The sequence below is a fragment of the Paraburkholderia sp. BL10I2N1 genome, assembly GCF_004361815.1.
Lineage (GTDB): Bacteria > Pseudomonadota > Gammaproteobacteria > Burkholderiales > Burkholderiaceae > Paraburkholderia.
The window spans coordinates 1,484,791-1,600,133 of the sequence record NZ_SNWA01000001.1; the positions used below are offsets into that span (position 1 = coordinate 1,484,791).

The 115,343-nt window shown below is 62.8% G+C and carries 104 protein-coding genes and 2 tRNA genes (2 of these 106 only partly in view); 47 read left to right on the top strand and 59 right to left on the bottom strand.

Annotated elements, in window-relative coordinates; translation table 11 throughout:
* The 3 genes in view from eat to eutC are tightly spaced (at most 48 nt apart) and all read left to right on the top strand, a layout consistent with a single transcriptional unit that may run on beyond the window.
* Positions 1–893, top strand: partial view of an ethanolamine permease gene (gene eat / locus B0G77_RS06940; RefSeq protein ID WP_133661450.1) — the 3' portion only. 511 nt of this gene lie to the left of the window's left edge; 893 of the gene's 1,404 nt are visible here — the last part of the coding sequence; its start codon lies beyond the left edge, outside the window; its stop codon occupies positions 891–893.
* A gap of 48 nt (positions 894–941) precedes the next feature.
* Positions 942–2,342, top strand: a complete 1,401-nt coding sequence (locus B0G77_RS06945) for an ethanolamine ammonia-lyase subunit EutB (RefSeq protein ID WP_133661451.1) — start codon at positions 942–944, stop codon at positions 2,340–2,342.
* Positions 2,339–3,130 (top strand): ethanolamine ammonia-lyase subunit EutC, encoded by a 792-nt coding sequence (gene eutC / locus B0G77_RS06950; RefSeq protein ID WP_133661452.1) that lies wholly within the window; start codon positions 2,339–2,341, stop codon positions 3,128–3,130. Before B0G77_RS06945 ends, eutC begins: the two co-directional genes overlap by 4 nt.
* A 5-nt stretch (positions 3,131–3,135) precedes the next feature.
* Here the strand turns inward: eutC and B0G77_RS06955 are convergent, their stop codons facing one another.
* A complete protein-coding gene (locus tag B0G77_RS06955; protein WP_133661453.1) occupies positions 3,136–3,531 on the bottom strand; it encodes a DUF779 domain-containing protein in 396 nt (131 codons plus the stop codon).
* Between the two features lie 61 nt (positions 3,532–3,592).
* Positions 3,593–5,113 (bottom strand): aldehyde dehydrogenase, encoded by a 1,521-nt coding sequence (gene adh / locus B0G77_RS06960; RefSeq protein WP_133660785.1) that lies wholly within the window; start codon positions 5,111–5,113, stop codon positions 3,593–3,595.
* Between the two features lie 353 nt (positions 5,114–5,466).
* Between adh and B0G77_RS06965 the strand changes: the two genes are divergently transcribed.
* Entirely contained in the window at positions 5,467–6,468 is a 1,002-nt protein-coding gene (locus B0G77_RS06965) for a helix-turn-helix domain-containing protein (protein ID WP_243751106.1), read from the top strand.
* Between the two features lie 99 nt (positions 6,469–6,567).
* Here B0G77_RS06965 and B0G77_RS06970 read toward each other — a convergent pair whose 3' ends face one another.
* Positions 6,568–6,906 (bottom strand): SRPBCC domain-containing protein, encoded by a 339-nt coding sequence (locus B0G77_RS06970; RefSeq protein WP_243750949.1) that lies wholly within the window; start codon positions 6,904–6,906, stop codon positions 6,568–6,570.
* Between the two features lie 453 nt (positions 6,907–7,359).
* Here B0G77_RS06970 and B0G77_RS06975 point away from each other — a divergent pair, with 453 nt between their 5' ends.
* From B0G77_RS06975 to B0G77_RS06995, 5 genes are all read left to right on the top strand, one after another.
* Positions 7,360–7,545 (top strand): hypothetical protein, encoded by a 186-nt coding sequence (locus B0G77_RS06975; protein WP_133661454.1) that lies wholly within the window; start codon positions 7,360–7,362, stop codon positions 7,543–7,545.
* Positions 7,546–7,578: 33 nt separating this feature from the next.
* The gene (gene dbpA / locus B0G77_RS06980; RefSeq protein ID WP_133661455.1) at positions 7,579–8,973 is read left to right on the top strand and encodes an ATP-dependent RNA helicase DbpA; all 1,395 of its coding nucleotides are present in this window, start codon (positions 7,579–7,581) and stop codon (positions 8,971–8,973) included.
* Positions 8,974–9,236: 263 nt separating this feature from the next.
* A complete protein-coding gene (locus tag B0G77_RS06985) occupies positions 9,237–10,391 on the top strand; it encodes a pyridoxal phosphate-dependent aminotransferase (RefSeq protein WP_133661456.1) in 1,155 nt (384 codons plus the stop codon).
* A 10-nt stretch (positions 10,392–10,401) separates the two neighbouring features.
* On the top strand, positions 10,402–11,256 hold the full coding sequence (locus B0G77_RS06990) for a carbon-nitrogen hydrolase family protein (protein WP_133661457.1): 855 nt from the start codon (positions 10,402–10,404) through the stop codon (positions 11,254–11,256).
* Between the two features lie 26 nt (positions 11,257–11,282).
* Positions 11,283–12,065 carry an ABC transporter substrate-binding protein gene (locus B0G77_RS06995; protein WP_133661458.1) on the top strand — a complete coding sequence of 261 codons (783 nt, stop codon included), beginning with the start codon at positions 11,283–11,285 and terminating at the stop codon, positions 12,063–12,065.
* Between the two features lie 102 nt (positions 12,066–12,167).
* Here B0G77_RS06995 and B0G77_RS07000 read toward each other — a convergent pair whose 3' ends face one another.
* The gene (locus B0G77_RS07000; protein ID WP_133661459.1) at positions 12,168–12,347 is read right to left on the bottom strand and encodes a hypothetical protein; all 180 of its coding nucleotides are present in this window, start codon (positions 12,345–12,347) and stop codon (positions 12,168–12,170) included.
* Between the two features lie 183 nt (positions 12,348–12,530).
* Positions 12,531–12,606 (bottom strand) — tRNA-Lys (locus B0G77_RS07005).
* A 210-nt stretch (positions 12,607–12,816) separates the two neighbouring features.
* Here B0G77_RS07005 and B0G77_RS07010 point away from each other — a divergent pair.
* Together B0G77_RS07010 and B0G77_RS07015 are read left to right on the top strand one after the other, a co-directional pair.
* Complete coding sequence (locus B0G77_RS07010; RefSeq protein ID WP_133661460.1) at positions 12,817–13,221, top strand: PaaI family thioesterase; 405 nt, start codon at positions 12,817–12,819, stop codon at positions 13,219–13,221.
* A gap of 66 nt (positions 13,222–13,287) precedes the next feature.
* Entirely contained in the window at positions 13,288–14,154 is an 867-nt protein-coding gene (locus B0G77_RS07015; protein ID WP_133661461.1) for a patatin-like phospholipase family protein, read from the top strand.
* A 56-nt stretch (positions 14,155–14,210) separates the two neighbouring features.
* On the opposite strand, the gene B0G77_RS07020 is transcribed toward B0G77_RS07015, so the two are convergent.
* Positions 14,211–15,224, bottom strand: coding sequence for a D-2-hydroxyacid dehydrogenase family protein (locus B0G77_RS07020; protein ID WP_133664062.1), 1,014 nt, complete (start codon positions 15,222–15,224; stop codon positions 14,211–14,213).
* Positions 15,225–15,569: 345 nt separating this feature from the next.
* On the opposite strand from B0G77_RS07020, the gene B0G77_RS07025 reads away from it, so the two are divergent.
* Together B0G77_RS07025 and B0G77_RS07030 are read left to right on the top strand one after the other, a co-directional pair.
* Complete coding sequence (locus B0G77_RS07025) at positions 15,570–17,426, top strand: phosphoenolpyruvate carboxykinase (GTP) (RefSeq protein WP_133661462.1); 1,857 nt, start codon at positions 15,570–15,572, stop codon at positions 17,424–17,426.
* Between the two features lie 344 nt (positions 17,427–17,770).
* On the top strand, positions 17,771–18,865 hold the full coding sequence (locus B0G77_RS07030; protein ID WP_133661463.1) for a LysR family transcriptional regulator: 1,095 nt from the start codon (positions 17,771–17,773) through the stop codon (positions 18,863–18,865).
* A gap of 152 nt (positions 18,866–19,017) precedes the next feature.
* Here B0G77_RS07030 and B0G77_RS07035 read toward each other — a convergent pair whose 3' ends face one another.
* From B0G77_RS07035 to dprA, 3 genes are all read right to left on the bottom strand, one after another.
* On the bottom strand, positions 19,018–21,684 hold the full coding sequence (locus B0G77_RS07035) for a DNA topoisomerase III (RefSeq protein WP_133661464.1): 2,667 nt from the start codon (positions 21,682–21,684) through the stop codon (positions 19,018–19,020).
* Between the two features lie 249 nt (positions 21,685–21,933).
* On the bottom strand, positions 21,934–22,311 hold the full coding sequence (locus tag B0G77_RS07040) for a thioredoxin family protein (RefSeq protein WP_133664063.1): 378 nt from the start codon (positions 22,309–22,311) through the stop codon (positions 21,934–21,936).
* A gap of 58 nt (positions 22,312–22,369) precedes the next feature.
* On the bottom strand, positions 22,370–23,497 hold the full coding sequence (gene dprA / locus B0G77_RS07045) for a DNA-processing protein DprA (RefSeq protein ID WP_133661465.1): 1,128 nt from the start codon (positions 23,495–23,497) through the stop codon (positions 22,370–22,372).
* Positions 23,498–23,735: 238 nt separating this feature from the next.
* Between dprA and def the strand changes: the two genes are divergently transcribed.
* The 14 genes from def to B0G77_RS07115 all read left to right on the top strand — a co-directional run bounded on the left by def (position 23,736) and on the right by B0G77_RS07115 (position 36,378).
* Positions 23,736–24,239, top strand: coding sequence for a peptide deformylase (def, locus tag B0G77_RS07050; RefSeq protein ID WP_133661466.1), 504 nt, complete (start codon positions 23,736–23,738; stop codon positions 24,237–24,239).
* A 30-nt stretch (positions 24,240–24,269) separates the two neighbouring features.
* A complete protein-coding gene (gene fmt, locus B0G77_RS07055) occupies positions 24,270–25,256 on the top strand; it encodes a methionyl-tRNA formyltransferase (RefSeq protein WP_133661467.1) in 987 nt (328 codons plus the stop codon).
* A gap of 104 nt (positions 25,257–25,360) precedes the next feature.
* A complete protein-coding gene (locus B0G77_RS07060) occupies positions 25,361–26,011 on the top strand; it encodes a LysE family translocator (protein WP_133661468.1) in 651 nt (216 codons plus the stop codon).
* A gap of 106 nt (positions 26,012–26,117) precedes the next feature.
* Positions 26,118–26,975 carry a zinc metalloprotease HtpX gene (gene htpX / locus B0G77_RS07065; protein WP_133661469.1) on the top strand — a complete coding sequence of 286 codons (858 nt, stop codon included), beginning with the start codon at positions 26,118–26,120 and terminating at the stop codon, positions 26,973–26,975.
* 194 nt (positions 26,976–27,169) lie between these two features.
* Positions 27,170–28,591: a 16S rRNA (cytosine(967)-C(5))-methyltransferase RsmB gene (gene rsmB, locus B0G77_RS07070; protein WP_133661470.1), complete on the top strand. Its 1,422-nt coding sequence runs from the start codon at positions 27,170–27,172 to the stop codon at positions 28,589–28,591.
* Positions 28,588–29,178: a DUF4390 domain-containing protein gene (locus B0G77_RS07075; RefSeq protein WP_133661471.1), complete on the top strand. Its 591-nt coding sequence runs from the start codon at positions 28,588–28,590 to the stop codon at positions 29,176–29,178. Before rsmB ends, B0G77_RS07075 begins: the two co-directional genes overlap by 4 nt.
* Positions 29,168–31,582: a PAS domain-containing sensor histidine kinase gene (locus tag B0G77_RS07080; protein ID WP_133661472.1), complete on the top strand. Its 2,415-nt coding sequence runs from the start codon at positions 29,168–29,170 to the stop codon at positions 31,580–31,582. The genes B0G77_RS07075 and B0G77_RS07080 overlap by 11 nt, the downstream gene beginning before the upstream one ends.
* Positions 31,583–32,272 (top strand): response regulator transcription factor EsaR, encoded by a 690-nt coding sequence (esaR, locus tag B0G77_RS07085; protein ID WP_133661473.1) that lies wholly within the window; start codon positions 31,583–31,585, stop codon positions 32,270–32,272.
* A 121-nt stretch (positions 32,273–32,393) separates the two neighbouring features.
* Positions 32,394–32,469, top strand: a tRNA-Phe gene (locus B0G77_RS07090).
* Between the two features lie 368 nt (positions 32,470–32,837).
* Positions 32,838–33,569, top strand: coding sequence for a 7-cyano-7-deazaguanine synthase QueC (queC, locus tag B0G77_RS07095; protein WP_133661474.1), 732 nt, complete (start codon positions 32,838–32,840; stop codon positions 33,567–33,569).
* Between the two features lie 78 nt (positions 33,570–33,647).
* Entirely contained in the window at positions 33,648–34,280 is a 633-nt protein-coding gene (gene queE / locus B0G77_RS07100) for a 7-carboxy-7-deazaguanine synthase (RefSeq protein ID WP_133661475.1), read from the top strand.
* Positions 34,281–34,289: 9 nt separating this feature from the next.
* Positions 34,290–34,733, top strand: a complete 444-nt coding sequence (gene queD, locus B0G77_RS07105) for a 6-carboxytetrahydropterin synthase QueD (protein ID WP_133664064.1) — start codon at positions 34,290–34,292, stop codon at positions 34,731–34,733.
* 155 nt (positions 34,734–34,888) lie between these two features.
* A complete protein-coding gene (locus B0G77_RS07110; protein WP_133661476.1) occupies positions 34,889–35,668 on the top strand; it encodes an aldolase/citrate lyase family protein in 780 nt (259 codons plus the stop codon).
* Positions 35,665–36,378 (top strand): tetratricopeptide repeat protein, encoded by a 714-nt coding sequence (locus tag B0G77_RS07115; RefSeq protein WP_133661477.1) that lies wholly within the window; start codon positions 35,665–35,667, stop codon positions 36,376–36,378. Before B0G77_RS07110 ends, B0G77_RS07115 begins: the two co-directional genes overlap by 4 nt.
* A 61-nt stretch (positions 36,379–36,439) precedes the next feature.
* On the opposite strand, the gene rodA is transcribed toward B0G77_RS07115, so the two are convergent.
* From rodA to B0G77_RS07140, 5 genes are all read right to left on the bottom strand, one after another.
* Positions 36,440–37,588, bottom strand: a complete 1,149-nt coding sequence (rodA, locus tag B0G77_RS07120) for a rod shape-determining protein RodA (protein WP_133661478.1) — start codon at positions 37,586–37,588, stop codon at positions 36,440–36,442.
* Between the two features lie 10 nt (positions 37,589–37,598).
* Positions 37,599–39,977 carry a penicillin-binding protein 2 gene (gene mrdA, locus B0G77_RS07125; RefSeq protein ID WP_133661479.1) on the bottom strand — a complete coding sequence of 793 codons (2,379 nt, stop codon included), beginning with the start codon at positions 39,975–39,977 and terminating at the stop codon, positions 37,599–37,601.
* 136 nt (positions 39,978–40,113) lie between these two features.
* The gene (gene mreD, locus B0G77_RS07130) at positions 40,114–40,626 is read right to left on the bottom strand and encodes a rod shape-determining protein MreD (protein WP_133661480.1); all 513 of its coding nucleotides are present in this window, start codon (positions 40,624–40,626) and stop codon (positions 40,114–40,116) included.
* Positions 40,623–41,714, bottom strand: coding sequence for a rod shape-determining protein MreC (gene mreC / locus B0G77_RS07135; protein WP_133661481.1), 1,092 nt, complete (start codon positions 41,712–41,714; stop codon positions 40,623–40,625). Before mreC ends, mreD begins: the two co-directional genes overlap by 4 nt.
* A gap of 135 nt (positions 41,715–41,849) precedes the next feature.
* Entirely contained in the window at positions 41,850–42,893 is a 1,044-nt protein-coding gene (locus B0G77_RS07140) for a rod shape-determining protein (protein WP_004189550.1), read from the bottom strand.
* A gap of 378 nt (positions 42,894–43,271) precedes the next feature.
* Between B0G77_RS07140 and gatC the strand changes: the two genes are divergently transcribed.
* The 5 genes from gatC to B0G77_RS07165 all read left to right on the top strand — a co-directional run bounded on the left by gatC (position 43,272) and on the right by B0G77_RS07165 (position 48,527).
* Complete coding sequence (gene gatC, locus B0G77_RS07145) at positions 43,272–43,571, top strand: Asp-tRNA(Asn)/Glu-tRNA(Gln) amidotransferase subunit GatC (RefSeq protein WP_133661482.1); 300 nt, start codon at positions 43,272–43,274, stop codon at positions 43,569–43,571.
* 132 nt (positions 43,572–43,703) lie between these two features.
* Positions 43,704–45,191, top strand: a complete 1,488-nt coding sequence (gatA, locus tag B0G77_RS07150) for an Asp-tRNA(Asn)/Glu-tRNA(Gln) amidotransferase subunit GatA (RefSeq protein WP_133661483.1) — start codon at positions 43,704–43,706, stop codon at positions 45,189–45,191.
* Entirely contained in the window at positions 45,188–46,663 is a 1,476-nt protein-coding gene (gene gatB, locus B0G77_RS07155) for an Asp-tRNA(Asn)/Glu-tRNA(Gln) amidotransferase subunit GatB (protein ID WP_133661484.1), read from the top strand. Before gatA ends, gatB begins: the two co-directional genes overlap by 4 nt.
* Before the next feature lie 172 nt (positions 46,664–46,835).
* The gene (locus tag B0G77_RS07160) at positions 46,836–47,675 is read left to right on the top strand and encodes a PPK2 family polyphosphate kinase (RefSeq protein ID WP_133661485.1); all 840 of its coding nucleotides are present in this window, start codon (positions 46,836–46,838) and stop codon (positions 47,673–47,675) included.
* A 72-nt stretch (positions 47,676–47,747) separates the two neighbouring features.
* Positions 47,748–48,527 (top strand): exodeoxyribonuclease III, encoded by a 780-nt coding sequence (locus B0G77_RS07165; RefSeq protein WP_133661486.1) that lies wholly within the window; start codon positions 47,748–47,750, stop codon positions 48,525–48,527.
* A gap of 61 nt (positions 48,528–48,588) precedes the next feature.
* Here B0G77_RS07165 and B0G77_RS07170 read toward each other — a convergent pair whose 3' ends face one another.
* The 8 genes from B0G77_RS07170 to argB all read right to left on the bottom strand — a co-directional run bounded on the left by B0G77_RS07170 (position 48,589) and on the right by argB (position 56,350).
* On the bottom strand, positions 48,589–49,746 hold the full coding sequence (locus B0G77_RS07170; protein WP_133661487.1) for a M48 family metallopeptidase: 1,158 nt from the start codon (positions 49,744–49,746) through the stop codon (positions 48,589–48,591).
* Positions 49,728–51,122 (bottom strand): AmpG family muropeptide MFS transporter, encoded by a 1,395-nt coding sequence (locus tag B0G77_RS07175; protein WP_133661488.1) that lies wholly within the window; start codon positions 51,120–51,122, stop codon positions 49,728–49,730. Before B0G77_RS07175 ends, B0G77_RS07170 begins: the two co-directional genes overlap by 19 nt.
* A 14-nt stretch (positions 51,123–51,136) precedes the next feature.
* Entirely contained in the window at positions 51,137–51,745 is a 609-nt protein-coding gene (metW, locus tag B0G77_RS07180) for a methionine biosynthesis protein MetW (RefSeq protein ID WP_133661489.1), read from the bottom strand.
* Positions 51,742–52,887, bottom strand: coding sequence for a homoserine O-acetyltransferase (locus tag B0G77_RS07185; RefSeq protein WP_133661490.1), 1,146 nt, complete (start codon positions 52,885–52,887; stop codon positions 51,742–51,744). Before B0G77_RS07185 ends, metW begins: the two co-directional genes overlap by 4 nt.
* A 342-nt stretch (positions 52,888–53,229) precedes the next feature.
* A complete protein-coding gene (locus B0G77_RS07190; protein WP_243750950.1) occupies positions 53,230–53,796 on the bottom strand; it encodes an HdeD family acid-resistance protein in 567 nt (188 codons plus the stop codon).
* Between the two features lie 104 nt (positions 53,797–53,900).
* Complete coding sequence (slmA, locus tag B0G77_RS07195; RefSeq protein WP_133661491.1) at positions 53,901–54,569, bottom strand: nucleoid occlusion factor SlmA; 669 nt, start codon at positions 54,567–54,569, stop codon at positions 53,901–53,903.
* A complete protein-coding gene (locus tag B0G77_RS07200; protein ID WP_133664066.1) occupies positions 54,536–55,327 on the bottom strand; it encodes a pyrimidine 5'-nucleotidase in 792 nt (263 codons plus the stop codon). The genes slmA and B0G77_RS07200 overlap by 34 nt, the downstream gene beginning before the upstream one ends.
* A gap of 123 nt (positions 55,328–55,450) precedes the next feature.
* On the bottom strand, positions 55,451–56,350 hold the full coding sequence (gene argB / locus B0G77_RS07205) for an acetylglutamate kinase (protein ID WP_133661492.1): 900 nt from the start codon (positions 56,348–56,350) through the stop codon (positions 55,451–55,453).
* Between the two features lie 276 nt (positions 56,351–56,626).
* On the opposite strand from argB, the gene B0G77_RS07210 reads away from it, so the two are divergent.
* Genes B0G77_RS07210 through B0G77_RS07220 form a run of 3 tightly spaced genes read left to right on the top strand, consistent with a single transcriptional unit; the run spans position 56,627 to position 58,756 of the window.
* Positions 56,627–56,863 carry a cysteine-rich CWC family protein gene (locus B0G77_RS07210; RefSeq protein WP_133661493.1) on the top strand — a complete coding sequence of 79 codons (237 nt, stop codon included), beginning with the start codon at positions 56,627–56,629 and terminating at the stop codon, positions 56,861–56,863.
* A 43-nt stretch (positions 56,864–56,906) separates the two neighbouring features.
* Positions 56,907–58,217, top strand: coding sequence for an ATP-binding protein (locus B0G77_RS07215; protein WP_133661494.1), 1,311 nt, complete (start codon positions 56,907–56,909; stop codon positions 58,215–58,217).
* Positions 58,214–58,756 (top strand): response regulator transcription factor, encoded by a 543-nt coding sequence (locus B0G77_RS07220; RefSeq protein WP_133661495.1) that lies wholly within the window; start codon positions 58,214–58,216, stop codon positions 58,754–58,756. The genes B0G77_RS07215 and B0G77_RS07220 overlap by 4 nt, the downstream gene beginning before the upstream one ends.
* A 112-nt stretch (positions 58,757–58,868) precedes the next feature.
* Here B0G77_RS07220 and hslU read toward each other — a convergent pair whose 3' ends face one another.
* The 9 genes from hslU to B0G77_RS07265 all read right to left on the bottom strand — a co-directional run bounded on the left by hslU (position 58,869) and on the right by B0G77_RS07265 (position 68,191).
* Complete coding sequence (gene hslU / locus B0G77_RS07225) at positions 58,869–60,215, bottom strand: ATP-dependent protease ATPase subunit HslU (protein ID WP_133661496.1); 1,347 nt, start codon at positions 60,213–60,215, stop codon at positions 58,869–58,871.
* A gap of 9 nt (positions 60,216–60,224) precedes the next feature.
* The gene (gene hslV / locus B0G77_RS07230) at positions 60,225–60,761 is read right to left on the bottom strand and encodes an ATP-dependent protease subunit HslV (RefSeq protein ID WP_133661497.1); all 537 of its coding nucleotides are present in this window, start codon (positions 60,759–60,761) and stop codon (positions 60,225–60,227) included.
* Positions 60,762–61,075: 314 nt separating this feature from the next.
* Positions 61,076–61,495, bottom strand: coding sequence for an RNA polymerase-binding protein DksA (gene dksA, locus B0G77_RS07235; RefSeq protein ID WP_074301082.1), 420 nt, complete (start codon positions 61,493–61,495; stop codon positions 61,076–61,078).
* Positions 61,496–62,044: 549 nt separating this feature from the next.
* A complete protein-coding gene (locus B0G77_RS07240; protein WP_133661498.1) occupies positions 62,045–63,118 on the bottom strand; it encodes a GTP-binding protein in 1,074 nt (357 codons plus the stop codon).
* A gap of 155 nt (positions 63,119–63,273) precedes the next feature.
* Entirely contained in the window at positions 63,274–64,476 is a 1,203-nt protein-coding gene (locus B0G77_RS07245) for a class I SAM-dependent rRNA methyltransferase (RefSeq protein WP_133661499.1), read from the bottom strand.
* Positions 64,477–64,618: 142 nt separating this feature from the next.
* Positions 64,619–65,542 (bottom strand): tyrosine recombinase XerC, encoded by a 924-nt coding sequence (xerC, locus tag B0G77_RS07250; RefSeq protein WP_133661500.1) that lies wholly within the window; start codon positions 65,540–65,542, stop codon positions 64,619–64,621.
* 17 nt (positions 65,543–65,559) lie between these two features.
* A complete protein-coding gene (locus tag B0G77_RS07255) occupies positions 65,560–66,276 on the bottom strand; it encodes a DUF484 family protein (protein WP_133661501.1) in 717 nt (238 codons plus the stop codon).
* A 50-nt stretch (positions 66,277–66,326) separates the two neighbouring features.
* Positions 66,327–67,205 carry a diaminopimelate epimerase gene (gene dapF, locus B0G77_RS07260; protein WP_133661502.1) on the bottom strand — a complete coding sequence of 293 codons (879 nt, stop codon included), beginning with the start codon at positions 67,203–67,205 and terminating at the stop codon, positions 66,327–66,329.
* Between the two features lie 101 nt (positions 67,206–67,306).
* A complete protein-coding gene (locus B0G77_RS07265) occupies positions 67,307–68,191 on the bottom strand; it encodes a lipid A biosynthesis lauroyl acyltransferase (RefSeq protein WP_133661503.1) in 885 nt (294 codons plus the stop codon).
* Positions 68,192–68,468: 277 nt separating this feature from the next.
* Here B0G77_RS07265 and metK point away from each other — a divergent pair, with 277 nt between their 5' ends.
* Complete coding sequence (gene metK / locus B0G77_RS07270; RefSeq protein ID WP_133661504.1) at positions 68,469–69,656, top strand: methionine adenosyltransferase; 1,188 nt, start codon at positions 68,469–68,471, stop codon at positions 69,654–69,656.
* 159 nt (positions 69,657–69,815) lie between these two features.
* Here the strand turns inward: metK and B0G77_RS07275 are convergent, their stop codons facing one another.
* A complete protein-coding gene (locus B0G77_RS07275) occupies positions 69,816–70,169 on the bottom strand; it encodes a hypothetical protein (protein ID WP_133661505.1) in 354 nt (117 codons plus the stop codon).
* A 380-nt stretch (positions 70,170–70,549) separates the two neighbouring features.
* On the opposite strand from B0G77_RS07275, the gene B0G77_RS07280 reads away from it, so the two are divergent.
* Positions 70,550–71,311: a phytanoyl-CoA dioxygenase family protein gene (locus B0G77_RS07280; protein ID WP_133661506.1), complete on the top strand. Its 762-nt coding sequence runs from the start codon at positions 70,550–70,552 to the stop codon at positions 71,309–71,311.
* Positions 71,312–71,380: 69 nt separating this feature from the next.
* Here B0G77_RS07280 and B0G77_RS07285 read toward each other — a convergent pair whose 3' ends face one another.
* Positions 71,381–71,584 (bottom strand): DUF3185 family protein, encoded by a 204-nt coding sequence (locus B0G77_RS07285; protein WP_133661507.1) that lies wholly within the window; start codon positions 71,582–71,584, stop codon positions 71,381–71,383.
* 240 nt (positions 71,585–71,824) lie between these two features.
* Between B0G77_RS07285 and mgrA the strand changes: the two genes are divergently transcribed.
* Together mgrA and B0G77_RS07295 are read left to right on the top strand one after the other, a co-directional pair.
* A complete protein-coding gene (gene mgrA, locus B0G77_RS07290) occupies positions 71,825–72,868 on the top strand; it encodes an L-glyceraldehyde 3-phosphate reductase (RefSeq protein ID WP_133661508.1) in 1,044 nt (347 codons plus the stop codon).
* A 143-nt stretch (positions 72,869–73,011) separates the two neighbouring features.
* A complete protein-coding gene (locus tag B0G77_RS07295; protein ID WP_208116401.1) occupies positions 73,012–74,013 on the top strand; it encodes a fatty acid desaturase in 1,002 nt (333 codons plus the stop codon).
* A 41-nt stretch (positions 74,014–74,054) separates the two neighbouring features.
* On the opposite strand, the gene B0G77_RS07300 is transcribed toward B0G77_RS07295, so the two are convergent.
* The 5 genes from B0G77_RS07300 to B0G77_RS07320 form a co-directional block, all read right to left on the bottom strand.
* Positions 74,055–74,240 carry a hypothetical protein gene (locus tag B0G77_RS07300; protein ID WP_133661509.1) on the bottom strand — a complete coding sequence of 62 codons (186 nt, stop codon included), beginning with the start codon at positions 74,238–74,240 and terminating at the stop codon, positions 74,055–74,057.
* Positions 74,241–74,527: 287 nt separating this feature from the next.
* Positions 74,528–75,724: an MFS transporter gene (locus B0G77_RS07305; protein WP_243751107.1), complete on the bottom strand. Its 1,197-nt coding sequence runs from the start codon at positions 75,722–75,724 to the stop codon at positions 74,528–74,530.
* A gap of 208 nt (positions 75,725–75,932) precedes the next feature.
* The gene (locus B0G77_RS07310) at positions 75,933–77,384 is read right to left on the bottom strand and encodes an efflux transporter outer membrane subunit (protein WP_133661511.1); all 1,452 of its coding nucleotides are present in this window, start codon (positions 77,382–77,384) and stop codon (positions 75,933–75,935) included.
* Positions 77,385–77,434: 50 nt separating this feature from the next.
* A complete protein-coding gene (locus B0G77_RS07315; protein ID WP_243750951.1) occupies positions 77,435–78,736 on the bottom strand; it encodes an efflux RND transporter periplasmic adaptor subunit in 1,302 nt (433 codons plus the stop codon).
* A 29-nt stretch (positions 78,737–78,765) separates the two neighbouring features.
* Positions 78,766–81,960, bottom strand: a complete 3,195-nt coding sequence (locus tag B0G77_RS07320) for an efflux RND transporter permease subunit (RefSeq protein ID WP_133661513.1) — start codon at positions 81,958–81,960, stop codon at positions 78,766–78,768.
* A gap of 409 nt (positions 81,961–82,369) precedes the next feature.
* Here B0G77_RS07320 and B0G77_RS07325 point away from each other — a divergent pair, with 409 nt between their 5' ends.
* Both B0G77_RS07325 and B0G77_RS07330 read left to right on the top strand, forming a co-directional pair.
* Complete coding sequence (locus B0G77_RS07325; RefSeq protein WP_133661514.1) at positions 82,370–82,582, top strand: hypothetical protein; 213 nt, start codon at positions 82,370–82,372, stop codon at positions 82,580–82,582.
* A 92-nt stretch (positions 82,583–82,674) separates the two neighbouring features.
* Positions 82,675–83,703 (top strand): serine/threonine protein kinase, encoded by a 1,029-nt coding sequence (locus B0G77_RS07330; protein ID WP_133661515.1) that lies wholly within the window; start codon positions 82,675–82,677, stop codon positions 83,701–83,703.
* A 95-nt stretch (positions 83,704–83,798) separates the two neighbouring features.
* Here B0G77_RS07330 and B0G77_RS07335 read toward each other — a convergent pair whose 3' ends face one another.
* Complete coding sequence (locus tag B0G77_RS07335; protein WP_243750952.1) at positions 83,799–85,727, bottom strand: DUF3857 domain-containing protein; 1,929 nt, start codon at positions 85,725–85,727, stop codon at positions 83,799–83,801.
* A gap of 389 nt (positions 85,728–86,116) precedes the next feature.
* Between B0G77_RS07335 and B0G77_RS07340 the strand changes: the two genes are divergently transcribed.
* The gene (locus tag B0G77_RS07340) at positions 86,117–86,863 is read left to right on the top strand and encodes a PepSY-associated TM helix domain-containing protein (RefSeq protein WP_133661516.1); all 747 of its coding nucleotides are present in this window, start codon (positions 86,117–86,119) and stop codon (positions 86,861–86,863) included.
* Positions 86,864–86,910: 47 nt separating this feature from the next.
* On the opposite strand, the gene B0G77_RS07345 is transcribed toward B0G77_RS07340, so the two are convergent.
* From B0G77_RS07345 to B0G77_RS07380, 8 genes are all read right to left on the bottom strand, one after another.
* A complete protein-coding gene (locus B0G77_RS07345; protein WP_133661517.1) occupies positions 86,911–88,287 on the bottom strand; it encodes an IS4 family transposase in 1,377 nt (458 codons plus the stop codon).
* Positions 88,288–88,464: 177 nt separating this feature from the next.
* Complete coding sequence (locus B0G77_RS07350) at positions 88,465–89,487, bottom strand: XdhC family protein (RefSeq protein ID WP_133661518.1); 1,023 nt, start codon at positions 89,485–89,487, stop codon at positions 88,465–88,467.
* Positions 89,460–90,053, bottom strand: a complete 594-nt coding sequence (locus B0G77_RS07355; protein ID WP_133661519.1) for a carbon monoxide dehydrogenase subunit G — start codon at positions 90,051–90,053, stop codon at positions 89,460–89,462. The genes B0G77_RS07350 and B0G77_RS07355 overlap by 28 nt, the downstream gene beginning before the upstream one ends.
* The gene (locus B0G77_RS07360; RefSeq protein ID WP_208116402.1) at positions 90,044–91,396 is read right to left on the bottom strand and encodes a VWA domain-containing protein; all 1,353 of its coding nucleotides are present in this window, start codon (positions 91,394–91,396) and stop codon (positions 90,044–90,046) included. Before B0G77_RS07360 ends, B0G77_RS07355 begins: the two co-directional genes overlap by 10 nt.
* Positions 91,375–92,262: a MoxR family ATPase gene (locus tag B0G77_RS07365; RefSeq protein ID WP_133661520.1), complete on the bottom strand. Its 888-nt coding sequence runs from the start codon at positions 92,260–92,262 to the stop codon at positions 91,375–91,377. Before B0G77_RS07365 ends, B0G77_RS07360 begins: the two co-directional genes overlap by 22 nt.
* 141 nt (positions 92,263–92,403) lie before the next feature.
* Complete coding sequence (locus B0G77_RS07370; protein WP_133661521.1) at positions 92,404–93,204, bottom strand: xanthine dehydrogenase family protein subunit M; 801 nt, start codon at positions 93,202–93,204, stop codon at positions 92,404–92,406.
* Positions 93,205–93,219: 15 nt separating this feature from the next.
* Positions 93,220–95,607 carry a xanthine dehydrogenase family protein molybdopterin-binding subunit gene (locus B0G77_RS07375; protein WP_133661522.1) on the bottom strand — a complete coding sequence of 796 codons (2,388 nt, stop codon included), beginning with the start codon at positions 95,605–95,607 and terminating at the stop codon, positions 93,220–93,222.
* Positions 95,608–95,617: 10 nt separating this feature from the next.
* Positions 95,618–96,118 (bottom strand): (2Fe-2S)-binding protein, encoded by a 501-nt coding sequence (locus tag B0G77_RS07380; RefSeq protein ID WP_133661523.1) that lies wholly within the window; start codon positions 96,116–96,118, stop codon positions 95,618–95,620.
* Positions 96,119–96,519: 401 nt separating this feature from the next.
* Here B0G77_RS07380 and B0G77_RS07385 point away from each other — a divergent pair, with 401 nt between their 5' ends.
* Positions 96,520–97,716 (top strand): IS4 family transposase, encoded by a 1,197-nt coding sequence (locus B0G77_RS07385; protein ID WP_133661257.1) that lies wholly within the window; start codon positions 96,520–96,522, stop codon positions 97,714–97,716.
* A 763-nt stretch (positions 97,717–98,479) separates the two neighbouring features.
* On the opposite strand, the gene B0G77_RS07390 is transcribed toward B0G77_RS07385, so the two are convergent.
* From B0G77_RS07390 to B0G77_RS07435, 10 genes are all read right to left on the bottom strand, one after another.
* Complete coding sequence (locus B0G77_RS07390) at positions 98,480–99,877, bottom strand: amino acid permease (RefSeq protein WP_133661524.1); 1,398 nt, start codon at positions 99,875–99,877, stop codon at positions 98,480–98,482.
* Positions 99,878–100,189: 312 nt separating this feature from the next.
* Entirely contained in the window at positions 100,190–100,846 is a 657-nt protein-coding gene (gene rqpR / locus B0G77_RS07395; RefSeq protein WP_133661525.1) for a response regulator transcription factor RqpR, read from the bottom strand.
* Between the two features lie 10 nt (positions 100,847–100,856).
* A complete protein-coding gene (locus tag B0G77_RS07400; RefSeq protein WP_133661526.1) occupies positions 100,857–101,780 on the bottom strand; it encodes a histidine kinase in 924 nt (307 codons plus the stop codon).
* 575 nt (positions 101,781–102,355) lie between these two features.
* On the bottom strand, positions 102,356–103,126 hold the full coding sequence (locus B0G77_RS07405) for a ferredoxin--NADP reductase (protein WP_133661527.1): 771 nt from the start codon (positions 103,124–103,126) through the stop codon (positions 102,356–102,358).
* A 570-nt stretch (positions 103,127–103,696) separates the two neighbouring features.
* The gene (locus B0G77_RS07410; protein WP_133661528.1) at positions 103,697–104,341 is read right to left on the bottom strand and encodes a LysE family transporter; all 645 of its coding nucleotides are present in this window, start codon (positions 104,339–104,341) and stop codon (positions 103,697–103,699) included.
* Positions 104,342–104,463: 122 nt separating this feature from the next.
* Complete coding sequence (locus B0G77_RS07415; protein WP_133661529.1) at positions 104,464–105,423, bottom strand: ABC transporter permease; 960 nt, start codon at positions 105,421–105,423, stop codon at positions 104,464–104,466.
* A 22-nt stretch (positions 105,424–105,445) separates the two neighbouring features.
* Entirely contained in the window at positions 105,446–106,462 is a 1,017-nt protein-coding gene (locus tag B0G77_RS07420) for an ABC transporter permease (RefSeq protein ID WP_133661530.1), read from the bottom strand.
* On the bottom strand, positions 106,452–108,017 hold the full coding sequence (locus tag B0G77_RS07425; protein WP_133664070.1) for a sugar ABC transporter ATP-binding protein: 1,566 nt from the start codon (positions 108,015–108,017) through the stop codon (positions 106,452–106,454). The genes B0G77_RS07420 and B0G77_RS07425 overlap by 11 nt, the downstream gene beginning before the upstream one ends.
* Positions 108,018–108,307: 290 nt before the next feature.
* Positions 108,308–109,315: an ABC transporter substrate-binding protein gene (locus B0G77_RS07430; protein ID WP_133661531.1), complete on the bottom strand. Its 1,008-nt coding sequence runs from the start codon at positions 109,313–109,315 to the stop codon at positions 108,308–108,310.
* A gap of 110 nt (positions 109,316–109,425) precedes the next feature.
* Complete coding sequence (locus B0G77_RS07435) at positions 109,426–110,478, bottom strand: LacI family DNA-binding transcriptional regulator (protein WP_133661532.1); 1,053 nt, start codon at positions 110,476–110,478, stop codon at positions 109,426–109,428.
* A 321-nt stretch (positions 110,479–110,799) separates the two neighbouring features.
* On the opposite strand from B0G77_RS07435, the gene B0G77_RS07440 reads away from it, so the two are divergent.
* Entirely contained in the window at positions 110,800–111,771 is a 972-nt protein-coding gene (locus B0G77_RS07440; protein ID WP_133661533.1) for an aldose 1-epimerase, read from the top strand.
* A gap of 72 nt (positions 111,772–111,843) precedes the next feature.
* Here B0G77_RS07440 and B0G77_RS07445 read toward each other — a convergent pair whose 3' ends face one another.
* Positions 111,844–112,641 (bottom strand): endonuclease/exonuclease/phosphatase family protein, encoded by a 798-nt coding sequence (locus B0G77_RS07445; RefSeq protein ID WP_133661534.1) that lies wholly within the window; start codon positions 112,639–112,641, stop codon positions 111,844–111,846.
* Positions 112,642–112,672: 31 nt separating this feature from the next.
* The gene (locus tag B0G77_RS07450) at positions 112,673–113,167 is read right to left on the bottom strand and encodes a hypothetical protein (RefSeq protein ID WP_133661535.1); all 495 of its coding nucleotides are present in this window, start codon (positions 113,165–113,167) and stop codon (positions 112,673–112,675) included.
* A gap of 390 nt (positions 113,168–113,557) precedes the next feature.
* Here B0G77_RS07450 and B0G77_RS07455 point away from each other — a divergent pair, with 390 nt between their 5' ends.
* The 3 genes from B0G77_RS07455 to B0G77_RS07465 all read left to right on the top strand — a co-directional run.
* Positions 113,558–114,535 (top strand): AAA family ATPase, encoded by a 978-nt coding sequence (locus B0G77_RS07455; RefSeq protein ID WP_133661536.1) that lies wholly within the window; start codon positions 113,558–113,560, stop codon positions 114,533–114,535.
* A 225-nt stretch (positions 114,536–114,760) separates the two neighbouring features.
* Positions 114,761–114,964, top strand: a complete 204-nt coding sequence (locus tag B0G77_RS07460; RefSeq protein ID WP_133661537.1) for a hypothetical protein — start codon at positions 114,761–114,763, stop codon at positions 114,962–114,964.
* Positions 114,965–115,181: 217 nt separating this feature from the next.
* Positions 115,182–115,343, top strand: the beginning of a protein-coding gene (locus B0G77_RS07465; RefSeq protein ID WP_133661538.1) for an NAD(P)/FAD-dependent oxidoreductase. Its footprint extends 945 nt past the window's final position; 162 of the gene's 1,107 nt are visible here — the first part of the coding sequence; its start codon is at positions 115,182–115,184; the stop codon falls past the right edge of the window.

Here is a 115,343-nt window from a genome sequence, read left to right on the forward strand (position 1 = left end):
TGCTGGTCTTCATGGGCGTCGTGTCCCCGGGCTTCGAGTGGTCGAACTTCACGAAGGGCGGCTGGTCGGGCGCGGATCACTTCAGCCTCGGCTCATTCAGCGGCATGCTGGCGGCCATTCCATTCGCAATCTGGTTCTTCCTTGCGATCGAAGGTGTCGCGATGGCCGCGGAGGAAGCGAAAGACCCGAAACGCTCGATCCCGATCGCCTACATCGCGGGCATCCTGACGCTCGTCGCGCTGGCGGTCGGCGTGATGGTGTTCGCCGGCGCGGCAGGCGACTGGACCAAACTCGCCAACATCAACGACCCGCTGCCGCAGGCGATGAAATTTATCGTCGGTGCGAACAGCGGCTGGATGCACATGCTCGTGTGGCTCGGACTGTTCGGCCTTGTCGCATCGTTCCACGGCATCATTCTCGGCTATTCGCGACAGATCTTCGCGCTCGCCCGTGCCGGCTATCTACCGGAGTTCCTGTCGAAGGTGCATCCGCGCTTCAAGACGCCGCATCGCGCGATTCTGGCGGGCGGCGTGGTCGGCATCGCGGCGATCTATAGCGACGAGCTGATCCAGTTTGGCGGCCAGACGCTGACTGCGAACATCGTGACGATGTCGGTTTTTGGCGCTATTGTGATGTACATCATCAGCATGTTGTCGCTGTTCAAGCTGCGCCGTACGCAGCCGGACATGGAGCGGCCGTTCCGTGCGCCGCTGTTCCCGTTCTTCCCGGCGTTCGCGCTGGTAGCGGCGGTGATCTCGCTGGCAACGATGGTGTACTTCAACTTCCTGGTGGCGATCGTGTTCGCGATCTTTCTTGCGCTCGGCTACGTCTACTTCCTGTTGACGCGGCAGCAGCGCGAAGTGGCGCAGGCCGACGTTCTGCTCGAGGACTGACGCGACAGGCGAAGCCGCTACCCTGGTAGTGGCGATGGAGCATCCGATATGAGCTATACAGAGACGATCGGCAGCCGCACCTACCGGTTCGCCGATCTGAAAACACTGATGGCGAAGGCGAGCCCGCTGAGGTCTGGCGATCAGCTCGCCGGGGTGGCGGCGGCAAGTGAAGAAGAACGCGTCGCCGCGAAGATGGCGCTTGCGGAAGTGCCGCTGTGCACGTTCCTCAATCAAGCGCTGATCCCGTATGAGAGCGACGAGGTCACAAGGCTGATTGTTGACGACCATTCGCCGGAAGCCTTCGCCGAAATCGCGCATCTGACGGTCGGGGATTTCCGCAACTGGTTGCTGTCGAGCACGACCGATACTGCCGCGTTGACACGTATCTCGGCGGGCCTGACGCCTGAAATGGTCGCGGCCGTATCGAAGTTGATGCGCAATCAGGATCTGATCGCGGCGGCGCGCAAGCGGCCGGTGATCACACGCTTTCGCAATACGGTCGGCTTGCCGGGCCACATGTCGGTGCGCCTGCAACCCAATCATCCGACGGATGACGTCAAAGGTATCGCCGCATCGATGCTCGACGGTCTGATGTACGGCTGCGGTGACGCGATGATCGGCATCAATCCCGCTACCGACAGCCTCGCCGCGATCATGACGCTGCTGCGCATGGTGGACGGGTTCCGCGAGCGCTATCAGGTGCCGACACAGGCATGCGTGCTGACGCACGTCACCAACACTATTTCCGCCATCGAAAAGGGCGCGCCGGTGGATCTGGTGTTCCAGTCGATTGCGGGAACGGAGAAAGCCAACGCGGGCTTCGGCATCACGCTCGCGTTGTTGCAGGAAGCGCACGAAGCAGGGTTATCGCTCAAGCGCGGCACGGTCGGGGACAACCTCATGTATTTCGAAACGGGGCAGGGCAGCGCGCTGTCGGCGAATGCGCATCATGGCGTCGACCAGCAGACGTGCGAAGTGCGCGCGTATGCGGTCGCGCGCAAGTTCAATCCGTTTCTGGTGAATACGGTGGTCGGCTTTATCGGCCCGGAGTATCTGTATGACGGCAAGCAGATCACGCGCGCAGGACTCGAAGATCACTTCTGCGGCAAGCTGCTCGGTGTGCCGATGGGCTGCGACATCTGTTACACGAATCACGCAGAAGCCGATCAGGACGATATGGATAACCTCCTGACGCTGCTCGGTGTCGCGGGCATCAACTTCATCATGGGCATCCCCGGCGCGGACGATGTGATGCTCAACTACCAGAGCACGTCGTTCCATGACGCGCTGTACGTGCGTGATGTGCTCGGTCTGCGACGTGCGCCTGAGTTCGAAGAATGGCTGGAGTCGATGCAGATCACCGATGCGCACGGCGTATTGCTGAGTGGGTCGCCGCGCCAGCCGCTGCTCGAAGGCGCACGCGAATGGATAGGAGCGGACATCGCATGAGCGACCTCCTCGAAAAGAATCCATGGAATGCGTTGCGCCAGTTCACGAACGCACGCATCGCGCTGGGCCGCGCGGGAAACAGTCTGCCGACTGCGCCGTTGCTCGCGTTCAACCTGTCGCATGCCCAGGCGCGTGACGCCGTGCATCATCCCCTTGACGCCGACGTGCTGCATGAACAGTTGCGCACCCACGGCTTCACTACCCTCGACGTGCATAGCGCGGCGCCCGATCGCGAGCACTATCTGAGGCGGCCGGATCTGGGGCGACGTCTGTCAGATGAGAGCCGCGAGGCACTCAGGCAGGCGATGCTAGAGCCGCCCGAAGTGGTCTTTGTCATTGCCGATGGCTTGTCGGCATTCGCTGCGTCGAAACAATCGATTCCGCTTTTGAACGCCGTATGTTCGCGCCTCACGGACTGGACGATCGGACCGGTCGTCGTGGCGCGGCAAGGGCGCGTGGCACTCGGTGACGAGATCGGCGAAATCCTGAAGACGAAGCTTGTCGTGATGCTGATCGGCGAGCGGCCGGGCCTCAGTTCGCCGGACAGTCTCGGAATCTACCTGACCTATGCACCGAAAGTCGGTTGCAGCGACGCGCAGCGCAACTGCATTTCCAACGTGCGTCCCGAAGGTTTGAACTACGACGCGGCCGCCCACAAGCTCCACTATCTGCTGACGCATGCGCGTCGGCTCGGTCTGACCGGCGTTGGCCTGAAGGATGACAGCGACGCTTTGCTGGGGCACGCAGAGCCGCAAGGTGCGGAGATTCCGGCGCCGCCATCAGACTGACAGGCTCAAGCCCCCGCATGTTCAACGGGGTGCTTCTCGAGCCACGCGTTCTCCGCATCCTCGAACAGGCGGGAGCGGGTGAGAAAGCGCATACCGGTAGGCCGTTCCAGTGAAAACATGCCGCCGCTCCCGGGAACGACATCAATAATCAATTGCGTGTGCTGCCAGTACTCGAACTGCGATTCGCTCATGTAGAACTTCACGCCGGCAATCGTCCCAAGTCGTACATCTGAGTTGCCAAGCATAAACTCCGTCGACGGAAAGCACATCGGTGCGCTGCCGTCGCAACACCCGCCGGATTGATGAAAGATGAGCGGCCCGTGCTCGGCGCCCAGTGACTGAATCAGCGCCACCGCTGCGGGCGTCGCGACCACGCGCGCAACTTCGACTTCGTCTGACATGACGTTTCCTCGAAAAAGAGGGCGGACCGCTCCAAGCGGGCCGCCCAACAGGAGCACTGCTTCAGAAGAAGCCGAGCGGCTTGTCGCTGTAGCTGACGAGGAGGTTCTTCGTTTGCTGGTAGTGGTCGAGCATCATCCTGTGGTTCTCGCGACCGATGCCCGACTGCTTGTAGCCGCCGAATGCCGCGTGCGCGGGATACGCGTGATAGCAGTTGGTCCACACGCGCCCGGCCTGGATCTGCCGGCCGAAGCGATAGGCGCGCGTGCCGTCGCGGGTCCAGACGCCGGCGCCGAGACCGTAGAGCGTGTCGTTGGCGATCTCCAGCGCTTCTTCCTCGGTCTTGAAGGTCGTCACGGAAACGACCGGTCCGAAGATCTCTTCCTGGAAGATGCGCATCTTGTTGTGGCCGCGGAACACGGTCGGCTTCACGTAGTAGCCCTTGCTCAGCTCACCGGCCAGCGTGGTGCGCTCCCCACCGATCAGGCATTGCGCGCCTTCCTGCCTGCCAAGATCGACATACGAGAGGATCTTCTCGAGCTGCTCCTGTGAAGCCTGCGCGCCGATCATCGTCTTCGTGTCGAGCGGATGCCCCTGCGTGATGGCGGCCACCCGCTTGAGCGCGCGTTCCATGAAGCGGTCGTAGATCTTTTCGTCGATCAGCACGCGCGACGGGCATGTGCACACTTCACCCTGATTCAGCGCGAACATCGCGAAGCCTTCGAGCGCCTTGTCGAAGTAGCTGTCGTCGTGGTCGATCACGTCGGCAAAGAAGATGTTCGGGCTCTTGCCGCCGAGTTCGAGCGTCACCGGAATGATGTTCTGGCTCGCGTACTGCATGATCAGACGGCCGGTCGTCGTTTCACCGGTGAAGGCGATCTTGGCGATGCGCCGGCTCGACGCGAGCGGCTTGCCGGCTTCCAGGCCAAAGCCGTTGACGATGTTCACCACGCCCGGGGGCAGCAGGTCGTGGATGACCTCCATCAGCACGAGAATCGACGCCGGAGTCTGCTCGGCGGGCTTGAGCACGACGCAGTTGCCGGCGGCCAGCGCGGGCGCGAGCTTCCACACCGCCATCAGGATCGGGAAATTCCACGGAATGATCTGGCCGACCACGCCGAGCGGCTCATGGAAGTGATACGCCACCGTGTCGTCGTCGATCTCGGAGATCGAACCTTCCTGCGCACGCACACAGCCCGCGAAGTAGCGGAAGTGATCGATGGCGAGCGGGATGTCGGCGGCCATCGTTTCGCGCAGCGGCTTGCCGTTGTCGATGGTTTCCGCGACGGCGATACGCTGCAGGTTCGCTTCCATGCGATCGGCGATGCGGTTCAGGATGTTCGCGCGATCGGTGGTCGAGGTCTTGCCCCAGGCGACCTTCGCACGATGTGCGGCGTCGAGCGCGAGTTCGATATCGGCTTCGCGTGAACGGGGAATCGACGTGAACGGCTCGCCGGTGATCGGCGAGAGGTTGTCGAAGTATTCGCCACCGACGGGCGCCACCCATTCGCCACCGATGAAATTGCCATACTGCTTTTTGTACGGGAATTCGACGTTGAGAAACTGCATGTCTGCATGGTTCATCTGTGTGCTCCTCACATGTGTGATGATTTGTCGTCGGCGCTTGAATCGCTGGCCGCGAATCGCATACGCCAGAAGCGTGCCAGTGAGCTTTCCGGCGTGAATCATGCGGGTGCGGCAGGCACCTTCATGGCGCATACCGCCTCGAGTGTTCAAGCTGTTCACAAGAAGCGCGCCGTTTCTGAACAGCGCGCGTTCACCTGTTCAGGACTGGAACAACGCCTGAGCGCGGGCGCTCGCAGGCGAGCATCCCGGCGCACGGCATGGGATTTGCGTTTCAGGTCGTGATTGAGTTTTCAGGCACTCCGGGCATGACGAGTCATCTTCCTGTCATCGATACTTCATCCGCGCAAACGATGCGCGGCGACAGCACGCGCGTGCAAACCTGCGTCGCGCACGATGCCGACGAACAGGCCCGCAACCTGCAAGGCTGGAGCCAGACCTACGATCAACTCACCGCGGGCGCCTTCGTTGGCACGCTGACGGAGTTGTCGCTGGAGCACATGCATGTTTTCTGCGAGACGACTAGCCATACGCTGCGGCAGAGCTGCGAGGTGCCGTCGGACGCATACTGGTTTGGCGTTCCCGTGCGTCGCGATGTGCCGGGGCGCATCGACGCGAATGTCATCGACGACGGCGCGATTGCCTTCCGTCCGGGGGGCATCGAATTCGAACTGATCACGCCAGCGGGCTATGAGATTTTCGGCGTGGTGGTGAAGGGCGAGGTACTGCGCCGGTATGCGGCCGACGTCGAGCATCTGGGGTTGATCCACCATCTTCCGGATACAGAGGTTGTCCCGATCGGTGAGGCGCACAAGGCGCGCCTGTGCGCCTCCTTGCGCCAGATCCTCGATGACGGCGCGAACAGCGGGGCGCCGTTGACGGGCTTTGCGCGCGACAGTCTGCAGTCGTCGGTGCTGGCTTCGCTGTTCGATCTCTGCGCGCAGCCTCACGTGGAAGCCGGCGCAATACCGACGAAGCCGCGTCGGCACTGGATCGTCTCTGAAGCGCGCGAATATGTGCTGGCGAATCGCGAGCGGCCGGTTGGCGTGCCGGAGCTATGCGAGAAACTGCATGTGAGCCGCAGGACGCTGCAATACTGCTTTCAGGACGTGCTAGGCATGGCACCGGCGACCTATCTGCGTACGATCCGCCTGAACGGCGCACGACGCGAACTGTACGAAGCGGCGCGGTCGGTGCAGGATGTGGCGGCAGCCTGGGGTTTCTGGCATCTGAGCCAGTTCGCGACGGATTACCGCAAGCTTTTCGGCAAGCGTCCCTCGGAGACGTTGAAGGAGTCGATGCCCAACCGGCACGCTCTCAGCCCTTTGGATTCCGACCTGCGCGTGACACACTGACAGATCACCCTCGACTGATTGACGAACGCAGCGCGTCGCGTGCATTGACGCTCGTCATCATCACCAGACTCCAGTTTTCCCGCCTGGACCTCAGGCGGCCTATGTCTGCTCCGGCGCGTATCGCAATGATCCTGGCGTAGTCAGCGTTTCGCCCGTCTCGAGGAGCGTTTTGAGACCGGAGAGCACCATCGGCCAGCCGCCGTACAGCTCAGGATTGGCTTCGTCGCGCAACTGGTCGTGGATGGCCGTCAGACGGCACGAATCGGCGATCTGCTCGATTTCCCAGGTGACCCGCGAGGTGCCTTCGCGTTTGACGTCGTCGCTCCATAGGGCTCTGAAACTCTGAACCAGCCGGCGCGGCGGATCGACCTCCAGATTCTCACCTTCGAGAATCGGACTGTGAGCCGGGAAGCCGGTCGTCGCCTGGTTTCCGCTCACGCCTTCGTAGCGCGAGCCGTGTGTCCGTGACGAGCAGACCGAACGTGTATTTCGCCCGCATCTGCGTGCTGGTGATCGCCTCCCAAAGGCGTTCGGGCGTCGTCTTGATGTAAATCTCGAACACTTTCTGCATCGTCTCCTCCAGTTGGTGCTTGAGGTCGTTCAAGGTCGCGGCCCAAATCCCGTCTTTCGACGATGGCACTTCGGGCCGACGATTTGTGGTCTAGTACGTAAATCGAGCCAGTTGCAGACGAATGCAGAGCGCAACCGCTGCCAGATTCCGGGCAATGCATGGCAAATCCGCGCAAAACCCGCCAAAACCGGTTTCGCGGAAGCGTTTCGTGCGAAACTGCCGGGCTTTCAGGATGACGCACCACGAAATCCGCGCGCGGCTTCAGCTTCGCACGCGTGGCGAGGCTCAACAGACAACCGGATCGGGCAGGAGAATCAATGATGTTTACATGTAGAAACCAGTCGTGCGGCGCGCAGTGGGAGCAGTCGGACGTCGTGATCAAGAATGAAGGGCAGGGGCTCCTGTTTCGCTGCCCAATGTGCGGCGCGCGCAATTACGTCGAACGTTTCGATGCGGACGACGGCACGATCGTCTACGAGCAGATCGAAGGCCGTCCGTTCCAGTAATCCATCGAACGCTCAACGACATCGAAAGACACCATGACCAAACCGACTCCCGCCCCATTCAGTCAGCTGCCGCTGCCCCCAGCGATGCTGGCCAACCTTACGCAGCTCGGCTACCTCGAGATGACGCCGATCCAGGCCGCGAGCCTGCCGGTCGCGCTTGCCGGCCAGGATCTGATCGCGCAGGCGAAAACCGGCAGTGGCAAGACCGCCGCGTTCGCGCTGGCGTTGCTGGCGCGCCTCGACGTGCGCAACTTCGCCGTCCAGGCGATGGTGCTGTGCCCGACGCGCGAACTGGCCGATCAGGTGACGCAGGAAATCCGCCGTCTTGCGCGCGCCGAGGAAAACATCAAGGTGCTGACGCTGTGCGGCGGTACACCGATGCGTCCGCAGACGGCGAGCCTCGAACACGGCGCGCATATCATCGTCGGCACGCCGGGACGGATCATGGACCACCTGGAGCGCGGCAGCCTCGATCTGAAGGCGCTGAACACGCTCGTTCTCGATGAAGCCGATCGCATGCTCGACATGGGTTTCTTCGACGACATCGCGACCGTTGCGCGCCAGTGCCCGAAAGAGCGTCAGACGCTGCTCTTTTCCGCGACGTATCCGGACGGTATCGGCAAGCTCAGTCAGCAGTTCCTGCGCAATCCCAAGGACGTCAAGCTCGAGGAGCGTCACGACGAAAGCAAGATCCGCCAGCGCTTCTATGAAGTGACGGAGAACGACCGTCTGCATACGGTCGGTCTTTTGCTGAATCACTTCCGGCCGGTTAGCACCATCGCGTTCTGCAATACGAAACAGCAGTGCCGCGACCTGCTCGACGTGCTGGTCGCGCAGGGCTTTCACGCGCTCGCGCTGCACGGCGAACTCGATCAGCGCGAACGCGATCAGGTGCTGATCCAGTTCGCGAACCGGAGTTGCTCGGTGCTCGTTGCAACCGACGTCGCGGCGCGCGGTCTCGATATCGCGCAGCTGGAAGCCGTGATCAACGTGGACGTAACGCCCGATCCTGAGGTGCATGTGCACCGTATCGGCCGTACCGGACGTGCCGATCAGGACGGCTGGGCACTGAGTCTCGCGAGCATGAACGAGATGGGACGCGTGGGCAGTATCGAGCAGGCGAACGGCCGCGAAGTCGAATGGCATCCGGTTTCGGAATTGACCGCCGCCAGCAACGAACCTCTTTTGCCGCCGATGGAGACGCTACAGATTCTCGGCGGCCGCAAGGAAAAGATCCGTCCAGGCGATGTGCTCGGCGCACTGACCGGTGAAGCGGGCTTTGCCGGTACGCAGATCGGCAAGATCAACGTGACGGAATTCTCGACCTACGTGGCGATCGAGCGCGGCATCGCGCGCGATGCGCTGCGCAAGCTTAGCGTCGGCAAGGTGAAGGGCAAGAAGGTGAAAGTCCGCTTGATGGACGAGTGAGGTTTGCCCGGCGCACCTCGCGCGCGTCGGCTTATCGAAAGCGTGTCTGCTGCAACATCTGACCCCTCAGTTTCTCAAGCCGCGCGTCGCCTTCTCCGCCCCGCCCAGGCGCACGGGCGACGCACGGCATGACGTAAACGCATGCTGCGCATGACAAACTTTCGATTGTGGCTGCGTATTGGCTGATGCCTAATCCGCATTACAGGATGGGGCCGGTATCAAAAGAGCGCCCCATCGACATGCAGCCCGATGGAGGAACCCTCATGCAGAGCGCCATGCAAGCACGCTCGAAACTGCCCGACGTTGGCACGACAATCTTCACCGTCATCGGCCAGCTCGCCGCCGAACACGATGCGCTGAACCTGTCGCAAGGTGCGCCGAATTTCGCGCCGGACGCGAAGCTCGTCGACGGCGTGGCAGAAGCCATGCGCGCGGGTCATAACCAGTACGCGCCAATGGCCGGTATCGACGCATTGCGTGAGGCGCTGGCGAACAAGGTGGAAGCGCTGTACGGCGTGCGCTACGACGCGTCGAGCGAAGTGACTGTGATTGCGAGCGCGAGCGAAGGCCTGTACTCGACGATCAGCGCGCTGGTTCACCCGGGCGATGAGGTGATCTACTTCGAGCCGTCGTTCGACAGCTATGCCCCGATCGTACGGCTGCAGGGCGCGACGCCGGTGCCGATCAAGCTCTCGCTGACGGACTTCCGTGTGAACTGGGATGAGGTCTCCGCGGCCATTACGCCGAAGACCCGCATGATCATCATTAACACGCCGCACAATCCAACCGCGACGATTTTCAGCGATGCCGACATCGAGCGCCTGAAAGCCGTCACGCGCAACACGGACATCGTGATTCTGTCCGATGAAGTGTACGAACACGTCGTGTTCGACGGCGCCAGGCATCAAAGCATGGCGTGCCACCGCGAACTCGCGGAACGCAGCGTGATCGTGTCGTCGTTCGGCAAGTCGTATCACGTGACGGGCTGGCGCGTAGGCTACTGCCTCGCCCCCGCCGCGCTGATGGATGAGATCCGCAAGGTCCACCAGTTCATGGTGTTTTCCGCGGATACGCCGATGCAATACGCGTTCGCTGACGCGCTGAAAAACCCGGAAAGCTATCTCGGTCTCTCTGCGTTCTATCAGCAGAAGCGGGACCTGTTGACGCATGCATTGCGCGAGTCGCGCTTCGAACTGCTGCCGAGCGAAGGCAGTTTCTTCCTGCTCGTGCGTTTCCGCAGTTTCTCCGACGAAAGCGACAGCGATTTCGTGCTGCGCCTGATCCGCGACGCGCAGGTCGCGACGATTCCGCTCTCGGCCTTCTACACCGACGGCACGGATTCGGGCCTGATCCGCCTGAGCTTTTCGAAGGACGACGCGACGCTGATCGAAGGCGCGCGCCGGCTGTGCTCGATCTGAGGAGCGCACGATGACGCAGATGGACAAGACGCTCACCGCCGCCGTCGTGCAGATGAGCAGCACCGACGATGTCGCACGCAATCTGGAAGAGGCGCGTCATTGGGTGACGGAGGCGGCGCGCGCGGGCGCGACGCTCGTGAGCCTGCCGGAATACTTCTGCTGGATCGGTAACGACGAAGCACAACGCGTCGCACTTGCAGAACAGTTCGGCGACGGGCCGATCCAGCAGGCACTCGCGCAACTCGCACACGAAACGGGCACGTGGCTGATCGGCGGCACCGTGCCGATCCGGCCGGACCACGGTCCGCAGGTCGGCACGCATGCGTACAACACCGCGTTGCTATTCGATCCCTCGGGCGAGTGCCGCGCCCGTTACGACAAGATCCATCTGTTCAGCTTCAGCCAAGGCACCGAGCAACATGCGGAAGGCGACACGATGGTGGGCGGCGACAGCGTCGGCACGGCGCATGGACCGTTCGGCAATCTGCGCCTGTCGGTCTGCTACGACCTGCGCTTTCCCGAGTTGTATCGCGCGGGACCGGCCGCCGATGTCATCGCCGTGCCTGCCGCTTTTACTCACACGACGGGCCTTGCGCACTGGGAATTGCTGCTGCGCGCCCGGGCCGTCGAGAATCAGGCGTATGTGCTGGCATCGGGCCAATGCGGTACACACCCGAATGGCTGGCGCACTTTTGGTCACAGTATGATCGTCGGGCCGTGGGGCGAAGTCCTCGTACGACTCGACGACGAACCCGGCTTCGCCATCGCGACCCTTGGATCGTCGGTGCTGGATGCCGTGCGTGAACGTCTGCCGGTGCTGACGCATAAACGCATTGCAACGCCGTCAGACGTCACAACAAACTAACGCTATCAACGGGAAGGAGATCACCCATGAAGTTGCTCAGGAACCTGCTGGTGCTGGCATGCGCTTTCGCATCTGTGTCGGCCATTGCGGCCGACGCGTCAACGCTGCGCTTCGGCCTCGAAGCGCAATATCCGCCGTTCGAATCGAAGGGCGCTAACGGCGAGTTGCAGGGCTTCGATATCGACATCGGCAAAGCTGTCTGCGCGAGTGCGCATCTGAAGTGCTCGTGGGTTGAGACTTCGTTCGACGGTTTGATCCCCGCGCTGCAGGGCCGCAAGTTTGACGCGATCAATTCGGCGATGAACGCGACGGAGAAGCGTCGTCAGGCAATTGATTTCACCAACATCATTTACCGCGTGCCGACCCAGCTGATCGCGCACAACGGCAGCGGCCTGCTGCCGACGCCCGAATCGCTGAAGGGCAAGCGCGTAGGCGTGCTGCAGGCTTCCATTCAGGAGACGTTCGCGAAGGCGCATTGGGAGCCGGCGGGTGTCACCGTCGTGCCGTATCAGGATCAGAACCAGGTCTATGCCGACCTCGTTGCCGGTCGCCTCGACGCGACGCTCGTGCTCGCGCCGGCAGGGCAGACGGGTTTCCTGTCGCGTCCGGACGGCAAGGACTTTGCGTTCGTTGGCCAGCCCGTGCGTGACGACAAGATCCTGGGCAGTGGTATCGCGTTCGGTATCCGCAAGGGGGATGCCGAATTGAAGAAGCAGCTGGATACGGCGATCGCCAGGGTGCAGGCCGACGGCACCGTGAAGACGCTGGCCCAGAAGTACTTCGGCAACATCGACGTTTCGCCGAAGTAACATCCACTCTCGCGCTCGCCAGTGCCGTTGCGGCGTCTGAGCGATTGCCGCGGAACCGGTGTTCCGCGGCGATCATGCGGCGCTTGAGCAAGGGCACTTTGTTCACCACTCGCAGGCAGGTGCGCATCGCGCCGAGCGCCACGCGCCCGAGACGGGCCCCACGGCCCACATCGGATAGTCGCGGGTGTTGTTGTAGAGAAGGCCTGGCCAGCGTGCGATCAATTCGGCGTCGTTGCCGCCGATGCCGTTCTTCTCGTTCGGCTGAAGCTTCTCGCCGTTCACACTCCACGGCGAGCACAGCCTGCCCAAGGCGCCGATAATCGAGCAGGTGCTGGTGTGGTCGCCGGGGAACCGGAATCCTTGTCTTGGGCGGTTTCTGGCGTTGACCTGGGCGTGGGTGGGAACGGGCGGCGGCGGAAAAGAAAAAGGCCGGTCAGCTTTTGCTGACCGGCCTTTCAAATTCTTTGGTGGGGCGTGAGTGACTCGAACACTCGACCTACGGATTAAGAGTCCGCTGCTCTACCAACTGAGCTAACGCCCCCCAACAGACTGCGAATTATGCAGAAGTTTTTGAGACTTGCCAAGCCCCTTTCGCAGATTTCTTAAAAAATCTACGTCTCCGCCTGGTACTAGACGCGCCGATGCCCAGCCCTTCAACGTACACCCAAAACACACCCTCCACGCGCTGCCGGTATCATGACGCCACAACACGTCGCGCATCGCATCGCGCGGCCTGAACTGGGGACAAACGATGGACGACAACGCAATTCGCGAACTTCTCGACCGCGTGCTCGCGCCATGGGTTCGCTCGCTCACGCTCACACCAGTAAAAGTCGACGAAGAAAGCGCCACGCTGCGCCTGCCGTTCTCTGGCGAGTTGCGTCACTCGGGCGGTGTCATTTGCGGCCAGGTCTTCATGGCGGCCGCCGATACGGCGATGGTCGTCGCCATTTCCGCCGCCCTTGGCGGCTTCAAGCCGATGACCACCGTGTCGCTCAACATCAGTTTCATGCGCGCCGTCCGCAAGGGAGATGTGCTGATTACGGCGCGCGTGCTGCGACTCGGGCGCAATCTCGTCTTCGGTGAAGTCGAGCTGTTCGACGATGACGGCCGGATGGCCGTCCACGCCACCACCACCTACGCGCTGCTCGACTGACGACAGCTACCGCGCACTTTGCCGCCAGACGCGTCCGACGCGCCGCATTCGAAGGAAACAGCAACAATGTTCGATCAGGTCGTATTCGCAGGTGGCGGCAATCGCTGCTGGTGGCAGGCGGGCTTCTGGGATGTCATCCAGCCGGAACTGGACATTCGGCCGCGCGTCATCGCAGGCATCTCGGCGGGCGCCGCGACCGCGTGCATGCTCTACACGCGCGATTCTGACTGGGTGATGCGCTACTACGAGAACGCCCTACGCGCGAACACGAAAAACGCTTACTGGGGCAACCTGTTGCGCGGGCAGTCGGTGTTTCCGCACTATCGGATCTACCGTCAGGCGCTCCTCGATATCTACGGCGAAGCGTTCTCGAAGCTCTCACACGCGCCGGAGATCCGCGTCGGCGTTTCGCATCTGCCTCGCTGGCTGGGTGCGCGCAGCGCAGTTGCGGCGGGCCTGATCGCGTACAACATCGAGAAATACGTCCGCAAGACGCTGCACCCGACGCTCGGTCAGACACTCGGATTCCATCCGGAATTCGTCCGTGCGCAGGATTGCCCGACTGTCGCGGATCTCGCCGACCTGATTCTGCAATCGTCGAGCACCCCGCCTTTCACACCGGTTTTGCGCCGCAATGGCCGGCCGGTGCTCGATGGCGGGATGGTTGACAATGTGCCGGTCGGTGCGCTCGACGAAACGCCTGGCATGGTGCTCGTGATGGTCACGCGGCTCTACCCACGGCCGCAGATGTTCGTCGTGCCGCACGGGACGCAGCAGCGTCTCTATGTTCAACCGTCCCGCAAGGTGCCGATCTCGAGCTGGGACTACACGAGCCCGTCGCAGATGCAGCATGCGTACAACCTCGGACGCGCAGACGCCGAGCAATTCCTGCAACGCATGCCGGACGTGCTGGAGGCTGCAGCACACGATTGACGCGGGCGCGCACGCACACACCTGCGCGCGGCGCGACCAGGGTTCGACAATGACCTCTAGCGCCGTCGTCCGCCCTGCATGGCTTCCGGGTTCGCAACGCTGGACATGTCGCCATTGTCGAACGCGAGGATGTTCCTGAATGCTGCGCCGAAATACAGCTCGTAGCTTTCGCGCTCCACGTAGCCGATGTGCGGTGTGCAGATGACGTTCTCCATACGCAACAGGCTGTATCCCTGGAGGATCGGCTCGCTTTCGTAGACGTCGATGGCGACCATGCCAGGCCGGTTGTGCGACAGCGCGCTCATCAGCGCGTTTTCTTCCAGCAGTTCCGCTCGGCTCGTGTTGACGAACAGCGCAGTGGGTTTCATGCGCATCAGATCTTCCTGCGTGACGATGCCACGCGTATCGTCGTGCAGGCGCAGATGCAGCGACAGCACGTCGCTTTGCTCGAAAAGTGCTTCACGGCTTTCCGCGACGCCATAACCGTCCGCCTTCGCCGCTTCCCGCGAATGTTCGCGGCCCCAGACCAGCACATTCATGCCGAATGCCTTGCCGTAACCGGCGACCAGGCGGCCGATCTTGCCATAGCCCCAGATGCCGAGCGTCTGGCCACGCAGCACGGTGCCCAGACCGAAGTTCGGCGGCAGCGCCGACGTCTTCAGCCCGGACTGCTGCCAGGCCCCTTGCTTAAGGTTTGCTACGTATTGCGGAATGCGCCGTTGCGCGGCCATGATGAGGGCCCACGTCAGTTCGGCGGGCGCGATCGGCGAGCCGGTGCCTTCCAGCACGGCAATGCCGCGCTCGGTACACGCCGCCATTTCGATGTGGCTCGACGCTTTGCCGGTCTGACTGATCATGCGTAGATGGGGCAGCTTGTCGAGGAGTTGGGAGCTGATGCGAGTGCGTTCGCGAATCAGGACAAGAGCATCGACTTCGGAAAGCCGGCTTGCCAGTTGCCCGAGACCGCGGACGGTATTGTTGAAAACCTTGACCTCATGGTCGGCCAGCATCTGGAAACAATCGAGTTTGCGAACGGCGTCCTGGTAATCGTCGAGGATGGCAATCTTCATGGCTTTTGTGTTTTGCGGCGCACGTGTCGGTGCGGAACGGAGTGATAAGCTTAATGTCCCAACATGTGAATGAACGTCCATGCTGGTTTGGTTGGATGCCCTGCAAAATAAGGGGCCAGAGCGGCCCCGCGAACTGCAGACAAGATTTACCTCGTTTTTAACAGTTTGTTGCCAATCGATGCAAGCCGCTTTACAGACGGTTTCGAACAGCAAGCTGGTTAGCCCGCGACGATATGCACAATCGGGCGCGCCGCGCAGGTGGCACGTGAGGATTGGACGCCTCTCGCAAGCAGCGTCGATGGGCTGGTACCGTTTTTCTTTCAATAACACGACGGAGACAGCTCGATGAATCATCCAGCATTTACGGGTAACCCGGCCGTAGAGGCGCCGGCCTGGGTCAAACACCGAAAATTGATCGAATGGGTTCAGCGCGTCGCTGCGCTGACGAAGCCGGAGCGCGTCGTGTGGTGCGACGGCTCGCAAGAGGAGTACGACCGGCTGTGCGCGCAGATGGTCGAAGCGGGCACGCTGAAAAAGCTCAATCCGGCGAAGCGGCCGAATTCGTATCTGGCCTGCTCCGATCCATCGGACGTGGCACGGGTCGAGGACCGCACTTTCATCTGCTCGGAGCGCCGCGAAGATGCTGGCCCGACCAACAACTGGATCGCGCCGGCCGAGATGCGCTCGACGCTCGACGGTCTCTTCGAAGGCGCAATGCGCGGCCGCACGATGTACGTCGTGCCGTTCTCGATGGGCCCGCTAGGCTCGCCGATCGCGCATATCGGCGTCGAGTTGAGCGACAGCCCGTACGTGGTGACGAACATGCGCATCATGACCCGTATGGGTCGCAAGGTGTACGACGTACTTGGTGAGGATGGTAAGTTTGTGCCGTGCGTGCACTCGGTCGGGGCGCCCCTCGCCGCCGGCGCGAAGGACGTACCGTGGCCATGCAACAGCACCAAATACATCGTCCATTTTCCTGAGGCGCGCGAAATCTGGAGCTACGGCTCGGGCTATGGCGGCAACGCGCTGCTTGGCAAGAAGTGCTTTGCGCTGCGCATCGCGTCGACCATGGGCCGCGATGAAGGCTGGCTTGCTGAGCACATGCTGATTCTCGGCGTGACGTCGCCGGAAGGGCGTAAGTATCACGTTGCAGCGGCGTTCCCTTCGGCCTGTGGCAAGACCAACTTCGCGATGTTGATTCCGCCGGAAGGGATGAGCGGCTGGAGCATCTCGACGATCGGCGATGACATTGCGTGGATCAAGCCGGGCAGGGACGGGCGCCTGTACGCGATCAACCCGGAAGCCGGCTACTTTGGCGTCGCGCCGGGTACGAGCGAGAAGACGAACTCCAACGCGATGGCGACGCTGAAGGAAAACGTGATTTTCACGAACGTTGCGCTGACCGACGAAGGCGATGTCTGGTGGGAAGGCATGACCGACGAACCGCCGGCACACCTGATCGACTGGCAGGGCAAGGACTGGACGCCCGCCATTGCAAAGGAAAGCGGCCGCAAGGCGGCACACCCGAATGCGCGATTCACGGCACCAGCATCGCAATGCCCGTCGATCGACGCCGATTGGGAGAATCCGGCAGGCGTGCCGATCGATGCATTCATCTTCGGTGGCCGCCGCTCGACGACCGTGCCTCTCGTCACCGAGGCGCGCAACTGGGTCGAAGGTGTGTACATGGCTGCGACAATGGGTTCGGAGACGACGGCTGCCGCGGCGGGCCAGCAGGGCATCGTACGACGTGACCCGTTCGCGATGCTGCCGTTCTGCGGCTACAACATGAGCGACTATTTCGGCCACTGGCTCAAGGTGGGCGAGCGGCTCGGGCAACTGAACGCGAAGCTGCCGAAGATTTTCTGCGTGAACTGGTTCCGCAAGGGAGCCGATGGCAAGTTCGCGTGGCCAGGTTTCGGCGAGAACATGCGCGTGCTGCATTGGATGGTCGGGCGCATCGAAGGCTCGGCGCAAGGTGCCGAGCATGCGTTCGGTGTGTCGCCCGGGTACGACGATATCGACTGGCACGGTCTCAATTTCACCCGCGAGCAGTTCGAAGAAGTCATCTCGGTTGACGACGCGGCATGGCGCGATGAACTCGCCCTGCATGCGGAACTCTTCGACACGCTGCGGCACGGGTTGCCGCAGGCGCTGGGCGAAACACGCGCGACATTGGAAGAACGCCTCGCCGCCTGATAACGTGAGTACACGCTTCGAAAAAAGACCGCCGAAAGGCGGTCTTTTTACGTTTACGCAGCATTCCCGGACTGTTTTGGCCCCCTCTCCTGGCGCTGCGATTGGCTGAGGTCTTCTCTGTTTCCTGCTCGCAGACAGTCGTAGCTGCGGTGCAGCATATTGTTTCCTTATGCGGAACAATCAATGAGCGTCACTTACGTTGAAGGGCACAGTCGCACAAATTTTTATGAAAATGCGGCGTTTCAAGGCAACTTCTGCACGATCTTCAGAGTCGGAGGAGAATTCGCAGTTCGCTTCGCCTCTTACTGGGTAGATAAAAGCTGTACCACGGCAGGAGTTGTCTTATGGATCATTTGCAGTCGATGCGAGTTTTCGTCCGGGTGGCGGATCTCGGTAGTTTTGCCCGCGCAGCCAGCGCGATGGATATATCCAATGCAGTTGCAACCCGGCACGTCGCCGACCTCGAGGGTCGCCTCGGTACGCGACTACTCAACCGCACAACCCGCAGCCTGTCTCTGACTGAATCGGGTCAGGTTTACCTGGAACGCGCCCGCCAGATTCTCGACGAGCTGGAAGACGTCGAGCAGATGGTGGTGGCGCGAAATCACGAGCCTGTCGGCACGCTGCGTATCGTCGCGCCAGTCGTATTCGGCCTGCACAACCTGGCGCCGGTGCTGCAGACGTACGCCGAGCGCTATCCGAAGGTCGTGCCGGACGTGACGCTCGTCGACCGGCAGGTCGACCTCGTCGAGGAAGGCTTCGATGTCGGCGTCGTGATCGCGCGGCACATGCGCAGCGCGAGCATCGTCACGCGCCGCCTGACGACCGGTTGCATGACGGTCTGCGCGACCCCCGCCTATCTCGAGAAGCACGGCACACCGACGCGTCCCGAGCAACTGCTGGAGCATCCATGCCTGAGTCTGCCGTCCGAATACTGGGGCGATGAGCGGGTCTTCACGGGGCCAGACGGCGAGGTGCGTGTGCGTCCGACGAACGTGATCGTCGCGAACAACACGGAAATGCTGCGCCAGTTCGCGCTGCTTGGTATGGGCATCGCGATCCTGCCAAGCTATCTGATTGGACGTGATACGACGCGCGGCAAGCTTGTGCGCCTGCTCGGCGATTACCGGCTGCCGCAGGTCGAGATCAATATTGCCTACCCGAGCCGCCGTCATCTTCCGGCGAAGGTGCGTACGTTCATCGATCACCTCGTCGAGCATTTCAGCCAGACGCCGAATAGCAAACTGGGCGAACAGTGGATCAAGGACGGTCTGGTCCAGCCTTCTTCGCTCGCCATTGCGCCGTCGTCGGGGTCAATGGCGCCTGAAGCGTTTGACGGTGCCGAACCGCGCTCGAGCCTGCTCGATCGCGAACTGCCAGCGCCCAAGCCACCCAAGACAGCGGTGCGACCCAGGCCGACGGCTCTGTCGCCGCTGTAACGCCCGGGAAGCGTCAGGCGCTGCCGTGCACGTTGTGCGGCGTGCACGCCTGTCGATGGTGGCAATCTAGCGGCAAAGAAAAAGGCGCAGCCGTGAATCCCACGGCTGCGCCTTTTTTGTCCCCTGCTAGAAGCGAGGACCGGAAACGCGTATTACGAACCAGTCTTGCGCGCGGCCGCTTTCTTTGCGGGAGCCTTCCTGGCCGCAGCGGTTTTGGTTGCGGTCGTTTTACTTGCGGCGGTTTTCGCCGCCGCCTTTTTGGCAGGCGCGGTTTTCGCCGTTGCGCCGACTTCCGTTTCCAGTTCCATCTCGGCTTTTCCTGCTGTTTTGGCTGCGGTCTTTGCAGCGGTTTTCACCGACGCCTCCTTCTTCTCGAATTCGAAACCAATCTTGCCGTCGCTCTGCTTGACGAGGAACGCCTTGAAGTTGCGGCCGGTGCGCGACGACTTGAAGTTCGTCAACAGATCCGTACGTCCTTCTTCCAACAGCTTCGCCATCTGATCGCGACCAATTTCCTGTTGCAGGATTACTTTGCCTGAGCGGAAGTCGCACGTCTTTGGATTGGCAACCGAGTTTTCGCAAACGTAACTCATGCCGTGCTCGAATACGCGCCCTTTGCACTTCGGGCATGCGCCGACCGGTTCCTGCTCGGAGAAGTCAGGCGGTTCGCCGTCTTCGCCACCCTGATCCTGACCGAAGTCGAATTCGAGCTTGTAGTTCTTCGTCTCGTCGTCGAAAGCAAGCTTGAGGATCGCAGAGAACGGCCGGCCCATCTTGCTGCGGAAACCCGACAGCGGACCGATCGTCTTGTTCTGCAGCAACTCTTCAACTTCCGTGATCTCGAACTGGCGGCCGCCCGGAATCTTCGAGATCGAGAACTCACACTTCGAGCATGCAAAGCGCCGATAGTTTTCCTTCACCTGGCCGCCGCAATTGGGGCAAGGCGTTTCGAGCGTTGCGTAATCGCCTGGGATGGTGTCGGAGTCGTATTCCTTCGCGCGCTTGACGATGGTCTGCGTCATGCGAGCGATTTCCTGCATGAAAGCGTCGCGCTTGAGGTGGCCGCGCTCCATCTGCGCTAGCTTGTGCTCCCATTCGCCAGTGAGTTCGGGGGCCGTAAGTTCTTCGACGCCGAGTCCGCGCAGCAGCGTCGTCAGCTGGAATGCCTTGGCGGTCGGAATCAGATCGCGTCCTTCGCGTATGAGGTACTTTTCGCCAAGAAGCCCTTCGATAATGGCGGCGCGCGTGGCTGGCGTGCCCAGACCCTTGGCTGCCATTGCTTCGCGCAGTTCGTCGTCTTCGACCAGCTTGCCTGCGCCTTCCATCGCCGACAGTAAAGTCGCTTCGTTGTAGCGTGCGGGCGGTTTGGTCACCAGTTGCTGGGCGGCGATCTTGTCGGTCTTGACCTTTTCGTCTTTCTGCACCGGTACGAGGTTCGCGTCTTCGCCGCTGATCTCGCGGCCGTAGACTTGCAGCCAGCCCGGTTCGACGAGTACCTTGCCCTCGGTCTTGAAGTGATGGCCGACCACTTCCGTGATCCGCGTCGTCACCTTGTATTCGGCGGCGGGGAAGAACACGGCAAGGAAGCGCTTCACGACCAGGTCGTACAGCTTCTGCTCGGGCTCGGACAGCGACTTCGGCGCCTGCAGCGTCGGGATGATTGCGAAGTGGTCGCTGATCTTCGAATTGTCGAAGATGCGCTTGTTCGGCTTCACCCAGCCCTTGTCCAGCACCTGCTTCGCGAACGGCAGGTAATTGTTGCTCTCCTTCAGCATGTCGAGCGTGCTCTTCACAGTCTCGATATAGTCTTCCGGCAGGGCGCGGGCGTCGGTACGCGGATAGGTGAGCACCTTGTGCTTTTCATACAGCGCCTGGGCGAGCCCGAGCGTATTTTTCGCCGAAAAGCCGAAGCGGCCGTTGGCCTCGCGCTGCAGGCTCGTCAGGTCGAACAGCGCCGGGGACAGCTGTGTGGACGGCTTCGATTCTTCCGACACCCTGCCGATCTGGCCGCGACAGGCGGCGACGATCGTTTCGGCGGCCGGCAGACTCCAGAGGCGCGAATCGCGTTTCTCCGGATCGAACTCGTCGCGCTTGAACTTCGGGTCGAACCAGCGGCCTTCGTAGAAGCCGCCCGCGCAGACGAACTCTGCTTTCACTTCCCAGTAGTCGCGCGGCACGAACCGGCGAATCTTTTCTTCGCGCTCAACGACGATCGACAGCGTCGGCGTCTGCACCCGCCCGACAGTGGTCAGGAAGAAGCCGCCGCCCTTGCTGTTGAAGGCTGTCATCGCCCGCGTGCCGTTGATGCCGACCAGCCAGTCAGCCTCGGAACGGCAGCGCGCGGCGTCGGCGAGCGGCTGCATTTCCTCGTCGCTACGCAGACGGGCAAACCCTTCGCGGATCGCGGCAGGCGTCATCGACTGCAGCCAGAGGCGCTGGACTGGCTGTTTGGCTTTCGCGTGCTGTGCAATCAAACGGAAAATCAGCTCACCCTCGCGCCCCGCGTCACACGCGTTAATCAGGTGGTCGATGTCTTTGCGCTTCAGCAGCTTCGTGAGCACCTTGAGCCGCGATTCGCTTTTTGCGATCGGGTTCACGTCGAAATGCGGGGGAATGACGGGTAGATTGGCGAAACTCCATTTGCCGCGCTTGACCTCGTATTCTTCGGGCGCTGCGATTTCGAGCAGGTGGCCGACCGCCGACGAAAGGACGTACTCGTCGCTTTCGTAGTATTCGTCATGCTTGGTAAACCCGCCCAAAGCCCGCGCGATGTCGTTCGCGACGGAAGGCTTTTCGGCGATGATCAATGCTTTGGACATGACTGGATGTGAGTATGTGGATCCGGGTTTATGGCCCTTTAACGACCGCTTTATAGCACACAGCGCGGAAACGTCGACTCCTGTGCGTAAAAAAGCGGCTCATCATAAGTGGGTGCCTGTGTTTCCGGCAAGCGCGCAGCCTAGCCGCAAGCAAGGCAAGTGCCGCCCGTCCGGCAATACTCGCCGGACCTTCGCCGGCTCCCGTAATTGCGTGATGACTCTGCGTAGCCGCCGCGTACCACCGGCGCGTCAGGCAACGGCCAGCGCCGGCCGCAGCTTCGGCGCTCCGGTCATGCCCGGCAGGCCGTAGAGATCGGAAAGCATGCGTTCGACGATCGCAGCTTGCGGCAGCACCGTGCCAAAAAAGCGCGTGGTGATGGCATCTTCGATCAGGACCGTCGGAAAATTCTCCACGTCGAGATCGTCGAAGCGGTCGGCGTGCGTTTCGATGTCTATCCACGCGAAGCAGATATCTGGATGCCGGTCCGCAAGGCGGTCGAAAGTTTCTCTATATTCCCTGCAGGTGCCGCACCATTCCGCGCACAGACAGGCAACGAACAGGGTGTCGTGGTTATTGACGCGCTCGGCGATCCGGTCTGCGTCGGTGTCGAGATTCAGCGCGGGCATGGTGGTTCCTTGCGTACTTTTATCAGGTGCTTTGGCGCGAATGTAGCATGGCGCGCCGTCAATTGTGGTTCGCCCGCACGAATCGGCCGCCTGGTAATGCGGTGAGATAGCCGCCCAGTTCAAGCTGCAGCAATGTGCCCTGAAGCGCTGCCTCTTCCATCTCGGTGCGGACAGCGAGGATTTCAAGCGTGGCAGGCGAATGACCCAACGCGTCCAGCAGGCGCCTTGCATCCGGCGTCAACGACGAGGCAGGTGACACCACTTCTCCAGGCGCTGGTGCGACGGGCCGGACAGCCCAGCCCAGTTCGTCGAGGACGTCTTCCGGTGTTTCGACGAGCTTTGCGCCCTGTTTGATCATCCGATGACATCCGCGCGCAAGCGGCGCATGGATGGAACCGGGGATGGCGAACACATCCCGCCCCATTTCATTCGCGAGGCGAGCCGTGATGAGCGAGCCCGATCGCATCGCGGCTTCCACGATCAGCACGCCGCTCGACAGACCGGCGATCAGCCGGTTTCGTTGTGGGAAATGCGCGGAGCGGGCGGACGTGCCGAGCGGCCACTCCGAGACGATCGCGCCTGCTGCAGCGATCTCATGGGCAAGCTGATGATGGATGGCCGGATAAACGACGTCGGCCCCGGTGCCTATTACCGCAATCGTGCTGCCTGCACCGCCCAGCGCGCCACGATGCGCAGCGGCGTCGATACCGAGCGCAAGCCCGGACACCACAGCGAGCCCCGCGTCCGACAGCGCCCGCGCGAACCGGCGAGCGTCTTCGACACCTTGCGGCGTAGCGTTGCGGCTTCCTACGATGGCAACGCTGCGGGTGTTGAGCAAATCGAGGCATCCTTTCGCATAAAGCAGCGGTGGCGGATCGGTCATCGTAAGCAGGGCGGGCGGATAAGCCGGATCGCCCAGTGTCAGTACTTCATTGCCAGGCTCGTGGCGCCATCTGAGGACGTTAGTCAGGTGGCGGTCGAAATCGGGATCCGGAGCGGCCAGTACGGCGCGTGCAGTGGCCTCATCGGTGATTGCCGCTATTGCCGCGAACGTCTGCCCAAGGAGTGCGGCCGGCAGCCCGAACGCGTCAAGCAGCGAGCGCAATGGGGCTGGCTTCAGCCCTCGCGCCATCGATAGCCGCAGCCACGCGGCGAGTTCATCATCGGTCATTGGCAATGTGTGCATCGCTTATCAGTCCTCTTGCGGCCAGCGGGGAGGCGGTCGCCATGCTAAAATTTTCATCATCCGAAATTTGCAGCGCTGCGTCTGCCCGCGTGCCTTCCGTCCGTGTGCCGACGGCGCGTCGAATCGAACCAGTTCGAGCGCATATCCTCCGCATAACGCGACGGGCTCACAAGCTGGCCAGGTGGCTAGCAGCGTGGTGCGCCGGAGTGCGCGGCGCTCACTCATTCAACTCAGGACCATGGCTTTACTGAACATCCTCAATTACCCGGACAAGCGGCTGCACAAGATTGCGAAGCCCGTGGATGTGGTCAACGACGGCATCCGTAAGCTTGTCGCTGACATGGCCGAAACGATGTACGCCGCACCGGGCGTCGGACTGGCTGCAACGCAGGTCGACGAGCATGTGCGCGTGATCGTGATCGACGTTTCGGAAACACACGACGAACTGCGCACGTTCATCAACCCGGAAATCATCTGGTCGAGCGACGAGAGAAAGCTCTCCGAAGAAGGCTGTCTGTCGGTGCCGGGCATCTACGACAATGTGGAACGTGCCGAGAAGGTGCGCGTACGGGCGCTCAACGAAAAGGGCGAGACCTTCGAACTCGACTGTGAAGGCCTTCTCGCCGTCTGCGTTCAGCACGAAATGGATCACCTGATGGGCCGCGTGTTCGTCGAGTACCTGTCACCGCTCAAGCAGACGCGCATCAAGAGCAAGATGAAGAAACTCGCGCACGCGATGTAACGCGCGTCCTTCCTGCTAACTCTTCCGTTCATGACCCATTCGTTGCGCGTTATTTTTGCCGGCACGCCTGAGTTCGCCGCCGAGGCGCTGGCGGCAATTCACGCTGCCGGTTTCCCGCTGCCGCTTATCCTCACCCAACCCGACCGGCCAGCCGGCCGCGGCATGAAACTGCAGGCGAGTCCGGTTAAACGGTTCGCGCAGGAACACGGCTTGGCCGTCGCGCAGCCGCCGTCGCTGCGCCGCAACGGCAAATACCCGGTTGAAGCTGCTGCCGCGATCGAACAGTTGCGCGCGACACCCCACGACGTCGTGGTGGTCGCCGCGTACGGGTTGCTGCTGCCGCAGGAAGTGCTCGATATTCCCCCCCATGGCTGCATCAATATCCACGCATCATTGCTGCCGCGTTGGCGCGGCGCCGCGCCGATCCACCGAGCGATCGAAGCTGGCGACACGGAAACCGGCATCACGCTGATGCAAATGGATGTCGGCCTCGACACCGGCGCGATGATCTCCGAAGCACGTGCGCCGATCCATCAGGACGACACCACCGCCACGCTGCACGACCGCCTCGCGCAGGCGGGCGCGAAGCTGATCGTCGATGCACTGATCGAACTGGAGCGCACGGGCAAGCTTGCCGCGACGCCTCAACCGGCTGAAGGCGCCACTTACGCCGAAAAAATCGGCAAGCACGAAGCCGCGCTCGACTGGCGGCGTCCAGCGATCGAACTGGCTCGCCAGATCCGCGCGTTCGACCCGTTCCCCGGTGGCGTAGCGACACTCGACGACGGCACCGCGCTCAAGATCTGGGGCGCCGAAGTGGTTGATACGCCGCGTGAGGCCGCGCCTGGCACGATCCTCAATGTGTCTCCGGAGGGAGTCGTGGTCGCAAGTGGCGAAGGCGCGCTGCGCCTCGTGCAATTGCAGAAGCCCGGTGGCAAGCGTCTCCCTGCGCGCGAATTTCTGGCTGGCGCGCCCCTTTCCGCTGGTCAGCGGTTCAAACTGCCCGAAGCATCGTAAAACGGGGGGCGCGACTGCGCCACAGACCGTTCGGCCAACTGCCGCTGCAGCCGCGCGGCGCGTTAGAATCGTCTGTGAATTGACTGTGCGCCTGAGGATTTCAAATGTTCGGCATCACCCATTTCGCCTTCTTCGTCGTTGCGGTTTTTCTGCTGAACGTGACGCCGGGACCCGATACGGCCTATATCGTCGGGCGTAGTGTCGCGCAGGGGCGTCGTGCAGGGCTGATGTCGGCGCTCGGCATTTCCGCGGGCTGCTGCGTGCATTCTCTTGCTTGCGCGTTCGGCCTGACAGCGTTGCTCGCGGCATCGGCCGCGGCGTTCACGGTGATCAAGTTTGTGGGCGCGATCTACCTGATTTACCTCGGCGTGCGCCTGATCTTCGCGAAACCGGCGGCCGAACCGGTCGCTGCGTCAGGTACGCCGTCGCGCGCCGCTGGTGCGCCGAAATCCTTGCGTCAGCTGTTCGTGCAAGGTTTCTGGACCAATGTGCTGAATCCAAAGGTCGTGCTGTTCTTCGTGTCGTTTTTCCCGCAGTTCGTCACCACAGGCAGCGAGCACAACGCGCTTGCGTTCCTGACGCTCGGCGCGGTGTTCGTCGTGCTGAGCACGGTGTGGAACAGCTTTGTCGCGTGGATCGCGGGCAGCGTCACGCAGCGCTTCTCCGGCAAGCCGGCTATCAAGAAGTGGGTCGATCGCGGTGTCGGTAGCGCTTTTGTCGGTCTGGGCGTCAAACTTGCCGCCGCGTCACGGTGATTGAATTTTCCACGTTCGCCCCTATCTAACAAATTTCTTACAATAGACTGTCGCCAATGGGTGACGTCAAGAGCGAACTCACATTAGGGGCAAGGAGTAAACGGACATGTTCAACTGGGTGAAAACCGCGATGCTAATGGCCGCGATTACGGCCCTTTTCGTCGTGATTGGCGGCATGATCGGCGGATCGCGGGGCATGATGCTCGCGTTCCTCGTGGCGCTCGGGATGAATTTTTTCTCCTACTGGTTCTCGGACAAGATGGTTCTGCGCATGTACAACGCGCAGGAAGTCGATGAGACGAGCGCGCCGCAGTTCTATCGGATGGTGCGTGAGCTTGCCACACGCGCCGAATTGCCAATGCCGAAGGTCTACCTGATCAACGAAGACGCGCCGAATGCATTTGCCACCGGTCGCAATCCGGAGCACGCGGCCGTGGCGGCTACTACCGGCATTCTTCGCGTGCTCTCCGAGCGGGAAATGCGTGGCGTGATGGCGCACGAACTCGCACATGTGAAGCATCGCGACATCCTCATCTCCACGGTCTCGGCGACGATGGCGGGTGCGATCTCCGCGCTGGCCAATTTCGCGATGTTCTTCGGCGGTCGCGATGAAAACGGCCGGCCGGCCAATCCGATCGCAAGCATCGCGGTTGCGATTCTGGCGCCGATCGCCGGTGCGCTGATCCAGATGGCGATTTCCCGCGCCCGCGAGTTTGAGGCGGATCGGGGTGGCGCGAAGATTTCGGGCGACCCGCAGGCGCTTGCGTCGGCACTCGACAAGATTCACCGTTACGCAGCCGGTATCCCGTTTGCCACGGCCGAAGCGCATCCCGCGACAGCGCAGATGATGATCATGAATCCGCTTTCGGGCGGCGGGATCGCGAACCTGTTCTCGACCCACCCGGCGACCGAGGAGCGCATCGCACGTCTGATGGAGATGGCGCGCACCGGACGTTTCGACTAACGCTGGGTGCCCGGGGTGCCGTCGCCGGCACCTCCTCCTGTCTGCCCAAGGGCGAGCCGTGAGGTTCGCCCTTTTTCATTCGTACGAGGGGGTACCGACCTGGACTCGACGCGAAGCGCGGGGCCGTCCGGCGGCCCAAGCTACAATGTCTCGTTTGTGCCACGCGACCTGCGAGGCCTGCCTTTGTCTTGCACATGACTTCAAAGCCTTCTGAGCGCCCTGTTTCGAGACCGCCGCGTGCACGCGAGCCCCGTTTGTCGGCGCTGCATCTCGCGCCGGAGTCGCTGGGCTTTGCGCTCGACTGCGCCGCGCAGGCTGTCGGCGCGGTGCGCCTCGGCGCTGCATTGCCCGCTGCGCTGCAGAGCGTGTTCGTGTCCGCGCCCGAGGGCGCCGCTGCAGCGGCGCGCGGCGCGGTGCAGGACATTGCGTACCGGACCATGCGGCGTCTCGCTACCGCTGAAGCGCTCGTCGTGCAACTGGTGCGCAAGGCACCGCCGCCGCACGTCGGCCATGTGCTCGCGTGCGCGCTTGCCTTGCTCGTCGATGAAGATGAATCGGCGGCTTATACGCCGTTCACGGTCGTCGACCAGGCGGTCAATGCGATCGGCGCACGACGCGAGTTCGCCTTTGCAAAGGGCCTTGTCAACGCCGTGCTGCGACGTTTTCTGCGCGAACGCGAGGGCTTGCTGGCCACTGTGCACACGGATGATGTCGCCCACTGGAATTATCCGCAGTGGTGGATCGATTCAGTTCAGCGCGCGTGGCCGGAGAACTGGCAGGCCATCCTTGCTTCAGGCAACGAGCAAGGGCCGCTTACGCTGCGCGTCAACGCGCGTCGCTCGACCGTCGCGGATTATCTGAGCGTGCTGCAGGACCATCACATCGCCGCGACCCAGGCCGGTGAGCACGCAGTGCGGCTCGATGTGCCGATGTCGGTCGATCGTATCCCGGGCTTTAGCGAGGGCGTCGTGTCGGTGCAGGATGCCGGCGCACAAATCGCCGCCCAATGCATCGGCGTGCGCGACGGTATGCGCGTGCTGGATGCCTGCGCCGCTCCCGGCGGCAAGACAGGCCATCTGCTGGAGCTGGCCGGCATCGAGCTCATTGCGCTCGAAAGCGATGCGTCGCGTGCACGGCGTATTGGCGAGAATCTGCAGCGGTTGGGTCTTGACGCCGATGTGCGCATCGGCGATGCCGGCAACCCTGAAAAGTGGTACGACGGCCAGCCGTTCGACCGTATTCTGGCGGACGTACCGTGCTCCGCATCGGGCATCGTCCGTCGCCACCCGGATATCCGCTGGCTGCGTCGTGCGGCCGACATCCCCGCGCTCGTCGCGGAGCAGCGGCGCATTCTCGAAGCGCTCTGGCCCCTCGTAAAATCAGGCGGCGAGTTGCTCTACGTTACGTGCTCGATCTTTCCGGAAGAAGGTGAGTTGCAGGCGACGTGGTTTGGAAGCACGCACCAAGATGCGGTACGATTGGACGCGCCGGGGCAGCTGTTGCCCACGGCCGCCCGCGCGCCAGCTGGAGCATCGGCCGAACTGCGTGCCGGGCAGGACACCGCCTCGAATTCAGACCACGACGGATTTTTCTACGCGCGCTTTCAGAAACGGTGACCATCAAACGCTTCTTTCCGCTTCGGCTTGCGGCCGTGCTCTGGATTGCGCTGGCCGTTTGCCTGAGCGCAGCCGGGACCGCGCGGGCCGACTCGATCGCTGTGCAGCGCGCGTCGCTGGAATCGGATAACAACGGCTGGAGCCTCGACGCCCGCTTCGACTTCGAGCTGAACAGTAGCCTCGAAGATGCCGTCAATAAGGGCATTCCGCTTTATTTCACCACCGATTTCGAACTCAGTCGTCCGCGGTGGTACTGGTTCGACGAGCAACCCGTGAGCGTCTCCCAAAGCATCCGTCTGTCGTTCCAGCCGCTGACGCGCGAATACCGCGTGTCGAGCGGCGGCCTGCAACTTGGCTTCAGCACGTTGAAAGACGCGCTGTCGGTGATCAAGCACGTCACGTCGTGGCATGTCATCGATCGCAGCCAGGTGCGCGGCGGTGAAACGTATAACGCTTCCGTGCGCATGCAACTCGATGTCGCGCTGATGCCCAAGCCGTTCCAGATCGACGCGGTCAATAACCGCGACTGGAATCTCTCTTCCGACTGGAAGCGCTTTACCTTCACGGTGACCGAACGTGCTAAATAGAGTGCGCCAGGCTCCGAGCGTGACCGGCATCATCGTGCGCGTGATGGTGTCGACGGTGGCCGTCACCGCCGTTCTGCTGCTCGTGCTGCTCGCCGCCGCGAGCGCGAACACCGAGTTCTTCGATCGCTACTATCAGTGGCTTTACGCAGCCAACGTTGCGGTCGCGCTGATCTTCATGCTGATCGTGGCGGTGCTCGTCGTGGTGATCATCTCGCGATTGCGCAAGGGCAAGTTCGGCACACGGCTACTCGCGAAGCTCGCATTTTTCTTCGCGCTCGTCGGCGTCGTGCCGGGCGGGATCATTTACATCGTGTCGTATCAGTTCGTGTCGCGCAGTATCGAATCGTGGTTCGACGTGAACGTCGAAACCGCGCTCACCTCAGGGCTGAATCTCGGGCGCGGCATGCTGGACGCGTCCCTCTCGGATCTGCAGACCAAGGGCCGTCTGATGGCCGAGCAGCTCGCGAGCGCTGATTCATCCGGCACGACGCTTACGCTGCTGCGTCTGCGCGACCAGTTCGGCGTGCAGGACGCGACCATCGTCGAACCTGTGCGCAGCATGTCCGGCGCGACGCCTGAGATGCACGTCGTCGCGCAGGCCGCGAGCAACTATGCGTCGCTCGTACCAACCGACCTGCCCACTCCTTTGATGATCGAACAGGCCCGCGGGCGTGGCTTCGCTGCAATCGAGGGTGAAGTGGATGGCGATCCGCAAGCGCGCGGGGCGAAAGGCGCATTGCGATTGCGCATCGTGCAGCGCATCCCGGATTCGAACGCGTCGCTGCTGCAGCCGGCTGAACGTTTCCTGCAACTTTCGCAACCTGTTTCGCCAACGCTTGCGCGTAACGCGGACGCGGTGCAACGCGCCTATCGCGAATATCAGGAGAAGGCGCTCGGCCGCACGGGGCTGCGCAAGATGTATATCGGCACGCTAACGCTCGCGCTGTTTCTCGCGACGTTCATCGCGATGATGCTTGCACTCGCACTCGGCAATCAGCTTGCGCGACCGCTCTTTCTGCTCGCGCAGGGCACCAAGGAAGTGACGGAAGGTGATTACACGCCGAAGCGCGAAATCAAGTCGCGCGACGAACTCGGCTTCCTCACGCAGTCGTTTAATGCGATGACGCGCCAGCTCTCCGAGGCGCGCGCGGCGGTCGAGAATAATCGCATCGCACTTGAACACTCGAAGGCGTATCTGGAAAGCATTCTTGCGAACTTGACCGCGGGCGTGTTCGTGTTCGACCGGCAGTTCCGGCTGACCACTGCGAATCGCGGCGCGGAGCGCATCTTCCGCCAGCCGTTCCAGGCGATGCTCGGCTCGTCGCTGGATAACATTGGCGTGCTCGCCGAGTTCGGCGTGATGGTGCGCAAGGCCTTCGCCGACCGCGAAGCGGCGAGCGGCGAAGGCCACGACGACCGTGGTCACTGGCAGCAGCAGGTCTCGGTACAGGTAGCCGGCGAACCCGAGCCGCTGACGCTGCTCGTGCGCGGCGCACGGCTCGTCGCAGCGACCGACAGCGATGCGGAGGATGTTCAGACGTCGGGTCACGTCGTCGTGTTCGACGATATCTCCGACGTGATCTCGGCACAGCGCTCGATCGCCTGGGGTGAGGTTGCACGCCGTCTTGCGCACGAGATCAAGAATCCGCTTACGCCGATCCAGCTGTCGGCAGAGCGTTTGCAGATGAAACTCTCCGACAAGCTCGCACCGTCGGACGCGGATGTGTTGAAGCGAGGCGCGACCACGATCGTCAATCAGGTCGCAGCGATGAAGCAGATGGTTGACAGTTTCCGCGACTATGCGCGCACGCCGCCGGCGGTGCTCGCGAATCTGCAGCTCAACGACCTGGTGAGCGAGGTGCTCACGCTCTACGGTATCGAGGAAGGCAAGAGCACGATTGCAGTGGAACTGGCGCCGAACCTGCCGGTAATTCGAGGTGATGCGACGCAATTGCGCCAGGTGATCCACAACCTGCTGCAGAATGCGCAGGATGCCGTCTCGGAAGTCGAACATCAGCGCGTGGTGCTCGAGACGAGGACAGTAGAATATGGCGATCCTGACGCGGAAGGCAAAGCGCGCGTTGCAGTGCGCCTGACGATATCGGACAACGGACCGGGCTTCCCCGCACGTATCCTGACGCGTGCATTCGAACCTTACGTGACGACCAAGGCCAAAGGAACAGGCCTCGGTCTTGCCATGGTCAAGAAGATCGTCGACGAACATGGCGCGCGCATCGACATTCGCAACCGCATGAAGGCGGGCGAGGTGATCGAAGGTGCGCAGATTTCGATCCTCTTCCTCCAACTGGCAGACGATGAGGCGGCACCCGGAACGGAGCCGCGGGCAACACGCGGTGGTGCATCGCACGGAACAAAAGCAACAGTGCAGACAAGGGCAGCTTAAATGGCAACCATCCTGGTAGTAGATGATGAAATGGGCATCCGGGAATTGCTCTCGGAGATCCTGAGCGACGAAGGACACGTCGTAGAGGCCGCGGAAAACGCGCAGGAAGCGCGCGACTTCCGTTTGCGTCAGGCCCCTGATCTGGTGCTGCTCGACATCTGGATGCCGGACACCGATGGCGTCACCTTGTTGAAAGAGTGGGCCGCGCAAGGGCAACTGACGATGCCGGTCATCATGATGTCCGGTCACGCGACGATCGATACGGCCGTCGAAGCGACGAAGATCGGTGCGCTCAACTTCCTCGAGAAGCCGATTGCGTTGCAGAAACTGCTGAAGGCGGTCGAGCAGGGGCTCGCACGCGGCAATGCGGCGCCGTCAGTGGGCGGTGTCGCGGCAAAGCCAGTCTTGCCAGTGGGCGCGTCGGCGGTAGCCTCCGCTGCCGCGTTGCCGATGATGCCGGCCGAAGGCATGCTGGGTGGCGCGCTGTCTGCGCAAACCGCATCGATCTCGTTCGATATCCCGTTGCGCGACGCGCGCGATGCGTTCGAACGCGCCTACTTCGAATATCACCTCGCACGCGAAAACGGCAGCATGACGCGCGTCGCCGAAAAGACCGGGCTTGAGCGCACGCACCTGTATCGCAAGCTGAAGCAGCTCGGTGTCGATCTCGGCAAGAACAAGGGTGAATGAACGGCGACATGCAGGTGGCGCGAAAGCGGCGCGCAATGAGTCCCCCAGCCGGTTGTCGATAAATTTTCACGAGGGGGCTTGAGGCGGTCAGTTCACTTTGATATACTTTCGCTTCTTCGTTGGCCCGGTAGCTCAGTTGGTAGAGCAGCGGATTGAAAATCCGCGTGTCGATGGTTCGATTCCGTCCCAGGCCACCAGAATTTAGCCCCAGGAAATCGCAAGATTCCTGGGGCTTTCTGTTTTTGTGGTGCTTTGCAGTACGGGATTCACCGTGGTCCGGGCGGTCGGCGGCATGCTGCGCCGCATGATAAAATTGCATTAGTTCAAGGACTTGCCACGTTCTAACGACAAGTCCTTTTGCGTTTTCGGTGTCGGAGCCACGCATCGCGCGACACGCTCTACCTGACGATCAGCGGTATAAGTGCCCGGCGACTCTGCATGCGGATGGCGCGGCCTATACTGCCTGAGCTGGCTCGATGCGGGCTCAGTGCCGCCCCACGTCCTGTCGCTGTATGGCTCACACCTGCGGCCCGACGCGGGCACTCATCATTCACGGAGTTTCACGGTGACCCGGACAGACGCTAAACGTAGCGCGCTCGTGCTGTTCTCCGGTGGTCAGGACTCGGCCACCTGCCTCGCGTGGGCGCTCGAACGATATGAAACGGTCGAGACACTCGGTTTCGACTACGGTCAGCGACATCGAGTCGAACTCGAATGCCGCGAGGGCTTTCGCAGCGCGATCGCGCGGACATTTGCGGTTTGGGGGGAGCGCCTCGGCGACGATCACATGATCGATTTGTCGGTGCTTGGCTCGATTAGCGATACGGCGATGACGCGCGAAATCCAGATCGAAGCCGCCGCAAGCGGTTTGCCGAACACGTTCGTGCCAGGCCGCAACCTGATGTTCATGACGATCGCCGCCGCGATTGCCTATCGGCGCGGGCTTCAGGTGCTGGTTGGCGGCATGTGCGAGACGGACTTTTCGGGCTATCCCGATTGCCGCGACGATACGATGAAAGCGCTGCAGGTCGCGCTGAATCTCGGCATGGACAGCCGCTTCCTGCTCGAGACACCGCTGATGTGGCTCGACAAGGCCGACACGTGGCGTCTCGCGCAGCAACTGGGTGGCGACGAGCTGGTCGAGCTGATTCGTGTCGAAACACATACGTGCTATGTCGGCGAGCGAGCCGAATTGCACGCGTGGGGTTTCGGCTGCGGCGAATGTCCGGCGTGCAAGCTGCGCAAGCGTGGCTACGAAGCGTATCTCGCCGGTGAGAATGTGACGGAACCCGTATAAAGGCAACAGACGAAGGCGGCGCACAAACGAACCCGCTTCGTGATACACCTATCCAGGAAACCTCAGGCAGAAAGCAGCATGACGTACGCGGTCAAGGAAATCTTCTACACATTGCAGGGCGAGGGCGCGAACGCCGGGCGTCCGGCCGTGTTTTGCCGCTTTGCCGGCTGCAACCTGTGGTCGGGTCGGGAGGAAGATCGCGCTGAGGCCGTCTGTCGCTTCTGCGATACCGACTTCGTCGGCACCGATGGCGAGAACGGCGGCAAGTACCGTACCGCCGAAGAACTCGTAGCGAAGATCGCGTCACTATGGCCGGAAGGCGAAGGCAAGCGTTTTGTCGTGTGCACCGGGGGCGAACCGATGCTGCAGATCGATCCGCCGTTCGTCGACGCGTTGCACGCGGCTGGCTTTGAAATCGCCATCGAAACCAACGGCTCGCTGCCCGTGCTGGAAACCATCGACTGGATCTGCGTGAGCCCGAAGGCCGACGCGCCGCTCGTCGTGACGAAAGGCAACGAGCTGAAAGTCGTGATTCCGCAGGACAACCAGCGCCTGTCCGACTACGCGAAGCTCGACTTCGAATATTTCCTCGTGCAACCGATGGATGGCCCATCGCGCGACATCAACACGAAGCTCGCGATCGACTGGTGCAAACGCCATCCGCAATGGCGTCTGTCGATGCAGACCCACAAGTACCTGAACATTCCCTGATCCACCGTGCTGACGATTACCCGAAAACTCGAATTCGACGCGGGCCACCGCATCCCCGATCACCGCAGCCAGTGCCGTAATCTGCACGGGCATCGCTACGTGCTCGAAATCACGCTGCAGGGTGACCTCGTCGAAACGGAAGGTGCGCCCGATCGCGGCATGGTGATGGATTTTGCCGACGTGAAGTCGCTCGCCAACGAGCATCTCGTCGACCTGTGGGATCACGCATTTCTTGTCTACGAAGGCGATGCGCCGGTGCGCGGCTTCCTGGAGTCGATGCCGGGTCACAAGACGGTTGTGCTCGACCGCATCCCGACCGTCGAAAATCTGGCTGCCGTCGCGTTCGACATTCTCGCGAACGTCTACGATGCCCACTACGGGGTGAACCTGCGTCTTCACCGCGTGCGCCTGTACGAAACGCCGAACTGCTGGGCCGACGTCGTTCGCGACTGAACGAACGCGTTATTGTCACGGTATGATCGTTGCGACAACCAAACGGAGCGAGACATGCCGTTCACCGTACTGCGAAGCGGGCGCCGTGCCCGCGGCACCGCCCATGCGTCCCTCCGCACTTCAGGCGGCGCGCCGCGCCATCAGAGGGCGCGGCGATGAGCACCTTCACCAATCCCCTCAAGCAACGACTGAAGGATCCTGATCCGCTGTTCGGGCTGTGGCTGTCGCTTGGCAGCGATACGGCTGCCGAGGCGCTCGCGCACGCTGGTTTCGACTGGCTGCTGATCGACATGGAGCACTCGCCGAACGACAGCGTCGACGTCACCGGCCAGCTGCGCGCGATCGCCGCGGCGCATCTGCCGACTGAGCCGGTCGTGAGGCTGCCCGCCAGCGAGTCCTGGCTCGTCAAGCGCGTGCTGGACGCGGGCGCGCGCACGTTGATGTTCCCCAATATCGAGTCCGCTGACGAAGCGGCGCGCGCGGTCCGTCTGACGCAGTATCCGACCGCTGCGGGCGATGGCATGCGCAGTGTCGCTGGCGCGGTCCGCGCGGCGGCATATGGGATGCGCCGCGACTATGTGCAAAACGCCAATGCGCAGATTGCGACGATCGTACAGATCGAGTCGGCGCGTGCACTGGAGAACGTCGAGCAGATCGCCGCGACACCGGGTATCGACTGCCTGTTTATCGGTCCGGCCGATCTGGCTGCCAGCCTTGGGCACCTGGGCGATCCGAAGCACCCGGACGTGGTGGCCGCGATTGCACGCATCGCGGACGTGGCGCGTCGCGCACATGTTGCTGCCGGCATATTCGCGATGGATGTCGCCAGTGCACGGCAACATCGCACGGAAGGTTTCAGTTTCATCGCGCTCGCGGCCGACGTCATGTGGATGCTGCGCGCAACCCGGCAGGCGCTGCAGGAGGTACGGTCATGACACGCATTTCGCTTTTACTTACGCGCGCCGCAGCATGCGTAGCCGTGGCGGCGAGCGTCGCAGCACCCGCACTCGTGCACGCCCAGACCCTGCGGTCGCCGAATGCCGTAGACGCTGAAACGCAGACTGCCGTCGCCGACTACAACGCCGGCAACCTGGGCGCCGCGCTGTCGGAGTTCCGTAAGGCCGCCGAGCGCGGCAGCCGGCTCGCCGAGTTCAATTACGCGATGATGCTGCTGAACGGAGAAGGCACCACTGCCAACGTCGACGAAGGCAAGAAATGGCTGCGCAAGGCCGCCGACGCGGACATGTCGCACGCGCAGTACGTGTACGGCAGGATGTATGACGATGGTGAGTTCGTCGGCCGCGATCCGGCGGAGGCGCACATGTGGTTCCTGAAGGCCGCGAAGCAGGGCCATGTGCAGGCCGAACTGGCGCTTGCGAACCAGTTCCTCGACGGTCGCGGCACATCGCGCGACAACCAGCAGGCGTTCTATTGGTACAAGAAAGCGGCTGAAGGCGGCGACATGACGGCGCAGTATGTGACGGGCTCGTTCTACGAGAGCGGAGGCGACGGGGTCGCGCGCAATCTCAATGTTGCGCGGGCTTACTATGCCGCCGCTGCGGCGCAGGGCGATCCGGCGGCGCGTCTCAAGTACCAGCAGCTCACCTCGAAATTGCAGCAGGAACACGAGGCGAAGCCGCAGTAACCAGCGCCACGTGCGCGGTTCCGGCGATCAGGCCGGAACCGCTCCGCTGTGCGATGCGGCCTCAGCTTTGCATGAGCCGCTTCTGTCGCGCGACGCTCATGATGAGGCCGATCGCGACACCCAGTGTGATGAGGGCCGTGCCGCCGTAGCTCATGAAGGGCAGCGGGACGCCGACCACTGGCAGGATCCCGCTCACCATTCCGATGTTCACGAACGCGTAGGTGAAAAACGCCATCGTGAGCGAGCCTGCCAGCAATCGGCCGAACAGCGTTGCGCCATTCGCTGCGATGTAGAGGCCGCGCGCGATCAGCAACATGTACAGCGTCAGCAGCACAATCCCCCCCGCCAGACCGAACTCCTCCGAGAACACCGCAAAAATGAAGTCGGTGTGTTTTTCGGGGATGAACTCGAGGTGAGCTTGCGTGCCCTTCATCCAGCCCTTGCCGATCGGTCCACCCGAGCCGATTGCAATCACCGCCTGAATCGTGTGGAAGCCCTTGCCTAGCGGATCCGAGGTCGGATCGAGGAGCGTACAGATGCGGTGCTTCTGGTAATCATGCATCAGCGGCCAGTTGACTTCCGGCTGGCAGATCTTGTCCTGGAACGCGGCGATCGAGGTCACCGCGATCACCCCCGCAATCAGTACCGGCACGATCAGCTTGAAACTCAGTCCGGCGAAGTAGATCACGAAAAAGCCGGCCGCGAACACCAGCACCGCGGTACCGAGGTCCGGCTGCTTCGCGATCAGTCCGACTGGCACTGCGAGAATCAGAAGGCCGACTATGTAGTCGTACCAGCGCATCACGCCCTCGCGTCGCTGGTAATACCAAGCGAGCATCAGCGGTGTGGCGATCTTCATAATCTCGGACGGCTGGATGACGACGCCTACATTGATCCAGCGTTTTGCACCTTTGCGCGTGAGGCCGAACAGCGCCACTGCGATCAGCAGCGCAATGCCGAACGTGTACAGCGGCACGGCGAAGCGCATCAGTGTTGTCGGTGGCACGTTGGCGAGCGCCCACATCAGCGCGAAGGTCAGCATGATGTTGCGCAGCTGATCCTCGACCTTCCCGGGCATATCGAGTGTCGCACTGTACAGTGTCACGATACCGACGCACAGGAGCAGAAAAACGATCAGCGCCAGCGGCCGGTCGAAGCCCAAAAACAGACTCTTGATGCGGTCGAGCCAGGCGCGCTTGTCGAATTGCATGCCTTTCTCCTTACTCGTCGATGCCGCCGGAAACCGGCAGTTTTGGCGACGTCGGCGCAATGCCGTTGTCGCGTGACGGCGCGGCGGCCGTCGGCGATTCGTCGCTGGCCGGACGGGGCGCGCGCGGCGGCTTGTGGGGTGCTTTGGTTGCGACCGGTGCCGATGCAGTGGCCGCCACAGCGGGCGCGCCCTTTGCGGCACGGCCGGTTGCCGGAGTAGCCGAAGCGCCCACAGCACGGGCCACAGGGCCGCCTGCGCCCGGTGCCGACGCAGCGGCGGCGCCGGACGCGGCTGTTGCATCCGTTGAAGAAGCAGCGGCATCAGGCTTTGGCTTCACCGACGCGCCCGGTGGGGGCGGCAACGCCTTGAAACCCGCTGCCACGGTGACCGGCATGATGGAATCCTGCGCTGCCGGTGTCGCGCCGATCACGGGTGCCGAGGCGTCTTCCGTCGCCGAGGCGGCTGCCTCCACTGCCGCCGCTTCGGCGCCCGGCTTCTGCCGCTCGAGCAGATAGTAGTCGAGCACACGTCGTGCGATCGGCCCCGCTGCCTGTGCGCCCCAGCCGCCGTTTTCGACGATCAGCGCGACCGCGATCTTCGGATTCTCGGCAGGCGCAAACGCGATGAAAAGCGCGTGGTCGCGCAGATGTTCAGCTAGCGCGTGGCCATGGTACTTCGCACCCTGCAGCGAAAAGACCTGCGCCGTCCCAGTCTTGCCTGCCACCGTGTACGCCGCATTGCGGAATACCTGGTACGCCGTGCCGGACGGGTTCGACGTGACGTTTTCCATCCCGCGCTTGATGACGTCGATGTCCTGCTGCGCCACGTTGATCCGGCCGTTGTCCTTCGGCACGGTCAGGCGGGTGTCGTGGTTGATCGGATTCTCGACTTCCTTCACGAGGTGGGGCTTCATCACGACCCCGTTGTTGGCGAGCGTGGCCGTTGCGTGCGCAAGCTGCAGGATCGTGTACGAGTTGTAGCCCTGGCCGATCCCGAGACTGATCGTCTCACCCTCGTACCAACGCTGCTGCTCCGGCTTGCGGTACGCTTTCTTCTTCCAGTCGGTCGACGGCAGGATGCCGCGTGCTTCGCCGGCAATGTCGATGCCGGTGATCTGGCCGAAGCCCCACGGCTTCATGAAGTTCGCGATTGCGTTGACGCCGAGATCGTGCGCGAGCATGTAGAAATATGTGTCGTTCGACACCATGATGGCGCGGTTCATGTCGATCCAGCCCTGACCCTGCGGCACGTCGTTGCGGAATGTGTGGCCGCCGAACGTATAGGAGCCCGGATCCTGAAAACCCCAGCCAGCTGTGCGCTTGTGCAGCGACAGCGCGGCGAGCGCCATGAACGGCTTGTAGGTGGAGCCCGGCGGATACGTACCGTGCAGCGGACGGTTCAGCAGTGGGTGGTCCGGCGAATTGTTGAGATCGTCCCAGGTCTGCTGGTCGATGCCGTCGACAAACGAATTCGGGTCGAAGCTCGGCGCCGAGACGAACGCGAGCACGTCGCCCGTCGCGGGCTCGATTGCGACCAGCGCGCCGCGCCGGCCAGCAAATGCCTGCTCGGCGACCTGCTGCAGCCCGATGTCGAGCGATAGCACCAGATTGTTGCCCGGCGTCGCCTGGGTGCGCGACAGTGTGCGCACCGGGCGTCCACCGGCGGTCACCTCGACTTCTTCGAAGCCGGTCAGCCCATGCAGTTCGGTCTCGTAGCTCTGCTCGACGCCGATCTTGCCGATGTAGTCGGTGCCCTTGTAGTTGTTCGCGTCCAGACGCGGATCGTAGTGATCCGAATCGCTGTCGTTCTGGTCGCTCGCATCGTCGATGCGCTCCTGGTCGCGCTGCGAAATGCGCCCGATGTAACCAATCACATGCGCCGCCGTCGGACCGAGGGGGTATTGACGGAACAGGCGCGCGCGCACTTCGACGCCCGGGAAGCGGAAGCGCTGTGCAGTGAAACGCGCGACTTCGTCGTCGCTGAGGCGCGTGCGGATCGGCAGGCTCTCGAAGTTCTTGGAGTCTTCCTGCAGCTTCTTGAAACGGCGACGGTCGCGCGCGTCGATCGAGATGACGGTTGCCAGGTTGTCGATCACGTTATCGAGCGAGTCATTCAGCTTCGACGGGGTGATTTCGAGCGTGTATGCCGAGTAGTTCTTCGCGAGCACCACGCCGTTACGGTCGGTGATGATGCCGCGGTTCGGTACGATCGGTGCCACTGAAATGCGGTTTTCGTCGGCCTGCAGCGAGTATTTGCTGTAGTGCCAGACCTGCAGGAACAGGAAACGAAAACCGATCAACCCAAAGCAGACGAACACGAACAGGCCCGCCGCGGCGACCCGCAAGCGGAACTTCGTAAGCTGCTGCTGTGTGTCCTTGAATTCGGTCATGCTTCTATACAAATGGCCGCGCGGCGGCCGTCAGGTGATGCGTGCCCGCGAACGGTTGCGGGCGGAAAGCGTAAGCGTTGCACTCGAGCCGGCGGGATGAGAGTGTGTTCAATCGAGGTCCGACGCGTGGTTCGGCCTAGATGGGCCGGGTATCGTCCGGATCGGCCGGACGGCGCTGAGGCATAAGCAACAATACGCTCGCGACGGGCCACAGGGCCGCTTCGACGAAACCGTCGATCAGATAACCCCATCCTGGGAACGCGGCGCCCGTCAGCAGACGGGTGACGAACGGCACGAGCTGCGCGCCGACCAGCAGCGGCATCACGGCGAAAGCCTGCACACCGAGCGACATCCACAGCACGCGACGGTGGATCGTGATCGCGCCGTACGACAGCAGCGTGTAGGCCAGCGCGTGCTCGCCGAGCAGGCTCGCGTTGTGCACGTCCATCAGCAGGCCGAGTAAAAACGCGATGCCCATGCCGACCTTGCGCGGCTGGTGCACATTCCAGAACAGCAATACCAGCGCGACGAAATCCGGCACGCCGATGAGCCGGCCCCACGGCATCATGTTCAGCAGGAACGCAGCCGCAAGGCTAAACGCGATGAAGTACGGGTTGACCGGCTGCAGGATGTATTGCGGGCGGTTCATGGCTTCGCCCCCTGGGCGCTCTTCGCCTTCGCGCCAGTTGACGCCGGCGTGGCCGGCTGAGCCTTCGCGCTTTTCTCTGTGGCTTTCGCAGCGTTCTTTTCAGCAGGTTTTTCCGCCGGTTTTGCGCCGCCCTTGTCGGTGCCTTTGTCGGGAGCCTTCTCGCCACCCTTCTCTACCGCCGGTTTGGCGCTCTTCTTCGCCTTCGCGTCTTTCGCTGTGGCGACAGGATCGGGCTCGGCGGGCCGCGGCGGCACGTCGCTCATATAGTGCAGCACCAGCAGATGGCGCGCACCGCGCACCTGGGCGACCGGCACGCAGATAACCCGTGCAAACGCGGTATCCGCCTGCTTGTCGACCCGCACGACCTTCGCCACCGGCAGGCCCGGCGGATAGACGCCATCGAGACCGCTCGTCACGAGTTCGTCGCCAGCCAGCACGTCGGCGCTGATCGGCACGAAGCGCAGGTCGAGCGAGTCGCCCTTCGGCGTGCCGTAGATCACGCTGCGCAAGCCGGTTCGCACGATCTGTACGGGCACCGCCTGATCCTTGTCGGTCAGCAAGGTGACTTCCGATTGAAGCGGGAAAACACGCGTGACCTGACCGATCACGCCGTCTTCGTTGACGACCGGCGAGCCGTTCATGATGCCGTGCTGCGAACCGCGACCTATGACAACTTTCTGCGTGAACGGATCGCGGGTGTCGTACTGGATTTCGGCGGGGATCGATTGCGTCGTGGCGCGCTGCGACAGTTCAAGCAGCGCACGGAGATGCCCGTTTTCAGCGCCCAAGGCCGCGACCTGGTTGGCTTGCAGCGAAAGCTGGAGATTGCGCGCACGCAGCTTGTCATTCTCGCTACGCAGCGTCGTGCTGGTAACGGCGAGATCTGCGGCGCCAATGACTAGATCGCGCGGCACGAGCGCGGCGCGCTGCAACGGATAAAGGCCCGCGCCGAGGACGCCGCGAACGATCTCGAGCGTTCGGAAGCGTGCGTCGGAGATCAGCAGGGCAAGCGCCAGCACGACGAAGAAGATCAGTCGCGCGAGTGCCGAGGGGCCTTGCCTGAACAGGGGCGGCGGACTGTATTCCATGGTCGGCGCCGGGGGTGTGAGCGTGGTGGGTGAGGCTGCGGCGCGTCAGACGAGCGCCTGGCGGGCGGCGGCTGGGTAGGCCAGCCGGTTGATCCGCGCCGCTTTAATCAAGATGAACTCGCAAGGTGGACTCGCTCACTCGTACGAGAAGATGCTGCCGAGCTTGTCCATGCGTTCGAGCGCCATGCCCGAACCGCGCACGACGCAGGTCAGCGGGTCTTCAGCGACGAGCACCGGCAGGCCGGTTTCTTCTGCGAGCAGGCGGTCGAGATCGCGCAGAAGCGCACCGCCGCCCGTCAGCATCATGCCGCGTTCGGCGATGTCGGCGCCCAGTTCCGGCGGCGTCTGTTCAAGCGCGATTTTCACCGACGACACGATCTGGTTCAGCGGATCAGTGAGGGCTTCGAGGATTTCGTTGCTGGAGATCGTGAAGCTGCGCGGAATGCCTTCCGACAGATTGCGGCCCTTCACTTCCATTTCCTTGACTTCCGAGCCCGGGAACGCCGAGCCGATTTCCTTCTTGATAGCTTCGGCGGTCTGTTCGCCGATCAGCATGCCGTAGTTGCGGCGGATATAGTTGACGATGGCTTCGTCGAACTTGTCGCCGCCGACGCGCACCGAGCCCTTGTACACGATGCCGCCCAGCGAGATCACGCCGACTTCCGTCGTGCCGCCGCCGATGTCGACGACCATCGAGCCTGTCGCTTCCGACACCGGCAGGCCGGCGCCGATTGCGGCCGCCATCGGCTCTTCGATGAGATAGACCTGCGAGGCGCCTGCGCCATGAGCGGCTTCCTTGATTGCGCGGCGTTCCACCTGGGTCGAACCACACGGCACGCAAATGATGATGCGGGGCGACGGCGAGAACATGCGGGATTCGTGAGCGGTCTTGATGAACTGCTTGATCATCTGTTCGGTGACAGTGAAGTCGGCGATCACGCCGTCTTTCATCGGGCGGATCGCCTCGATGTTGCCCGGCACCTTGCCCAGCATCTGCTTGGCTTCCTTACCGACTGCCTGAATGGTCTTCTTGCCGTTTGGACCCCCTTCCTGACGGATGGAAACGACCGAAGGTTCGTCGAGGACGATGCCTTTGCCGCGCATGTAGATGAGCGTGTTGGCGGTGCCGAGGTCAATGGCCAGATCGTTGGAAAAGTAGCTACGCAAAAAACCGAACATTCAAAAATCCTGTCTCGCTGGGGGCCGCGCCTCGCGCGGTACGCGCAGATGGGCAGCGGAAAAATAACAGCTTCAGGTCGTGCGGGAACGCGCCACAAAGGCTCACCACAAGGGCTGAAGCTGCGAGGGAATCTACCGGAGGCCGGGCAAGGCCGCTCAGTTCACTCTGGAAAATGTCCAGAAAGGCCTTGTCAAGTCGGTCCGGGTTTGGGTCGAACGCGTAATGATACCTTATAATTTTGCTGGATTTGAAGGAAACAGATGGCACTTTTTGCCACTGCCACCCCCTTTTCGAAGGTTCGCTCCACTGTTGTAACCTGCTGTCGCAGCACTGTTTTTTCGCGCTGCCGCGGCCCAGGTCTTTTTTCCGGTGACTGCATGGCCCTGACCCTGACCGATGTGAAACGCATCGCACATCTCGCCCGGCTCGAATTGCCCGACGCCGACGCGGAGCACACGCTTGCTCAGCTCAACGATTTCTTCGGCCTCGTCGAGCAGATGCAGGCGGTCGATACCACCGGCATTGCGCCGCTCGCGCATCCCATCGAGCAGATTGAAGACGTCGCGCTGCGCCTGCGCGACGACGCGGTGACCGAAACGGTGCGCCGGGAGGAATTCCAGCGCCCGGCGCCGGCTGTGCAGGAAGGTCTGTATCTGGTGCCGAAGGTCATTGAGTAAGCCGCTGCGGCGAACGCCGCGCGCGTGCTTTTCACCCGTACCGCCAGTACATGTGGCGCGGCCGCCGGCGGGCAGCCGACCGCCTCCACGACAGCGCCAGAGCGCGCTGTCGCGCTCTCCAGGAATAACGCAATGCATGAAAAAAGCTTGACCGAACTGCGCGCGGCGCTCGATGCGAAGGAATGCTCCGCCGTCGAACTCGCGCTGGCGTATTTGCGCCGCATCGACGCAGACAAGGGCCTGAACGCGTTCATTCAGGTCGACCCCGAACTCACGCTCGCGCAGGCCAAAGCTGCCGACGTGCGCCTCGCCAATGGCAATGCCGGCCCGTTGACCGGCCTGCCGGTGGCGCACAAGGACGTGTTCGTCACGCGCGGCTGGCGCTCGACCGCCGGCTCGAAGATGCTCGCAAATTACGAAAGCCCGTTCGATGCGACTGTCGTCGACCGGCTGGAGCGCGCGGGTATGGTGTGCCTTGGCAAAACGAATATGGACGAATTCGCGATGGGTTCGTCGAACGAAAATTCGTACTTCGGCCCGGTGCAGAATCCGTGGGATCGCAAGGCGGTGCCGGGCGGCTCGTCGGGTGGATCGGCCGCGGCCGTGGCCGGCCGTCTCGCGCCTGCCGCAACCGGCACGGACACCGGTGGCTCGATCCGTCAGCCGGCAGCATTCAGCGGCGTGACCGGCATCAAGCCGACGTACGGCCGCGTGTCGCGCTACGGCATGATCGCGTTTGCTTCTTCGCTCGACCAGGGAGGCCCGTTCGCGCAGTCGGCAGCCGATTGCGCGACGCTCCTTAACGCGATGGCGGGCTTCGACGAACGCGATTCGACGAGCCTCACGCGCGACGACGAAGACTACACGCGTTATCTTGGCCAGCCGTGGTCGGCCGCCGCCGCCGGCAAGCCGCTCGCCGGTCTGCGTATCGGCTTGCCGAAGGAATATTTCGGCGCGGGCCTCGCCGACGACGTGCGCGCCGCGATCGACGCCGCACTTAAGCAATATGAGGCGCTCGGCGCCAGGCTCGTCGAAGTGTCGCTGCCGAAAACCGAGCTGTCGATTCCCGTCTACTACGTGATCGCCCCTGCCGAAGCGTCGTCGAACCTGTCGCGTTTCGATGGCGTGCGCTACGGCCATCGCGCGGCTGAGTATCGCGATCTGCTCGACATGTACAAGAAGTCGCGCGCGGAAGGCTTCGGGCCGGAAGTGAAGCGCCGCATTCTGGTCGGCGCGTATGTGCTGTCGCACGGCTACTACGACGCCTACTACCTGCAGGCGCAGAAGATTCGCCGCATCATCGCGCAGGATTTCCAGGAAGCGTTCAAACAGTGCGATGTGATCATGGGGCCAGTGTCGCCGTCGGTCGCGTGGGATATCGGCGCCAAGGGCGACGACCCGGTGCAGATGTATCTCGCGGATATCTACACGCTGTCGGTGAGCCTCGCGGGGCTGCCGGGCATGAGCGTGCCGTGCGGCTTCGGCGCGGGCGCGAATGCGCAGCGTCCGGTCGGCCTGCAGATCATCGGCAACTATTTCAATGAAGCCCGGATGCTGCAGGTCGCGGACGCGTTCCAACGCGCGACCGACTGGCATCGCAAGGCACCGGCGGGAGTATGAACATGCAGTGGGAAGTCGTAATTGGTCTTGAGACGCACGCGCAACTGTCGACGATCTCCAAGATTTTCTCCGGCACCGCGACGCAGTTCGGCGCCGCGCCGAACACGCAGGCGAGCCCCGTCGATCTTGCGCTGCCGGGCACGCTGCCGGTGATGAATCGTGGCGCGGTTGAGCGCGCTATCCGCTTTGGCCTCGCGATTGGCGCGACGGTCGCGCCGCGCAGCATTTTCGCGCGCAAGAATTATTTCTACCCTGATCTGCCGAAGGGCTATCAGATCAGCCAGTACGAGATCCCGGTCGTGCAGGGCGGGCAGATCACGATTCAGGTGCCTGCCAACGAAAAGGCCGGTAAGGAAGCGTACGAAAAAACCGTCAACCTGACCCGCGCGCACCTCGAAGAGGATGCGGGCAAGTCATTGCACGAAGACTTCGCCGGCATGACCGGCATCGACCTGAATCGCGCTGGCACGCCGCTGCTCGAGATCGTTACCGAGCCGGAAATGCGCAGCGCCGCCGAGGCGGTCGCGTATGCGAAATCGTTGCATGCGCTCGTCGTGTGGCTCGGTATCTGCGATGGCAACATGCAGGAAGGGTCGTTTCGCTGCGACGCGAACGTGTCGGTGAGGCCGGTCGGTCAGAAAGAGTTCGGCACGCGCGCCGAGATCAAGAACCTGAACTCGTTCCGCTTCCTCGAAGAGGCGATCCAGTACGAAGTGCGCCGCCAGATCGAACTGATCGAAGACGGCGGCACGGTGGTCCAGGAAACGCGTCTGTACGATCCGGACAAGCGCGAAACGCGTTCGATGCGCAGCAAGGAAGACGCGCACGACTACCGCTATTTCCCCGATCCCGATCTGATGCCGCTCGTGATCGACGCGGCATGGATCGAGCGTGTGAGGGGCGAGATGCCGGAACTGCCGGTGGCGATCCAGGCGCGCTTTGTCGAGCAGTATGGCCTCACGCCGTACGACGCTGGCGTGCTGACGTCGAGCAAGGCAACGGCCGCGTACTACGAGGCCGTGGTCTCGAAGGTCGGTGCGGCGCAGGCGAAGGTGGCGGCAAACTGGCTGATGGGCGAAGTGTCGTCGCAACTGAATCGCGAAGGTCTGGATATCGCGGAAAACCCGGTTTCGGCCGCGCAACTCGCGCTGTTGCTGCAACGTATTGCTGACGGCACGATTTCGAACAAGATCGCGAAGGAGATCTTCCTCGCGATCTGGGAAGAAAAGGCCACCGACGAAGCCGCTGCCGATCGCATCATCGAAGCCAGGGGGCTGAAGCAGATTTCCGATACGGGCGCCCTTGAGGCGATCATCGACGAAGTACTTGCGGCGAACCCGAAGTCGGTCGAGGAATACCGCGCCGGCAAGGAGAAGGCGTTCAACGCGCTGATCGGTCAGGCGATGAAGGCGACCCGGGGCAAGGCCAATCCGCAGCAGGTCAACGAACTGCTGAAGAAGAAGCTGTCCTGATAGAAGTCGGGAGTCGAAGCCGATTCCGCAGGGGTGCCACCGTGGCATACCTGCGGCCACGACGGGCTGTTGCCGGAGCGAAGGTGAGGCAGCGGCCCGTTTCGTTTCTGGATTCGGTTCTACCGGCGCGCTTGCTGGCGACCGTTTGATGCACAACGCGAGGAGAACAAGCATGGAGAAGAAACCTGACCTCGACGACTTCCGCGTGCCGTATTTCGACGAGGGAAAAAAGGCAGCGAAGTTCGCGCTGAGCGATTTCGATCCGGCTGTGAAGCCGTTTTCGACCGGTGCGAAGGAGTCCGACCGGGAGCGCATCGCGACTATCGGCGCACAGCTCGACGGTTTGCAGGAGCGTCTGCATGCGCAGCGCGTGCAGCGCGTGCTGCTGGTGCTGCAGGGAATGGATACGAGTGGCAAGGATGGGACGATTCGCGCGGTCTTTCACGACGTCGACCCGCTCGGCTTGCGCATCGTGCCGTTCAAGGCGCCAACACCTGTCGAAGCCGCACATGATTTTTTGTGGCGCGTTCATTCAAATGCGCCGGCCGCTGGTGAGTTGACGATCTTCAACCGCAGCCATTACGAAGACATCCTCGTGCCGACGGTACTGGGCACCATCGACGCCAACGAACGTACGAGACGTCATCGCCACATCCGCGAGTTCGAGGCATTGCTTGCGGACACGGGCACGACGATCGTCAAATGCATGCTGCACATTTCGAAGGACGAGCAGCGCAGCCGTCTTCAGGCACGTATCGACGATCCCACGAAGCACTGGAAGTTCGACGTCGCCGATCTGGATGCGCGCAAGCATTGGGATGCGTATCAAAGCGCGTATCAGGACGCACTGGCAGCGACGTCGACCGAATGTGCGCCGTGGTATGTGATTCCGGCGGATTCGAAGACCCACCGCAACGTGATGGTTGCCGAACTGCTGCTGCGAACGCTCGAATCGTTGAAGCTGGAGTTTCCTGCGGCGAAGGAATCGCTCAAGGGTGTGAAAGTCGAATAAAGCGGTGTTCCTGATGCCGGCCACCGGACTGCCGTCCGCCGGATCAGATCAATCAAACAGGAAGGGAACGATATGTTGCGTGTGATTACCGCCAATCTGAACGGCATCCGTTCGGCTGCCAAGAAAGGCTTCTTCGACTGGTTCCGCGAACAGAACGCGGACGTGCTCTGCGTGCAGGAAATCAAGTGCTCTCAGGACGACATGACGCCTGAGTTCCTGGCGCCGCACGGCTACACCGGCTACTTTCAGCATGCGGCGAAAAAGGGTTACAGCGGCGCGGGCGTATACACGCGCGGCGAGCCGGACGAAGTTGTGATCGGCTTCGGCAGCGAGGAGTTCGATGCGGAAGGGCGCTATGTCGAAGCGCGTTTCGGGAATCTGTCGGTGGTGTCCGTGTACGTGCCGTCGGGGTCGAGCGGCGACGAGCGGCAACAGGCGAAGTACCGCTTCATGGACGTCTTCATGCCGCACCTCGACGTGCTGCGCAAGGAGCGCGAAGTGATTGTGTGCGGCGACGTGAACATCGTCCACAAGGAAATCGACATCAAGAACTGGAAGGGCAACCAGAAGAACTCAGGTTGCCTGCCGGAGGAGCGCGCGTGGCTGACGAAGCTGTTCGACGACGTCGGTTACGTCGACGTATTCCGCACGCTCGACCCACGCCCGGAGCAGTACACGTGGTGGAGCAATCGCGGCCAGGCGTATGCGAAGAACGTCGGGTGGCGGATCGATTATCAGATCGCGACGCCGGGCATTGCCAGCAAGGCAAAGCATACCGACATCTTCCGCGATATCAAGTTCAGTGACCACGCACCGCTGACCGTCGACTACGATCATCCGGCAGGCCGCTAACGTTGACACGCGCGGGTCGCTGCAGCCTGCTTCGACCCGTGTCGCGGCCCAAGCTGGCGCTCTAGTCGCGCGCCAGCTTGCGCCGCGGACGGCCGATGCCGGCGTAGTCCGGTAGCGCGTCGACCGTCGTGCCGATGGCCTTCGCGTAGAGCGGCAGCATGTCCGGCAGACGCTTTACGATGTCGGCGCGACGTACTGGCGTGTACGGGTGAACGTAGATGAAGCCCTGGTTGCGATTGCTGCGCGTCGCTGCCGCGAGCTTGTCCCACAGCGTGACTGCCGCGCGCGGATCGAAGCCCGCGCGCGACGCGATATCGCTGCCGATCACGTCGGCTTCGGTTTCGTCGGTGCTCTCATATTTCATTTCGAGCAGTTGCGAACCGATGCCGAGCGGCGCCGCACCCAGATCGGCCAGGCCGAACAATTGCGGAATCGATCCAGATCCGAGTTGTGCCGCCTGCTGCTCACCCAGGCGTTCGCGCGCATGCTCGCGCAGTGCGTGCGCGATCTCGTGGCCGAGCAGCATCCCGAGTTCGTTGTCGTTCAGGCGCACGCGGTCCAGCAGGCCGCTGTACACGACGATCTTGCCGCCGGGCAGGCAGTACATCCGGATGTCCGGTGAGCGGACCACGGCGACATCCCACTTCCAGTTCTTCGCGCGTTCGTTCCACTTCAGCGAATAGGGAATCAGCGCGTCGGCGGTCGAACGGACGCGTTTCACGCGCGCGTCGGTGGCAGGATAAAGACTGTTCGCGTGATCCGCGCCCCGCACGATTTCGTCGAATTCGGCGGTGGCCTGCGATTCGAGCATTGGCGACGGGATCAGGTTGCGAAACACCACGAGGCCGCCATACCGAATCGTCGGACTGGGACCGTATGGGGTCTGCTGGGCCGGCGTGGCTGTCGAGGCCGGCGCCGCACCGGATGCGGGCAACGTGCCGGACAAGCCGATTGCAGGTTTGGCAGCAGGAGCGCCAACGCTTTCAGGTGCGCTGACGGTCGCGTTGGTGTTCGCGGGGGCCGGTGCAGGCGCAGGCGTTTCGGTCGCGCGGGCGGTTCCTGGCAGAGCGAGCGTGCCGACCACACAGGCCCAGGCTAGCGCAAGCGCGGCGCACACCCTGCGGCACGTGATTGCACGCAGCGCTGGTTGATTCACGCGCGGCCGGCCTCGCGCCTGCGCGCAACGCGGTGCGAGCGCCGTCACGACTCGCTTCTCCACGGTGCGATCCTGAACAGAAGCAGCATGCCGGGCAGCGCAAGCGCGGTGCACGCCAGGAAGTAATCGAACCAGCCGATCTGGGCAACCACATACCCGCTTGCCGCCGACGCCAATGTTCGTGGCACGGAAGCGAGGCTCGTGAACAGCGCGAACTGCGTAGCCGTGTAGCGCGGATCGGTCGTGCTTGCGATGTAGGCGGTGAAGGCCGCCATCGTCAGGCCGGTCGCGAAGGTCTCGAGCCCGTAGACAAGCGCCAGCGCGACTGCACGCGGATCGAGTTGCACGGTCCAGTCGACTCCGATCCACGACAGCAGCGTCGTCACGCCCTGACTCGCCGCAACCGCAAAATCGTAGATCACGCCCAGCGACGGCGAAGCTGGCCCAAGTTGCGCGAGCCACGCGAAGCCAAGCGTCGACAGCATCTGCAGGATGCCGAAAATCCACAGCCCGCGACCAATGCCGATGCGCATCATCCAGATCCCGCCGACGATGCCGCCCGCGAGACTCGCGCCGAACGCCGTCGTCTTCGCGATGACGCCGATTTCCGTGCGTGAAAAGCCGATGTCGAGAAAGAACGAGGTCGACAGCGTGGTGGCCATCGTGTCGCCGAGCTTGTACAGGAAGATGAAACCGAGCACGAACAGCGCGCCGCGCCAGCCGTCGCGCAGGATGAATTCGCGGAACGGCAGCACGATCGCGTCGCGCAGGTTTTTGGGCGGCGCGCCGCGCACTTTGGGTTCGCCGACGACGAGCGTCATGATCATCCCCGGCAGCATGAACGCACCCGTCACGATGAAGACGGTAGTCCACGGCAGATGATCCGACAGGATCAAGGCGAGCGATCCCGGTATCAGCGCCGCGATCTTGTAAGCGTTCACATGGACTGCGTTGCCGAGACCCTGCTGCGTATCGGAAAGCAGTTCGCGCCGGTAGGCATCGATCACAATGTCCTGGCTCGCGCCGAAGAACGCGACGAGGGCGGTCAGCGCCGCGACGGTCCAGATTGAATCACGCGGAGACACGAAACCCAGCGCCGCAATCGCACCCGCGACCAGAATCTGCGTGACGAGCATCCAGCCACGCCGCCGCCCCGGCTGCCAGCCTGGCAGACGCGGGATATAGCGGTCCATCAGCGGTGCCCAGACGAATTTCCAGGTGTAGGGGAACTGGATCAGCGCAAAGAGGCCGATTTCCTTCAGATTGACGCCTTCAGAGCGCAGCCACGCCTGCACCAGGTAGACGAGCGTGAATAGCGGCAACCCCGACGTGAAGCCGAGGAAGACGCAGATCAGCATGTGCGCGTTGAGAAACGCACGCCAGCCGGGATGTTCTTCGTGAGCGGTAAGTGCAGGCGCCTCGTGTGGCGGGTTCGACATGTGTATGGCTTGCGTTAGCTTTTCTTGACGCGATAGACCGCAAGACTACCACGCCAGTTCACGCCCCATCGCACCGCCTGGCCGCCGTGCAGCACGACGCGGTCGAGAATCTCGATGCCGACTTCCGGCGCGAGGGCCTCGAAATCCTTGATCGTGAGCACGCGCACGTTCGGCGTGTTGTGCCACTGGAACGGCAGCGATTTCGATACTGGCATCCGACCCTGCAGCACCGACAGCCGGTGCGGCCAGTAGCCGAAATTCGGAAACGACACGATGCATTCCTTGCCGACCCGCACGGTCTCACGCAGGATCGCGGCCGTCTGGTGGATGGTCTGCAGCGTCTGCGACAGGATTGCGAAATCGAAGCTCCCGTCTTCGAAGAGGCGCAGGCCGTCTTCCAGATTCTGCTGGATCACGTTGACGCCGTTTTTCGTCGACGCGAGTACGCCGGCATCGTTGATCTCGATGCCATAGCCGGACACTTCGAGTTCTTCGGTCAGGAGCGACAGCAACGAGCCGTCGCCGCAGCCGAGATCAAGCACAGTCGAGCGCGGCTCGACCCAGCGGGCAATCGCGCGGAAGTCGGGGCGGGTCGCAAGATAATCGAGAGCGCGCTGGTTCATGCGTTCACCTCGGTGGCAATGCGTTCGTAGTAGGCGCGCATCAGGTTGTGATAGCGCGCGTCGTCGAGCAGGAAGGCGTCGTGGCCGTGCGGCGCGTCGATTTCCGCGTAGGTCACCGTGCGCTTGTGATCGAGCAGCGCCTTCACCAGTTCGCGGGAGCGGGCCGGCGCGAAACGCCAGTCGGTCGAAAAGCTGGCGATGAGGTATTTCGCCGTCGTATGCGCGAGTGCGGCCGTGAGGTCGCCATCGAAGGCCTTCGCGGGATCGAAATAGTCCAGCGCACGAGTGATCAGCAGGTAGGTGTTGGCGTCGAAATAGTCGGCGAACTTGTCGCCCTGATAGCGCAGGTACGACTCCACTTCGAACTCCACGTCGAAGTTGAAGTTGTATGCGTCGAGCGCGCCTTCCGCACGGCGCAGCGCACGGCCGAACTTCGCGGCCATGTCGTCGTCCGACAGATAGGTGATGTGGCCGATCATCCGCGCGACGCGCAGGCCGCGCTTCGGTTTCACGCCGTGCGCGTAGTAGTTGCCGCCGTGGAAATCCGGATCCGACAGGATCGCCGAGCGCGCCACTTCATTGAACGCGATGTTTTGCGCAGACAGCTTGGGTGTGGAGGCGACCACGATGCAATGGTCGACGCGCTCCGGATACATCAGGCTCCACGCGAGCGCCTGCATGCCGCCAAGGCTGCCGCCCATCACGGCCGCGAAGCGCTCGATGCCGAACGCGTCGGCAACCCGCGCCTGAGCGTTCACCCAGTCTTCGACGGTGACGACCGGAAAGCTCGCGCCGTACGGCTGTTGCGTCGCCGGATTGATACTCATCGGGCCGGTCGAGCCGAAACACGAACCGAGGTTGTTCACGCCGACCACGAAGAAGCGGTTCGTATCGAGCGGTTTGCCAGGACCCACCATGTTGTCCCACCAGCCGACGTTCTGCGGATCGTCCGCATAGACGCCCGCAACGTGATGCGACGCGTTGAGCGCGTGGCACACCAGCACGGCATTGCTGCGCGCGGCATTGAGCGTGCCGTAGGTTTCGACCATCAGATCGTAACCGGCAAGCGAGCTGCCATTCTGCATGAGCAGCGGCTCGGAGAAATGCATTCTTTGTGGAGCGACGATCCCGATCGATTCCATTCATTCCGCCTGTCAACGACAACTGGGCGGCTAAAACGGCGTCGGCGATGCGCGGAGAGACGAAGCGTTGCGCGGCTGACGACCTCTTTAGCCGCATTTATAGTGAACCCAGGGATGATTCCCGGCAGGTTCGCGCGCCCGCAATCGAGTCAGCAAATCGGCGCGTGAGTAACCGCATTCGGTTACAGCAATGGATTGCAGCATCGAGTGTTGCAATCAGGGGCAAAGTATAGCGGAAAAGTTTCGAGACAGCGGCGTGCGCGGCTGGCCCATCGCCTGCCCGGGAGTCATATCAGCTTTCCTGACGACGCCCGACGCCCGACGCCCGACGCCCGTAAAGCGTCAGGTCCGGTTGCGGAAACGCCTTAGCTGGATCGCCGCAACGATCATCAAAATGCCGTAGAAGATCGCATAGGTGCCGATCAGCCAGACCAGCGACACCGCGCCGGCGCCCGGGTGGCTGACGACAAACAGACCGAACGCGAGCGACAGTAGCCCCGACAGACCGACGAGCCAGGGATGTGCATTTGCGCGCCGGTTCTGGATCGCATAGATGATCTCGAAAATACCCGCGACGACCGCCCACCAGCCGATGATCAGCACGAGGATGACGGCCGTCTCGTTAGGCCAGAGCATTGCGATCAACCCGGCGGCGATGCCGATCAGGCCGAGGAAGGCGTAGCTCCAGCGCCGCGTCTTGCCGCGTATGCCGTAGGCGAGCGCGAAGAGTCCGTCGACGATCGCGTAGGCGCCCCAGACAATTGCCAACGACGTAATAGTGAAGCCGGGCCATGTGAAGGCGAGAATACCGAACAGGATGGCCGAGATGCCACGGATCAAAAGCCATCCCCAGTGGGCGGACAGCGACGAAAGGCCCGGCGGCAGGGCAGACAGGATAGTACGGTTCATAGTGTTTCTTCTCCACCATGTTGAATGCGTGCCGGGCGGGTGCCCTGCATCGCATCGCATCGTTGCAAAAGACTGCACACTCAGATCCCGAAATACTGAACGGCCTACTGAAGAATCAACCGCAATTGGGCATCGGCATGTTCGCCGGGTTCGCGGCGAAAGCCGCTACGCACGTAGCGATGCCATCGACCGATGATATAGCTGATCAGGAGGCTCGCGCGGATCACAGGGTCGTAGTCCGCCGGCAGGGGGACGGCGGCGTTATCGGCCTGCGCGTTGGCGTCCATCAGGCCGAGCCGCAGACACTGCTTGAGCGACGCCTCGACGCGCTCGAGCATCTGGTGGACGCGTTCGGTCAACCGCTCGTGTTCGCCGACGAGTGCCTCACACGTAAGCACGCGGGTCATGCCAGGATTTTTTGCAGAAAAGTTGAGCAACATCAACGCGATGGCTCGGGCCTGAAGGATGCCGTTTGGCTCCTTGTCGACGATCTGGTTGACGAGGCCGAAGATCGACTGTTCGATGAACTCGATCAGACCTTCGAACATCTGCGCCTTGCTGGCGAAATGCCGGTAAAGCGCGGCCTCCGATACGCCGAGCCGCGCGGCCAGCGCCGCTGTCGTGATCTTTTCGTTCTTCGGCGCCTCCAGCATCGTGGCGAGCGTCTGGAGGATATGGATGCGCCGCTCGCCGGGTTTCAGGCGCGGCGCACGGGTGCTGCCGGTGTGTGGCTGGTGTTCTACTGCCGGGTCATGCCTGTCAGTCGGCTGCATGTCTGTCGCCTCTTCAGTCGCCCCGAGCGGGTGCCCGATCGCAATGATTTTAACGAACGAATGTTTCTGTCGACATAGTGCGGACGGCCAGTGCCCGGTCGAAGTGCGCGTATGCCGTCCACGCCGGCCGGCGTCGGCAGATGGCCGGTGATCCATACCGTGCGGATGCCGAGCCGCCGGTAGCGCTTCAGATGCCCGCGCGTGTCTTCGACGAGGATGGCGTCGGCGAGCTTCACGTGCGCCTCGCGCATCGCCCGGCGCAGCATCGTCGGATCGGGTTTCGCACGCCAGCCGCGCCGGTCGCGCATATGTTCGATCGCGATCACGCGCTCGAACAGCCTCTCGATGTGCAGTTCTTCCAGCACCGCAAGCGCATACGCTTCAGGCGCGTTGGTCAACACGATCTTGCGGCCAGGCAGCGCGGCGATGAGCCGCGCAAGACCGCGTTCGGCCCGTAGCATCGCGCGCAGGTCGGGAAACGTGTGCACGACCTTCAGAAAGTCGTGCGGATCGACCGGATGGTGACGCGTGAGGCCGAGTAGCGCCGCGCCGTAGCGCTGCGTGTAGCCGGTGCGCAGCAGGTTCGCCTGGTCGCGATCGACCTGCAACGCATCGATGATGTACTGCGTCATCGCCTGATTGATGGCCGGGAAAATCGCGTGCGACGCGTGGTGCAGTGTGTTGTCGAGGTCGAACAGCCAGACCGGCGTGCCCGCATTGATACGCGGCCGGCGGCGTTTGGAATGGGGAGAGCGCATCATGCAGGGAAGTGAGGCCGCACCGCGGGCCGGTGGTGGATTGCGCTCGCGCCGCATCGATCGAGCGGCGGCGCGAAGCGCTGCACGGCGCGCGCGTGACGCGCACCGTGTTTCATGATGCGCTCAATGCGAGCGGATCATCGTACCGAACGGTTGTTCGGTGAGGATTTCGAGCAGCACAGAATGTTCGATGCGGCCGTCGATGATGTGCACCGAACGCACACCGCTCTTGGCCGCGTCGAGCGCCGACGAGATCTTCGGCAGCATGCCGCCCGAGATCGTGCCATCGGCAAACAGCGAATCGATTTCGCGCGCCGACAGATCGGTCAGCAGGTTGCCCGCCTTGTCCATCACACCCGGGATGTTGGTCATCATGACGAGCTTTTCGGCGTTCAGCACGACCGCCAGCTTGCCCGCGACCAGATCCGCGTTGATGTTGTACGACAGGCCGTCTTCGCCGAAGCCGATCGGCGAGATGACCGGAATGAACGCGTCGTCCTGCAGTGCTTTCACAACCGCCGGGTTGATCGCCTCGACCTCGCCGACCTGACCGATGTCGACATACTGGCCGGGGTTGTCGCGATCCGGCATCAGCATCTTGCGTGCATGGATGAGGCCGCCGTCCTTGCCCGTCAGACCGACCGCATGGCCGCCGAAGTGATTGATCAGCGTGACGATGTCCTGCTGCACTTCGCCGCCGAGCACCCATTCGACGACTTCCATCGTCTCTTCGTCGGTGACGCGCATGCCCTGAATGAAGGTGCCCTGCTTGCCGATCTTCTTGAGCGCCTGGTCGATCTGCGGGCCGCCGCCGTGCACGATCACCGGGTTGATGCCGACCAGCTTCAGCAGAATGACGTCGCGCGCGAAGCCCTGCTTCAGGCGCTCCTCGGTCATTGCGTTGCCGCCGTATTTGATGACCACGGTCTTGCCGTGATACTGGCGAATGTAGGGCAGCGCCTCGGCCAGAATTTCGGCCTTCAGGGTGGGCGCAATCTGCGAAAGGTCTGGGAGCTCGGACATGGCGGCAAGATCAGGCACAGGACAGTTGAAACAAGGGCGAATTGTACAGGACTGGCGCGCTGCAACAGGGATTTCGACATGTGCCATCGCGGCCGGCGCAGACGTCTTCCCGCACTGCGCAAACGACAGTCCGGAGCGCAGACGGCAGTCAAGGTTCCGGTGCTTTGGGCCGGCGATTTTGTCCGAAGTTCAGGGTGATCGGACTGCCGCCTTCTGCCGACGCGCAAGACGTGGCAATATGGTCAGCATCCCCGAGACCGGTTTCACATTTTCGCCATGAACTTGTCTGGTTCCTCTTCGCAGGGGGTAGGTCGCGCGCGATGCCCGCGCTGCGGCCGCTCGTTCGATTGCGGAAGGGGCGATCAAGCGTCCGAATGCTGGTGCCGGTCGATGCCGGCCCTGCCCGCAGAACGGCTGGAAGCCGGCCGCGGCTGCCTGTGCCCGGAATGCCTCGCGGAGGAAATCGCCCGCGCGCAACTGGCCGGACGGAGCCCGGACACCGTCCGCGGCTGAACGCAACGCGAATCAGACGGCCTTCAACGGGTAAACTGGCGGGATGCAACGCATCACCACTACTGGCCGGGTCAACCTCGGACATCTCTTCTGGCTGCGCAGCTTCGCCATCATCGGCCAGCTCGGCACGATTGCGGCCGTGCAGATCTTTTTCGGCGTGCTTTTGCCGCTGCCCGCGATGCTGCTCGTCATCGGGCTGGAGGTGGTGTTCAACGCCCTGACATGGATTCGCGTGTCGCGCCAGAAACCGGAATCCAATCTTGAACTGTTCGGGCAGATCTGGGTGGACCTCGGCGCGTTGTCGGCGCTGCTGTTTCTGTCGGGCGGTACGACCAACCCGTTCGTCACGCTCTATCTGCCGTCGTTGGCGATCGCCGCGGCGGTGTTGCCCTGGTACCTGATGGCATGGCTTGCGGCGTTCGCCGTCGCCTGTTACGCGGTACTCAGCTTCGATTCGGTGCCGCTCAATCTCGACAATCCGGCGAACCTGTTCGACTATTACCGTGCTGGCATGTGGGTGAACTTCATGGTGAGCGTCGGGCTGATCGCGTGGTTCGTCGCGCGAATGTCGCGTGCGCTGCGCCTGCGCGACGCGGCGCTGGGCGAAGCGCAGCAGCGTCTTCTGCGCGACGAGCGGGCTGTTGCGCTCGGCGTGCAGGCGGCCACGGTCGCGCATGAAATCGGCACACCGCTGTCGACGATCGCGATGCTCGCTGAGGAGTTGCGCGATGCCGCAAGCACCGACAAGGGTCTTGCCCCCTATTCCGCCGATATTGCAGTGCTCGAGCAGCAGATGACGCTATGCACATCGGCGCTCGCGCGACTGCGTAGCCGTGCGTCGGCACCGGCGGACCGGCAGACGGTGGGCGAATGGCTCGCGTCGTTCGCCGAGCAATGGCGTCTGCGCCATCCTCATGTCAGGTTCGAACGCGTCGGCACACCGCCTGACCATGTCAGCCTTGACGATACCGTCGCGGTCAGCCAGATTCTGACGATCCTGCTCGACAATGCTGCGCGTGCAAGCCGTGATCATGTGACGCTTGCGGCGAAGCTCACGGCGTCCGGCGAGCAGATCGCGTTCGAGGTGTGCGATGCCGGACCGGGCATCCCGGCGTCGTTGCGCCACTCGCTGGGAGCGATGCCGGTCGACAGCACGCAGGGCGGGCACGGCGTCGGGCTATATCTGGCGTTTTCGGCGGCCGCGCGACTGGGCGGATCAATCGAACTGAACGATGTCACCGATACAAAGCCGCGCGGCACCCGCGCGGTGCTGCGGCTGCCGGTTGCGGCCGCCGGTCAATCGGGCGCGAACCGGACCGGTTTGGCGTCTTCCAATACGGAGAAACAGGCATGAGCGACATGAATTTTCTGGTCATCGACGACGACGAAGTGTTCTCCGGCATCCTCGCGCGCGGCCTGACTCGCCGCGGCTACACCGTTGCCGAAGCGCACAACGCCGACGAGGCGATAAAGCTGGCGAACCAGCAGAAATTCAGCCAGATTACCGTCGACCTGCATCTCGGCAACGACTCAGGCCTGAACCTGGTGGCGCCGTTGCGCGACCTGCAGCCTGATGCGCGAATGCTGGTGCTGACGGGCTATGCGAGCATCGCGACCGCGGTGCAGGCGGTCAAGGACGGCGCCGATAACTATCTGGCCAAGCCGGCGAACGTCGAGACCATTCTGGCAGCGCTGCAAAGCGAAGCGAGCGCGTCGCAGGCGGAAGAGGCGCTCGAGAATCCGACGCCGCTGTCGGTTGCCCGGCTTGAGTGGGAGCACATCCAGCGTGTGCTGGCGGACAACGGCGGCAACATTTCCGCGACCGCGCGCGCACTGAACATGCATCGCCGCACGCTGCAGCGCAAGCTGGCGAAGCGGCCTGTGCGGCAGTGAGGCAGTCAGTCGAGCACTGACGGTTGATGTGAACAGGCGGCCTCACAAGAGGCCGCCTGTTTCGTTTCACCCCACGAACTGGCGAGGCGATCAGTGCTTCAACGTGGCCAGGTCACAGCACGTAGCGCGACAGGTCTTCATCGCCAGCGACTTCGTTCAGCGCGCGATCGACATACGCCGCATCGATCATGACCCTCGTGCCGGCATGATTGCCAGCTGCGAACGATACTTCTTCGAGCAGTTTTTCGATCACCGTGTACAGGCGCCGCGCGCCGATGTTTTCCGTTTTCTCGTTGACCGAAAAGGCAATTTCGGCGAGCCGGCGGATGCCGTCGTCGGCGAAGTCCAGATGCACGTCTTCAGTGGCGAGTAGGGCCTGATACTGCTTGACGAGGCTTGCGTCAGTCGCGACGAGGATCGATTCGAAATCCTTCACCGACAACGAATCCAGTTCGACACGAATCGGAAAACGACCCTGCAGCTCGGGAATCAGATCGCTCGGCTTCGCCAGATGGAACGCGCCGCTCGCGATGAACAGGATGTGATCGGTTTTCACCATCCCGTACTTCGTGTTGATCGTCGTGCCTTCGACGAGCGGCAGCAGATCGCGTTGCACACCCTGACGCGACACTTCACCACCGCCCGCTTCATTGCGCGACGCGATCTTGTCGATTTCGTCGAGGAACACGATGCCGTTTTGCTCAACGTTCTGCACGGCCTTCGCCTTCACCTCTTCGTCGTTCAGCATCTTGCCTGCTTCTTCGTCGGTGAGCAGTTTCAAGGCTTCCTTGACCTTCAGCTTGCGGCGCGTCTTCTTGCCACCGCCCAGGTTCGCGAACATCGAACGGATTTGTTCGGTCATGTCTTCCATGCCCGGTGGCCCCATGATGTCCATGCCGACCTGCGGCTGCTCGACGTCAAGTTCGATTTCCTTGTCGTCGAGGAGCCCCTCGCGCAGACGCTTGCGGAACGTCTGGCGCGTGGTGCTGCCTTCGTCGGCCGTGTCGGCGGCGCTCGAACTCGCGCCGAAACCGACCGGACGCGCGGTGGGCAGCAGGATATCGAGAATGCGGTCTTCGGCCTGATCTTCGGCCTTCGTGCGGACCTTGCGCATTTCGGTTTCGCGCGTCTGCTTGATGGAGATTTCCATCAGGTCGCGCACGATGCTATCCACGTCGCGGCCCACATAGCCGACTTCGGTGAACTTGGTGGCCTCGATCTTGATGAACGGCGCGTCGGCGAGCTTGGCGAGACGACGCGCGATTTCCGTTTTGCCGACGCCCGTCGGCCCGATCATCAGGATGTTCTTCGGCGTGATTTCCTGGCGCAGCGGCTCGCCGACCTGCTGACGGCGCCAGCGGTTGCGCAGCGCCACCGCGACTGCCTTCTTCGCCCGGCCCTGGCCAATAATGTGTTTATCCAGCTCCGAGACGATCTCGGCGGGGGTCATTGTGCTCATCGTGGGTCCTTACTCGATCGTCTCGATGACGCGGTTGTGGTTCGTGTAGATACACATATCGCCGGCAATCTCCAGCGACTTTTCGACGATCTCGCGCGGCGAAAGATCCGTGTTGTCGGCGAGCGCCCTCGCCGCGGCCTGTGCGTACGCGCCGCCCGAGCCGATTGCGCAGATGCCGCCTTCGGGATCGAGCACGTCGCCATTACCGGTGATGACGAGCGTGGTGCTGGCGTCGGCCGCGATCAGCATGGCTTCGAGGCGACGCAGCATGCGGTCGGTGCGCCAGTCTTTGGCGAGTTCGACGGCGGCGCGCGTGAGGTTGCCCTGGTGCTTTTCGAGTTTTGCCTCGAACCGGTCGAGCAGCGAGAAGGCGTCGGCTGTGCCGCCGGCGAAACCGACCAGCACCTTGCCGTTATAGATGCGCCGGACTTTTTTCGCGCCGCCCTTCATGACGATATTGCCAAGCGTTACCTGGCCGTCACCGCCTAGCGCGACCTTGTCGCCGCGCCGCACGGAAACGATCGTCGTGCCGTGAAATTGCTCCATATGCGTTCCTTTTGCAAAACGGGAAGGACGCAGCAGCGCTACTGCGCCACCACTTGAATCAGGGGAAACGGACGGGCGCGACACCGCAACAGAAACGACCCGGCGCGCGCTCGTGCAACGCATGTCGAATTTATTTTAGGGCGTGCGTCGGCTTATCAAGAGTTGGCCGAACGGACAGGCGCGGAAAAAACGCGGAAGAGGTGGGGTCAAAACAGGAAGCGTGCACGCTTCGAAAGAAAAAAGCGCACGGAACACCGTGCGCCTCGCGACGAAGCAGCGTTTGGGGGCGCGGGCCGAAGCCGCGCCGAGGGCGGTCAGTCGCCGAACAGCTTCTGGCGCAGTTCGCGGCGTTCCTGTGCTTCGAGCGACAGGGTAGCCGTGGGCCGTGCGAGCATACGCGGAATGCCGATCGGCTCGCCGGTTTCTTCGCACCAGCCGTAATCGCCCGATTCGATGCGTGCGAGCGACTGCTGAACCTTCTTCAGCAGCTTGCGTTCGCGGTCGCGCGTGCGCAGTTCGAGCGCATGCTCTTCCTCGATCGTCGCGCGATCGGCCGGGTCAGGCACGATCACGGTTTCGCGCAGGTTTTCGGTCGTCTGGCCCGCATTGCGGAGAATTTCCGCCTGCAGCTGTTCGAGCTTGTTCTTGAAGAAAGCGAGCTGATCCTCATTCATGTAATCCTTGTCGCTCATCTTCAGGATTTCGGCTTCGGTCAAGAGTCGTTTCGTCGTCATCTGGCTTGCTTCTTCAATGTGAGGCAAAACTCATACGTATTGCCCGCTCTTTCGTGTTGCCCGCAACGACGCCTCAATTGACGCTCAACTGAGCGTCGGCGAACACGGACGGTGGGCTGTCGTGACGCCGAAGGCGCCGATGCGGGGCCGAACTCCTCTGGAAACCGGTCTTCAGATGCTCCTGAGGCATTACTTCTACCGGCAACGCGCTCCCCGATACCAGCGTGCCGGCCGGCTGTCGGCGTCATTTCCGGATGAGATTTTCCGGCGCCTCGTTTCACACCCGGCATACCCGGCACAGGCTGCGCGGTCCGGGCAATTCGTTGTCATTCTCCAGTGGGCACGTATTGTAACTGAATCACAATCTGGCACTGCAACCGAGGTAAAACCCTGCTGCATTCATCGTTATCGTGAAAATATAACGCGCCGACGATCAAAAAGCGATGGTCGTGCACGTATTCCCGCAGCAGGGTTTTCACGTGCTTTTCACACGTGCCGAATAGCCAGCGGGCCCGAGCGCCAGAACCGGCCCGCTTTTCGCCTCGAGGTTCAGGCGAGGCAGGCGTCCAGGCCGTCGGTGATCAGGTCCTGCGGCAGTTCGATGCCGATGAACACCATCTTGCTGTTCTTCTTTTCGATCGGCTGCCACTTCGAAGCCAGGTCGCTGCCCATCATCTGGTGCACACCCTGGAATACCACCTTGCGGTCGACGCCCTTCATGTACAGCACGCCCTTGTAGCGCAGCAGGCGCTCGCCGTAGATCTGCAGGATGCCGCCGAGGAAATCTTCGAGGCGGTTTGGGTCGAACGGACGTTCGCTGCGGTAGACGAACGACTTGATCTTGTCGTCGTGGTGCGCGTGGTGATGATTGCCGTGGTCATGCCCTTCATGATCGCAATGGCCGTGATCGTGATCGCAATTCTCGTGATCATGGTCATGGTCATGATCGTGGTGCGCATGGACATGGTCGTCTTCGGCGAGAAACTCCGGATCGATTTCGAGCTTCGCGTTCAGGTTGAAGCCGCGCAGGTCGAAGATTTCCTTGATTTCGGCTTCGCCGAAATTGACGACCCTGATCGCCGCCTTCGGGTTCATGTGCAGCAGGCGATGCCGCAGATCACCGATTGCCTGTTCCTCTACCAGATCGGCCTTCGTAATGAACAGACGATCGGCGAAACCCACCTGGCGCTGCACGACTTCGTGCTCATCGAGCTGCTGGTTGGCGTGCTTCGCGTCGACCAGCGTGATGATTGCGTCGAGCAGGAATTCGTCGGCGATCTGGTTATCCATGAAGAACGTCTGCGCCACCGGGCCCGGGTTCGCGAGACCCGTCGTTTCGATCACGACGCGGTCGAAATCCAGTTCGCCTGCCTGCTTTTTCGCGGCCAGATCGCCCAGCACGCGCGCCAGATCCCCGCGGATCGTACAGCAGATGCAGCCATTGCTCATCTGGATGATCTGTTCGCTGACGTCCTGCACGAGAATTTCGTTGTCGATGTTCTCTTCGCCGAACTCGTTTTCGATCACGGCGATTTTCATGCCGTGCTTTTCGTTCAGGATGCGCTTGAGCAGCGTGGTTTTGCCGCTGCCGAGAAAGCCGGTCAGGATAGTGACGGGAATCATGTTTATCGCCTGTTTAAATGCGGGAATCGGGTGCGGGGCCGCTTCAGGCGGCCGCTCAATCGGGTCAGCTATTGAAACATATCTGTCAAGCCACCGCTCGGGGCAGGCCTGAAGCCCTGCCGCGAGAGCGGGAAATAAACCGAAACTATGGGCGATCAGGCGATTTGCAACAACAGGCCTTTCAGATACTCGCCTTCGGGGAACGCCGTCAGCAGCGGATGATCGACGCCCGCGCCGAGGCGTTTCAGGATCCGGGCGTCGACGCGCGCGTCGGACGCCGCGCTCGCGACGATCTTCTGGAACAGTTCGGCATCGATCGCGCCGGAGCACGAATAGGTGAACAGCAGGCCGCCCGGACGCAACAGCTTGAGGGCGGTCAGGTTGATGTCCTTGTAGGCGCGCGCCGCGCGGTCCACGTGTTCACGCGACGGCGCGAATTTCGGCGGATCGAGCACGATCAGGTCGAAACGCTCGCCTTCGTCGAAGAGCCGCCGCAGCGTCTTGAATGCGTCGGCGTCGAGCCACGTGGCGCGAGCAGCGTCAAAACCGTTGGCCACGACGTTCTGCTGCGCCAGCGCCAGCGCCTCGCCCGACGAATCGATCGACACCACCCGCTTCGCGCCGCCTTTGAGTGCGGCAAGTGAAAAGCCGCCGGTGTAGCAGAAGCAGTTGAGCACGTCGCGGTCCTGCGCCAGTTCCTGAACGAGCGCGCGGTTATCGCGCTGGTCGACATAGAAGCCGGTCTTGTGGCCATTGTGCACGTCGACGTGATAGCGCACGCCGTTCTCGCTGGCGATCAGCGTGCCCGACGGCGCGTCGCCGGCCAGCACGCCGGTCGTCTGTTCGAGGCCTTCCTTCTCGCGGATCGACACGTCGGAGCGTTCATACACGTTCGGGCAACCGGTCGCGCCTGTGAGCGCGCCGACAATCGCCTCCTTCCACGCTTCGACGCCCGCCGCCATGAACTGGCAGACGAGCTGTCCGCGCTGTGTGGCGTCGTCGGCGATGTAGTAGTCGACGATCAGGCCCGGCAGGCCATCCGCTTCGCCGAAGATGAGCCGCACGGCACCGGTGTTGTGCACCATCGAGCGGCGGTGGGCAAGCGCGCGTTGCACGCGGCGCTTGAAGAACGCGTGATCGATGGGTTCAGCTTCGTCGAAGCTCCAGACGCGCGCGCGAATCTGCGAATGCGGACTGTACGCCGCGCGCGCCAGAAAGCGGCCGTCGTGCGCCCGGACGATGACGGTGGCACCGGCTTCCGGCTTTCCGTCGATGCGCTCGATCGCGTTCGCATAGACCCACGGATGGCGGCGCAGCAGCGATTTCTCTTTCGACGGTTTCAGCGTAACGGTATTCATGGTTTAACTTCGCGAGGCATTCGTGATATCGGGAATCAAAAGGGGAGCCAAAGGCCGCACAGTGCGGAAAGTCCGCTGCGTCTGCGGCGTGTGAGATTCCCAAGGCGCCGGCCGCTTTGGCGCCGTCGTAATGAAAACGGTATTAGTCGCGCTTTTTTGCGCGCGGATGCGCCTGATCGTAGACGCGCGCCAGATGCTGGAAATCGAGCGCCGTATAAACCTGGGTCGCCGTGATGCTGGCGTGGCCGAGCAACTCCTGCACGGCGCGCAGGTCGCCACTCGATTGCAGTACGTGCGTCGCGAACGAGTGACGCAACACGTGCGGGTGTACGTTCGCGGGAATGCCCGCCTTCATGGCGGCACGCTTCACGCAATCCCGCACCACGTTCGGCGACATCCGGTTGCCGCGTACCGACAGAAACAGCGGATGCGGATCATGCTTCACAAACTCGACGCGTACGTCGAGCCACGCGCGTAACGCGTCGAGCGCCTTGCTGCCAACCGGCACGACGCGACGCCGGTTACCTTTGCCGAGCACTTCCACTTCAGTGGCATCGAGCTTGAGCCATCCCGCCGAACGGTACCCGTCGGCATCGGCGAACGCGACGTCGAGTCCCACAAGCTCCGACAGGCGCAAACCGGACGAGTAGAACAACTCCAGCATTGCATGATCGCGCAGGCCTTCAGTGGTCGCGCCTGAGGGTGCTTCCATCAGCGTGTGGGCGTCGTCGACCGAAAGCGCTTTCGGCAGCGTTTTTGCCTGCTTCGGTGCGCGTACGGTTGCGACCGGATTCACTGGCAAATCGATCCGGCCGGCCAGCCAGCGGTAAAAAGCTCGCCACGACGACAGGCGGTGACTGATGGAGCGCGCCGACAGGCCGCCCGCATGCGCACGTGAAACCGCGCCGCGGATGTCCGTTGCGGTGAGCATTTCGAGAGGCCGGCCGTTGGCAAGCTTCTTCAGTTCGTCGAGTTCGTGTGTGTAGCCGCGTAGTGTGTGCGCCGACAACCGCCGTTCGTGCTCGAGGCTCGACAGGTAAGTGGCGATGGGGTCAGCGAGGGTCACGTGAAGGTGAGACCGGATTAGCGCGGCAACAGGCGGCTGAGCGCGGCGCTTGCGAGCGCGCCGATCTGCGTCAGGAAATCGGTGGCCATGCCGTCGTGAAAGCGGCGCGGATCCGGCGAGCCCATGACGAGCAAGCCAAACGCGCCGGCGTCTTCGGTTGCTTCCGGGTCGCGCAGCGCGAGGAGCGCGATCGAACCGTTGGTGCCAGCCGCCGGTTCTTCGTCCGAAGACGCGCCGTCCGGTACCGCGCTCACGGCGGGCGCGAGCCACTGCGCCGCCTCGAAGCCGGTATTCGCGCCGCAGTACGGCGTGGCGAGACTGTTGGCGAAAATCCGCACTTCTTCACCGACGTGACGGGCGAAATCAGCATGCTCATAAGCCTCGGCGACATCCCACACGCGTAATGCCGCTTGCGGCACGTCGAACACTTCGCGCAGGCCGTTCGAAATGGTCCGCGGCAGGGCGTGCGGATCGCGCTCGGACATCACGCGGGTCGTCCAGCGGCTGAATTTAGCGGCGATGCTGTCGTTTTCGTGACCGTAGCGCAGCAGTTCGGCAAGACGCCGTTCGAGATGCTTGTTCTTGTCGCGCAACATGTCCATCTGCCGCTCCTGCAGCGAGACAGCCGCCTTCCCGTGCGGGTTGGCGAGCCGGATGGTGGCGAGCATTTCCGCGTGTTCAGCGAAGAATTCGGGGTTGGCGAGCAGATATTCTGCAACTTCGCGATCGTTCATGGTTTCGGCTTGGGAGATGCGCGGGGGCTTGGGTGTGTCGGTAAACAAGGTCAGATTGCGGCCGGTTCCGCCAGTTCGATCTCGCCTTCGAAGACGGTCGTAGCGGGGCCGGCCATCAGAAGTGGTGCGTCTTCGTTGCGTGCGCCGTCCCACGAGATCGTCAGTGCGCCGCCGTGCGTGTGCGCCGTGACCGGCGAATCGAGCAGTCCGCGGCGAATCCCGGCGGCGACGGCTGCGCACGCACCGGTACCGCACGCGAGCGTCTCGCCTGCGCCGCGCTCGAAGACTCGCAGCTTGATCTCGCTGCGCCCGACGATCTGCATGAAACCGGCGTTCACCTTCTGCGGGAAGCGCGCGTGCTTCTCGATGACCGGGCCGTCGACCAGAACCGGAAACGACTCGACGTCATCGACGATCTGCACCGCGTGCGGATTGCCCATCGAGACGGCTGAAATCCAGCGCGTCGCGCCGTTCACATAGAGCGGCCAGAGTGTGTCGTTGCCTTCACGGCGTCCTTCGAGGCCGTTCGTGGCGAAGGGGACGCGCGCCGGCTCGAACACCGGGCTACTCATGTCGACGACCACCTCACCGTTGTCTTGCATCGTCAGCGTGGCGATGCCGTTCTGCACCTGGACGCGCACGGTGCTCAGATCGGTGAGGCGCGCATCGCGCACGAATTTCACGAAGCAACGCGCACCGTTACCGCAATGTTCGACCTCACCGCCGTCGCAATTAAAGATGCGATAGCGGAAATCGACACCATCGATGGTCGGTCGTTCGACCAGCAGCAACTGATCGGCGCCGATGCCGAAATGCCGGTCAGCGAGCGCGCGCACTTGCGCCGCCGTCAGCGAGACGGGCTGCGTGTAGCCGTCGAGCACAACAAAGTCGTTGCCCGCGCCGTGCATTTTGGTGAATTTGAGTTTCATCCCACTATTGTAAGGGACGCGCGGGCGCGCGCGTCGATGGCCTGTTGGATGAGCCTGTCAACCGGGCCCGGCAGAAGCGTTCGATCAGTCGCAACAATGGCTCAATAAAAGCCGGGCTCGCCAGGCGGGCGCGTCTTGAAGCGTTTGTGCACCCAGTAATACTGCTCAGGCATGTGCGGAATCTGCTCTTCAAGAAAGGCGTTCATGCGACGCGCGTCGAGGTCGTCGTCGCCGGTCGGATAGTTGTCCCACGGCTTGAACACTTTGAGACGATAGCCCTTGTAGTTCGGCAGCACCTCGCCGATGAACGGCACCACCTGCGCGTGACCGACTTTCGCAAGCCGGCCCACCGCGGTTAGCGTGCAGGTCGGTACGCCGAAGAAGGGGACGAACGTCGAGTTGCGCGTGCCGTAGTCCATGTCCGCGCCGAGCATCACCGGCTTGCGGTCTCGCAGCCAGCGCAGCACGACACGGGCGCTGTCGGCGCGGCTCGCCATTTCGGCGCTGAAACGTCCGCGCGCGGCCTTTGCGATCGCTTCGAGTTCCTGATTCGACATCGGCTGGTACAGCGAGCCGCAGGTCCGGTGCAACGAGTAGTTCAGGAAGATCGAGCCGGCCTCGATGCCAACAAAGTGGAAGCCGAGAAAGAGCGTCGGCGGCAGATCAGGATCGTCAAGATCGATCGCACTATCGACATGCACCAGTTTCTCGAGCTTCTTCGCCGAGCCGAACCACTGAACGCTTCGTTCCAGGTAGCTGCGGATCGCATGCCGGAAGTGCTCCTGTGCAACGTCTTCGCGGCGCTCGTCGCTCCACTCCGGGAAACACAGCTTCAGATTGATGTGAACAATACGTTTGCGCCGGCTCGGGATCTGATAGAGCAGCCAGCCAAGGCCGTCGCCGAACCGCGCGACCAGGCCGTAAGGCAACAATGCGAACAGTTTCAGGAGCCCGATGGCAAACTTCGCGCCGAGGTGGCTCAACATGCCGCCTCCTGATGTGCGGCGCAGCACAGTGCAATCTTCAGAAAACCGGGGAACATGACGTAATACCGCACTCGTAGACACTCTGTGACTTTTCAAGGAAGTCGCTATAATAAGGGCTTCGCCGAGTTAATAGACAACTTGCGGGGCGAAGCCGGTGGGCGCCAACCATGTGTGGTGGGGCCCGGCGGTCAGGAAATCCGCTAAAGCGTCGCCGCTTCAGGCTCCCGAAGCTGGCTACGTGAAAATCAACCGTAACCACTCAACAGGAGTCTGCAACGTGGCAAACGATTACCTCTTTACCTCGGAATCCGTTTCCGAAGGCCATCCCGACAAGGTCGCTGACCAGATCTCGGACGCTATCCTCGACGCCATCCTGAAGCAGGACAAATACTCGCGTGTTGCAGCTGAAACGCTGTGCAACACGGGTCTCGTCGTGCTTGCCGGTGAAATCACCACCACGGCCAACGTCGACTACATCCAGGTCGCGCGCGAAACGATCAAGCGCATCGGCTACGACAACACCGACTACGGCATTGACTACCGCGGCTGCGCGGTGCTCGTCGCGTACGACAAGCAGTCCCCGGACATCGCTCAGGGCGTGGACCGTGCACACGACAACAACCTCGATCAAGGGGCTGGCGACCAGGGTCTGATGTTCGGCTACGCGTGCGATGAAACGCCCGAACTGATGCCGCTTCCGATCCACCTGTCGCACCGTCTGGTCGAACGCCAGGCGAACCTGCGCCGCGACGGCCGTCTGCCGTGGTTGCGTCCGGACGCGAAGTCGCAGGTCACCGTGCGCTACGTCGACGGCAAACCGCATTCGATCGACACCGTGGTGCTGTCGACGCAACATTCGCCGGACATCGAACTGTCGACGCTGCGCGAAGCGGTGATCGAAGAAGTCATCAAGCCGACGCTGCCGGCTGAACTGATCAAGGGCGACATCAAGTTCCTTGTGAACCCAACCGGCCGGTTTGTGATCGGCGGCCCGCAAGGCGACTGCGGTCTGACGGGCCGCAAGATCATCGTCGATACGTACGGCGGTGCCGCACCGCACGGCGGCGGCGCGTTCTCGGGCAAGGATCCGTCGAAGGTCGACCGTTCGGCAGCTTATGCCGGCCGTTATGTCGCGAAAAACATCGTGGCCGCCGGCCTTGCAACCCGCTGCCTGATCCAGGTGTCCTACGCGATCGGCGTTGCGCAACCGACCTCGGTGATGGTCAACACGTTTGGCACCGGTCGCGTGTCGGATGCGACGATCACGCGCCTCGTGCAGGAACACTTCGATCTGCGCCCGAAGGGCATCATTCAGATGCTCGACCTGCTGCGCCCGGTCTACGAAAAGACCGCCGCCTATGGTCACTTCGGCCGTGAAGAGCCGGAATTCTCGTGGGAAGCAGCCGACAAGGCGCTCGCCCTTGCCGAAGCTGCAGGGACAGAACCGGTCGCCGCGCTCGCCTGAGTGCGTCCTGGTTCACGTTTGATGCAAATAAACCCCGCCGGCCTTGCGCCGCGCGGGGTTTTTTTCTTGCTGTCGTGGATTTTTCAGGGATGTTGCGATTGCGCGTGAGCAACGGGCCCGGCGCCGGGGCCCGCTCACACGGCCCGATACGACAGGAGCTCAGCGAGTGGCAAACGCGAACCAGCCCGTGCTGGTGACCGAGATCCTGCGTGGACGGCGGCTGGTGCTGTGCGGGACAGCCGTCTGGCGCGCGTTCAGCGTACGCAACGTAGTCGGCTTCCTCAACAGCGTTCGCAGCGAGAAGCGGTGCGAACCACTCTTCACGCGCAGTGCCGCAAAAAACGAATGAAACCACGTGCGAATGCCGTCGACCGGCTTTGCGTCGCGCCATTGTTCGGCCAGCGCGCGCGTCCGCGCGGAGTGGTGACGCAATGCGCGGACAACGTGGCGGCGCGCTGGACGCGCCGCTTTGAGCGCCGCGTGGGTAAGGCGGGTGCTTAACAGGGTGTGCATGGCTTCAGCGAAAGGTATGAGGGCGTCCGACGGGAGAGTGCGCTGTAAGCAGCACCAAATGTGCCAGCGTGGACGACAGGGAAGCCGGAAAACAGGCGGGATGCGGCGGCTGTGCCCCGAAGAGGCCCTGCGCGCAAGGGAAATGCGGGAATCGCGATCAACATGCGGTCAGGCTACACGCGATTCGTGACGCACGAAAGTCGGTTTTACCCTCGCGGCAATCGGTCGCCCAGGCCATTGATCGATCCCTTTGCGGTCGGTTTCCGTGCACGAATTGCCCATTTGGCGTGCAATGCACCGGAGTCCGGCACCCGAAACGCAGCGCAGCGCGATCAGGTACGTTTTACAATCCCGTATTAGCCAGTCGAAACGGAACGTCCATGTCAGTCCATTCAAAAAAGGAACAGGTCCAGATGCTGCGGGATCGTGGCTTCGTCGTCGTGCCGGGACTCGTTTCGCCCGAACGTTGTGCCGCGATGAGGGCCACTGCGCAGCAGCAGTTGGAGGAAGCCGCCGCACCGCTCGAGTTCGAGGCGGATCTGCGTTATCCGGGCGCGCCGGAGTCGAAACATGCACCGGGCGGCCACACGGTGCGCCGTCTGCTGGATGCGTATTCCCGCGATCAGATGTTTCGCGAATGGGCGGCGGCGCCGGAAATCCGCGGCTGGATGGAACTGTATTTCGGCGAAGAGCCGCGGCTCTCGCGTGCCCATCACAACTGCATGATGACAAAGCACCCGGCGTATGGGAGCCTGACCGGCTGGCATCGCGATGTGCGTTACTGGTCGTTTGAGCGGGACGATCTGGTGTCGGTATGGCTTGCGCTGGGACCGGAAACCGTCGACAACGGGGCGCTTTGGTTAGTGCCGCAGTCGCACAGCGTGCCGTTCACCTCCGATCGTTTCGACCAGGCGAAATTTTTTCGCGCCGATCTGCCTGAAAATCAGGCACTCATCCAGACCGCGATTTCACCGGAACTGCAGACGGGCGACGTCGTGTTCTTTCACTGCAACACCCTTCATTCGGCGGGCAAAAACATAACCGACGACATCAAGTTTTCGCTCGTGTTTACGTACCACGGTGCGAGCAACGTGCCCCTGCCAGGTTCACGTTCTGCATCGATGCCTGAAGTGGCGTTCTGAAGTGGTGTTCCGGGTAGCGCCGGGAAGCCGCGATGCGTTTCGCGCGGATCGGGCGCCTTCGTGCCGCGTCTAGCGCTTGCCGGACATCACCAGACCGGTGAGTCCGGCCAGTGTCGCGACCACGCCGCCTGCGATCAGGAAAATGGTCTTGTTGGTCGGCGCACCGGTGAACACGCGCGAGACCTCGTTACTGAACGAATGAAACGACTGGCCACCAAAATACAGCAGCACGACGCCACCGACGATCAACGCGAACGAAATCGCTCTGGTCATGAAAATCCCTCATCATTAAAGCTGGTCGCCGGAGTGTATTGGAACGACACAGTCGCGTCCATGCTTCGTCCCGCCTTCTGGGCTCCTGCATGCCGCCCGTCGATTGGCTAACATAGGCAGTTCAGCATTTTGCGCCGCACCGCAACGTCCTGCTGATGGCAGGGCGTCGTGGTGTGGCGATGTCATCGCGCAACAATCGTCGATGATCCTTTCTCGTGCATCTATCAAGGAAATCACGCAATGGCCTACGAAGCATCTTCTGAACGCTATTCGGACATGCAATACCGCGTTTGCGGCAAGTCGGGGCTCAAGCTGCCTGCGCTGTCGCTCGGCTTGTGGCACAACTTCGGCGACACGACGCCGCTGTCGACGCAGCGCGATATTTTGCGCACAGCCTTCGATCTCGGCATCACGCACTTCGATCTGGCGAACAACTACGGGCCGCCGTACGGCAGCGCCGAAACGAACTTTGGGCGTCACTTCAAGGACGATTTCAAACCCTACCGCGACGAACTGCTGATTTCGTCGAAGGCCGGCTGGGACATGTGGCCCGGTCCGTATGGCCAGGGCGGCGGCTCGCGCAAGTACGTGCTTGCGAGTCTCGATCAGAGCCTGCAGCGCATGGGGCTCGATTACGTCGACATCTTCTACTCGCATCGCTTCGATGCCGACACGCCGCTCGAAGAAACCGCCGGCGCACTCGCTACCGCCGTGCAGCAGGGTAAGGCGCTGTACGTCGGCATTTCGTCGTACTCGGCGGCAAAGACACGCGAGATGGCAAAACTGCTGGGTGAATACAAGGTGCCGCTCCTGATCCATCAACCGGCGTACAACATGCTGAACCGCTGGGTGGAGCATGAACTGCTCGATACGCTCGATGAACTTGGAACGGGCAGCATCGCTTTCACGCCGCTCGCTCAGGGACTTCTCACCGGCAAGTATCTGAACGGCGTGCCGGACGATGCGCGCGTCAACAAGCCGGGCGGCGGATCGCTGAAGGCGGAGCATCTGAGCGCGCAAAACATCGAGCACGTGCGCAAGCTGAACGACATTGCGCAGCGGCGCGGCCAGAGCCTGGCGCAGATGGCGCTCGCATGGACGCTGCGTGGCGGCCGCGTGACGTCGGCCCTGATCGGTGCGAGCAAACCGGAGCAGGTGCGCGAGAACGTCGGTGCGCTAAAGAATCTCGAATTCTCGAAAGAGGAACTGGCCGAGATCGATCGCCACGCGACGGAGGGCGGCATCAACCTGTGGGAAAGGCCGTCGACTGACCAGCATATCTGAGCGTCGGGTTGCGGTTTGTCCGCACGCAAGGAAAGCCGCCGTAAGGCGGCTTTTTCTCTTTGGAGGCGTTCAGCAGGTTCATTCTTCCGGCTGTCATGAGGCACTGCTAAGTTCGCTGCCAGTGTCATTTCGACGGAGGGAAGATGGAATCACGTGGCGCCGCCAAAGCGGAACCGGAAGGACCTGTCGCGGTGCCTGTGCGCCGCACGGCAAGGCGAGCCGCGATCAACTCGCGTACGAATCTCATGCTGATCGTCGCTGTCTCGCTGGCGGCGGCAATGGAACTGGCGGGGCTGCCGTTTCTGCTGCGCCTGTGGGGCGCGCCGGCGCTATGGCTGATCGTGCCCGTCGTCGTGTTGACGCCTACGCACTGGGGCCTGATTCACGAAGCGATTCACGGACAGCTTTTCGCGGATCGCCGTCTCAACGAGAACGTCGCACGCACGCTGGCGATCATGCTGTCATTGCCGTTCGAGGCAGTGCGCTTTGGCCATCTGATGCACCATCGCTTCACTCGTGAACCGTACGACCGCCCCGACGTTCACGAGGGCGACGGGTCGCGCTGGCGCACGCGGATTACGTACTACTTCCGTCTGCTCGGCGGTTTCTACGTCGGTGAACTCCTGCTACCGCTGTTAGCTTTCCTGCCCGTGAAAACCGCTCGTGCGCTGGTCGCCCGGACGGTCGGCGCGGAAGGGCCGGTGGGTGCCGATGTAGGGCGGCTCGTTACCGGCTTTGCGACCGATCCCGCACGCCGGCAGCGCACGCGGCGCGACTGGTTGCTGACCGTCGCGCTATACGCGTGCGCGTTCTATCTGTACGGAGTCTGGTGGCCGGCGCTCGCGGCGACGATGTATTTGCGGGGCGTGTGGCTGTCGCTGGCGGATAACCTGCCGCATTACGACGTAGCGCTGGACGAACCCGGGCGAGCGCGTAACTTCCGCGTTGCGCGAGTGTGGCAAGGGATACTGATGAACCATCACCTGCATCGAACGCATCATCAGCATCCGACGCTGCCATGGACCGCCCTCCCCGCGCTTGCGCGCGAGACGGCGTCACCCGCCGACGCCGCGCGTGAAGACGCTTACTTCCGCAGCGTCCTGCGCCAGTTCAGCGGAACGGTGACGGTGAAGAATACGCGTTGAGGTGATGGGCCAGCACCGGCCCCCTCATCGCACCTGTTCCGCTACACCAGGGCAGGCAACCCTTCGACGAGCAGGATCGCCACGCCCACTCCCAGCAATGCCCCAATCACGCGCAGGACGTTGTGCCTGAATTCAGTTGCGCAGGGGCAGGCGCCAAGAAAGAGAGCGCCAGCTAGAGCCATCGGAATGACCAGAATGAAATCGGCGATCGTGAAGTAGGTCGTCATGCTCGTCTCCATTGATATCACTCACGCAGCAAGCCGCTGTATTTCTGATGTGGCGCGGCTATGAGGTTCGATTCGAGTATAGGCGACGGTTCGACGGGCATGATGCCGCAATGCGGCGCTGCACTGCTGCATTGCGCATAGCTGCAGGTTTGCTGGGCGAGGCTTGGCGCATCAGGCAACTGTTTGAAGCGACCACAAAAAAGTCTAACGATTGCTTACAGAGCTCTTTCGAAATGGACATCGGCGGGCAACGATAGGCGATTCACCTGTCCGTATCTGGATCAGTTTCACTCCGCCGCGGCGCGTTCCCGGACACGCAGCCGCCAGGCCGCCACGATTCCGCACAGGAGGAGCAGTGCGACCAGCGAGGCGACGCCGTCCCAGCCGTGCGCTGCCCAGACACGCCCGCCATACGACCCGACGATGCTCGACCCGAGGTAGTACGCAAGCAGATATAGCGCCGCGGCCTGGCCCTTGGCCGCCGTGGCCATCCGGCCGACCCAGCCGCTTGCCACCGCATGCCCCGCAAAAAAGCCGAAGGTCACGCACGCAATACCACCGGCGATGGCCGCGATCGGATGCAGCATCGTCAGCGCGAGTCCAGTCAGCATGAGAACGAGGCTCGCGATCAGCACGCGTCCGCGACCGAACATATCGGCCATGCGTCCCGACAGCGGTGATGCGACCACGCCCATCAGGTACACGACGAAAATCGCGCCGATCGCCGTCTGGCTGAGCTGGTAGGGTGGCGCGAGGAGCCGGTAGCCAATGTAGTTGTACAGCGTGACAAAGCTGCCCATCAGCACGAACGCCATCAGGAACAGGACGGGCAGGCCGGGAGTAGCCAGATGCTTCGCCAGCGCGGAGCTATGATGCGCGAACCCAAGCCCGCGGCGCGGCACGAAATGGCGCGACGGCGGCAGCAGCGCGCGAAACGCGAGCATCGAAAGAATGCCGAGCACGCCGATCGTCGCAATCGACACGCGCCAGCCGAACAGATCAGCGACGATGCCGGTGATCACGCGTCCGGCCATCCCGCCGATCGCCGTGCCGCCGACGTACAGACCCATCGCGAGCCCCAGCCCATCGGGATGGACCTCTTCCGCGAGATAGGCCATCGCGACGGCCGGGACACCGCCGAGCGCGAGCCCTTCGAGCGCGCGCAATACCAGCAGTTGATGCCAGTGCGGTGCGAACGCGACGGCCAGCGTCAGCACCGACGATGCGGTGAGCGAGGCCGTCATCAGCCGATGGCGGCTCCAGCCTTCCGACACGAAACCGGCCACGAAGATCGCGAGAGCAAGCGCGGCCGTGGTTAGCGAGAGCGAGAAGCTGCTTTGCGCGGGGCTGACGCCGAACGTCGCCGAGAATGCGGGCAGGAGCGGCTGTACGCAGTAAAGCAGTGAGAACGTTGCGTAGCCGGCGAACAGCAGCGCGAGGCTGGCGCGCCAGAAAGCGCGAGTGTCGCGTTCGAGGTAGGGAATACTGGCGCCAGGCGCCGCGCGGGACGTAGATGAGACGGACGAAGTGTCGGGCGAAGGAACATCCGGAGAATCCTTCCGGCCGGGTTCCGGCGATGCGCTCACGAAAAGGGCTCCCGATCAGTAAAAACCCTTACGATACGCCGTTTGGGGCCAAAGCGTCGCTCAACCGGGCACAGATCGAGTCCCTCGACGCTCCAGCAGTGCCTCGCTAGCCGTGCGTGGCCGGCGTGCTGGCGGGCGCATCGGGGTGCACGAGCTGCTCGTCGGTGGGCAGTTGCGACGCGTCCCAGCCGCCTCCCAGTGCCTTGATCAGCGCGACGCTCGCGGCCATCCGCCGGCGCGCGAGCGTGACCGCCTGACGTTCGTTGGAGAGCGCGGTCGTCTGTGCGACGACCACGTCGAGGTACGTGATGGCGCCGTTCCTGTAGCGGTTGGATATGACGGCGAGCGCGCGCTCGGCCGCTTTCACCGCTTCGTCCTGCGCGTGTGCTTCCTGTTCCAGCACGCGCAGCGCGGCGAGATTGTCCTCGACGTCGCCGAATGCCGTCAGCACGGTCTGACGATAGTTCGCGACGCTTTCGTCGTAATGCGCCTTCGCTTCGTCCTTGACCGCCGCACGTCCGCCGAAGTCGAGGAGCGTGGCCGCGATCGACGGCCCCAGCGACCAGAACCGCGCCGGTGCGAGCAGCCACTGGCTGTAGTCGGTGGCTTCGAGGCCGCCTGTCACCGAAAGAATCAGGCTCGGAAAGAACGCCGCTGTTGCGACGCCTATCTGCGCGTTCGTCTGGGCCATCGTGCGTTCGGCGGAAGCAATGTCCGGACGGCGTTCGAGCAGCGCCGAGGGTACGCCCGCGGGTGCGACGACCGGCACCGCCACGAGCGGCGCGACCGGCAGAGCGAATGTGGACGGACTCTGACCGGTGAGGATCGCGATGGCATGCTCCAGCTGCGCACGCTGCGCGTCCAGATCGATCGCCTGAGCTTCGGTTGTGCGTAGCTGGGTCTCCGCCTGGGCGACGTCGGCATCGGTGGCGATGCCGCCTGCGCGCCGATGCTGCGTCAGATCGAGCGCATCGCGGTAGGCCGCGATCGTGTTGTCGAGCAGTTGATGTTCCTGATCGATGCCGCGCAGTTCGAAGTAGTCGGTTGCGAGTTCCGCCTCCATCGATAGCAACACGGCCTGCGCATCGGCGGCACTGGCCTGCGTGCCGGCTTTCGCACCTTCGACGCTGCGCGATACCCGTCCCCACAGATCAGGTTCCCATGACGCGTCGATCTGCACGAGGTAGTCGTCGAGTGTGAAGCCCGCAGTCGACTTGAAGCGGATATTCTGGGACGTGCGCGTCCGCGAGTAATTGGCGCCTGCGGAAACGACCGGGAAGAAGCTCGAGCGGAACTGCGCGACGCTGGCGCGAGCGGCACGAAATCGTGCCTGCGCGGCCTGTACGTTCTGGTTCTCGCTGGCGACGCGCGCTTCGAGCGCGTTCAGTTCGCTGTCGCCGTAGATCTCCCACCACGCTCCGCGTGAGCCGACGTCGGCCGGTTGCGCGGGCTTCCAGCCGGTGCCGTCGAGTTCCTTGAACGTCGCAGCGATGGTGTCCTTCGGACGCACGTAGTCCGGACCGACGGTGCAGCCCGCGAGCAGGCATGCAACCGCCATCGCTGATAACGAAAAGCGTGGCAGAGCCCGTGGACGGTGAAATCGCGTACTCACTGCGCAGCCTTCCCTGACGATGTGTCGCCGGTTGCCGATTCCTGCGCAGCGGATGCACCTGGCGCGTTCGCCATGGCTGAGGCGCTCGCGTCACTCGCGCCGCTCGTGACGTTCGCAGCCCCCGCTTTCGACGCAACGATACGCACCGGCGCACCATCGACGATCGAATCCTGGGGATTCAGGATGACCTGTTCGTCGCCATGCAGACCGGACGTGACGGCGACCCGCGTGCCGAAATCGGTCCCGAGCGAAACGGGCACGAGTTTCACACGATTCTCCGCGTTGACGGTCGCGACCTTCACGCCATCCGGACGGAACAGGAACGTGTTGCCCGGCAGCGTGAACGGCGCGGAACCCGCACCGAGCGCGAAATGCACCTGCGCATAAGCGCCTGGCAACAGATCGCCGTTGCGATTGTCGACGTCGACCTCGACGAGCATTGTCCGCTGCTGCGGATCGACCGAGCCCGCGGTGCGCGCCACCTTGCCTGGGTAATGCCTTGCAGGCGTTTCCGGCAGGGTCAGAAAAGCGCCCTGCTGTGCCTGAACCTGCTGGGCGTAGGCCTGCGGCACACTGACGTAGACCCGCAGCCGGTCCGCCTGCGCCACATGGAACAGTTCTTTCGCCGGCCCGCCCGCGCTGCCCGCATCGATCAACGCACCGACGTCGACATTACGCGCCGTCACGATGCCGTCGAACGGCGCAAAGACTTTCTGGAACGACTGGGTCTTTTCAAGGCGCGCGACGTTGAAGCGCGCAGCATCGAGCGTCGCCTTCTTCGCGAGCATGTCGCCGACTTTTTCGTCGGTCTCCTGTTTGGACACCGAATTGCTTTTCAGCATGTCGGTCCAGCGGTCTGCGGTCGTTTTCGACAGTGCGTAGTTCGCCTGCGCATTCTCGAGGTCGGCGCGCGCGGCGCGCAACTGGTCGTCGACTTCGGGCGTATCGATTTCAGCAAGCAACTGGCCCGCTTTCACATGCGCGCCGATATCGGCGTACCACTTCTTCAGATAGCCGTTGGTACGCGCGTAGATCGGCGTGTCGAGAAAGGCCTGGACATTGCCGGGCAAAACCAGATCGAGCGCAGCGTTCGACTTCTGCGGACGCACGATTTCGACGCTCGTCTGGCCTGCATGCTCGGCATCGCGTTCGAGCGCGGCCTGCGCGCTGTGGCGCGACCAGATGCCCTGCACCGCCAGCCCCAGCACGACGATGACCGCCACCACGATTCCCCAGCGCGCGCGTTGCTGCGTTGTCGCGACCGGCGCCGAATCGTCAGGACGCTCAGGATGTTTCACTTCCTGCTTTCCTTCCCGCTTCCCTTCCATCAGTGCCCCACATCAGGATGTTTTTGTACCACGTGTTCAGCAGCGTGCAGGCGGCGCGCCGCGAGCCTGCGATAGATCAGCAAAAACACCACCGGCACGAAAATCAGCGTCGCGAGCGTGCCGATCGCCAGACCGCCGATCACGGCGCGGCCGAGCGGCGCGTTCTGTTCGCCGCCTTCACCGAGACCGATCGCCATCGGCACCATGCCGATCACCATCGCGAGTGCCGTCATCAGCACCGGACGGAAACGCGTGAAGCCCGCCTCGATGGCCGCGCGCGCCGCATCGCCGTGTTCGAGCAACCGCTCGCGTGCGAAGCTGATCACCAGAATCGAGTTGGCCGTCGCGATGCCGATAGACATGATCGCGCCGGTGAGCGCTGGAATCGACAGTGTGGTGTGGGTGAGAAACAGCATCCAGACGATTCCCGCCAGCGCGCCAGGCAGCGCGGTGATGATGATGAACGGATCGAGCCATGACTGGAAATTCACCACAATCAGCAGATACACCAGCACGATCGCGAAGACGAGGCCCGTGAAGAGGCCGGAGAGCGAGTCGTTCATCGTCTGCACCTGGCCGCGCACCTGGATCGTAGAGCCTCTCGGCAGGTCCGCCTTTGTTTCGCCGACGATCCTGTTGATGTCGTCGGAGATGGCGCCGAGATCGCGACCGTCGGCGGTGCCGAAGATATCGATCGTGGTTTGCGCGTTGTAGTGGTTGATGACCGCGTTGCCGGATTCGCGGCGCATCGTCGCGAGCGAGCCGAGGATGTTGGTCTTGCCGTTCGCGTTCAGCGGAATATTGGCGAGCGCCTGCAGCGAGTCGATCGTGTATTGAGGCGCTTCGGTAATCACGCTGTAGCTGACGCCGTTCTTTGGATTCAGCCAGAACGTCGGTGTGGTCTGCTGGCTGCCAGACAGCGTGATCAGCAGGTCGCTCGCGACGTCCTTCTGCGTGAAGCCTGCCTGCTGCGCGCGCGTGCGGTCGACGTCGATGAAGATGCGAGGCAGGTCGGACGGCTGCTGGATACGTGCATCGGCGAGACCTGGCACGCCACGCAGACGGCTCAGGAGGCGCGCGGCGAGCGCGCGGTTGCCTTCGACGTCGCGCCCGACGATCTGGATATCGATCGGTGAAGGCATACCGAAGTTGAGCGTCTGGCTGACGATATCGGCCGGCAGGAAGGCGAACTGCACGCCCGGGAACTCGTCCGAAAGCGTGCGGCGCAGCTTGCGGACGTAGTCGGCGGTCGGGTGATGATCTTCGTTCAGCGTGATCAGCACGTCGGCGTCCGATGAGCCGATCACGCCCGTGTTGCTGTACGACAGGTTGATCCCTGATACCGGCAGGCCAATGTTGTCGATGATCGAATGCAGCTCACCGGGTGGAATCAGCTGACGGATACGCAAATCGACGCGATCGGTGACGACCGCCGTTTCCTCCACCCGCATGCCGGTTTTTGCGCGCAGATGCAGGGCGATCACGCCTGCGTCTACCTGCGGGAAGAAGTCGCGACCAAGGAACGGCATCAGTAGCATGGACGCCCCGCAACACACCAGAAACGCGATGACGAACACGCCAGGCTTTGCGACCCGGGCTTCCAGAAACAGACGATAGCGCTCGCGCAGCCGCCCGAATGCGCGTTCGAACGCGAGATGCACGTGCATGAACGGATTGCGGGTGGCCGCGCTCGCGTGCATGTCCTCCGGACGGTGGTGATTGCGCAGCAGGTACTTCGCGAGCGTCGGCACCAGCGTGCGCGAAAAGAAGTACGAAGCCAGCATCGCAAACACGACGGCTTCGGCAAGCGGAATGAACAGGTAGTGTGCCACGCCCGTCAGCAGGAACATCGGCACGAACACGATACAGATCGACAGCGTCGAGACAAGGGTCGGAATCGCGATCTGATGCGCGCCGTCGAGAATCGCCTGCTCCAGGTTCTTGCCCTGCTCGAGCTGGTGGCTGATGTTTTCGATCGCAACAGTCGCGTCGTCCACCAGGATCCCGACCGCGAGCGCGAGGCCGCCGAGCGTCATGATGTTGATCGTTTCGCCGAGCGCAGAGAGCGCAATGATCGACGTGATCATCGACAGCGGAATCGATACCGCAATGATCAGCGTGGCGCGCCAGTTGCCGAGGAACAGCAGGATCATGAGCCCGGTCAGCCCTGCCGCGATCAGCGCCTCGCGCAGTACGCCCTGCACCGAGGCGCGCACGAACAGCGACTGGTCCGCCACCGGATCGATGTTCAGCGATTCGGGCACGAGATTGCGCAGCGTCGGCATCATGGTCTTGATGCGGTCGACGATCTCCAGCGTCGACGTATTGCCGCTTTTGTTGATCGTCAGCAGCGACGCGCGCTGGCCGTTGACGCGGACGATGTTGGTCTGGGGCTGGTAGCCGTCGCGTACGTGCGCGACGTCGCGAACATACACGGTGCCGTTGGCAGTGGACTTGATCGGGATGTTGTTCAGGCCGGCGAGCGAATCGGGGCTCGCGTTCATCTGAATCGAATATTCCGTGGAGCCAATCTTTGCCGTGCCCGACGGCAGGATCAGGTTCTGCGCGGTGATCGCGTTGACCACGTCCATCGGCGAGAGGTTGCGCTCCTGCAGCTTGCGCGAGTCGATGTCGACCATGATCTGGCGCTGCTTGCCACCGTACGGAAGCGGCGCCGACGCGCCCGGCACCGTGGCGAGCTGCGTCTTCAGGAAGTTGTTGCCGAAGTCGAACAGCTCCTGCTCGGTCAGCGACGGCGACGACAGCGACAATCTCAGGATCGGCACCGTCGATGCGTTGTAGCGCAGGATGAACGGCGGCGTGATGCCGGGGGGCAGTGAGCGCAACTGCGTTTGCGACAGCGCGGTGACTTCAGCGAGCGCTTCGTCGATATTCGCGTGCGGCTGAAAGAAGATCTTGACGACCGCGATACCATTCAGCGATGTTGATTCGACATGCTCGATATCGTTCACCGCCACCGACAGCCCGCGCTCGTAGTTCAGCACGATGCGCTTTTCCATCTCGTCGGCGGGGAGGCCGGTGTACGTCCAGATGACAGACAGAACCGGAATGTCGATATTCGGGAAGATGTCGGTAGGCGTGCGCAGGATCGTCAGCGGACCGACGATCATCAACAGCAGGGCAAGCACGACGAACGTGTACGGGCGCCGGAGCGCAAGTCGAACGATCCACATGGAGCGGCGCTGCTTTTGGTCGGGTCGGTGGGGGCCGGGCTGGCTCTGCCGCCTGCGCGACGGACTTCGCGCGGACATTGGCTCGGCCCGGCATGCGCGACAGGAATATAGCGCGTATCGTAGTCCCGATGCGCAATTTTGGGATCGTCGGCCGCAAGGTTTATGATGGGGCTGTTACGAGGTGTTACAAGTTGACGTTTCGTAAGTGGATTGACCGAAGCGAAGGGCGTTTTGCCCTTTTTTTTCGCTTCCCCGCGCTGTCCAAAACGGGAACAATGGCCACATCCTCTACGCGTATCACGCGATTCAGGTTTAGGTGCGCGCGCAACGTTTGCGGCGAGGCGGCGCGTTTTATCGCCACATGACCGGCGCCCTATCCAAGCCGGCAAAGAGAGAACGGGGAAATATCATGCAAATCGGTTCTATTGTCCGATCCGTGCACATCGCCGTGCCACAAGGCGCGCGCGGCATCGTCATGCGCATCCTCGGCGACATGGCAATGGTGGCGTGGTACGCCGGCGAACCCGGTGCGTCGCTCCAGTTGAATACTGAACCCTTCTTTCTTGAAGATCTGATCGATACGGGCGAGCAGGTACGCCCGGCGAGCGCGCAGATGCACTGAACGCGGGTTGTGCCCGCACCGCTGCCCACCTTCGGACCGGGCGGGGTGCGGCCGCTCTCGTCATTGTGGACGGGGCGGCGCACAATGCGGGCATGAACGACGACACTCCTGATCAAGAGGGCGCTGCTTCAAGCACCGCGCCTTTCGCCCGGCTCACACCGGAATGCGTGCTCGACGCCATCGACGGCGTACTGAGCACCGCTGGCCAGCGCACCGACGGCCGCATGCTGGCCCTCAACAGCTACGAAAATCGCGTCTTTCAGGTGGGCGTCGAAGACGGCCCGCCGGTTGTCGCGAAGTTCTACCGGCCCGAGCGCTGGACCGACGAGGCAATACTCGAAGAGCACGCGTTCGTGGCGGACCTCGCCGCGCGCGAGATTCCTGCCGTGCCGGCTCGCGCATTCGAAGGCAGGACGCTGCATACGTTCGATGGCTTTCGCTTCGCGATTTTCGAGCGACGCGGCGGGCGCGCACCCGATCTGGACCGGCGTGACACGCTCGAGTGGCTCGGGCGCTTTGTCGGACGTATTCACGCGGTGGGCCAGACGCAAAACTACATCGCGCGACCCACGCTCGACATCCATACCTTCGGCTACGAACCGCGCGACTATCTGCTCTCGCAGCGCTTTGTTCCGGACGACGTTCGCACGGCATGGGAAACGGTGGTGAATCTGGCGCTGGAAGGTGTCGAGCGTGCGTTCGAGCGCGCCGGGGACGTGCGCGCGCTGCGCATGCACGGCGACTGTCATCCGAGCAACATACTGTGGACCGACGCGGGCCCGCATTTCGTCGACTTCGACGACAGCCGCATGGGACCGGCCGTACAGGATCTCTGGCTGCTGCTGCCCGGAGAGCGTGTGGAGGCCTCGCGGGCGCTGACCGATCTGCTCGCGGGCTACGAAGACTTCTGCGAATTCGAGCCGCGCGAGCTGCATCTGATCGAGGCGCTGCGTACGTTGCGGCTCATTCACTACTCGGCATGGCTCGCGCGCCGTTGGGACGATCCGGCATTTCCGGCTGCGTTTCCGTGGTTCAACACGCAGCGCTACTGGGAAGACCGGATCCTCGAACTGCGCGAGCAACTCGGTGCGATGCAGGAAGGACCGCTCTGGCTGGTGTAGGCGATCTGCCGGTTCCGGAACATCCGGCGGCATTAGTGGCCGCGCTGGCTTTGCTGGCTTCGGCGACCGTCGCCGTCACGCTCACCGCATCCAGCTTACGGCAAGCGGGATGCGACGCTCGCCCCATCGAGACTGGACCGCACGATCACCTCCGCCCGCACGTCGCGTCCAACCGCTTCCATTGCAGGACGCATCTGCGCAAATTCTTCGGGCGAACAGACGTCGCTGTCGAAATGCGTGCTGCCGTCGCGCGACACCTTGATGATGTTGGTCTGCGCATCGAACGTGTACTGGGAGCGGAAGTCGAGGAAGCGGTCCTGCGTCTGTGCGGGTTCAGGCACGTCGAGCACGCGGAAATTCGGCGGCAAGGTGATCTGCGCGCGTTCGTGCAGTTCGATGTTGCGGCAGACGAACGGCTGTGTCCGCTGCCGCTCGCCGAGCCAGTAGCGCGTATCGGATTCGAAGCCGCCGGCAAAGCTCGTCAATGCAGGAATCGACGCCGCCGCGCCCGGAACGACAAGACTCTCCAGCGTGCCGCGCATCGTGATCGACAGCGGGCCGTCGGTTGCTGCGAGGTTGCTGGTGGAGAGTGTCGCCGCGCCGCGCAAGTTGGCGTTGCGTAATTCCGCCTGCAGCGATTCCTCACGCTGCGCGGGCGTCTGCAGGCGCAGCATCGTGCGGCCCTGCTCGGCGGCCCAGCCGGCGGTTTCCAGTGTGTAGACGAAGGTCGCGGAGCCGTCCGGCTGCACGGTGATCGCGAGATCCGTGCTGCGCGTCATGGGCGCCGTCGGCGGCGTGCGCGCGAGCACGCCTTCGTTGACGAGCAACGCGGGCCGGTTCATGTCGGTCGACGGCAGGAAGCCGAATTCGACATTCGGCGCTGTCGAGTCGGCGTACAACTGCTGGTCGGGCAACCAGTTAATGACGTGATTGATGACGCCGTAGCCGGGCACGGACGGCAGCGAATAGATCGTGCCGCTGCTGATCAGCGCCGGTTCGTTGGGGATGCCGACCGCATCCAGTAGCGCGCCATACAGTGAGACGTGATCCTTGCAGTCGCCATAGCGATACGCCAGGACGTCGCTCGCCCGATGCGGCACGACTGCGCCGCGACCGACGTTCACTGCCACATAGCGCACGTTCTTGCGCACCCAGTCGTAGAGCGTCTTCGCTTTGGCTTGCGGCGTGGCGTCGTTCGCGGTGAGCGTGCGGGCGAGCCGGACGACGGATGGGTCGGCTGCGCTCGGGTCGACTGCCGACGCGCGGTAGGTCGCAGCGAAGGACGAATAGTCGGGAAACGTCGACACCATCAGCCGGTCGCCGTACGTCACGTACGCAACCGAGCCGTATTCGAGCCGGCTGAAATGGGCCTTTTCATAACGGAATTCGTAGCGCGTGCGGCCACCTTCCGTCACCGGCGCAATCGTTGTGAAGCCGCGCGCGTCGGCGTAAAGCGGTTTGCCGGCGGGCAGGTTGTAGATCAGTTTGAAGTTGTGCGTCGGCGCGAGATCGGGCGGCGTGAAGTCGCTGAAATGGCCCGGTACGATCGGTACCTTCTGCGTCTTCCTGTACGTCAGATGAACACGGGTGCCGGGTTCGACAGCCGGGAATACGATCACCTTTTCCTGGATGTCCTGAAACATTGGTGCATCGAATGACCGGGCTTCCTGCACGTCACGGATCTGGTCCGGGCGCACGTCGTGGCGCGCGCCATCCGCGCCAGTCGTGTACGCCTCGAGGATCTCGACGTTGGCCATGTTGCGGTCAAACCAGATGTACTGCTGCGCGACCCGTGCCACACCCGCCTCGTTGTTCACCATAAGCGTCATCGAATCGAGTTTGGTGAAAGAGCCGTCGTCGTTGACAGTGAAAGTCTGCGTTTCGCCTTCGTTGACGTACGGCTCGAGCGGTGGGGCCGGCTGGCTGGAGGCCACGACGCGGGCGCTGAAACAACAAGCGAGTGTCATGATGCAGACGGGCAGGAAGGAGCGCATGGCGTGTTCTGGCATCCAGACGAACTGCATAGGGGTTCGTAATAATTAAAGGTGCGCCCAACCCATTGTCAAGCGGCCATCGCGCATTGCGATAGAGGCGGCATTCAACCCGCGGCCGGTGTCCCTGTCGCTGCCTGTCATCAATCGTAATTCGCGTGCACCGTTGTGCAGAAGCGGTCGATTGAGAAAATCGCCTGCCTATGTAATGATAGTCGTTCTCATTTGAAAGGCATCGCCAGCCACTGTCGCATTTCTCCTCTGTGACTGCCAGCCCGCCCGCCTTTGCCGGATGTGGCCGCCGTACCGTTTCCGCCCGCCCGTCAACCCACAATCCATCCCATTCAATGCCGGCGACGCGTCATGCGATGACGTGCGCGTGCTAGCTGTGTGCCATTAACCCGCTGCGTCTGGAGCCCGATGTGAACGCGCCTGAAACTTTCGACCGACAATCAGCCGCGGATGCGCGCGCGACGGGCTACAGCGGATCTGCCGCAGAGCCACCTCACCCACTGATGGACGATGCACAACAGGCGAGCCGCAAGCAGCGGTCGCGGCGCTCGACGTTCATCAAATGGCTGCGCAAGGTGCACGGCTGGGTCGGGCTGTGGGGCGCGGTGCTCGGACTGATGTTCGGGTCCACCGGCTTTTTGCTGAACCATCGTGCGGGGCCGCTGAAAGTGTCGACGGGTGAGCCGCAGGTCGAGCAGCTGCAGATCGCGCTGCCGGCGCGCGGCAGCTTCAAGTCGCCAATGGACCTGGCCCACTGGCTCAAAGGTGAGCTGAAGATCGATGGCAAACCGGGCAGGCCGCGCCGCGAACCATCGCATCCGGTCGCGTGGGGCGACCACAGCGTCGTGCAACCTGAATTCTGGCAAGTGGGTATCCTGGGCCCGAAACAGAGTGTGCAGGCCGAATACTGGGTCGGCAACGGCTACGTGGCGGTCAAGCGTTCGGAAAACTCGTTTCTCGGCGTGTTGACCAACCTCCACCGTGGGGTTGGGCTGAGTATCGGTTGGGTGCTGCTCGTCGATACGATCGCGGGCAGCCTGGTCCTGCTGTCGCTGACGGGTGTGCTGCTGTGGACCGAACTGAACAGGCGACGCACTGTTGGCGTTGTACTGGTACTCGGGTCGGTCGCTGCGGCGGTAATGGCCGGGCTGATGTAGGCCCCTCTGATATATCTCAGGATCACCCACATTTTTCGTGAGCCAACTTATTCGTCTTGCCTGAAGATGCGATACATCTCGGTGATCTCGTGCAGGACGAGAAATCCACGCCACATGACGGTGGGACCGGGTGGGTGGTCATGCTTGCGGTTCAGGTACCCACCGAGTTTTGCAATCCACAGCACGACCTCACCGAGTGAAGGTATTGCAGTCGGTGGTTTTGACGTGCGATGGGTGCGGCTATGAAGCGCGCGCCATTCGTCTGGTTGCAGAAGGACTTCGCACGACAGGTCCGGATCGGCACGACCCAGCAACGTCGCGTACATGATGCGCCAGCTGATCACCGCAAATAGCGCGGTCGACCGTACGAACCGCTCAAGGTTGCCGAACTGACGCTTTTCAATGCTGCAGCCACTCTTCAGTACGCGGTGCCACGACTCAATCGTCCATCGGCGGGCATACCAGCCGAGTCGTTCAAGGGTGTCCTCAAACGTGATCGTCGGCACGGAACTGAGCAGCATCCATTCGAGCGGCTCGATGTCCGCCGGCGGCGTGGTTTCAAGGGCGTGGATCGCATAGACTGTGACCTCGGCGAGCCGGGATGAAGGCCGTTGCGGAGGCCTCAGTCGCACTGGCGTACACCGCAGTGTCAGACGGGCGACGCGCCTGGGTTGATTACCCACTGGCGGGACCTGTAACTCCGTTTCGCCCAGCGGGGCGGTCGCGGCAACGGCCTCCCAGAGGGAGTGCTCGGGGTTGACGGTCTTGCGATCCGACTTGGCTCGGATCAGCCACTCAACGCCTCGCGGACGCTCGGCCGTGAACACTTCGTAGAGGTCGCTTTCCCGGTCACCGATTCCAATCACCAGGGTCTCGGGACAGCGTGCCTTGAGGGCGCCCAGATGCGCGATGCCTTCGAGCCACTTGACGCTCTCCTTGTCTGCAACCGGAAGGTGCTTTCTCTCCTGCTTCTTGCCTAATTGCGCGTCGGGTCGCACCCAGGTCTTCATACCCAGCACACCCAGCGGCAAACCTTCTGGCGTGACGGCCAGCAGGCTGTGCAGCATGAAGCCGCGCGAAGCGTTGCCCGTGCCGTAGCCCAGTCCTTCGGTCGCTTTGAGGTGGCTCAGGTTGAATTCGGTCGTGTCCTGCACCGCAAGCACGACCGGTATGCGGGTCATGCGCCGCAGGGTCTGTTCAATGTGCGGAGCAAGTACGCCATCCGTATCGACCTGTTCGTTGTCGAAAAAACGATAGGCTGCCTTGAGCTCGGCGGCATTGAGCGAGCGCGGGAATGGGCAATCAGGACTACTTGCCAACCGTCGCGCCAGCGCGACCAGTCGGCTCGTCAAACGGGCATCGCCCAGATTGGCCGCACCGAATTCGGTATCGGCCCAGTCAGCGTTATCGTCTATGGAAGGCAACGGCGTGTCGTTTTACAGGCAATACACGCAAGTTAACATCGCCTGACTCAGTTTACAAGCGCGATTCAGCGAAAAGATGTGGGCAATCCTGAGCTGATATATCGGGCCACATGCATGAACGCTCGCTGAACGGCGCGACGCGTGTTCGCGCCGTTTTCCTGTCTACTATCGCTTCTGTCAGACGCTGCAGGCGGCACCGCCGCTTGCGGCGACTTCCCGTGCGGCCTTCGCACCTTCTACCTGCAACAGCGTCGGTAGCGAGACCCCGTTCTTTGCCGCGGTAACCTCGGCGAGAATCGACACAGCGATTTCCGGCGGCGTGCGGCTGCCGATGTAGATGCCCACCGGCCCGTGTAGCCGCGCCAGTTCGGCGTCGTTCAGATCGAACTCCTTGAGCCGCTCGCGCCGCGCCGCGTTATTACGCCGCGAGCCCAATGCGCCCACGTAGAACGCCGGTGTTTTCAAAGCTTCCATCAGCGCGAGGTCATCGAGCTTCGGATCGTGCGTCAGCGCAATCACGGCGCAGCGCTCGTCGAGCTTCATATCGAGTACGGTGTCGTCGGGCATCGTGCGGACGATCTTCGTACCTGGGATATCCCACTCGTCGGTGTATTCCTCGCGCGGATCGCAGACTGTCACCTGATAATCGAGCCCGACCGCGATCTGGCACAGATAGCGCGACAACTGTCCTGCGCCGATCACGAGCATCCGGTAGCGTGGACCGTGAATCGTCAGGAGGCGCTTTTCGTCGAAATCGACGCCATCGGTGGCGAGCGCCGGGCCGAGGCGTGCAGTACCCGTCGTCATGTCCACGGTGCGCGCAACCAGTTGCCCGTTTTCCACCGCCTCGCACAGTTCGGCGATGCCGCTGTCCTTCGAGAGCGGTTCGAGCACGAGCTGGATCGTGCCGCCGCAGGGCAGGCCGAAGCGATGCGCCTCTTCCGCCGTGATGCCGTATTTGACCGCTTCGGGCAGGGTCTGCTCGATGCCGCGCTGGCGTACGCGGTCGATCAGGTCGTCTTCGATGCAACCGCCCGAAACCGAGCCGACCACGAGACCGTCGTCGCGGACGGCGAGCATCGCGCCCTCGGGACGCGGCGACGAGCCCCATGTTTTCACCACCGTCACCAGCAGTGCGCGATGTCCCTGCTCGAGCCAGCGTGCACTGGATTTCAGGACTTCGAGATCCACGCTGTCCATGATTTCTTCCTTTTCGTCTGATCTTCACCGGATGCAGTATCCGGCGCAACCGACGATTCTAGCGGTTCCGCTGTGGCCGCAACTGCGGTAGGGGTATCGGCGGTGGTGCTGTCCGCGGCACCTTCGCCCGTTACCTGCGCGGTGAAGCGTTTGAAAAACTCTCCGGCGAGCTTGCGGGCCGCACCATCGACGAGGCGCGAGCCGATCTGCGCGAGCTTGCCACCCACCTGAGCCGTCGCGGTGTACGACAGCTTCGTCGCGTCCTCGCCGTCAGGTTCGAGCGTGACGTGTGTCGTGCCCTTGCCGAAGCCGGCCACGCCGCCGTGCCCTTCGAAGACGATCGTGTAGGTGTGCGGCGCGTCGATGTCCTTCAGCTCCATGCGGCCCTTGAAGCGCGCCTTCACCGGCCCGACCGATGCGCTCAGGACCACTTCGTAGCGGTTTTCGCCATCGGGGTCGATGCTGTCGCAGCCCGGAATCGACGCCCGCAGGATCGCCGTGTCGTTCAGCGCCTCCCACGCTCGCAATTGCGAAACGGGCAGCGTATAGCTTTCGGTCAGTTCCATCGGCAGCCTTCTCCTTGTATTGTGGCCATTCTGGTGGCGCGGGGTGCGCTCGTCAGCAGCGCGAGATCGCGGCCGAATGCGGCGAGGCTTTCCAGATTATGGACCGGGAGATGCGCGTCGACATGCGGCAGCATCGCCTGTACGCCACGCGCCTTCGGCGTGAAACCGCTGTAGCGCAGGAGCGGATTGAGCCAGACCACGCGGTGTGCAAAGCGATGCAACCGGGCCATTTCGGTGTCGAGCACATCGATGGCTTCGTGATCGAGGCCGTCGGTCACGAGCAAGGCGGTTGCCCTGCCGGTCAGCACACGCCGTGCCCAGCGCCGGTTGAATTCGGCAAGCGCCGCGCCGATGCGCGTGCCGCCAGACCAGTCGACAACCTGCCCGGCAATTGCCGCAATCGCGACGTCGGGATCGCGTTCGCGCAGCGTGCGGGTCACGTTGGTAAGACGTGTGCCAAACAGAAACACCTGCAGACGTTCGCGTGACTGCAGCAACGCGTGGCAGAAATACAGCACGGCGCGCGAGTAGCTGCTCATCGAGCCGGAGATATCGAGCAGCAACACGAGCGGCGGTTTGCGCTCGACAGCTTTGCGGTATTTCCAGACGGTCCAGTCGCCGCCAGCCCTCACGGCGTGGCGCGCGCTTGCGCGCAGGTCCGCGTGAGTGCCGCGTGACGACGCCTTCAGGCGACGCGTCGGCTCGGTCGCGAGCGGCAGGCGCTGGCCGCGGATCACATGGCGAAGGGTGCGCCATTCGTCGGCGGTGAGCGTGTCGAAGTCGCGATGGCGCAGACGCTCTTCCGCGCTGAAGGTAACGTGCGCGTGCAGTTCCTGCTGTTCGGTCTCCTGGTTCTTGTGGCCTTGCTTCGACGCCGGCGAACGTACGGCGAGTGCGTCGGCGAGCCGGTTGTTGCGGCGCGGAGGCGGCATGCCGTTGAGTACCTTCGGCAGCAGCAATGCGCGCAGCTTGCCTTCCCAGTCTGGGTCGCGCCAGAAGAGGTCGAACGCGGCGTCGAACAGTTCGCGCTCGTCCGGCGCACAGACGAGCAGCGCGGCGAGCGCGGCGCGCACATCGTCGCGGCGGCCGAGGTCGATCCAGCGCAGCGCCGCGAGCGCGTCCACCGCCTGGGCGGGGGACATCGGCAAACCGGCGCCACGCAGTACGCGTACGAAGTGCACCACGTTGCGTGCGAGCGTCGGCCTATCGGCGGGCGAGGCGGGCGCGGCGTCGGGTGTGGCAATCGCGGCCACCGCGGCAGCCAGATCGCGCGGGGCGGCTGCCGTGGGCATGCCAGGTTCTGGCTTGCGGGACATCATCGTCATTCCGGCACGGCGAGGCATTGCGCGATCTGCTCAGCGTCGATGCGCGCCAGGTCGTCCTGGTACTTGAGCAGCACGCCGAGCGTATTCTGCACCGATTGCGGATCAAGCTCGGTGACCGACAACGCCGCGAGCGCGCGACACCAGTCGATCGTTTCAGCGATTCCCGGCGCCTTGAACAGGTCCATGCCGCGCAGACGATGCACGAAGTCGACCGCGCGCCGCTGCAGGTCGGCGGATGTTTCCGGGGCGCGCGCCGCGACGATCGCCAGTTCGCGGTCACGGTCCGGATAGCCGATCCACTGATACAGGCAGCGGCGTTTTAGCGCGTCGTGGACTTCGCGCGTGCGGTTCGACGTCATCACGACAAGCGGCGGCCGTTCCGCGCGCACCGTGCCGTACTCTGGAATCGACACCTGAAAATCCGATAGCAGTTCGAGCAGGAACGCTTCGAAGGGCTCGTCGGCGCGGTCGATCTCGTCGATCAGCAGCACGCGGCGCGCACCGGGGTTGTGCTCGTCGGGCATTAGCGCCTGCAATAGCGGCCGCTTCAGGAGGAATTCACCGCGGTAGAGCGTGTCATTATCGGGGCGCTGGCCGGCGGCTTCGGCGAGGCGCAGCGCCATGATCTGGCGCGGATAGTCCCATTCATACAGCGCGCTTGCGGTATCGAGCCCTTCATAGCATTGCAGCCGAAGCATCGTCGTGCCGAGCATGCCGGCTGCGGCCTTCGCGAGTTCGGTCTTGCCGACGCCCGGTTCGCCTTCGACGAAGAGCGGCCGCTCCATGCGCAACGCGAGATAGAGCGCGGTCGCGAGTTCCCGGCTCGCAAAGTAGCCCTGTGCGGTGAGCTGGTGGAGGGTGGCGTCAATTGAATCAGGCTGCATGGTGTTCCTGCACAGCGGTAAGGCGAATGGCCCGGACGCACCGGGCCACAGTCATTGCGCGGGCGGCGCATGGCGAATGACGCGCGGCGATCGATGTGTGACGTGAAGTGAATGTCGATCGTCGCGCGGCAATTCGCGTCGTCAGGCGCCGTTCGCCTTCGCTACGGCACGCGCCGCAAGCACCGGAATCAGATGCGCGCGATATTCGGCGCTCGCGTGCATGTCGGTGTTGAGGTCATCGGCGGAAACGCTTACGGCGCGCGCTGCCGCCGGCGCGAAGTTCGCGGCGAGCGCCGCCTCCAGCTCCGTCGCGCGGAACACCGACGCCGCCGCGCCCGTCACCGCCACCCGCACGCCGTCCGCGCTTTTAGCGACGAAAACACCGACCAGTGCGAAGTGCGACGCTGGATTGTTGAATTTCTCGTACGCGCTACGCTCGGGTATCGGAAACTCGACGGCGGTGATCAGTTCGTCAGGCTCCAGCGCCGTCTCGTACATGCCGACGAAGAAATCGTCGGCGGTGATGCGTCGCCGGTCGGTCACGATCGTTGCGCCGAGTCCGAGCGCGGCCGCGGGATAGCATGCCGCCGGATCGTTGTTCGCGAGCGATCCGCCGATCGTGCCGAGCGCGCGCACCTGCCGGTCGCCGATACCTCCGGCAAGGTCCGCGAGCCCCGGTAGCACGCTCCGGATGTCGGCATGGCTCCCGACATCGGCATGGCAAACAGCTGCACCCACGGTCACCGTCTTCGCGTCCACCTTGATCTCTTTCAGCGCGGCGATCCGCGTGACGTCGATCAGTTGCGAGGGCTGGGCGAGACGCAGGCGCATGGTGGGCAGCAGGCTCTGGCCGCCCGCGAGGTACCTCGCCTCGCTGTCCGCGTTCCGTGCCGCGACGGCGGCCTTCGCATCGGCCGCGCGTTGATAGTCGAATGCATACATGTCGGCTTCCTCCGCTTACGTCTTCGGGTTTTGCGCGGCGCGGATCGCGGACCACACGCGATGCGGCGTCGCCGGCATTTGCAGGTCGGTCACGCCAAGCGGCGCGAGCGCGTCGATGATCGAGTTGATCACCGCCGGTGGCGAGCCGATCGCGCCCGCCTCGCCGCAGCCTTTCACGCCGAGCGGGTTGTGCGTGCACGGCGTGCCTTTGGCGGTTTCGACGGTGAAGTCCGGCAGATCGGATGCGCGTGGCATCGCGTAATCCATGTAGGAGCCGGAGAGCAGCTGGCCGCTCTCGTTGTCGTACACGCAGCGCTCGAGCATCGCCTGGCCGATGCCCTGCCCAAGGCCGCCATGCACCTGGCCTTCGACGATCATCGGATTGATCACGTTGCCGAAGTCGTCGACGGCGGTGAATTTCTGGATCTGACTCTCACCGGTATCCGGATCGACTTCGACTTCGCAGATGTACGCGCCAGCCGGGTAGGTGAAGTTGGTCGGATCGTAGAACGCGCTTTCGTCGAGGCCCGGTTCGAGCTTGTCGAGCGGATAGTTATGCGGCACGTAGGCGGCAAGCGAGATGTCGGCGAACGCCTTGGTGCGGTCCGTGCCTGCGACGCGGAATACGCCGTCCTTGAATTCAATATCCTCGGCCGCGGCTTCGAGCAGATGCGCGGCGATCTTTTTGGCTTTCGACTCGATCTTGTCGAGCGCCTTCATGATCGCCGAACCGCCCACTGCAATCGAGCGTGAGCCATACGTGCCCATGCCGAACGGAATGCGTCCGGTGTCGCCGTGCACGACCTCGACGCTTTCGAGCGGAATGCCGAGCCGGTCCGCGACGACCTGTGCAAAGGTCGTTTCATGTCCCTGGCCGTGACTGTGCGAGCCGGTGAAAACGGTGACCGAGCCGGTCGGATGCACGCGGATCTCGCCGACTTCGAAGAGCCCTGCCCGCGCACCCAGCGCACCTGCGATGTTCGATGGCGCGAGGCCGCAGGCCTCGATGTAGCACGAGTAGCCCAATCCGCGCAGCTTGCCATTCTTCTGCGATTCCTGTTTGCGCGCCTCGAAGCCTTTGACGTCCGCAAGTTCGAGCGCGCGGGCGAGGCAGGTTTCGTAGTCTCCGGTGTCGTAGGTGAGACCCACGGGCGTCGCGTATGGGAAAGTGCGGATGAAGTTGCGTCGGCGGATTTCGGCCGGATCGAGCTTCATCTCGCGCGCGGCGGTTTCGACGAGGCGCTCGACCACGTACGTCGCTTCCGGACGGCCCGCGCCTCGATACGCATCGACGGGCACCGTGTTCGTGAACACCGCCTTGACCTCGGCGTAGATCGCGGGCGTCGCGTACTGGCCGGCGAGCAGCGTCGCGTACAGGATCGTCGGAACGCTGGAGGCGAACGTCGACAGGTAAGCGCCCATATTCGCGATCGTGTGGATGCGCATCGCGAGGAATTTGCCGTCGGCGTCCATCGCGAGTTCGGCCTTCGTCACATGATCCCGGCCGTGCGCGTCGGAAACGAAGGCTTCCGAACGTTCCGCAGTCCACTTGATGGGACGACGGATCTTTTTCGAGGCCCACGTCAGTGCGACATCCTCGGCATAGAGAAATATCTTGGAGCCGAAGCCGCCGCCGACATCGGGTGCGATGACCCGCACCTTCGATTCCGGCAGCGCGAGCACGAACGCCGCCATCAGGAGCCGCTCGACGTGCGGGTTCTGGTTCGCGACGTAGACCGTGTAGCTGTCGTCCTGCGGCGACCAGCTCGCATTGACGGCGCGCGGCTCGATCGCGTTCGGGATCAGACGGTTATTGATGATGTCGAGGGTGGTGACGTGGGCGGCTTTGGCGAAGGCGGCGTCGGTGGCGGCCTTGTCGCCGTGGCCCCAGTTGTAGCAGACGTTGTCGGGCACCTCGTCGTGGACAGCCGGCTGGCCGGGGTCGGCGGCGTGCGCCGTATCGACGGCCGCGGGCAGCACGTCGTAGTCGACGTCGATCAGTTCGAGGGCATCTTTGGCCGCTTTTACCGAATCCGCGATCACGAGCGCAACCTGGTCGCCGACATGGCGGACCTTCGTATGCGCGATCACAGGATGCGGCGGCTCGTTCATCGGCTTGCCGTCGATGCTGTGGATCAACCAGCCGCACGGCAGGCCGCCGACGTTATCCGTTGCGAGGTCCGCGCCGGTAAAGATGGCGGCGACGCCGGGCGATTTCTTCGCGGCGGCGGTGTCGATACTGTTGATGCGCGCGTGGGCGTGCGGCGAACGCAGAAACACAGCGTAAGCCTGCTGCGGCAGAACGATGTCATCGGTGTACTGGCCGTTGCCGGTGAGGAAGCGATAGTCTTCCTTACGCTTGACGGAGGCGCCGATGAGGCTATGCGAATCGGGTGCGTTCATCGTGGGCTCCTCAGGCGATGGCTTTGGCGGTCGCGTTTGCGCCTGACTTCATGCCGGCGGCGCCTTCGAGCACAGCCTTCACTATGTTGTGATAGCCCGTGCAGCGGCAGAGGTTGCCGTCGAGATGCTGACGCACGTCGGCCTCGGTGGCATCGGGGTGAGTCTGGACCAGCGCGGTTGCGCTCATCACCATACCTGGCGTGCAGAAGCCGCACTGAAGACCGTGGCAGTTACGGAACGCGGCCTGCATCGGATGGAGTTCGCCGTTGACGGCGAGGCCTTCGATCGTGGTGACATCGGCGCCGTCGGCCTGCACGGCGAGCATGTTGCACGACTTGATCGCGCGGCCGTTCAGGTGGACGGTGCAGGCACCGCATTGGGCGGTGTCGCAGCCGATGTGGGTGCCGGTGAGGCGTAGCTGATCGCGGAGAAACTGGACAAGCAGGATGTGAGGCTCGACTTCGGTGGTCACGGGCGCGCCGTTCACCGTCAGACTGATGCTGATCGCCATGGACTGTCTCCTTGGGGGGGATCGAGACCAGCACGAAGCTCACATTTTTCCACTACCTGTTCCGACTGCCCTGCTGTGAGGTTCGTACGGTTCTGGTTGTTTTTTATGCTTGCAGCGAAAAGTAAAGCACAAATCGGGGGCAGGGGCTATTGGGGGTAGCTGCTTTCTTTTTTTGGGTTCTGGTTTTGTTTGGTTTTGCCCTGGGTTGGTTGCCTTTCCTTGTTTTGCTTTTGGTTTATTGGCGTTGCCCCTGCGCGGGGCAATGCTCTCAACTTAAGCCTCAAAGAGCTTGTAAACGAGGCATTGGCCCTGTAAACTTCATTCAATAACTCCCTGATAAATCAACGATATGAACTCAAATACCAGCGTCCTCGCGGCTTCTGTCTGAGTTCTCCGATTTCCTGTTCGACCCGGCGCTCGCCGATCGCGTGCGTCGTTCTCCCCGCGCCTTTACCCGCAATCGCATACTGACCTTGCCGCGCATGGCCGCGCTGATGATGTCGGGCATGTGTGCCAGCGTGCAGGCCGAACTCGACGCGCTGTTTGGCGCACTGGACGAGCGCGGCGGCCGTACCCGCGCGGTCAGCGCACAGGCTTTCAGCAAGGCGCGTCGGGGACTGTCGGCCGAGCTGTTCGAACTGGCCCGCGCTCACCTGATTTCGCTGGCCCAACCCCATATCGATTCGATGCGCTGGAACGGCCTGAGGCTGGTCGCCGCCGACGGTAGCCGCCTGCGTGTAGGCACGCGTCGCGGCCATGAACTGCGCGCCGATCACTTCGCGTTTGCGCTGTTCCTGCCCGGCCCCGAGCTGACGCTGTACGCCGCGCTCCATCCCGCCGACGGCGCCGAGCGGCAGATGCTGTTCGAAGCGCTGGACGTGCTGCAGCCGCATACCGATCTGCTGCTGCTCGATCGCGGCTATATCGGCAACACGATGGTGGCCACGCTGGCGCAGCGCGAGATCCCGTTCTGCATGCGCGTCGATGCACGCAACTGGAAGTGCGTTGCCGACTTTACCCGCAGCGATAAAGCCGAGCGCATCGTGACGCTGGATGCGCCCGGCGAGCAGGATGCCCGCGACTATGAACTGGCGCGTACGCCGAGCACCGTGCGCCTGATACGGGACGTCACGCCCAGCGGTCGCGTGCGTGTGCTGATGACCTCGCTGCTCGACGGCCAGCGATATCCGGCTGCGTGTTTCGGGGCGCTCTATCATCAGCGCTGGCGCGTCGAGGAAGCGTTCAAACGCCTCAAGCACCGGCTGCGACTGGAGGCCGTGACAGGGCTCGATTACCTGGCATTGCAGCAGGACCTCGGCGCAAAAATCCTCGCTGACAACCTGTGCACACTGCTCAGCGACCTTGATGCCTCGCACGACGATGAATGTGCCAGCCGTCCTAACCGGGTGTACGCACTGGGCGCACTCAAGCCCATCCTCGGCGCGTGCCTTCTGCGCGTCCGCCACTGTCTGGATGGCCTCGCCACGGTACTTGCGCTCATCCACCAGAACCGATGCCGCATCCAGCACGCACGCTCCTATCCTCGACCGCCCAGAAAAGCCAAGCCCCATTTCCATCTCGCGTACAAGCTCGCTTGATCGAATGGGGCTTAAGTTGAGAGCATTGCTGCGCGGGGCGGCACCTACTTTTCTTTGTCCCCCAAGGGGACTTCCTTCGGGGCGTCTTCCAAAGAAAAGTAGGCAAAAGAAAGGCGCTTCGAAATGTTTGCTCTTCGGGGTGCATCGCTAACGGGGAATGGCAATCCATAAAGTGTCGCCCTCGCAGGGGACCCGACATTGGTCCGACGCCAGACCATCCCTCGCGCAGTGCCGCTTGTGACAAAGCACTCATCCATCCGACTCCGCGCTACGCGCGTCGCCGATCGGCATAACACCCGCGTTGCCGCCTCGTCACTTCGACAGGCTTGCCCGCCAACGCGACGGTGAGCGGGGCAAACCGCCGGGGTGCAAACGGCACCCTGCCGGACGAACCCATCCGTGACGCACGTAGTGCGGAGCGGGATGAATGAGCCCTTTGTCACGGGCTGAACTGCGCGAGGGAAGGTCTGGCGTCGGACCAATGTCGGGTCCCCTGCGAGGGCGACACTTTATGGATTGCCATTCCCCGTTAGCGATGCACCCCGAAGAGCAAACATTTCGAAGCGCCTTTCTTTTGCCTACTTTTCTTTGGAAGACGCCCGAAGGAAGTCCCCTTGGGGGACAAAGAAAAGTAGGTGCCGCCCCGCACAGGGGCAACGCCAATAAACCAGAAGCAAAACACGGAAAGGCAAAAAAACCGAGACCAAACAACCACAACACCAAACCGGTGAACCGAGCAAACCCCGTCCGAAGGACAAAAGAATCACCGTCCTTCATGTGCGAGCCTGGAATGCCGCCTTGAATAACCAAAATAGACAACCATCCCGATCAGCAACCAGATCAGGAACGCGACCCAGGTAATGAGCTGGAGGTTAGCCATAAGAAAAAGACAGGAAGCGACAGCAAGCACAGGCACAACCGGCACACCGGGACAGCGAAACGCCCGTGGCAAATCCGGATGCGTCCGCCGCAAGATCAGCACAGCAATGGAAACCATCGAGAAAGCCGCTAGCGTACCGATATTGATCACTTCAGCGAGCACATTCAGTGGCACTAGGGCGCCGATCAACCCGAAAAAGATCCCGACGATCCAGGTCGTCAGGAACGGCGTAGCAAACCGCGGATGCACGCGCGACAGCGCCGCAGGCAGCAACCCATCCCGCGACATCGCGAAAATGACCCGCGTCTGCCCATAGCCCATCACGAGAATCACGGTCAGCATGCCCAGCACGGCGCCGAGATCGATGAATCCGGCAACCCACTTCTGTCCTGCAACCTGCAGCGCATACGACACGGGGTGCGAAATATTGGCGAACTGCGCCGACGGCACGATGCCCGTCACCACCGCGGCGACCGCCACATACAGCACGGCGCAGACACCCAGCGAAGCGATGATGCCGATCGGCAGATCGCGTTTCGGATTCTTCACTTCCTCTGCCGCCGATGACACCGAGTCGAAACCGATAAACGCAAAGAACATCACCGCCGCCGCGCCGAATACGCCATGCCAGCCGTTCGGCATAAACGGATGCCAGTTCGCCGGCGTGACGTGGAATACCCCGACCGCGATCACCAGCGACACGACCACCACCTTGATGGCAACCATGATGTTGTTCACACGCGTCGATTCGCGCACGCCAATCGACAGCAGTGTCGTAACGGCCATCATCACGAGAAACGCAGGCAGGTTGAAGAGCGTTTCGTGTCCCGGCAGCGCGCCCGGGGCCGCCGTCAGCGCGACTGGCAGCGACAGCCCGAACCCGTCCAGCAACGATTGCAGGTAGCCCGACCAGCCCACCGACACCGCCGACGTCGCGAGCCCGTACTCCAGCATCAGGTCCCAGCCGATGATCCACGCGGCCAGTTCGCCGAGCGTCGCATACGAATAGGTGTAGATCGAGCCGGCGACCGGGATCGTCGAGGCGAACTCGGCATAAGCCAGCGCGGCAAAGCCGCAGGCAACAGCCGCAATCAGGAAGGAAACCATCAGCGCCGGGCCGGCTTCTACTGCGCCGGTGCCGGTCAGCACGAATATGCCGGTGCCGATGATGGCGCCGACACCGAGGAAAGTCAGATCGAGCGCGCCTAGCGCCTTCTTGAGTCCAGCGCTTTGCGCGCCGGCGAGCATGTGTTCGACGTTTTTCTTACGAAAGAGGGACATTGGCGAGGTCTCTGTGAAGCACGCGTATTTGCGCGCCGAATGCCGGGAAAACCCTGGATTCTAGCGGATGCGTACACGGATTCCTCTGGAGCTGCGCAGCAGAAGCGGCCAGGCGCGGAACGGAAGACTGCCGGATCGCCCAATTCTGGGGCATGTGTTGTCGAGACAAGCTGCGGCGAAAACAGATTCCGCTCAAGGCGCTTGGCAGATGGGTGGGAAGCAATCTGACTGACAGGTCGCGATCCGCGCGCGGTTGATTGCGTCATCGATTGCGCAATCGATGACGCGAGCTGGACGCTCTGAACCGGACCGTTAACCGGCCATCGTCGGATTAAGGTCGACGAGCCGATTGCTCATCACATAGAACGTCAGCTCGGCATTATTGCTTAGCTTCATCTTTTCGAGCAGGCGCGTCCGGTACACGCTGACCGTCTTCACCGACAGCGACAGCGTATTCGCGATGTCAGTCAGGCGCTTGCCCGATGCGAGCATGCACAGCGTCTGGTACTCGCGGTCGGAGAGTTTCTCATGCGGCAGCTGTTCGCCGTCGAACGAGACGTAATCGGCAAGCGCCTCGGCCATCGCCGGGCTCACGTACTTGCGGCCCGCCGCGACCTGCTGGATCGCGGCGATCATCTGCGCGGCATCGACCGTCTTCGACAGATAACCCGATGCGCCCGCCTTCAACGCCCGGACCGCGTACTGATCCTCGCGGTACATCGAGAACATCAGCACCGGCAGGCGCGGCACCTTGCGTTTGATACGCTTGAGCACCTCGACGCCGTTCATGTCCGGCAGCGAGATGTCGAGCAGGACCACGTCGTACGCATGTTTCGCGACGCTCGTGAGCGCCTCGCCGCCGCTTTCTGCCTCGGCGACTTCATGCGCAACTTTGCGATCGATCAGCAACTGGCGGACGCCCTGGCGGACCACGACATGGTCTTCAGCGATCAGGATGCGCAGGCTCATGGTTGGCGGCTCACGATGACTGGACGCGGCGCGCGGCCGACGGCACCGCCGTCAGCATCGCGTCCCACGCAAAGCGGGCGCTCACTGTGGTGCCCCGAGCGTGTTTCCTGCCGCTGCGTCCGGTTCCACCGCCCGAGACGCATAGCTTGCCGTCGAATGTTTCGCAGCGGGCGCGCATGCCGGTAATCCCGAAGCAGCCACGGTGACCAGGGCGTTGCCGTCTACGGGACGGCAGGCCGGAGCCGTCGTCGCTGATCACGAGTGTCAGATACCGGCGGCTGGTTTCGAGGCGCACATTCGCGCCCGAAGCCTGCGCATGTTTCGCAACGTTGTTCAGCGCCTCCTGTGCGACGCGGAAGACGGCCAGTGCGGCATCGGCCGATAAACAGGTCAGCCGCACATCAGCGGCGCAGATGAGACTGGTTCGTAGCCCGGTGCGCCCGGCGAAGTCCTCGACCCATTGCGACAACGCACCGACGATGCCCGCATCCAGCTGCGGACCGTGCAGTTCCGCGACGGCGCGCCGGATCGCGTCGCACACCGCATCGAGCGAACGGTTTGCCACGTCGAGCGCGGCTGCGCATTGGGCGGGGGCATCGGCGGGCAGCCAGGTGTCGACGCTCGCCAGCGCAAAGCGCGTGGCGGTCAGCTCCGCGCCGACGCCGTCATGCAGTTCGCGCGCCAGATGGCGGCGCGCCGCCTCCTGCGCGTGGGCCAGCTCGCCGGCGAGTTCGCGCACACGGGCGCGCAGGCGCGCAAGTTCGCGCCCGGCCGCTGGCGGCGCGTCGTCGTTTGGCCGATGCAGGGGAGCGGCGAGGGAAACAGCGGGGGAGGAAACGTCAGAATGAAGGTCGGGCGCGGCCATGCCGAGGGCGTCCCGCGCGACGGGAAGGGGCGTATTCGCGTTAATCGGTATGACAATCGACGTATCCATGACTCTCCCTCTCAGGAAGCGGCTTCGACAGCTAACCGTGCGCGCGTCGACCACCCGAAAACAGAGGCACCGGTGCGAGCCTCCGACCTCTCGATGGATCCGGCGCGACCTCCGCGCGACGGATAATCGCTACGCTCAGACGTAACGAAATTTACATTCAGTAACAAGAAAGCCGGTGTTCTGGCACGTTTGTTCTGCTTTCGATGCTGCGCGGCGATGATATCTCAAAAAAAGAAAAAATGCAGACCCACCAAGGGTTAGCGCTGCTTTTTCATGCAATGGTTGACAAGCGTGCGGGTGAGGCGTGTAGGAAGAATGCTGACAGCTTAAGGTAAGTGTCAGTCGCGAATTTGTAACGTAAATCCGGCTGACCCGAACATATGCACAATGCCTGCAGGTTTTGGGGGTGGAGCGCGAAAAACAGGCGCAAATAGAGGCCGGAGCGCCAGGCGGAAAATGGCGTCAGTTGTTGTTTCCGGAAGATATTCACGTCCGGAAAACAAAAACCGGAGCATCGCGCTCCGGTTTAGAGTGTTGCTGGCTGGCAACCAATAGGACGCCAGCGTGAGGCTGCGCTAGCCCACGAACGCCTTCTCGATGACGTAGTGGCCAGGCTTGTTGTTGCTGCCTTCCTGGAAACCCAGCCCGTCCAGCAGTTCGCGCGTGTCGCGCAGCATGTGCGGGCTGCCGCAGAGCATCACGCGGTCGTTTTCGAGCGAGAAATGCGGCAGATCGAGGTCTTCGAACAATTTCTTCGTTTCGATCAGTTCGGTGATACGGCCGCGGTTCTGGAATACCTCACGCGTCACCGTCGGGTAGTACACCAGCTTTTCCTGGATCAGTTCGCCCAGATGCTCGTGCGCCGGCAGGTGGTCGGTGATGTATTCCTTGTACGCGAGTTCGTCGACGAAACGGCAGGTGTGCGTGAGCACCACTTTCTCGTAGCGGTCGTAGACGTCCGGGTCCTTGATGATCGACATGAACGGCGCGAGGCCCGTGCCGGTCGACAGCAGCCACAGCGTCTTGCCGGGCAGCAGGTTGTCGGCCATCAGCGTGCCGGTCGGCTTCTTGCCGATCAGGACCTGGTCGCCGACCTTCAGATGCTGCAGCCGCGACGTCAGCGGGCCGTCCTGCACCTTGATGCTCAGAAATTCGAGGTTTTCTTCGTAGTTCGCGCTTGCCATGCTGTACGCACGGATCAGCGGCTTGCCTTCGACTTCGAGGCCCACCATCGTGAACTGGCCGTTTTCGAAGCGGAAGGACGCATCGCGCGTGCAGGTGAAGCTGAAAAGCGTATCGGTCCAGTGATGGACGCTCAGGACGGTTTGTGGATTCAGGTTGCTCATGGCTTCTGGGATAGTGCGAAAACAGGGGCTGCTGGACAAACGCGCCGGCCAGCACAGCAAGGGCGAAAGAGCGCAAGCCCGCCTGCTGCGAACGATGCGCAATCTGCTATTTTACCGCGCCTGCTTCCGAACGGTGGCGGCGCGGCGTTTTGCGCGCGGTGAAACAGATTTCGCAGGCTTTTCCGGCACCGGGTACGGCAGGAGCGGAGGTCTGGAACGCAAGCGCAGCAAGGTGCGGCCAGGAGTGCAGCAAAAGTGCGAGGGAGGCGCTCAAACCGCGCAGCGGAGGCGGCTATCCGGCGTCTGGAGCCAGCGCTGACGGGGCGCTCGCTCGTACAACGACGTGTCGATGATACCGAATCCCGCGATGCGCCGCAGCATTGACCCTGCTGACGGCAGGTCAACTTGGCCTGAAAGCAGGTTTCTTCAGGGCCGCCGAAGTGTGGCGGCAAGCCGCCGCTGGGCACATCGTTGTCGCACCAGGCCGGCTCACGAATCAACCGCTTGAGGACATGGCAGGGGCGACGCTACAGGGCGTGCCCGCCAATCAGGTCCACCGCCGCGGCCCGCTCAGCTTTCCGCCGCCAGCTTCGCCCCCAGGCCGACGAGCACCGCGCCGCACAGCCCGTCGATCGGCCGACGCAGGCGGCGATAGCCGCGCTGCGTGCGCTCGGTGGCGAACATCAGCGCGACGCTGCCGTACCAGCCCGCCGAGAGCGTCGAGATCATCGCCAGCACCACGCCGTAGAACCATAGCGGCGCGTGCTGCGGAAACGTTGTCGCGAAGACGCTGGTCCAGAACACGCACGATTTCGGATTCGTGAGGCAGGTGACGAGGCCTGTGCGCCACGCGCGGAAGTGGGCGGCCGAATCGGCCGCAGGCGGCGGCGTGTCCGCGATGACCGGTGTTTCGCCGCGCTTCGCGCTGGCTCGCAGCAGCTTGAAGCCAAAATAGATCAGGTACACGGCGCCTCCGATGCGGATGCCGTTATACAGCCAGTCAATCTTTTGCAGAACGGTGGCAAGACCGAGCATCGCGAGGGCCGCCCAGATCGTCGATGCGGTGCCGACGCCGAGCGCCGACGCCGCGCCCAGCCGCCGCCGGCCAGCGAGCGACAGCTGGGTGATCATGAAGAAGTTCGGCCCCGGACTCATCGCCGCGACCAGGTAGACGACGGCGATCTGCAGCAGGATCGGGAGATAGTGATAGGACATGTCGTTTCGCAGGATGAAGCCCGAGGGTCATCGGGCGCGCGGGAAGGAAAGCGCAATTTTACTGTGCTTGCTGCGGATTTTCCCTGCAGGCATCGCCTCGACAGGAGCGAGGCCACGCTCGTTCAACTCGCCGCCGCACTCCGCTTGCCGCCGCGCTGCTTCAGCACGCGCGCCTGCAGCACGATCACGAGCAGCAGAAACACGCCGCGAATCACCGACTGCCAATACGCCGACAGGCTGATAAACCCCAGCCCGTTCTCGAAGTTGAGCAGGTTGAACACCAGTCCGAGCAGCAGCACGCCTGCGATGGTCATCGCGATCGACCCTTCGCCGCCCGTGAGCAGCGTACCGCCGAGCACCACGGCCGAGATCGCGAACAGCTCCCAGCCGACGCCCTCGTTAGGCTGTCCCGCGCCGAACTGGGCGGCCAGTATCACCCCGGCGAGTCCGGCCAGCAGCCCGCTCGCCGCGTACGCCGCGACAAGCGTGCGGTCGACGTTCAAACCCATCAGGCGTGCGGCCTCCTCGCTGCCGCCGATCGCGAGCGAATGCCGTCCGAAGCGCGTGCTACGCAGCGCGAGCCAGCCGATCACCGCAGCGGCGAGCGCGACGAGCCCCGGAATGGGCAACCCGAACAGATCGCCCTGGCCGAAGTTGCCGAAATTCGACTCCGCCGAAATCGACACCGCGTCATTGCGCCCGAGCAGGAGCGCGACTCCGTGTGCACCCAGACTCGTCGCGAGCGTCGTGATGAACGGCAGGATCTTGAGCCTCGTGATCACGAGTCCGTTCAGCACGCCCACGGCAAGCCCGGCTGCTGCGCCGGCGAGCACCGCGATCCAGCCGCCATATGGGCTCGCCAGCGCCGCGACGACGCTGGAAAGCGCGGCCACCGTGCCTACCGACAGATCGATACCGCCCGTGATGATGACGAACGCCATGCCGACGGAAATCAGCGCGAACATCGAGTTGTAGCGCCAGAACGAAGTGATGTTGTACGAGGACGCGAAATGCTCGTAGCGCACGAGCCCAAGCACAAGGAGGGCAACGAGTGCGAGCAGGATCGGAAGGTTCTTTTTCATCGCAATCGAATTTCGTGGGAGGTCAGCGCGAGCGCCGCTGCACATACACGGCGGCAATGATGATGCCCGCCTTCACGACGAGCGCGGCCGCATCGGGAATGCCGTGCGCGAGCAGGGTATAACGCAGCAACTGGATGATCAGGGCACCGATCAGCGTGCCACCGATGTATGCCTTGCCGCCCGTCAGCGCCGTGCCGCCGACGGCCACCGCGGCAATCGCATCGAGTTCGATGCCGAGCCCGACTACGTTCGCGTCCGACGACGAATTCACCGAAATCGAGATCAGGCCGGCGAGGCCCGCCAGCGCCGCGCACACCGTGTAGGCGATCAGCTTCACGCGCGCGGTCGGCACGCCGCACAGGTACGCGGCCTTCTCGTTGCCGCCGGTGACGAGCAGATATTGGCCGAACAGCGTCTTGCGCACGATCCAGACGAAAAGACTCACCAGCGCGAACATCAGCAGCACCTGAAACGGCACGCCGCCGACCTTGCCGAGCGCAATCCACTGGAAGGCCGGGTTGTCGAACGCCTGCAGGCTGCCGTCGGTGACCACCTGCGCGATTCCGCGTCCCGCGATGAACAGCACCAGCGTCGCGACAATCGGCTGCACCGATAATCGCGTGACCAGCAGGCCGTTGAACACACCGCAAACCGCTGCGGCCAGTACCGGCAGCACAAAGGCTAGCGCCACGCCCGTCGGCCCCGCGATGTTCATGAACAGCATCGGCGCGAGTGCGCCCGAAATCGCCATCGACGCGCCCACCGACAGATCGATCCCGCCCGTCGCGACCACCAGTGTCATGCCGATGCCGACGATCACGATCGTCACCACCTGAGTCAGGTTGACGTTGAAGGTCTGCAGCGACCAGAAGTGCGGCGTGAAAATCAGATTGAAGACGAGCATCGCGAGCAGCACGATGATCTCGCGCTGGATCGGGATGCGTCGACGCGCGCGCGTCTTGCCGTCGGATGCGGACAACGCGGCCGTGGCGGGTGCGGGCAGCGGTGCGGCGTCATTGCGCAGCGACTCATGAGCCATGGCGACCGCCCTCCAGCGCGTCATCGATGTGTGCCGCGTTCACTGCTTCGGCCAGTTGCGACGGGCCTTCGCTACCGTACGCAATGGCATCCATGATCGAAGCCTCGCTCATTTCGGTACCGTTCAGTTGGGCGACCGTGCGACCGTCGCGGATCACGACGGCGCGATCGGCCACGGCGGTCAGTTCTTCCAGTTCCGAGGCGGACAGCAAGACCGCCAATCCCGAATCGCGCAGCTCGCGCACGATTTTCGCCACGTCGGCTTTCGCGCCGACGTCGATGCCGCGCGTGGGTTCGTCGAGCAACAGCAGCTTCGGTTGCGTGGCGAGCCAGCGCGCGAGCAGCACCTTCTGCTGATTGCCGCCGGACAGTTCGCGGACCGGTTGATCCGGCGAGCGCAGCTTGATGCCAAGCGACCCGATGAAGCGCTCGACGATCGCCTGCTGACGCTTCACGTCGACGATGCCGTGCTTCGACAGCGTGCGCAGGCAGACGAGCGTGAGGTTGTCGCGCACCGACAGTTCCGGAACGATGCCTTCGGCCTTGCGGTCTTCGGTCAGATACGCGAGGCCGCGTGCGATCGCGTCCTGCGGCGACTTCAGCGCCACAGGCTTGCCGTCGATTTCCAGTGTGCCTCGCGCCACCGGATCGGCGCCGAACAGCAGCCGCATCGTCTCCGTGCGACCGGAGCCGAGCAGGCCGGCGAGGCCGACTGCTTCGCCCGCGTGCACGTCGAGCGATACGTCGCTCACCTTGGGATGAAGGGCGAGATGCTGCGCCGAGAGGGTCTGCGAGCCGCGGCGTGCGAGATTGGCCTCGCGGGCGGCGCTATCGTCCTGCACGACGGCGGCGAGCGTGCGGCCGAGCATCGTCGTCACGAGTTGCAGCTTGCCCATGTCGGCCATCGCACTTTGCGCGACCGTCTGACCGTCACGCATCACGGTGACGCGATCACACAGCGCATACAGTTCGTCGAGCCGGTGCGAGACGAAAATCACCGCGCGACCGTCGTCGCGCAGCTTGCGCACGACGTTAAAGAGCAACTCCACTTCGCGCTCGTCGAGCGACGAAGTGGATTCGTCCATGATCACCATCTTCGCGTCCGACGACACTGCGCGCGCGAGCGCCACCATCTGCTGGATCGCAGTCGAATAGCTGCTGACGCGTTTCGTTACATCGATCTGCAAGCCGAACGATTCGAGCAGCGCGGCGGCGCGTTGCCGCACGGCGCGCCAGTCGATCAGTCCGAAGCGGCGCGGCTCGCGTCCGAGAAAGATGTTTTCCGCGACCGAGCGGAACGGGACCAGATTGATCTCCTGATAGATCGTGCTGATGCCCGCTTCGCGCGCTTCCTTGGGCGTGCGGAACTCGATCTCGCGCCCTTCGAAACGAATGATCCCACCCGAGCGGCGGTAGGCCCCCGTCAGGATCTTGATCATCGTCGACTTGCCGGCGCCGTTCTGGCCGATCAGCGCATGCACTTCGCCCGCCGCGACTCTCAGCTGGGCGTTGCGCAATGCGGGGACGCCGCCGAAGCTGATCTGGATGTCCTGCATCTCCAGCAGCGGCGGGCGGATGAGGCTGGACGCTGGTATCTGGCTACCGGTGTGGGTCACGTATGTCCTCCTGATGCACGGCCTGGGCAGCGCGGCGTGACGTCTGCGAGAGGGTAAGCCTGGATTCCGCCAGGCGCAGAGGGTCGTCCAGTGTGCGCTTGCGACATAACAAAGCGAAGCGACGGCCCGCGCCAGACGGGCACGCCGCTTCGAACCCTTCACGTCAACCGGGTGCGACAGCGCCCGGATTCAGCACCTGCCCGAACCGCATGCGGCGACCCGGCACCTGCTCAATACCCGTACTGCATGTTTTCCTTGATGTTGCTCTTGTCGTAGAAGCGGTCCGACACCTTCACCCAGACCGGGATCGTTTCGCCCTTCGCATAGCGCTGCGCCACATCGCACGCGAGCGGCCCGAAGAACGGGCTCGACTGCACGCTTGCACCCAGTTCGCCGGCGGCGATTGCGTCCATGCCGCCCTTCGTGCCGTCGATCGTCACGATCTGGATGTCCTTGCCCGGTTGCTTGCCCGCAGCCTTGATCGCTGCGATCGCTCCGAGCGCCATTTCGTCGTTGTGGGCGTACACGGCCGTGACGTCCGGGTGCGCCTGCAACAGCGTTTCCATCACCTGACGACCCTTGTCGCGCGCGAAATCGCCGCTTTGCGAGGCGATGATCTCCATGCCCGGGTTCTTCGCGATGATCTCGTCGAAGCCCTTCTTGCGGTCGTTCGCAGCAGACGCGCCGGTGGTGCCTTCCAGCTCGATGATCTTCGCCTTGCCGCCGGTTGCCTTGACGAGCCAGTCAGCCGCGCGATGGCCCTGATCGATGAAGTCCGAGCCGATGAACGTAATGTAGTCGCGACCGGCCTTCGCGACCGACTGATCGACGTTGCGGTCGACCAGAATCACCGGAATGCCGGCCTTTTTCGCCTGCAGGACCACCGGTGCGAGCGGCTTTTCTTCACGCGGCGGGAACACGAGCAGATCGACGTGCTGCGCAATCATGTTCTGGATGTCCGATACCTGCTTCGAATTCGAGCCGTTGGCATCCGTCATCACGACTTGCCAGCCGCACTTGGCGGCGATTTCCTTGAAGCTTTTCGTTTCCGCGAGACGCCAGGGGTTATTGCTTTCGGTCTGCGCGAAGCCGACCTTTAGTGGGGTTTTGGTGGGGAGTTTGGGCAGTGCATCGTCGGCGTGCGCCGTCGCGGTGCCAAAGCCGAGTGCCAGCGCAAAAAGCGTTCCGGTGAGCGGACGAACCCGCTGCAAACGCGCCTGCAGTTTAAGCGACGTCATGTCTTCCTCCAGTACCAGGTTTAGTTGCTTTTGTGTTGCCTGCGCCGGCCGTCGAGGTCGGCGCCACGTCGACCGGGTGTGGCGATTATTTCATCGCAAATTATTATTAGTCAATCACTAATAATATTAGTTGTTGGCTGTTTTGCTTCGGTAAATACCCTAACCGACGCGCGTTCGACGAGCGGACCGTCGAGTTTCACCATGCGGTGGCGCACCGGAGCGCCCGCCGCGCGGTTGTGTTCTTCCTGCAATAACGTTTCCACCGCCCAGCGGCCCAGTTCGTAGTTCGGGAGCACGACCGTGGAAAGCGGTGGATGGGTGTGGCGGGCGATTTCCTGGTCGTCGTAGCCGAGCACTGAGACGTCCTCCGGCACCCGGTGGCCGAGTTGTTTAAGCGCCTCGATGGCGCCTAGCGCCATCAGGTCGTTCGCGCAGAAGATGGCGGTCGGCGGATTGGCTTCGCGCATCAGCGACAGCGTCTGCTCGAAGCCGGTGCCGGAACTCCAGTCGCCGTCGCGCACGAGTTCCGGTGCGAACGGCAGGTCGGCGGTGGCGAGCGCGGTGCGGTAGCCCTTCAGGCGATCCTTCGCGGCGTCCTGCCACGGTTCGCCGTTGATGTACCCGATGCGGCGGTGACCTGCGCGCAGCAGATATTCGGTTGCGACGTGACCGCCTGCAACTTCGGCCGGCACGACCGATGACAGCCCGCCATCGCTCGTGTAGCAGTTGAGCAGCACGGTGGGGACCTTCGACAGCGCGGCCGGCAGCGTGACCTTGCGGGTGTAGACCGTCGCGTAGATCACACCGAACACGTTGGGGCTGGCGAGCGCCGCTTCGAGCACCTGCTGCTCGATCTCGGCGTTGCCGTGCGTCGAGTAGACAGCGAGCATCTTGCCGTTCGCAAAGGCGGCGTCGCGCGCGCCGTCGATGTTGACCACCGGGTGCGGGCTGGTCGAGATTTCGTCGGCCAGATAGACGATCAGGCGGCGTTCGTCCTTCGAGGCGGGCAGTGTTTCGCGGGTCGACAGCCGGTAGCCGAGGTCGTGCGCGGCCTTCAGCACCTTGTCGCGGGTGGCTTCGGAGAATTTGGCGCCGGTAGCGTTGTTCAGGACGAGCGAGACAGTCGATTGCGACACGCCGGTGAGCTTGGCGATGTCGGTCATGGTGGGACGGCGTTGAGTCGATTTTTTTCATTGAGCAGGCCGCGCCGATCGCGCGGCGAAAGCAGAGGGCGCGGAGGGCGCCGGCGCTCTGACGGTACCACTAATAATATGCCCCGGGCAACGCGCGCTAACCCGGCTGTTTTGTGCTTCGAAGCCGTGCCCTATCGACCGCTATTGTTTCAGATTATTACTAATAATATTGACGGGATGCGCTTCACCGTGCGATTCTCGGGCGCGGACTTTCAGAGTGCGCCGGCTGCGCGCGACGCGCAGCAAGTCACCAGAGACGACCAGGGCGCCTTAGCAACCTTCGATATGACCATGCGCAATGTTTCCTTCAATCCGGTTCGGCCGGAGGCATCGAACGATGCGTGGCTCGACGATCCTTCGCTGATCGCGCTTCGCAGCGGCCGCACGGAATTGCGGGTGGCGCCGCAGGTAGGCGGCTCGATTGCGGCGTACTACGAGCGAACCGGCGAGGGGTTTCTTCACTGGCTGCGCCCGGCCACGCGCGGGGCGCTCGCCGCCCGCGATCCCTTGCAGATGGCGAGCTTTCCCCTCTTTCCCTATTGCAACCGCATCCGCGACGCGCGCTTCGAGTTCGACGGCCGTCCGATCGATCTGGCCGGCGACGGAAACACGTTCGCTCACGCGCTGCACGGTCATGCGTGGCGGCGCGCCTGGCAGGTCGGTGCACGCACCGCGTCATCGGTTCAACTGGATCTGGACCACACGCCGGATTCCAGGGTCACGGGCGACTGGCCGTTCCGCTATAGCGCGCGGCAGCAGATCGAACTGATCGGAGACGCACTGCATATGACACTATCGGCGCGCAATCTCGACGACCGGCCGATGCCATTCGGCATGGGCCATCACCCCTACTATCCGCGAACACGGGACACGCGCGTGACGGCTTCCGTCGATGCAATGTGGCATGCCGATCCGGACGTGCTGCCGACGCATCTCGGCGCCCATCCTGCGGTCGAAGCGCTACGCGAAGGGATGTCGGCGGATGCCTTCGATCTGGATAACAACTTCACTGGCTGGGGGCGCGAGGCGGTTATCGCATGGCCGGAGGAAAGGCGCGAGGTGACGCTGATCGCAGACGCGAAGTTTGGGCAGATGGTGGTGTTCGCGCCTGCGAGCGAGGCGTTGCTGTGCGTCGAGCCGGTGTCCAACACGACCGACTGCTTCAACCTGTCGAGCGAAACGCGGGAGCACGTAGGCGGTTGCGTGCTGATGCCCGGCGAGGAAATCTCGGGTGTCCTGAAGTGGGTACCAGCAAGATTTTGATTGCAGGCCTTTACGGCTCACGTCGACGTCGATACCCCGTGAGAACCGTGACGTACATCGGACATCCCTGCCCTATCCCACCTGCAGCCGCGCCATATACGGCAAATGATCCGACAGCCACGCCGTTTCCTGGGTGGGCTGAATCCACTCGATCGGCTTCATGTCGCGCACGAACATCTTGTCGAGCGCGAGTGCCGGCGAAAACGCGGGAAATGTACGGGCGGGTTCGCCGAGCAACGTGGCCACTTCGTGCAAGCCATGTTCGCCGAAGAGCGGCACCGAGTCGTTGCGCCAGTCGTTGAAGTCGCCCGCGAGTACCAGTGGACCCTGCGGCGCTTCCTTCGCAATCCAGTGCGCGATCCAGTTCATCTGACGCAACCGCGCGGCGCGCGTCAGTGCGAGATGGGCGCACAGCAAGGTGACGGAGTGCCCGCCAAACGTCGCGCGAGCGACGAGCAGCCCGCGCCGCTCGAAGCGGTGTGCGGAAATGTCCCAGCGGCCGCCCAGGTCCAGCGGGTGCGGCGACAGAATGGCATTGCCGTGCCGCCACGACGGCTTGAACACGTTCGGCCCGAGCGCGATTTCCAACTCCAGCGCCCGCGCGATTTCGGTCGCCTGACAATGCCAGATGTCGTCGGTGGGGTCGCCGAGCGGCGCGCCAAAGGTGGATGACAACACCGGTGAAGGCATGCGGCGCGCCATCGCTTCCTGAAGGAAGTAGGCGTCGGCGTGTGTCGACTGGACCCAGCGCTGCATCGCCTGCCACGCCTGAAAGCCGAGTGGCGAGCGGCCTTTGTGCAGGTTCCAGCTCACTGCGATGAAATCTTTGAGGTGTGCGCTATCGCGGATCAGTTCTTCGGGGTTTCGCATGCCGGGTTGTCCAGGTCTTTCTTCATCGATGTCATGGATTGGTGGCGAGACTCGCGCGCACCTGGTAGACCAGCGTCGGATCTTTATCGACGATCGTCCAGGTGACCCACTGGCCGGCCGGCAACGTCAGGCCCGGATGACTTGCCGACACCAGGCGCGGCTGAGGCGGCAACTTGCAGCCCGTGGCGGTCTGCGTCGCTCTGGGGTCCTCGAGCGTTTCCTGAGCATCGATGGCGAGTGTGATGTCGGTGGCGCTGGCCTGTGTTGGCGAAACGGTCAGCGTGCGCGACAGGTCAATGCTGCCGCCGGGCGCATCCTTGCAGCCGACGTTGTGCGTGACGACATGATGGTGCGTGTCCGTGCGCGCCTGGCCTACGGTTGTCGTACCGTCGAAGGCATCGACCTGCTGGCCGTCGTTCATCACCTGCAACTCCCAGTGCACCGCCTGCTGCGCGGGGCGCTGCTGTGAGTGAGCCAACAGTGCCGAAGTGCCGAATATCACGGCAACGACGCTGGTTTTCCACATATCGTGTCTCCGGAGGCGGCTTCATCCGCCCGGTCGGGCTGAAGCCCATCTTACGCTGGAACGGGCAAAAGATTTCTGACACCGGAGTGGGGGGCGGGTTCAGCCATGCCCCATCGCTGATGGCGATAGAGTCGCGCCGGTTCAAGCATTCTGACGTTCAGCGGCGGCCGGTCCGCGGGTGAAAACGGACCGCCGTGGGTCGTTTTGCGAGGCGCCACGGTGTTAGCAGCAGACCCGCATGGCTGCTCGCTTGCAAGTGAATATTGCATCGATACACTGAATTCTGAAGCGATGTTTTGCCAATGTCGCTTCGGCGGGAACGGGCAGGAAGATGCAGGCACACGCAGGACTCGCGGGTAAATCCGGCACATCAAAAGAACGGGGTGAACTATGACGACAGCCATGGTCAGACAGGAAATCGCGGTGGCGTCGTTCAGCCAGGTGTACGACCTCGATCGGGTCGAGACGGCGCTGAACGATCTGGGCGAAGGAGCAAGTGATGCTCTGCGCGCCACCTACGAAAAGATGCTGAAGGTCGGCAACCTGCGTTTTTGCGTGAAGCCGAACCGGATGCCGTCGATTGACGACCTGATCGACGCGCTCCCCAACTTCTCCGAGCCGCTCGACGATGTGCGCCGCCAGGTCGCGCTGTGCCTCGAAACGGAAGACCGGCTCGAGCTGATGCCGATCCTGCTGCTCGGCGATCCTGGCATCGGCAAGACACACTTTGCGAAGCAGTTGTCGCGGCTCCTCGGCACGTCATATCACTACGTCGCGATGAGTTCGCTGACGGCAGGATGGATCCTGTCGGGCGCGTCGTCGCAATGGAAGAACGCGAGGCCAGGCAAGGTGTTCGACGCGCTGGTGCATGGCAGTTACGCCAACCCGGTGATCGCGGTCGATGAAATCGACAAGGCCAGCGGCGATTCGCAATACGATCCGCTCGGGGCGCTCTACGCGCTGCTGGAACACGACACCGCGCAGACCTTCATCGACGAATTCGCTGAAGTGCCGATCAATGCGGGCCACGTGATCTGGATCGCGACAGCCAACGACGAGCGCAGCATTCCGGAGCCGATTCTGAACCGGATGAACGTCTACGAGATCCCGGCGCCTGACCGTGAAGGTGCGCGACGCATCGCACAGTCGATTTACGATGAAATTCGTTCGGCGCACGCCTGGGGGCAGCGCTTCCCGGCCGAGCTTGGCGATTTGACGCTCGATGCGCTCACGCGCGCGTCACCCCGCGAAATGCGGCGCGCGATCCTGAATGGTTTTGGCGCCGCACGCATCAGCGGACGTGACCATATCGCGGCGGATGATATCCGGCTCGATCATGCCGCACGACGCAAACCCATCGGTTTTTGAGCAATTCCATGGATTTTGCCTCCGTTTAAGGCCGTCTTTCCCATGAAACCGCCTGCGGGCGGTTTTCTTTCGTCTGTGAATCGCCTCGCCATTGTTGTTTGAATAACAATAGTAAGTTGCCTCAATCAGAATGGATTTTTGATAGTCAGGGAATACACTAAGTCTTCATGCACTGCAGATGCGTTCGCGCACCAGGCGCTCATTCAACGACTTCAGGACTCCCTCATGAGAACCACTTCTTTTGCCCTGCTGTTTTCTGCTGCCGTTGCTGCACCTGCTTTCGCAAGCGGTGATGGCGCAGAGCCGTCGCATCGCCCCGCAGCGGCCGCGCCGCAGCAGCCCGGCACGGCTGCGCGCGCCGATGCCACGTCGGACATCGCCAGCACGCAACGCGACCGCCCGATGAACGAAGGCACGGCCCGGAACTGAGGCCGGATCGTAGTCCGGTCGAAAGGGCCTCGTAAAAAGAATGCCCGCAGTCGGGAGACTGCGGGCATTCTGCTCCGGAGCGGCGTCGTACAATTTGCTTAAGTAGAGCAGATACGTTCGACAACGAGCGGTATGCAGCGCAAAGCGGCGGCATCCTGTTTTTAAAACTCAGCGGGTCGACGAGGCAGTGCGCGGGCTCTAGACCGCGTCAAGGGACATGGATCAGATCGAATGTGTAGTGATCGGCGCAGGCGTCGTCGGCCTCGCCGTGGCACGCGCGCTGGCGGCGCGCGGCCATGAGGTCATCGTGCTGGAGTCGGCCGAAGCGATTGGCGTCGGCACCAGTTCTCGCAACAGTGAAGTGATACACGCGGGTCTC

Coding starts and splice junctions, on each gene's coding strand:
- mreD (WP_133661480.1), bottom strand. CDS start 40,626: ATGAACCGCCCGCAATACATCCTGCAGCCGGTCAACCCGTACTTCATC.
- B0G77_RS07455 (WP_133661536.1), top strand. CDS start 113,558: ATGACGACAGCCATGGTCAGACAGGAAATCGCGGTGGCGTCGTTCAGC.
- B0G77_RS07200 (WP_133664066.1), bottom strand. CDS start 55,327: ATGCGCTCTCCCCATTCCAAACGCCGCCGGCCGCGTATCAATGCGGGC.
- B0G77_RS07320 (WP_133661513.1), bottom strand. CDS start 81,960: ATGTGGATCGTTCGACTTGCGCTCCGGCGCCCGTACACGTTCGTCGTG.
- B0G77_RS07210 (WP_133661493.1), top strand. CDS start 56,627: ATGAACTTGTCTGGTTCCTCTTCGCAGGGGGTAGGTCGCGCGCGATGC.
- mgrA (WP_133661508.1), top strand. CDS start 71,825: ATGGCCTACGAAGCATCTTCTGAACGCTATTCGGACATGCAATACCGC.
- B0G77_RS07165 (WP_133661486.1), top strand. CDS start 47,748: ATGTTGCGTGTGATTACCGCCAATCTGAACGGCATCCGTTCGGCTGCC.
- B0G77_RS07160 (WP_133661485.1), top strand. CDS start 46,836: ATGGAGAAGAAACCTGACCTCGACGACTTCCGCGTGCCGTATTTCGAC.
- B0G77_RS07015 (WP_133661461.1), top strand. CDS start 13,288: ATGTTCGATCAGGTCGTATTCGCAGGTGGCGGCAATCGCTGCTGGTGG.
- hslV (WP_133661497.1), bottom strand. CDS start 60,761: ATGGAGCAATTTCACGGCACGACGATCGTTTCCGTGCGGCGCGGCGAC.
- B0G77_RS06995 (WP_133661458.1), top strand. CDS start 11,283: ATGAAGTTGCTCAGGAACCTGCTGGTGCTGGCATGCGCTTTCGCATCT.
- B0G77_RS07405 (WP_133661527.1), bottom strand. CDS start 103,126: ATGAGCAACCTGAATCCACAAACCGTCCTGAGCGTCCATCACTGGACC.
- B0G77_RS07380 (WP_133661523.1), bottom strand. CDS start 96,118: ATGGCGATCAGCATCAGTCTGACGGTGAACGGCGCGCCCGTGACCACC.
- B0G77_RS07220 (WP_133661495.1), top strand. CDS start 58,214: ATGAGCGACATGAATTTTCTGGTCATCGACGACGACGAAGTGTTCTCC.
- adh (WP_133660785.1), bottom strand. CDS start 5,113: ATGAACCATGCAGACATGCAGTTTCTCAACGTCGAATTCCCGTACAAA.
- B0G77_RS07115 (WP_133661477.1), top strand. CDS start 35,665: ATGACACGCATTTCGCTTTTACTTACGCGCGCCGCAGCATGCGTAGCC.
- B0G77_RS07445 (WP_133661534.1), bottom strand. CDS start 112,641: ATGCGAAACCCCGAAGAACTGATCCGCGATAGCGCACACCTCAAAGAT.
- B0G77_RS07010 (WP_133661460.1), top strand. CDS start 12,817: ATGGACGACAACGCAATTCGCGAACTTCTCGACCGCGTGCTCGCGCCA.
- htpX (WP_133661469.1), top strand. CDS start 26,118: ATGTTCAACTGGGTGAAAACCGCGATGCTAATGGCCGCGATTACGGCC.
- mreC (WP_133661481.1), bottom strand. CDS start 41,714: ATGGAATACAGTCCGCCGCCCCTGTTCAGGCAAGGCCCCTCGGCACTC.
- B0G77_RS07240 (WP_133661498.1), bottom strand. CDS start 63,118: ATGATTCCCGTCACTATCCTGACCGGCTTTCTCGGCAGCGGCAAAACC.
- B0G77_RS07325 (WP_133661514.1), top strand. CDS start 82,370: ATGCAAATCGGTTCTATTGTCCGATCCGTGCACATCGCCGTGCCACAA.
- B0G77_RS06945 (WP_133661451.1), top strand. CDS start 942: ATGAGCTATACAGAGACGATCGGCAGCCGCACCTACCGGTTCGCCGAT.
- B0G77_RS07300 (WP_133661509.1), bottom strand. CDS start 74,240: ATGACGACCTACTTCACGATCGCCGATTTCATTCTGGTCATTCCGATG.
- B0G77_RS06965 (WP_243751106.1), top strand. CDS start 5,467: ATGCGCGGCGACAGCACGCGCGTGCAAACCTGCGTCGCGCACGATGCC.
- B0G77_RS07285 (WP_133661507.1), bottom strand. CDS start 71,584: ATGACCAGAGCGATTTCGTTCGCGTTGATCGTCGGTGGCGTCGTGCTG.
- B0G77_RS07190 (WP_243750950.1), bottom strand. CDS start 53,796: ATGAACCGTACTATCCTGTCTGCCCTGCCGCCGGGCCTTTCGTCGCTG.
- B0G77_RS07370 (WP_133661521.1), bottom strand. CDS start 93,204: ATGTATGCATTCGACTATCAACGCGCGGCCGATGCGAAGGCCGCCGTC.
- B0G77_RS07460 (WP_133661537.1), top strand. CDS start 114,761: ATGAGAACCACTTCTTTTGCCCTGCTGTTTTCTGCTGCCGTTGCTGCA.
- mrdA (WP_133661479.1), bottom strand. CDS start 39,977: ATGACCGAATTCAAGGACACACAGCAGCAGCTTACGAAGTTCCGCTTG.
- B0G77_RS07020 (WP_133664062.1), bottom strand. CDS start 15,224: ATGAAGATTGCCATCCTCGACGATTACCAGGACGCCGTTCGCAAACTC.
- B0G77_RS06955 (WP_133661453.1), bottom strand. CDS start 3,531: ATGTCAGACGAAGTCGAAGTTGCGCGCGTGGTCGCGACGCCCGCAGCG.
- B0G77_RS07215 (WP_133661494.1), top strand. CDS start 56,907: ATGCAACGCATCACCACTACTGGCCGGGTCAACCTCGGACATCTCTTC.
- B0G77_RS07375 (WP_133661522.1), bottom strand. CDS start 95,607: ATGAACGCACCCGATTCGCATAGCCTCATCGGCGCCTCCGTCAAGCGT.
- dksA (WP_074301082.1), bottom strand. CDS start 61,495: ATGACGACGAAACGACTCTTGACCGAAGCCGAAATCCTGAAGATGAGC.
- B0G77_RS07335 (WP_243750952.1), bottom strand. CDS start 85,727: ATGCAGTTCGTCTGGATGCCAGAACACGCCATGCGCTCCTTCCTGCCC.
- B0G77_RS06990 (WP_133661457.1), top strand. CDS start 10,402: ATGACGCAGATGGACAAGACGCTCACCGCCGCCGTCGTGCAGATGAGC.
- B0G77_RS07400 (WP_133661526.1), bottom strand. CDS start 101,780: ATGGATACGTCGATTGTCATACCGATTAACGCGAATACGCCCCTTCCC.
- hslU (WP_133661496.1), bottom strand. CDS start 60,215: ATGAGCACAATGACCCCCGCCGAGATCGTCTCGGAGCTGGATAAACAC.
- queE (WP_133661475.1), top strand. CDS start 33,648: ATGACGTACGCGGTCAAGGAAATCTTCTACACATTGCAGGGCGAGGGC.
- slmA (WP_133661491.1), bottom strand. CDS start 54,569: ATGCAGCCGACTGACAGGCATGACCCGGCAGTAGAACACCAGCCACAC.
- dapF (WP_133661502.1), bottom strand. CDS start 67,205: ATGAAACTCAAATTCACCAAAATGCACGGCGCGGGCAACGACTTTGTT.
- B0G77_RS07360 (WP_208116402.1), bottom strand. CDS start 91,396: ATGCCTCGCCGTGCCGGAATGACGATGATGTCCCGCAAGCCAGAACCT.
- B0G77_RS07140 (WP_004189550.1), bottom strand. CDS start 42,893: ATGTTCGGTTTTTTGCGTAGCTACTTTTCCAACGATCTGGCCATTGAC.
- rqpR (WP_133661525.1), bottom strand. CDS start 100,846: ATGAGCCTGCGCATCCTGATCGCTGAAGACCATGTCGTGGTCCGCCAG.
- B0G77_RS07440 (WP_133661533.1), top strand. CDS start 110,800: ATGCGCAATGTTTCCTTCAATCCGGTTCGGCCGGAGGCATCGAACGAT.
- B0G77_RS07245 (WP_133661499.1), bottom strand. CDS start 64,476: ATGAATACCGTTACGCTGAAACCGTCGAAAGAGAAATCGCTGCTGCGC.
- B0G77_RS07030 (WP_133661463.1), top strand. CDS start 17,771: ATGGATCATTTGCAGTCGATGCGAGTTTTCGTCCGGGTGGCGGATCTC.
- B0G77_RS07415 (WP_133661529.1), bottom strand. CDS start 105,423: ATGAAAAAGAACCTTCCGATCCTGCTCGCACTCGTTGCCCTCCTTGTG.
- B0G77_RS07430 (WP_133661531.1), bottom strand. CDS start 109,315: ATGACGTCGCTTAAACTGCAGGCGCGTTTGCAGCGGGTTCGTCCGCTC.
- B0G77_RS07185 (WP_133661490.1), bottom strand. CDS start 52,887: ATGGAATCGATCGGGATCGTCGCTCCACAAAGAATGCATTTCTCCGAG.
- B0G77_RS06975 (WP_133661454.1), top strand. CDS start 7,360: ATGTTTACATGTAGAAACCAGTCGTGCGGCGCGCAGTGGGAGCAGTCG.
- esaR (WP_133661473.1), top strand. CDS start 31,583: ATGGCAACCATCCTGGTAGTAGATGATGAAATGGGCATCCGGGAATTG.
- def (WP_133661466.1), top strand. CDS start 23,736: ATGGCTTTACTGAACATCCTCAATTACCCGGACAAGCGGCTGCACAAG.
- B0G77_RS07265 (WP_133661503.1), bottom strand. CDS start 68,191: ATGTTGAGCCACCTCGGCGCGAAGTTTGCCATCGGGCTCCTGAAACTG.
- gatC (WP_133661482.1), top strand. CDS start 43,272: ATGGCCCTGACCCTGACCGATGTGAAACGCATCGCACATCTCGCCCGG.
- B0G77_RS07275 (WP_133661505.1), bottom strand. CDS start 70,169: ATGCACACCCTGTTAAGCACCCGCCTTACCCACGCGGCGCTCAAAGCG.
- B0G77_RS07035 (WP_133661464.1), bottom strand. CDS start 21,684: ATGTCCAAAGCATTGATCATCGCCGAAAAGCCTTCCGTCGCGAACGAC.
- B0G77_RS07060 (WP_133661468.1), top strand. CDS start 25,361: ATGTTCGGCATCACCCATTTCGCCTTCTTCGTCGTTGCGGTTTTTCTG.
- B0G77_RS07310 (WP_133661511.1), bottom strand. CDS start 77,384: ATGGCGGTTGCATGCCTGCTCGCGGGCTGCACCGTCGGTCCGGACTAC.
- dbpA (WP_133661455.1), top strand. CDS start 7,579: ATGACCAAACCGACTCCCGCCCCATTCAGTCAGCTGCCGCTGCCCCCA.
- B0G77_RS06985 (WP_133661456.1), top strand. CDS start 9,237: ATGCAGAGCGCCATGCAAGCACGCTCGAAACTGCCCGACGTTGGCACG.
- B0G77_RS07355 (WP_133661519.1), bottom strand. CDS start 90,053: ATGGAACTGACCGAAAGCTATACGCTGCCCGTTTCGCAATTGCGAGCG.
- B0G77_RS07280 (WP_133661506.1), top strand. CDS start 70,550: ATGTCAGTCCATTCAAAAAAGGAACAGGTCCAGATGCTGCGGGATCGT.
- eutC (WP_133661452.1), top strand. CDS start 2,339: ATGAGCGACCTCCTCGAAAAGAATCCATGGAATGCGTTGCGCCAGTTC.
- B0G77_RS07025 (WP_133661462.1), top strand. CDS start 15,570: ATGAATCATCCAGCATTTACGGGTAACCCGGCCGTAGAGGCGCCGGCC.
- B0G77_RS07350 (WP_133661518.1), bottom strand. CDS start 89,487: ATGGACAGCGTGGATCTCGAAGTCCTGAAATCCAGTGCACGCTGGCTC.
- rodA (WP_133661478.1), bottom strand. CDS start 37,588: ATGCAATTCGACAAGCGCGCCTGGCTCGACCGCATCAAGAGTCTGTTT.
- B0G77_RS07390 (WP_133661524.1), bottom strand. CDS start 99,877: ATGTCCCTCTTTCGTAAGAAAAACGTCGAACACATGCTCGCCGGCGCG.
- dprA (WP_133661465.1), bottom strand. CDS start 23,497: ATGCACACATTGCCAATGACCGATGATGAACTCGCCGCGTGGCTGCGG.
- B0G77_RS07110 (WP_133661476.1), top strand. CDS start 34,889: ATGAGCACCTTCACCAATCCCCTCAAGCAACGACTGAAGGATCCTGAT.
- metW (WP_133661489.1), bottom strand. CDS start 51,745: ATGAACCAGCGCGCTCTCGATTATCTTGCGACCCGCCCCGACTTCCGC.
- gatA (WP_133661483.1), top strand. CDS start 43,704: ATGCATGAAAAAAGCTTGACCGAACTGCGCGCGGCGCTCGATGCGAAG.
- fmt (WP_133661467.1), top strand. CDS start 24,270: ATGACCCATTCGTTGCGCGTTATTTTTGCCGGCACGCCTGAGTTCGCC.
- B0G77_RS07295 (WP_208116401.1), top strand. CDS start 73,012: ATGGAATCACGTGGCGCCGCCAAAGCGGAACCGGAAGGACCTGTCGCG.
- B0G77_RS07330 (WP_133661515.1), top strand. CDS start 82,675: ATGAACGACGACACTCCTGATCAAGAGGGCGCTGCTTCAAGCACCGCG.
- B0G77_RS07040 (WP_133664063.1), bottom strand. CDS start 22,311: ATGCCCGCGCTGAATCTCGACACCGACGCAGACCGGATCGCCGAGCGC.
- B0G77_RS07175 (WP_133661488.1), bottom strand. CDS start 51,122: ATGTCGAACCCGCCACACGAGGCGCCTGCACTTACCGCTCACGAAGAA.
- B0G77_RS07450 (WP_133661535.1), bottom strand. CDS start 113,167: ATGTGGAAAACCAGCGTCGTTGCCGTGATATTCGGCACTTCGGCACTG.
- B0G77_RS07410 (WP_133661528.1), bottom strand. CDS start 104,341: ATGTCCTATCACTATCTCCCGATCCTGCTGCAGATCGCCGTCGTCTAC.
- B0G77_RS07365 (WP_133661520.1), bottom strand. CDS start 92,262: ATGCAGCCTGATTCAATTGACGCCACCCTCCACCAGCTCACCGCACAG.
- B0G77_RS07425 (WP_133664070.1), bottom strand. CDS start 108,017: ATGCAGGACATCCAGATCAGCTTCGGCGGCGTCCCCGCATTGCGCAAC.
- B0G77_RS07420 (WP_133661530.1), bottom strand. CDS start 106,462: ATGGCTCATGAGTCGCTGCGCAATGACGCCGCACCGCTGCCCGCACCC.
- rsmB (WP_133661470.1), top strand. CDS start 27,170: ATGACTTCAAAGCCTTCTGAGCGCCCTGTTTCGAGACCGCCGCGTGCA.
- B0G77_RS07255 (WP_133661501.1), bottom strand. CDS start 66,276: ATGAACGATCGCGAAGTTGCAGAATATCTGCTCGCCAACCCCGAATTC.
- B0G77_RS07435 (WP_133661532.1), bottom strand. CDS start 110,478: ATGACCGACATCGCCAAGCTCACCGGCGTGTCGCAATCGACTGTCTCG.
- argB (WP_133661492.1), bottom strand. CDS start 56,350: ATGTCCGAGCTCCCAGACCTTTCGCAGATTGCGCCCACCCTGAAGGCC.
- gatB (WP_133661484.1), top strand. CDS start 45,188: ATGAACATGCAGTGGGAAGTCGTAATTGGTCTTGAGACGCACGCGCAA.